Genomic DNA, 115,343 nt, shown 5'->3' with positions numbered 1-115,343 from the left:
ATAAACATTTTTTCGTGAATAATTAAACGTCAACATATCAGTGTTGCTTAGACCAGGATTTGTAGTGCTAAAATTAGATATAAAACTATAGGTCACAGAGTCTTTTGTAGGGTCTAATGGAATTAAAACCTGATTTGCACTAGTGGTATATTTTATTTCATCAGTAGTAGCGGTTTCATTAAAAACAATTCCATTTTCTACATTGTCTCCCTGAATTTTCAAACGTGTAACATTTTTTTCAACTGCTGGTCGGTCAGCATAGAAAAAAGAAATCAACATTCTGGGTGTTGTGGGGGTATTCGCATCGCAAATATCGTCTTTTTCACAACTTGAAAGACCAAAAGTGAACACCAATAAAAGTGCAATTATTTTTTTCATTAACTATTTTATTATCGAAGTTCTAAAAGTACAACATTTTCTACGTGATGGGTTTGTGGAAACATATCAACAGGTCTAACTCGTGTTACTTTGTATTTTTCATCCATCAAAGCTAAATCTCTTGCCTGTGTTGCTGAGTTACAGCTTACATAAACTACTTTTTCAGGGGCGATTTTCATTATTTGTTCAATAACATCCTTGTGCATTCCATCCCTTGGAGGATCTGTAATGATAACATCCGGTTTTCCGTGCTGAGCTATAAAAGCTTCGTTAAAAACAACTTTCATGTCTCCAACAAAAAACTCGCAATTCGTAATATTATTGCGTTCTGCATTTGCTTTAGCATCTAAAATAGCTTCAGGAACACTTTCTACACCAATTACTTTTTTAGCTTTTTTCGAAACAAATTGTGCAATTGTTCCGGTTCCGGTATATAAATCATAAACGGTTTCGCTACCTGAAAGTCCTGCAAAATCCCTTGTTATTTTGTATAATTCGTATGCCTGATCCGAGTTGGTCTGATAAAATGATTTAGCGTTAATGCTAAACTTCAATCCTTCCATTTCTTCCAAAATATAATCTCTTCCTTTATATAGTTTTATATTTTGATCGTAAATCGTGTCGTTTGGTTTTGAATTGACCACATATTGCAATGATGTAATTTGTGGGAATTTCTCGTAAAGATGATCTAAAATCAATTCACGATTGGCTTTGTCATTTTCGAAAAACTGAATCAAAACCATAATTTCACCTGTCGAAGCAGTACGAATCATGAAAGTTCTCAATAAACCTGAATGTTCTCTGGGATTAAAGAAAGCTAAATTATTTGCATTGGCAAAATCCCTGATTTCATTTCGAATAGCGTTTGAAGGATCTTCCTGTAAATGGCATTTGGTGATATCCAGGATTTTGTCCCACATTTTTGGAATGTGAAAACCTAATGCATTTCGGTTGCCTAAATCTTCAGTACTTTCAATTTCTTTTTCGGTTAGCCAACGACTGTTCGAAAAAGAGAATTCCATTTTATTTCTATAAAAAAACTGTTTCTCAGAGCCTAAAATGTCTTCAAATTCAGGTAATTCAATTTTACCAATTCTTTGCAGATGATTTTTTACTTCATTTTGCTTGTAATACAGCTGCTGGCTATATTTCATATTTTGCCACTTACAACCACCGCAAACTCCAAAATGCTCGCAAATTGGATCTATACGATACTCAGAAAGCTCATGAAATTTCACTGCTTTTCCTTCATAATAAGCTTTACGTTTTTTAAAAGTCTGTACATCTACAACATCGCCAGGAACGACATTTGGTATAAAGATTACTTTTCCGTCAGGCGCTTTGGCTACTGATACTCCTTTTGCTCCGGCATCAAGGACTTGTATTTGATGAAAGACAACTTTGTCTGTATTTTTTCTTCCCATAGCGCAAAAATAAGGGTTTGTAAACTTTTATAAATTTAAATTTTAAAATATTTTATCAAATTCTGTATTTTGCGTGGTTTAATTGGCTTTAAAAACTAACTTTGCTCTATTAAAATGCTTCTATAAGCTCATTTATAATTTAAGTTATTGTTTTTTATTATGAAATTGTATCATAATCTTTCTAGAATTAATTTTTTAAAAAAAAGTTATGCATTCAAGTTTTTATTTGTTGCTTTCATTGGTATCCATATACCATTAATCGGAATTTTATTTTTTGTTTTATACTTTGATCATTCTATTTCACCCACATCTGTATTATTTTTTTCTTTAATTATGACTTTGTTGGCAACTGCAATTACACTTTTGGTTCTAAATCAATTGATAAAGCCAATTTTTTTAGCCTCAAAAGCATTAGATGATTATAGGAATGAAAGAAAATTATCTGTTTTACCCACACAATATAATGATGAAGCTGGTTTATTAATGAGTAACATTCAGGAATCTATTTTTGAATCTGAAACTTTTATTAATGAAAAGCAGGATTTAATCTATATGCTTTCGCACGATTTGAAAAACTTTGCCGGAAATCCTCAAGGTTTGGCAAAACTTATTTTAGATGAAAATCCATCCGAGTCGATTAAGGATTTGGCTAATTTGATTTGTGAATCAACAAATTTACAATTTAGATACATTGAAAATTTTATCAAATTATTGAATGAACAGGATCAGGTCGTTAAAATAAATCAGAAAGCCAGAATAATTTTCTTTCCGAATATATTGAATTTTATAAATGGGCAAGTAGAGCAACGGCTTATTGATAAAAATATTAACCTTATTGTAAGTATAGAAACTGAAGAGGCAAAGCTGAAAGTTGATGAAGGATTATTAATTCAGGTTTTAGTAAACCTAATTAGTAATGCGGTTAAATTCTCTTATTTTGACAGCGAAATTAAACTTAGAATTTTTACTGAAAATGATAATTTGATAATAACAGTTTCTGATAAAGGAATTGGCTTCAATCAACATCAGATAGATGAATTATTTAAGAAATTCACTAAACTGGGCCGATTAGGAACAGCTAATGAATCATCAACAGGAATTGGGTTGTATCTTTGCAAAAAAATTATTGAAAGAAGTAAAGGCAAATTGACTGCTTCCAGTGAAGGCAAGAATAAAGGCGCCGAATTTAAAATAGTTTTTGAAAATTACTAAACTATTTCCTTTTGATTAATTCATAATTGATAATTGTGAAACAGTAGAAACACAAATCCGCAGAAATTTTCCCAAAAATAATTCCCAAAAAATAATTCCCGCAAAGTAGAGGCATCCAGTACATACAAAAAGGACGTACAATAAAAAAATCTAAAAAGGCAGGATAGCCAAACTCTAAAATTAAGTTTTTTAAAAGTTTAAGGATTTCCGAAGGCGAAGTTTTTTTATCTAAAAGGTTATTCTGTTTTTCTAATTTTTTATAGGAAGAAAACAAAATAACACTGTAAAAAGCCAGATATTCTGCAAACGTAATCAAATAAGCTGTTGTTAAACCGCTGTAAATTTTGCTTAAAAGCGAAGTGGTAAGTGCGGCACTTGTACTTGCTAATTCGGCATATTTATACCGATCGAACCATTCTTTGAATTTTGATTTTGTGAGCATTATTCAAAGTTTCTTTGAAATTAAATTCTAAGATACTAAAAGTTATTTTTGAAATAAAACATTTGGATCTTTTAGTATCCTGGAATTTTGAAACTTTTAATTAGTATAAATTTGATTTGAATAACTTAATTTGGGTTTGCCATCAATGCATTCAACACCTGTTGGTTTTACAGTAATACTGCAATCAGATCCAATACCCCATTTTTTATTGTAAGTGTTTTGAGCTTCTGTATATTTTTTTACTTTGGCAAAAAAGGTATTAATATTCGTCTTTTTAGAATACAGAATGTAAGCGCCATCACCACCACAAGGCTTAGATCCAATTGAGGCTATAAACCATTCCTTAGGATTGGTACAGGGTTCAGAATTAGATAAAGAAAGCGTAATGATTTCGTTATACATTTTTTCTAAATTTTTAGTTTCTTCTTCCTGAGAACTTTCATCGCTGCTGCAAGAAGATAAAAGCAAACAAAAAACAAATACAATAAAACTTAATTTTTTCATGGTTAGTGATTTATATGGCGTTTTTTTACTGTAGATGGCGTTTTTTTAAATGGTTGCGTAAAAGTTTAATAACTCAGAATCTAAAAAATAAATTACCAAAGATGATGCACAGCAGGTTTTATATATTCGGTGTAAATTAAATTCATAGCTTCTATCTTCTCAGGAGTTAATTTCGGTAAATCATAAACTGATAAATTAGACAGTACATGACTTGTTTTAGAAGCTCCCGGAATAATACAGCTAATATCTTCAAAACTTAAAATCCATTGCAAAGCATAGGGCGCTAAATTTGTAGCTTCCGGAAATAATGCTTTTAATTCCTGTACAGCTTTTAATCCTAAGTTATAATCAATACCAGAGAATGTTTCACCTTTATCAAAAGCATCTCCGTTACGATTAAAATTACGGTGATCTTGTGGTTCAAAAGTTGTTTTTTCATCAAATAGACCGGTTAAAAGACCACTTGCCAAAGGAACTCTCGCAATGATACCAATATCTTTTTTTCTGGCTTCACAGAAAAATAATTGGGACGGACGCTGACGAAATAAGTTAAAAATAACCTGAACTGTCGTAACATTCGAATATTCTATGGCTTTTAGAGCTTCTTCTACTTTTTCGACACTTACACCAAGGTTTAAAATTTTCCCTTGCTCTTTCAAACGATCAAACATTTCAAAAATTTCGGGGCGATAAAAGACTTCAGTAGGAGGACAGTGTAACTGAATCAAATCAAGAGTTTCTAATCCCATTCTTTTTAAGCTGTCTTCAACAAATTTCTGAAGCACTTTAGGCTGATATCCTTCACTTACATGTGGATTAATATGACGTCCGCATTTTGTCGCTACATAAATGCGCTCAGATCTTGACCGAACGACTCTTCCAACAGCAGTTTCACTTAAACCGTTTTCATAAACATCGGCCGTGTCAATAAAATTAACACCATTGTCAATTGCGGTATTTAAAAGTTCGTCAGCCGTTTTGTTGTCAAAAGCAGATCCCCATTTTCCTCCAACCTGCCAGGTGCCAAGTGAGATTTCAGATATAGTAAAGTTTGTTTTTCCTAATTTGCGATAGTTCATTTTTTTTGAGTTTAAAAGGTTCATAGCAATAAAGCTTCAAAGGTTTCTAAAAGGTGTAAAGGTTTTTTAGGTTAGTTAATAAAACTTTGTGCCTATGGGCCTTTGCAACTTTGAACCTTGTTTTTAGTCAAATAAATCAGAAGAGAGATAACGATCGCCGCGATCACAGATAATGGCAACAATAACTCCTGATTCTAATTTTTCGGCTATTTTCAATGCAACAGCAACAGAACCTCCGCTGCTCATTCCGGCAAAAACACCTTCTTCAAGTGCTAATCTTTTGGTCATAATGCGAGCTTCCTCCTCACTTACATCCACAACGGTATCTACTTTTGAGGCATCAAAAATTTTCGGTAAATATTCCTGAGGCCATTTACGGATTCCCGGAATCTGAGATCCGTCGCTAGGCTGTGCCCCAACAATTTGAATATTTGTATTTTTCTCTTTCAAGTACGTCGATGTGCCGATAATTGTTCCGGTTGTTCCCATTGCCGAAACGAAATGTGTAACGGTTCCTTCGGTATCTTCCCAAATTTCAGGACCGGTAGTTTTATAGTGTGCTTTCCAGTTGTCATCATTTGCAAACTGGTTTAGCATGATGTAGCCGCCTTGGGCAACTTTTTTATCAGCATAGTCACGAGAACCAATAATTCCTTCACTGGCTGGTGTTAAGATAACTGTAGCACCATAAGCACGCATGGTTTGAGTACGTTCTTTTGTAGAATCTTCAGGTAAAACCAATTCTATTTCTATTTGAAATAATTGTGCAATCATCGCCAGGGCAATTCCGGTATTTCCGCTTGTTGCTTCAATTAATTTGTCTCCTTTTTTAATTTCGCCTCTTTCCAAAGCAGATGCTATCATATTGTAGGCTGCCCTGTCTTTTACGCTTCCTCCAGGATTATTTCCTTCGAGTTTCAATAAAAGTTTTACGTTTTTATTTTTAACCAGATTGACAGTTTCCATTAATGGAGTGTTTCCAATTAGGTTTAGTAATTTTTGTGGTTTCATTCTATTTTTTTTCTTTTATTTTAACTTCGGTTGTAGTAGTATTCAGGACGATAGAATCTGCCGGAATTGATTTGGTTACCCAGGCGTTTCCTCCTACAACACTGTTTTTTCCAATAATAGTTTCGCCTCCTAAGATGGTAGCATTTGCATAAATACAGACGTTTTTCTCAACAGTTGGATGACGTTTGGCGTTTTTCATGTCTTTGCTGACACTGAGTGCGCCTAAAGTAACTCCCTGATAGATTTTTACATTTTTTTCGATTACGGTTGTTTCTCCAATAACAATTCCTGTTGCGTGGTCGATGAAAAAGGGAGAAGCAATATCGGCTCCTGCATGAATGTCGGTTCCGGTAATTCGATGGGCATATTCGCTCATCAATCTTGAAAAAAGTAATAAGTCAAGTTTGTATAATTCGTGGCTTAACCTGTAAATTGCAATTGCATAAAAGCCAGGATATCCTAAATACACTTCATCGATACTGTTTGATGCAGGATCATTTTCTAAAATATATTCGGCATCCTGATTCAGTTTTTCTAAAACATTAGGTAATTTTTCCAGGAAGCGTTCCCACATAGATCCGCATAATTTTTCTGGTTTTTTGCAGGCTAAAACAGCAATCTCTTTAAAACAAAATTCGAGTTCATCAATACTCTGATCTAAGGCTGCATTGGAATCAAAAAGGGTATAAAAAAGCTTTTCGGTAAAATCTTCGGTTTTAGTTTTGATTCCGTAATTTATGTTTGAATGGCTTTTTAAAGCTTTGATGTTTTGTATGATAAAATCTTTTGACACAATTGTAAAATTGAATGGATAATTTGAAACGTTAAAAGTAAGGTGTTTTTTGTAAATATAGGCACCAATTCACTAAAGAAATTTTCAATTGAGAATTCTATTTGTGATAAATAAAAGATTTTTTGAAGACAATAATTTATATGATTGTTAAGAAGTTAAATGCGTAAATTAGCCAGTAAAATATATTCGAAATGAAAAATAATTCCACTTTTAAGAGCGCTATTTCTAATCTGTCTTTTCCCGCAAACGAGAAAGTTTCAGGAAAATCAATACATGATCCTATTTTAGGACTTATTATCAAAGATCATCCTTCGTTTTGCGACAGTGATTTTATTTCTTTCAAGGAATTAAATACCTACCGACAGAAATATATAACCAATTACTTATCGACTGAAATTGGAGCGCTTTCAGATCTTGAAAAAAGTGTTATTTCATCTTTAAGAGAAGATAAATCAATTGTGAGTATCATTGAAGATGAAGAAGAAACCAGAAGCTTTGGTCAAAAAATAGCAGATAGGGTGGCAGATTTTGGAGGAAGCTGGACGTTTATAATTTCGTTTTTGCTTTTTATTGTTGTTTGGATTGGAGCGAATGTTTATATTTTAATCAACAAAGGGTTTGATCCTTATCCGTTTATTTTGTTGAATTTGATTTTATCATGTATTGCAGCTTTACAGGCTCCGGTAATTATGATGAGCCAAAATCGTCAGGAGGAAAAAGACCGTACCCGTGCCAAAAAAGATTACATGATTAATTTAAAGTCTGAGTTGGAAATTAGAATGATTCATGATAAAATTGATCATTTGATTATGCATCAGCAACAGGAATTAATTGAGATTCAAAAAGTACAAATCGAGATGATGAATGATATTTTAAACCAGATTAAAAAATAAGTGAAGATTAAAAAATCAAATATAAAAATGTTTATAGTAATACCCGGCAACCATAAAAAAGCCATTTATAATTCCGGAAATCCAAAGTAATGTATTGTGATTTTTTGTTTTGTTTAAAAAATGAAAACTTACAATTCCTAAAAAAATAAGAGTTGTGTAGATTGCCGGATACATTTTAAAAGCAGCTGAAAAATCACCCTGAAAAAGTAAGAATAAAGCACGTTGAAACCCACAGCCAAAACACTCAATTCCGAAGAGTGTTTTGCTAAAACAGGGCAGCATATATTTTTCTAAGTCCAACGTTTTTGGTTTTTACAATTTTACAAAAATAGCAGATAAGTTTTAAATAGGTAAGAACTTCTATTTTAAAGTTTCTTACTTTTGAAAACTTATATTAAAAATATGAAAACTTTTAAAATTTTAATAATGGTTCTTGCGATTTCTGTTGCGCTATATGAACAGGTTTCCGATGATAAAAATATTTACATAACTGTAATTGCAATTGCAGTTTTTATGTTTGGCATGATGCAGTTAAGCGCGAAAACACCAAGTAAAAATCAACAAAAAGAGGAAGAGGATGTTGACTAAAGGAGATAAGGTTTCTGTTCTGGACGAAGCCATTAACGGAACAGTAGTTTCCGTTAAAGATAATGAAGTTTTAATTGAATCTGAAGACGGTTTTATGATGACATTTTTTGTCAATGAATTAATCAAAGTTCTTGATTCCAGTAACTTACTTAATTCTATTAAAAGAATTGATTTAGATTCTGTTGCAAAACAAAAAGAAGAGCCAAAACCACGAAGTTTCGTGAAAGAAAAGAAAGATAAACGGGAAATTTCGGCTCCGGAATTTGATTTGCATATCGAAAAATTAGTACCTAATAAACGTGGGATGTCTAATTATGATATCTTAACCCTGCAGACTGAAACAGCAAAAAGGCACATTGAATTTGCAATTAGAAACCGTATTCCGAAGATTGTTTTTATTCACGGAGTTGGTGAAGGAATTCTAAAAGCCGAACTTGATTTTTTATTAGGTCGTTATGACGGAATAGATTTTCAGGATGCCAATTACCAAAAATACGGACTTGGTGCAACCGAAGTTTATTTTAGGCAAAACAATAAATAAAATTTTGAAAAACTAAATAAGCTTTTATAAGCACATAAAAAAACATCCGTTTCTATTCCTAATTGTCTTTCGAAATTAGTTCCGGAAACGGATGTTTTTTTGTAAGAATAAAATAAAATATATTCTTTTTATGTGGTCATGAATAGTTGTTATTGTGTAATAATTTCGCCGAAAACAAAAGTAGTTGCCAATTTAAATTTAAGACCTCCGCTGTTGATAAGCTCTACGCTCTTTAGTGTAATAACATGCTTGTAATTGGTGTTGTCTAATTTTGTAGTTACAACTTCAATTACCCCATCAATTACGGCTTTCCAGGTTTCATCAATTTCTGGCGTTGTAGGTCTTGGCGTTTTACAAAAATAATTAGCAGTTATACTGGCTGTTTTATAAGTATTGAAAACAATTTTGTTTTGAGTGGCTGTTATAGTACTTTTTCTAGGTTCTGTAGTTTCAGTATTCTGGATCAAAAGCGGATCTAAATCATCAATAATCATAGACGTATTTGCGCTATAATTATAGAGTTGTGTTTGGTTGCACTGTGCGGCATTAGTAGCTGTAAAAGATACAACCGGAGAGGTGTAGGTTGATGTTTTCAGGACGCCAAAATAAAAATCCGGTTGTACTTGTGTTCCTCCGGTTATTAAGTAGCTAACATTGCTCATATTTATCGAATGATTGAAGCCGTTAATTTTTGTGCTTCCGTCTGCTGCTGGCTCTGATTCATTTGGAGTTGTTTTGATCGTTATTTTTCCACCGATAGCTTTCGCTTCGTTTATAACATTTGGCGAAGTTGGTCTTATAGCATCACAAATATTAGAACTACTAATTATACCGTCAAAAGTTCTGTAAACAAGTTGGGGAAGTCCTGTTTCATTGATGCTAATTTCTTTTTCTCCTGCTACATCATCAAACGTACCTTCTTCTAATTGTAATATCAGAGCTTCTTGTGGTTTTAACTTATAAATTAGTTCATTGGTTTCAGTATCACAGCTTTTAGGGTCTATTCCTTCAAAATCAATAATTTCAGGGACTAAATCTCCGTCATCGCAACCGTTAAGCATAATAGCAAATAACAATAGGCAAGCATATTTTTTCATCGTAATTTTATTTGCGTCAAAAATAGTGAAATTTCGCAAATGATATTTAAGAATTCACAATTGATATTTCATAACTTTGCCTTAATGAAAAAAGTATACCTCGATAACGCTTCTACAACTGCCATAAGACCTGAAGTTATTCAGGAAATGACCAAAATTATGATGGATGATTTTGGGAATCCGTCTTCTACTCATAGCTTTGGAAGAAATGCAAAAACTATTATTGAACTTTCTAGAAAGAATATAGCTAAACATTTAAATTGTTCGGCTCAGGAAATAATTTTCACTTCAGGTGGTACCGAAGCAAATAACTGGATTCTCCGTTCAGCTGTAGAAGATCTGAAAGTGGAGAGAATTATTACTTCTAAAATGGAGCATCATGCCGTTTTATATTCGGTTTTGGCATTACAGTCAGATTATAATATTCAGTTAGATTATGTAAATATAAATGACGACGGAAGTATCGATTTAACACATTTGTCTAATTTATTAGCTCAAGAAAAAAAGACGATAGTAAGTTTGATGCATGTAAATAATGAAACCGGAACTATTTTAGATCTGGAAAGAGTTAGTGTTATTTGTAAACAATATAATGCTCTTTTTCATTCGGACACTGTACAATCTGTTGGAAAAACAGAAATTGATCTGCAAAAAACTACCCTCGATTTTATTGTAGCCAGTGCTCATAAATTTCACGGACCAAAAGGAGTCGGTTTTGCTTTTGTCCGAAAAAATTCAGGTTTACAGCCTTTGTTTTTTGGAGGAGAACAGGAAAAAGGGCTGCGTGCCGGAACCGAAGCTGTTCATCAAATTGCCGGGATGGCAAAAGCTTTAAGTATTTCATATCAAAATTTGGATAATGATAGAGCATATATTTCTGATTTGAAAAAGTATTTGATACATCAGCTTGAAATTCATTTTCCGGATTTCAGAATCGTTGGTAAAAAAGAGGATTTTTATAATATAATCAATATTATTTTACCTTTTTCATCAGATAAAACTTCTATGTTATTGTTTAGTCTTGATATGAAAGGAATTGCCGTTTCAAGAGGAAGTGCCTGTCAGTCTGGAAGTATCAAGCCATCACATGTTTTAAAAGAAATACTTTCAGAGATCGATTTAAAATTACCTAATCTTCGAATTTCATTCAGTCATTACAATACAAAAGATGATATTGATTTGTTGATAGCCAGTTTGAAAACAATTTAAGAGTTTAAAGTCATAAAGAGAAAAAGACTCAGATTTTTTAACTCAAAATGAATTGACAATTTATAATTAACAATTATTTACGTATTACTTTTACCTGTGAATCATTTGTTAATTTGATAATTGTCGAAGGTTTTCCGGCAACTTTATCATGATATAAACTCACAACATAATCGACCCCTTTGATAATTTCGGGATTAATGTCTTTAAATGCAATTGGTGTTGGCTGTCCAGAAATATTAGCAGAAGTAGAAACCAATGGTTTTTTCATTCTCTCTAATAATTTAAAGCAAAATGGTTCTTTTACCAGACGAATTCCAAGTGAATTGTCTGCAGCAATGATATTTGAAGCTACATTACGGGGTTCGTCTAAAATTAAAGTTGTTGGTTTTTCAGATAAATCAAGAATCTGCCAGGCTACTTCAGGAATGTTTTTAAAAACATTGTACATCATTTTTTCGCCATTCATCAAGACAATCATGCTTTGTGTTTCTGCACGTTGTTTGAGTTTGTATATTTTGGCAATTGCTTCAGGGTTTGTAGCGTCACAGCCAATTCCCCAAACCGTATCGGTTGGATAAAGAATAATACCGCCTTCTTTAATTATTTCGAATGCTTTATGTGCTTCTTCGTTAATATTTTCCATTTTTATTAAAATACAATAACAAATTTATATTGGCAAAGTAACGAAAAATATTTTTGAGAATCTCATAGATGTAGGGGCTTGTACTTGTACTAATATAATATAGTAATAAAGATGATTGATTTATTGCTAAATAAATTTTGGTTTTCAAAACATTATTTGTGGGAAGTTGATTCATAGCTGCTTTTCTGGTTTTAAAACTATTTTAATTTTATCTTCGCACAAAAAATATTTATCTCAAAAAATAATTAGGTTAGTCTCTAATTCAAAATAATTCAATGAAAAATTTTAAACGTTTTTTAAAGTATTTAATACCTCATAAGAGAAATTTAGTAATCAGTATCATCTTCAATGTTTTATATGCACTTTTTTCAGCTATTTCGATGCTGTCGCTTTTTCCATTAATGAAGGTTTTGTTTTCAGACGGTGAAAGAGTACATGTTAAACCAATATATGAAGGAATTAAAAGTATCGATAAACGTTATTTAGAAGATTCTTTAAATTATTTTATTACACATAATACAGAAACAAATGGCGCCTTGAATACATTGGTATGGATGGTCGTATTCGTTTTGACAACTTTTTTATTGAAAAACCTTTTTAACTTCATTTCTATTGTTTATATGACCTATTTGAATAATGGAATTTTGAAAGATTTAAGAAATGATGTATATCAAAAAGTAATTAGCCTTCCTGTTTCTTTCTTTTCGAATGAAAGAAAAGGAGATTTAATTTCAAGAATGACTTCTGATATTAATACAATAAAAAGTGCCTTTTTAAGTATTTTAATGATGGTAAGTGAACCATTAACTATTGTATTTACTTTAGTATCCATGGTTTTTATAAGTTGGAAATTGACCATTTTTGTATTTCTGTTCCTCCCTGTTTCAGGAATTTTAATTTCCAGAATGAGTAAATCCATCAAAAGTCAATCAGGTGATATTTTTTCTCTAGAAGGACATTTATTATCCGATATTGAAGAGACTTTAGGAGGGATAAAAGTAATCAAGAACTTTACTTCAGAGAATTTTTTTATAAGACGTTATTTAAAATCTACAGAATTTATTAATGATTTAAATAATAAAATTGGGGTTCGAATGAGTTTGGCGGGTCCTATGAGTGAGTTTTTAGGGATTTTTGTAATCTCTATTTTGTTAGTTTATGGCGGGTCTTTAGTGTTGATTGATGGTTCTATGAGTGGTAGTGCTTTTATTGCTTACATGGGATTAGCTTATCAAATATTGACGCCTGCTAAAGCAATAACCAAGGCAAATCAGGCTTTAATGGGAGGAAATGCAGCTTATGAGAGAGTTGCTTTTATTTTAGACGCAACTAATCCGTTAAAAGATAATCTTGATGCTATAAGCATTACTGAATTTAAAAATGAGATTAAGTTTACCAATGTTTCGTTTAAATACGATTCGGAATATGTTTTAAGAAATTTTAATCTAACAGTGCCAAAAGGCAAGAGAGTAGCATTAGTAGGGGAATCTGGAAGTGGAAAATCGACTTTAGCAAACCTTGTTACCAGACTTTATGATGTTACTGAAGGGAGTATAACTTTTGACGGTATAAATATCAAGGAGGTAACTACAGACTCGCTAAGAAAACAAATGGGAATTGTTGCCCAGGATTCTATATTGTTTAATGATTCTATTGCAAACAATATTTCTTTAAGTATAGATAATCCCAATATGGATGCCATTATAAGTGCTGCAAAAGTGGCTAATGCGCATAATTTTATTTCAGAATTTCCGGAACAATATAATAGTCCGGTAGGAGATGGTGGAGGAATGCTGTCAGGTGGACAAAGACAGCGTGTTGCTATTGCCAGGGCTGTCATGAAAAACCCACCAATCATGATTTTAGATGAAGCGACATCAGCATTGGATACTGAATCAGAAAAATTAGTACAAGTTGGATTAGAAAATATGATGGAGAACAGAACTTCGATCGTTATTGCACACCGCTTATCAACCATCCAAAATGCCGATTTGATTGTAGTAATGAGCAAAGGTAGAATTGTGGAACAAGGAACTCATGAGGAGTTATTAAGCATGAGAGGAAATTATGCGAACTTGGTGAGTTTACAGTCGTTAGAGGTAAATTAGAGTTTTAATATTTGAAAATAAAAAATGAATAAGTTAGATTTAGGTGTTAATGTTGTAGGTTATATTGATGGAGAATTTGGTTTAGGAGAAGCAGTACGATTGAATCTCAAAGCAATGGAAACAGTAGGCTTGCCTTATGCTAAAATTGATTATTTGAAATTTAAAAAAGGAACTATTAATCAAGACTCTTTTAAATATAGTATCAATTTAATTCAATTATCACTTAATGATATTTCTGATTTTTTTGCAGGAATTGAAACTAGTTCCTTCTTAAATAGATATAATATTTTGTTTCTTGTTTGGGAATCAGAATATGTACCCGATGAGATACAAAAAATGCTACACTTATTTCATGAAATATGGACTCCATCAACGTATTGTCGTGATATTTTCAGACAACATTTCCTTGGGCCAATTATGACAGTTCCACATCCTGTAGAAGTTGATTTATATCCTTTAGCAAAAAAAGATTCTCTGGAAATATATGATAGTCAAAAATACAGTTTCTTGTTTATCTTTAATTTTGGAAGTTCAATAAAAAGGAAAAATACCTTGTTTTTAATTCAATCATTTATTGAAGCTTTTCCAGTTGAAAAAGATGTTGAATTAATTATTAAATGTTCCAATGTAAAAAACAATCCTAAAGATTATGCTTTAGTAATCAATGAAATTCGAGGCAGGTCTAATATTAAGATTGTCGATATTGATTTAGAAAAAAACAATTTAAATCATCTTATAAATCAATGTGATTGTTATGTTTCATTGCATCATTCAGAAGGATTCGGATTGACTCTTGCAGAAGCAATGTGCTTAGGAAAGCCTACAATAGCAACAAATTATTCAGGAAATTTAGAATTTATGAATGAGAGAAATAGTTTTCTTGTTGACTATGTAATTAATTCGATTGAAAATCCTGATGCTAATTTTTGTGACAATACCATTTGGGCTGATCCTTTGTTACATGATAGCGTTGAAAAAATGAGATTGGCTTATACGGATAGAAATTTAGCAACCGAAAAAGGCAAAAAGGCACAAATAGATACTCAAAACAAATTATCTTATAAAAGTATTGGAGATAAAATTCTTAATAGAGCTGAATCTATTAAACGAAATTTTAAAAATACTAATGAAAGTAAAATGATTTTGATAACTTATAAAAGTAGAATAACAGAATTAGAAGCTGAATTAAGAAAAATTAAAAAAAGTAAGTTGATTAGCTGTGTTTTAATTTGTAAGCAAGCATTAAGAAAAATCAAATCAAAATATAGAAAATAGGAATTCAAAAAAGATTAGTGATTGATTTTTGAATCTAAAATAGTTTTCAATTTTATAATAATATTCTTTTCATATTTCTTGATATCATTTTTTAGTCTTATGTTTTCAGTGATTAAGCTGTTATTTTTAATTGGAAGATTATTTTCTCTTTCATTTATAAAAAAACTGATTTTATCTAATCTTGAACACATCAAAGCACCAATATTTTTTTTGCTGAATGAATTTTCTATAGTTTTTTTTGCATTTAGTTTTAGATCTTCAAGATTATTATAATTATCATAAATAAATTTTAAATTTTGTTTTGAGTTTTCGATATCTGGTTCAGCATATTCATAACCCTGTTTTATAAAACCAGAATCTTTGTCTTTTGTTATTAACTGATAATGAACTAAGAAACTATTTTGATTATTCATGAATTCTAAGTTTCCAGAATAACCTGTTCCTATAACTATTTTATTTCTCAACATAGCTTCAGCAAGAGTTAATCCAAAACCTTCAGCTCGATGTAACGAAACATATGAATGACAAGAATCTATGAGTTGTGTGAGTTCTTTTTTTGTGTAATTTTCATTAATAAGGATAATAGAATCGCTATTTTTTGTTTTTTCTATAAGCTTTTTATATAGTCTCTTGTTTTTTTCTAAGTTGACAGTTTTTAATATTAGTACAACATTAGTGTTTTTAGAAAAAGTATCTAAAAAGCATTCGATAAGACCATCTGTGTTTTTTCTTTCTGGTGTGCTTAATGAATCAAATATGGATAAAAAAATAAATTTATCTTGTAATTCAATTTTAGTTACGCTTTCTTCTGTCTCAACTGCTTCAATTAAATGAGGGATTTTTATAACAGGTTTAAAAGAGTAAGAAGCAAAAATATTTTGACAGAAACTACTAGGAACCCATATTTCATCAAAAAGAGAAAGTAAGCTAATAAACTCTTCTGGAAGTTTATTAAACTCCCAAGCCCAATAAGCAATGTTATAAATATTGGATGATGTAGGTATATTATTATTTAAAAGAAAATGGGGGATATCATTAATATTAATATGAAAGATATTAATTGTATTGTCATTTACTCCAATTTCATTTAGTAAAATACTTTCTTCTTTAATGAATTGATGTTTATCTTCAGTATAATTAATTTGATTTAGAGTATAGGAACTATCTTTTAAAGCTGCAAAATTTGCTCTTGCGGCTTCTGAAATCCCTGAAGTTTTTGAAAAGTTCGCATGGTAATTAACAATGGTCTTTTTCATGGTTTAAATCTCTTTTAATACGGATTTTAATTTTTCTTTGGAGAAAGGATAAAGGCTCTCAGTTGAGTTGTCTGATAGTTTAGACCAAATTTCTTTATCGTTGTAAAGTGTAATAATTTGTTTTGAAAATTCATCTGCAGTTTCAGAAATGTAAGCATTCTTTTTATTTTCTAAAAACATTCCTTCAGCACCAATTGGTGTTGTAACTACAGGTAAAAAGTATTCGAAAGATTGACCTATTTTTCCTTTTACTCCTGCGCCATAACGTAAAGGTGCAACCATCAATTTAGAGGTAATAAAATAGGATTCGATGTTTTCTACAAATCCCAATAAATTGAAATTAGGATGTGAGATTGAATGAATCTTACTCTTTACATTTCCTATTACATTAACCTTAATATTAGGTAATTTAAGCCAAACCTTTGGCATGATTTCATGATATAAGTAATGAATTGCATCAATATTAGGTTCGTGTGAGGAGCCAATAAATAAAATATCATTTCTATTTTCAAATGGAGCAATTTTATTTCCGTCTATTTTGCAATAATGTATATTTGAAATTAACAAAATTTGACTTTCATTTAAGTACTGAGACATTATCTTCTTTTCCACTTCTGAAATTGCAATAATAACATCTGCTTTTTTTGCCAATTGAGTCTCAATTTTAAAATATTCATAATATTTCTTTCTTAAAGAAATTCGATAAGGTTCAATTTCAATCGCTCTTTTATATCTTAAGAAATGAATATCAACCATGTCAAATATTGATTTTGACTTTGGAAAGCATTGAGAAAGTTTAGAGAAATATTTATTAAAGTTTTTTGGACCATTGTACCAGATGTAGTCGATGTGATGTATCGATTTTAAAAAGGCAATGTAATTTTTATACAAATTAGTTTCAAAAAAAACAATGATTCCTAGATTATTATAGAATGTAACATATTTATCAATTTCAAGAATATTTTCAACACAAATAATACAATTAAAACCTAATTCCTTATAAGAAACAATAATTTCCTTAAGTCTGTTTGAACCTGAATCTTCATCATGTTTCGGTAAGGAATTACTTATAAAAATAATTGTTTTTTGACTGAAATCGAATTTGTCGAGTTCAGGAAAGCAAGTAATATTTTGTTTTTTTAAGATCTTTTTTTTCTTAAAATGTATTTTTATGGACTTTATTATTTTCATGGTTTTCTGTAATCGTTTGATTGTTAATTTGTAATGAAAATAATTATTAGATATAGTTCTTTGTTCTTTTAAATTAAGATGTTTTAATTGTAAAAAGGTTGCTTATAAATTTCAATAAAATTAAATAATAATTAATGAGATTAAAGTATACTAAGTGGTTTTTAACGATTTTAATTATATATAATTGTGCTTAAATATTTTTTATTTCACATAATATTTATGATTAAATTGATTGTAAGTTTAATTAGAATAATCAAATTTTATTGTTTATAAAATTATCTTTGTGATGTTGTTTCAATTTTTTTAATAAAATTTCAAGAAAAAGAAGCTTTTGTAAATTAACATGGTTGATAATTTAGAATAAAATAAAATATATGGCTGAACATTTGGTAAGAGTAGTTGTTCCTGTTTATAGAGAATTTTTTGGCGAACTTGAAGAGAAGTCATTTTTACAATGTTGTAAGGTTTTAAAAGATTATGAAATTGTAATTTTACATCCAGAAGGATTAAATTACTCCTATTTATCTCAAATAAATCTAAAAATTACTCCAGAAAGCTTTCCTAAATACTATTTTGAATCTATTGACGGTTATAATAAATTGCTCTTGAGTTCTGAATTTTACGAAAGATTTTCAGATAGTGAGTACATTTTAATTTATCAATTGGATGCTTTTGTGTTTAAAGATGTATTAAAAGAATGGTGTACAAAAGGTTATGATTATGTAGGTGCGCCGTGGATTGCAACTCGACATAATAAGGTTGTAAATAAAATCCTTGCTCTTTTTGATTCTAAAAAGAAAAAGGAACGCAAACAAATTTTTTATAAAGTAGGAAATGGCGGTTTTTCATTACGAAGGGTAAGTTCACATTATAAAATTGCAAAAAAGCATGAAATTTTTATTGATGATTTTTTAAGAGCAGAAAAAAAGGCAATTTATGCAATTGAGGATGTATTTTGGTCGTTAAAAGCACCTGAGTTTTGTAAAGATTTTAAAATTCCAGGATATAAAGAAGCTTTACATTTTGCAATAGACCGTAAACCAAAAATCGCCCTCAAAATAATAAATAATCAAATTCCGTTTGGATGCCATGGAATAAATAAACCAAAAGTGATTGATTTTTGGAAACCATTGTTGGAAAAATATTAATTAAGTTAAAAATTAATTTTATTCCATTTTTCTATATTTAAGCCATAAAAACAAATATTTTTTAAAGATTGAAAAGGCATGTATGTAAGACATAATAAATCCTTCTTTCCCGTTAAGAATTTGAAGCTTGAAAAAATAATTTTTCACAAAATTTCCAAAAGGAATTGCGATAAAATGAAAGTAATTGGGTCTTATTTTCTTTTCGTACAATAGGTTAGCCAGCTGTTTAGCTTCTAATGTTAATTGCGAATTGTACTCATCAAAATTGATACCTTTTTTTGAAAAAAAATTATTTTCCTGCATAAAGAAGTTTATGAACTGCAAATGTAATAATTTTACATTTAAATGCAATTTAAAGACATGACACGTTTACCTATACTGATGTACCATAATGTTTCTGATGATAAAAATAGTATTGGTCTTACTATTTTTAATAAGAATTTAGAAGACCAATTTTTTTATTTGAAAGAGAAAGGATATACTACATACCATTTTTCTGAATTGGAAAATAAGGATTCAATAAATTCAAAAAGCATTATAATTACTTTTGATGATGTAACTGTAAATCAGATGCTTTATGCTGTTCCTCTACTTGAAAAGTATGACTTGAAAGCTACTTTTTTTATTCCGTTTGAATACATTGGAAATGTAGATTCATGGAATTTAGGTAAAGAAAAAATCATGTCAATAGAGCAATTGAAGCAATTGGATAATAGAGTAGAGTTAGGACTGCATTCATTTGCACATAAAAGGTACACATCTTTAAATGAAGCTGAAATCAATATAGATTTTTCGCGATGTTTTGAAATTGTAGAACAAAACGGTCTAAAAGTCTACAATGCTTTGGCTTATCCTTACGGAAATTACCCTAAAAAAGAACCCAATAAATCTATATTTACTAAAGCTTTACAACAAAATAACGTAAAAGTAGGATTGAGAATTGGGAATAGAATAAATAAATTTCCTTTTAAGAATCCGTATGAAATTATGCGAATCGACATAAAAGGAGAAGATAATATGCTGAAGTTTAAATTGAAATTACGTTTTGGGAAATTAAAATTATTTTAGACCTTTCTCAATTAAAATAATCTTCGCATATCTTGAAAAAACACCATAAGCATTAACACTGGCTAATGCTAAACCTGGAATACCATCCATAAAACCTCTTTTCAAGATATAAGAAGAAAAAAAACGATAAAATGGTTTGAATATTAATTGAAAATAGCCAGCTTTTTTTCCTTTTTTTACAGCAGTATTGGCCTGAAACCAGGCATATGAATCTTTTTTTTGCAACAGATGGGCAAGTCCTTTGTATGTGTAATGAATCATGAAATTTTTCAAAGTACCTGCAGTTCCCTTAAACAAGAGTTTTTCATGAACATCACCTGAAAAAGAGATGGAATCATTTTTTACCAGACGAACCACTTTGTCTACTTTATGGTATAGAAAACGATTCATATAAAAATGAGGAAATTGAAGTTTGTATCCTTGATGTTTTCCATTCTCAATGACCGATAAAATTTCAATTTTCAGTTTTTGAGAAACCCGCTCATCAGCATCAATAAACAACACCCAATCTCCTGTAGCTTCAGCAATTGCATAGTTTTTTTGGCTCGAAAAATTATCGAATTTCCTGTCTAGAACTTTACATCCCAGTTTTATTGCTTTTTCTTTCGTACCGTCTGAACTAAAAGAATCAATAACAATAATTTCATCAGCAAATTCAATTGATTTGATGGCATCTTCTATATAATCAATCTCGTTGTAGGTAGGAATTATTACGGTTAATTTGCTCATTTTTTTATTTTATGAAAAACAAAATTAACAATTTTGGGTTATCTTTGCAGTATTATGCAAAAGAATATTTCCGTTATAATTAGCACCTATAATTCTGTTGAATGGCTTAAAAAAGTCATTTGGGGTTACAATACACAAACGTATCGCAACTTCGAAATGGTTATTGCTGATGATGGTTCACGGCAGGAAACTTTCGACTTGATTGAAGAATTGAAAAAGGAAGTTTTTTATCCAATTATTCATGTTTGGCATGAAGACAATGGTTTTCAGAAATCACAAATTTTAAATAAAGCGATACTCGCCTGCACGACTGATTATATCATGATGTCGGATGGTGATTGTATTCCGCGTACAGACTTTGTTGAACAGCATATCAAGTTTCGGGAAGAAGGTTATTTCCTTTCGGGCGGATATCATAAATTACCTTTGGAATTATCTCAAAATATCACCAAAGATGATATTTATTCAGGAAAATCTTTTGATGTTTCCTGGCTAAAGAAAAACGGAATGAAATCCTCTTTCAAAAATAATAAAGTAAGCGCAACAGGTTTAAAAAGTTCAATTTTAAACTTTTTGACACCTACAACTCCAAGTTGGAATGGTCATAATGCTTCCGGCTGGAAAGCAGATATTCTGGCTATTAATGGTTTTGACCAGCGCATGCAGTATGGAGGCCAGGACAGGGAACTAGGAGAACGATTGGTTAATTACGGTATAAAACCCAAACAAATACGATACAGCACAACTTGCCTGCATCTTGATCATCCTCGTGGTTATGCTACTCCGGAATCAATCAACAAGAATAGAAACATACGAAAAGAAACGAAAGTTAAAAAGAAAAAATGGACTGATTTTGGAATAGTAAATAAAAAAGCAACCGTTTAAAGGTTGCTTTTTTATTATAAATTGTTTTTCAAAAAGTTACCCAATTCAGGAAGTATCATTTCAGGAGTTAGCTGCTTGTATAGTTCATCGGGATTTTTCTCTATTTTTTTGCGTTCCTCAAAAGTAAAACTATCAAATAAATTAGGTTTCATTTCCAGTAAATGTACAGAGTGGTGAAATTTTCCATCTTCAAAACTTGCCCAGTGATCTTTGTTTACATAAGGAGAAAAAATTGTAAAAGTAGGTTTGTTTAAAGCTTTTGCTATGTGTACCGTTCCACCTTCATTAGAAACCAAAAGTGCACATTGGTTCATTAATTTGATAAAATCACGGATGTTTTTGGCATAAATATCTACAATGATATTGAATTTATTTTGGCACATTTCATAGATTTTTTGTGCTTGCTCCTTTTGATGCGGTGCATAATTAAAAAGAATATTCACATCATATTTTGAAGTAATAAAATCTACCATTTCGGCTACATATTCATACGGCATCGATTTTTGCGGAGTGCTTCCTAAAATACCTAAAACAATAACTTTCTTGTCAGCATATTTGCTTAGCCAATCTTGTTCTTTTTCTTCTTCGGTTAAAAATATTTTCGGTTCGTAATTAATAGGTTCAAAATTACCTGCCTGGCTTAATAAATGAATTCTATCCTCAATTGCTTTTCCGCAAATTTTGGTTTTTTCTTTAGAAATGGTCACAGGATGCGTGTAATATCCCCAATTGCCAATTTTTTTTCGGCTTTTATGGCCAATGGTTTGTTTAGCTTTTGAGAGCTTACAAATAAGTTTACTTTGTGTTTTTGAATAAGGGTCAAAAATTATATCGTATTTTTCTTTTCTGATCTTACGAATTAGTTGAAACAAAACAGGGAGTTTTTTTAATTCCTTATCATTGATAGAAATGATTTTATCAATATTTGGATTATTCAAAATTACTCCATGAGTAAAATCGTAAGCCATAAAATGAACTTCACTATCCGGATATTTTGCTTTAAAATTATTAGCAATCACGGAACTGATTAAAACATCGCCAATACGCTTATTTTGTATGATTAGAACTTTCTTCATAAAACTATTTCTTGCCGCAAAGTACTATTTTTTATACTTTTAAACCAAAATAAATTCAGACATCGTGAAAATTATCGTTCATCCAAAATATAAAAATCAAGAAAATTCTATTCCTCAACTGGTTACCGGTTTTTTAACTGATGGAGACTTGATTGTTAAGGGTGCCCGAAATATTATAAAATCTAACTTTCTTGGGGATGAAAAAGTAAATATTAAATTTTTTCAAAAGCCGGGATGGTTTAAATCAATTATTTACTCTTTTTTTAGAAGCACGAAAGCCAAACGTTCTTTTGATTATGCTAAATATTTGATTAAACATGCTATTTTGACTCCTTTTCCAATTGCATATATTGAAAATAGAACTAGTTTTGGACTTTTGAAAGACAGCTATTATATCTCACAGCAAGTAGATTATGATTTTACAATTCGGGAACTAATTCATGATCCGTTATTTTTAGAGCGTAATATAATTCTAGAACAATTTGCAGAATTTACTTTCAAAATGCACGAAGCAAAAGTTAACTTTTTAGACCATTCCCCTGGAAATACTTTGGTTGTAAAAAAAGATTCTGGTAAATATGAATTCTATCTCATAGATCTAAACCGAATGAATTTCCAAAATTTATCTATCGAGAAACGAATGGATAATTTTAAGAAAATGTGGTTATCTAAAACGATGGTAAAAGTAATAGCGAAGGCATATGCCAAATTAAGCAATGAATCTGAAGAAAAATTACATGCCATCCTTTTGGAAAAAACTACTCAATTCAAAAGAAAAACTACTAAGAAGAAATATTTGAAAAGAAAAATAGGCAGGAAATAAACACCAATCATATGGATCTTGAAATAAAAAATTCCAAACTCCAAATTGATAGTTTGGAATTTGGAATTTAAAATATTGGAATTTAAATTAAACTGCTACATCATATTCTCTCAATGCATTATTTAATGAAGTTTTCAAATCTGTTGATGGTTTACGTGTACCGATAATCAAAGCACATGGAACCTGAAACTCACCTGCAGCGAATTTTTTAGTATAACTTCCAGGAATTACTACTGAACGTGCAGGAACAAATCCTTTCATTTCAACAGGCTCATCACCAGTAACGTCAATAATTTTAGTAGAAGCGGTCAAACATACATTTGCTCCCAAAACAGCTTCTTTTCCTACGTGAACACCTTCTACCACAATACAGCGTGAACCTACAAAAACACCATCTTCAATGATAACAGGAGCAGCTTGCAATGGCTCTAAAACGCCACCAATACCAACACCGCCACTTAAGTGAACGTCTTTTCCAATTTGAGCACAACTACCTACAGTCGCCCAGGTATCAACCATTGTTCCGGCATCAACATAAGCACCAATGTTTACGTAACTTGGCATCATGATAACACCGCTTGAAATATAAGAACCATAGCGGGCAGATGCTCCGGGAACTACACGAACTCCTTTTTCAGCATAATCTCTTTTCAATAACATTTTGTCGTTGTATTCGAAAATTCCTGCTTCTAATGTTTCCATTTTTTGAATTGGGAAGTACATCACAACAGCTTTTTTTACCCATTCGTTAACCTGCCATCCATCACCTTTTGGTTCAGCAACGCGAAGTTTTCCAGAATCTAATAATTCGATAACTTCTCTGATCGCATTAGTAGTCGCTTCTTCCTGTAATAAAGCTCTGTTTTCCCAAGCTTTTTCAATTATAGTCTGTAAAGAATTCATAAGTTTAATTTTTGGCAAAGATATGGTATTTGTATAAAATCAAAAAAGTAAATCAGTTTGAAAATGTTACAAATTTAACTTTTTGTGTTTAATTTGGAAATTCTCTCAGGTGTAGAATGGCTCTAAAAATGTTCTTTATTTAATGTTATCACATGATAAAAATCAGATTTGGTAATTTTTGTTCTGATTAGTTTTGCATCATAATTCCTCACATAGTTAAGAATTAAAGATAATTTTAAATAAACTAATAAGCCATTATGAATCAGGAAAACCAGCTTCAAGCCCGAATAGCAGTTATTGACAAAGAAGTCACATGGGACAAAACACAAGTAATCATGAGCAAAACAAATGCTTTTGGTATTATAGAATATGCCAATGAAGTTTTTGTAGATGTTTCTGGTTACGAGGATTATGAATTAATGGGACAGCCACATAATATTATTCGCCATCCGGATATGCCTAAAGTTATTTTTAAAGTGCTTTGGGAAAACCTGAAACAAGGAAAAAACTTTCATGCTATTGTAAAAAACTTAGCTAAATCCGGAAGATATTATTGGGTGATTACTGATTTTGAAATTGCAAAAGATGAAAAAGGAGTGATCGTAAATTATTTTGCAAGACGACAATCTGTACCTCAGGAAGTTATTTCACTACATATTGAACCTCTTTATAAAAAGCTACAGCAAATCGAAACAGCCAGTGGAGTTGAGTTTAGCGAAAAATATTTGATTGGTTTTCTCGAAGAAAAAAAGAGAACGTACATTGAATATATTAAAGAGTTGATTTATGAGCATGAAAAAGCGCAGTCAAAATTTTCTAATTACGAAATGAAGGCAGAAGATGAAGAAGAGGAGAGAGGTTTTTTTAGCAGATTATTTGGCAGATAAACATATTAATAATAATTTTTAGTTGTTTTTAAATTAGGTTAAAATCCGTTCTGAGTTTTTTCAGGACGGATTTTTTTGCTCTTATGCGTTTGCTAAAAGATGATTAACATATAAATGGTGTACATTTATAATATCATTATAAAAATGAAATTAATGAAAGATAACTTTTCAAAACAGGCGGCTGATTATTCTAAATTTCGTCCACAATATCCTGAGGAAATGATAGAATACATAATTTCATTTGTCAATAAAAAAGCGGTAGCACTTGATCTTGCCACCGGAAACGGCCAGGTGGCACATAAACTTTCTACTCATTTCGAAAAGGTATTTGCTACTGATATAAGTCAAAAACAACTGGACAATGCGATTCAGGCTTATAATATAATGTATAGTAAAGAATCTGCCGAAAAAACTTCCTTCGAAAATCAGAAATTTGATTTAATCGTAGTAGCACAGGCTCTACATTGGTTTGGTTTTGAAGAGTTTTATAAGGAAATCTACCGAATATTAAAACCGGAAGGTGTTTTTGCAGTAATGGGTTATGGATTGTTTTCGACGAATCCAGATTCAGATAAGATTTTGAGATATTTTTATTATGATATCGTGGGATCTTATTGGGATTCGGAAAGAAAATATCTGGATAAAAATTATGAGACAATTCCGTTTCCATTTGAAGAAATTCCAGTACAGGAATTTCAAAATCAATTTACCTGGACTTTTGAAGCATTAATAGGATATCTTCAAACTTGGTCTTCGGTGCAGCATTATATTTCAAAAAACAATCAAAATCCGATAAATTTGATTTACGATGATTTGAAGGCTACGTGGCAGAGGAATGATCACAAAGTTACATTTCCATTGTTGCTGAGAATCGGAAAATTAAAATAGTTATCTTTGATAAAAATTACAAAATGCCAAGAATTCTCTCTATAGACTACGGACAAAAACGCACCGGAATTGCTGTGACCGACGAAATGCAGATTATAGCTTCAGGATTAACTACTATCCCAACTAATACTGTTATTGATTTTCTGAAAGACTATTTTGCTAAAGAAAAAGTGGAAGCAGTTTTAATTGGCGAGCCAAAACAAATGAATGGTCAACCTTCAGAAAGTGCTTCTATTGTAAAAGGTTTTGTAACACATTTTTCGAATATTTTTCCGGATATGAAAGTGGTTCGTGTAGATGAGCGTTTTACTTCAAAAATGGCTTTTCAAACCATGATCGATAGCGGACTAAGCAAAAAGCAGCGTCAGAACAAAGGACTGATTGATGAAATTTCCGCAACGATTATGCTTCAGGACTATCTTTCTTCTAATCGTTTTTAACTTTTAGGCCTATAAATTTCACTTTATTTAGAAAAAAATATGATTTTCTAACTTTTATCATGCGAAAAATAGTTTTTTTTTGAAATTATAAAAAGTACCTTTGCATTTTAAAATAAAATAGTGTTATGTCTGACAATACAATACGTTCTAAGAGTGAAGTAGTGCTTATTGGAGCTGGAATTATGAGTGCTACTCTTGGGGTAATTTTGAAAGAATTACAACCAGATATCAAGATAGAAATTTACGAAAGATTAGATGTTGCTGCAGCCGAAAGCTCTGATGCATGGAATAATGCAGGAACCGGACATTCTGCTTTTTGTGAATTAAATTATACCCCTGAAAAGGCTGATGGCTCAGTAGATCCTAAAAAAGCCATTAGTATTGCCGAGTCTTTTGAGATTTCACGTCAGTTTTGGTCTTATTTGGTACAGCAAAATAAGGTTCCTTCACCTGAAAATTTTATTAAAAGTGTGCCTCACATGAGTTTTGTATGGGGAGAAAAAAATGTTCAATACCTTAAAACACGTTTTGAGGCTTTACAAAAAAATCCGTTATTTGCTGAAATGCTTTTTAGTACTGATTTTGAGCAATTAAAACAATGGATGCCACTTGTAATGGAAGGAAGACAGCCTGACGAAAAACTGGCAGCAACTAGTATGGCAATAGGTACCGATGTGAATTTTGGTGCTTTGACCAGAAGTATGTTTAATTATTTAGAAAAATTAGATGGTGTGTCTTTGTATTTTAATCATGAGGTCAAAAAATTAAGACAAAATGATGATAAAACTTGGAGAATTAAAATAACGGATATTGCAACAGGACAAAAACGTAAGGCATATACCAAATTTGTATTTATTGGTGCCGGAGGAGGTTCATTACCATTATTGGAAAAAGCAAATGTACCGGAAGGAAATGGCTATGGAGGTTTTCCGGTAAGTGGTCAATGGTTAAAATGTACGAACCCTGATGTTATCGCTAAACATCAGGCAAAAGTATATGGAAAAGCAAGTGTTGGAGCTCCTCCAATGTCGGTTCCACATATTGATACTCGTGTAATCGATGGGGAAAAAGCTTTGCTTTTTGGACCTTTTGCAGGATTTTCAACTCGTTTCTTAAAAAACGGATCTTATTTAGATTTGCCTTTATCCATAAAAGCAAACAACTTAATACCAATGTTATCAGCGGGATTTCATAATATTCCTTTGACTAAATATTTAATTGAGCAGGTACGTCAGTCTCCAAAAGACAGAATTAAAGCTCTGCGTGAATATTTGCCAACAGCACGATCTAAGGATTGGGTTTTGGAGAAAGCTGGTCAGCGTGTTCAGGTTATCAAAAAAGATGAAAAAGAAGGTGGAGTTTTAGAATTTGGAACAGAAGTAATCAATACACATGACGGAACTTTAGCAGTTTTGTTAGGAGCGTCTCCAGGAGCTTCTACGGCAGTTTCAATTATGGTTGATTTGATTGGCAGATGTTTTTCAGATAAAATTAAAACACCGGAGTGGGAAGCAAAATTAAAAAATATGATTCCTTCTTACGGACAAACTTTAAACGATAAACCTGAGCTTTTAACAGAAATTAGAAAACAAACTTCTGAAGTTTTAAAATTAAAATAAGTAATTTTTTCAATTTACTTTATATAAAGCAACAAATCCAGATGAATTAATCTGGATTTGTTGCTTTAAAGTCTTTCGTGATTTTTAATATTTTTTCAGCCAAGTTACTCATCCAGATCAGTTGCTCAATTACCATTTGAGCTTCTTGCATTTGAGCTTGTCTTGTTTCTTTATCCAGGTATTTATCTGTCGCTAAACGAGTCAAGTTGTTGCGTTTCATTTCTTCAAATTGTAAAGTCACATCTTCCTTACCAAAAAAAGTATCGGTTAGGAGGGTTTCATTTTTTAAAGTCGAAATAGAATGATCTAAATTTAATAAAATGGTTTTAATGATGTAATTGAATGATTCTGAAGCTGATGTGGTTTGGTGTGATTGAATATAGGTTGATAAGGAAGCTAAAGCCGAAAGTAGAGAGTGATTTAAAACCACTAATTTATTGACCAACGGAAGCGTTTTTTGCTTTGATTTTGGCTCCTGCATCATACGCTGAAAAGACGTCATTAAGTTCCCAATTTCTATAAAAACATTTTTTCTGGCTAATCTGTAAGAAGTAGGTATTTCTCCTTTTTTATTATAAAAATCCGCAATTTCTTTAAGATAAACCCGATTGGCGCGAATTGAATTTTCAATATGTATTGGTGTATTAATAAATTCCCATGCCGGCCATAAAAACTGATTGGCAAGAAAAGCTAAAATGGCTCCGGCTAATGAATCTAAAATCCTGAACTGAATTACTTCAACAACATCCGGGACTAAAATCCCGTAAATAAAAACGACATACATCGTCACGAAGGTAGCACTGATCTTGTAATTGATCTGTGTGAAAGAAATTCCAAGAAGCATACAAATAATTGAAAAAATACTCAAAGCTACATGGTTTTGTACAACTGAAACAATTCCAAATGCAAGTAATCCCCCTAAGATAGTACCGAAAATACGATTATAGGAACGCTCTTTGGTTAAACCATAACCAGGTCGCATGATTACTATGATGGTCAATAAAATCCAATATACATTCTGAAACGGCAAAAATTTCCCAATAATAAAACCTATCAGAATAGTAATGGTTAATCGAACTGAATGTCTGAAAATTGATGAGGAGAAACTCAAATTTTCAGTCAATGTACGCAAGGGATAATATTGTGGAGTCAAAAATTTTTCGAGCTCTTTATCTTTATCTTTTAATTTATAAGACTGCATGGCAAGAGAAAGTGCGCGCTGAATAATTTTTATCTTTCCAACCTGATTTTTAGCATATTTCAACATGTTGGTAAGCATCAGGACTCCTTCACCGGCTTCTTCTTTACCTAATGTTTTTTCGTAGTCAAATATGGCAAATTCAAGGGCATCAAGTTCATTTTTCAAATCTTGTTTGTCAACATACAAGGCTATATGATGAACATTTTTTGAAATTTTTTTTAAAGTTGAGGCGAGTTTATAAGCTACATTTTGATAAGTTCGTAAAACATTTGGATGTTTATTGAATTTTTCATGAATTTTGCTGTGATCAAAAGAAGTGTATAAAGCCAATTCCTGTATTTCAACCAAAGTAATAAAAACAAGTAACATCTTTCGGTTTTGACTTGTAGTCGCAGAGCTGCTTTGGTTTCCAATAAGTACCTTTCGCAAATCTTCATGAATTTCATTTAGTTTTACCTGTATACCCAATTGTTTTTCAATGATTGTTTTTCTGTTCGCTTCAGGACTCCATAAATCGCCTCTTAGCTTTAAGTATTTTGCAGTTAATTTAATTGCTTCTGCAATTTCAAGTTCAATATATTTATAAGGTTGTACAAAATGAAAAATAAGAGAAACAATTAAATACAAAATTCCTCCAATAAAGATATAACCTGAGTATTCAAAAGCTTCCCATCCTTCATGTAAATGTCCAAATGATAAAGAAATAGAAATTAACGCTGAAAAGGAAACTAAAGTTGCCCGTTGTCCATAAACAGATATCATGGAACATAAAAAAAGCAAAAATCCCAGAAAAGGATAAAATAGATAAGGATAAGGATACACAAAATTAATTAATAAATTAACCCCGGAGACAATTAAAGAAGCGACAATCAGTCCTTTTATTTTATGCGTCAAGGTACTTGGTATATCACTCGGATAGGTAAAAAAAGCACCCAAAGCAATGGTGAATCCAATTTCAAAAGATCCTAAAAAATTCAAAATTAAAACAGGTACTACTGAAGCAATGGTTACTTTTGTGGCGTTTAAAAAAGAAGTACTGTTGGTGAATTTTGCAATACGTTCAAGCATATAAATTGGTTTACAGACAAAGGTAAGAATTGTACGAATTAATTTGGCACAATTATAGTTTTGATTTTAACAGTAATTGAAAAATGGCATTTAATATATTATTTTAAAATGTTCATTCACTTTTTTTACTATTTTTGCCTACTGAATTCATTGATTAAATCAACGTTTTCAGTAAATAAAATAAAACAATATAGATGATTTTACCAATTGTAGGATATGGGGATCCTGTTTTAAGAAAAGTTGGTGAGGTAATTATGCCGGATTATCCAAACTTAAAAGATACTATTGCAAATATGTATGAGACTATGTACAATGCTTACGGTGTAGGACTTGCTGCACCGCAGGTAGGTATAGCAATTCGTTTATTTGTAATTGATACAACTCCTTTTAGTGATGATGAAGATTTACTAGAGGAGGAACAAAAGGATTTAAAAGGTTTTAAAAAGACATTTATTAATGCTAAAATTATTCAGGAAGAAGGAGAAGAATGGAGCTTTAATGAAGGCTGCCTAAGTATTCCTGACGTTCGAGAAGATGTATATAGAAAACCAACCGTAACAATTGAATATTGTGAAGAAGATTTTGTTATGAAAACAGAAGTTTTCGATGGTTTGATTGCAAGGGTTATTCAGCATGAGTATGACCACATTGAAGGGATTTTATTTACAGATAAAATATCATCTCTAAAAAAACGTTTAATTCAGAAGAAATTAAAAAACATTACCGAAGGTAAAACTTTTCAGGAATACAGAATGAAATTTGCATCCGCTAAAAAAGGAAGATAATATAATACAGCAAATTCTTAATACTAATTTAATAAACATGAATTTAGAGAAAATTTTAGCCATTTCTGGGAAACCGGGTTTATACGTATTGAAAGTACAAACTCGTACAGGCTTTGTGGCAGAATCATTATTAGACGGAAAAAAAATTACTGTAAACTTAAAAAGCAACGTAAGTTTATTGTCTGAAATTTCAATTTATACTTACGAAGGCGAGAAACCTTTGACAGAAGTAATGCAGCGTATTGCGGTTAAAGAAAGCAAAGGTCAGGCAATTTCACATAAAGAAGATAATGCAAAATTAACAGCTTATTTCAAAGAAATTTTGCCTGAATATGATGAAGATAGAGTGTATCCATCTGATATTAAAAAAATATTAAACTGGTATAATATGCTTCAGGCAAAAGGTTTAGTAACTGATGAAGCTCCTGCAGCCACTTCAACATCTGAAGATATTGCTGTAGAAGAGCCTGCAAAAAAAGCACCTGCTAAAAAAACAAAAGCTAAAAAAGAAGAATAGGAGTCTTTACATTCAAATATATTAATCCTGTTAAGATGTTTTCTTGACAGGATTTTTTACTTTTACACTATTGGGTTTTAGAAAAAAATAATAATAATATGAGCAAGGAACTTCAGCTTAAAGCTTTCGAAAGGTTGTTAATTATAATGGATGAACTGCGTGAACAATGTCCTTGGGATAAAAAGCAAACTTTACAGACATTGAGACATTTAACCATAGAAGAAACTTATGAATTGGGAGATGCTATTCTGGATAATGATCTGAATGAAGTTAAAAAAGAACTTGGAGACTTGCTTTTGCATATTATTTTTTATGCCAAAATAGGTTCTGAAACAAATGATTTTGACATCGCTGATGTATGTAATGAAATTTGTGAAAAACTGATACATCGTCATCCTCATATTTACAGCGATACTGTGGTTAAAGATGAAGAAGAAGTAAAACAAAATTGGGAAAAGCTAAAACTCAAAGAGGGTAAAAAATCAGTTCTAGAAGGGGTTCCCCGAAGTTTACCCGCCTTGGTAAAGGCTAGCAGAATCCAGGACAAAGTAAAAGGCGTTGGCTTTGATTGGGAAGAACCACATCAGGTTTGGGATAAAGTTAAGGAAGAACTGGAAGAACTGCAAGTTGAGGTTAAATCCGGAGATCAGGATAAAATTGAAGCCGAATTTGGAGATGTTTTATTCTCGATGATAAATTATGCAAGATTTTTAAATGTAAATCCCGAAGATGCTTTAGAACGAACCAATAAAAAATTTATAAAGCGTTTTCAGTATTTAGAAAGCAAAGCTGGAGAATTAGGAAAACCTTTGATGGATATGACCTTGGCAGAAATGGATGTATTTTGGAATGAAGCGAAAAAGCTATAATTGTTCAGCCAGTTTTTTTAAGGCTTTTACATTTTTGAGAACAATTTTTTTACCAACCAATTCTATTAATTCCAATTTATTAAAATCAGAAAGTAAGCGGATACAGCTTTCGGTAGCCGTACCGATCATACCGGCTAATTCTTCTCGTGTAAGCTGAACTTGCAAAGTCTTATCTGTGTTTTCACCAAAAGCATCGTGTAAATGCAGTAAGGTTTCGGCTAAACGTTGTTTTACTGTTTTTTGTACCAGTGCAATTTTATCATTTTCAGATTCTTTCAAATCTTCACAAACAGATTGCATCAGATTTAACGAAAATTGGTTGTTGTTATTAAAGAAATGAATAATTTCTGATTTAGGAATAAAACAAACTTCCATATCTGCTACAGCTTTAGCCGATAAATTGGCCGGCTCGTTGCTGATCATCGAGCGCTGCCCTAAAAGTTCTCCAGATTTTACGAGTTTTATGATCTGGTCTTTTCCGTTGGCACTTAGTTTAGAAAGTTTACCAATACCGTCTTTTACACAGAAAACACCATTGGTTACTTCTCCTTCTTCAAAGATAGCTTCTCCTTTTTTTATTTTGTGGGTCGTTTTACTATTAGCCAATTGTATGACTTCTTCTTTATTAAGCGCTTTAAGGGAACTAAGCTGCCTTACAATACATTGGTCACATTTGTTCATAGTAAAATTTATTTACTGCAAAATTAACAATAATTCGACTTGATACCTTCAATGCGATCTGAAAAGTTATAGAAAATAATCTTTCTGAATAGTAAATCTCATTAATTTTTTTGGCTCACTTATGATAAATATCATATTTATAACCTTTTGCTATTATAACCTTTGCATAGTAAAAAAAGAAAAGTTATGATTGGGCAAAGTTGTTTTCACTGTGGATTGACCATTCCTGAAAATAAAATAATTCATTTTGATCAAAAAGATTTTTGCTGCAAGGGCTGTAAAACGGTTTATGAAATTTTCAGTCTTCACAATTTAACTTCTTACTATGATTTTGAAAAATCTCCGGGAGCAAGTGCACAAGATATTCAGGGTAAATATGATTTTTTAGATAATGAATCGATTATTTCAAAATTACTGGAGTTTCAGGAAGGAAACAAGGCTATTGTTTCCTTAAATATTCCGAATGTTCATTGCAGTTCCTGCATTTGGATTTTAGAAAACCTCAATAAAATAGAAACTGGAATAAGTACATCAGAAGTTAATTTTCATGAAAAGAAAGTACGAATCACATTCGATTCAAATATAATTTCACTTAAGGATGTGGTTTATTTATTGGGCTCTATCGGTTACGAACCTTACATTAGTTTGGAAAACTATGAAACTGGAAAGACAAATGTTGACAGAAGCCTGACTTATAAATTAGGTGTTGCTTTTTTTTGTTTTGGAAATATCATGTTGCTTTCATTTCCGGAATATTTCGAAATAAGGGAGTTCTGGCTGGACAATTATAAACCTTTTTTCAGGTTTTTGATTTTTATTCTGGCATTGCCCAGTTTTCTCTATTCAGCAAGTGGGTATTATATTTCTGCTTATCATAGCATTAAAACCAGAATGTTAAACATTGATATTCCGATTGCATTAGGTATTATCGTCATGTTTATTCGAAGTACATATGATATGCTAATGGATAACGGACCAGGCTTTTTTGATAGTTTGGCGAGTCTGGTTTTCTTTATGCTTTTGGGAAAAATGTTCCAGACTAAAACCTATAGTTTTTTAAGTTTTGAACGCGATTTTAAATCCTATTTTCCTATTGCAGTAACCCGAATCAATTCAGATTCATCAGAAGAAAGCGTTCCGGTTTATGATATTGAAAAAGGAAACCGATTGTTGATTCGTAATCAGGAATTAATTCCTGTTGATGGTGTTTTAATTAGCGAAAAAGTCGAAATCGATTATAGTTTTGTTACCGGAGAAGCCGTTCCTATTACAAAAAAATCAGGCGATAAAGTTTTTGCCGGAGGAAAACAAATTGGAAAAGTAATAGAAATGGAAGTTTTGCATTCCGTTTCACAAAGTTATCTGACACAATTGTGGAGCAATGAAATTTTTCAGAAAAAAGTATTTCAAAAACACAAAACTATTACAGATGCCATCAGTCGGTATTTTACCCCAATTTTACTGCTGATAGCATTTGCCGGTTTTGGATATTGGATTTTTGTAGAAGCCAATACTGCCTTTACTGTTTTTACCGCTGTATTGATTGTGGCTTGTCCATGTGCGCTTGCCTTAACTGCACCATTTACCTTTGGCAACGTTCTCAGAATTATGGGTAAACAAAAAATGTATCTTAAAAATGCTTTAGTTATAGAACAATTAGCAAAAGTAGATACTATTGTTTTTGATAAAACAGGGACCATTACGACCAATAAAAAATCCAATATTATTTACCAGGGAAATCCACTTTCGGATGAAAATAATATTGTTATAAAAAATGTGCTTCGGGCTTCCAATCATCCTTTAAGCCGAATGTTGTATGATTTCTTACCTGAAATAAAAAAGATTAGAATTGATGATTTTCAGGAAATAACAGGCAAAGGAATTCAGGGCAGTTTTGATAATAAAGCGGTTCAAATAGGTTCGGCAACATTTGTTACTGCACCAGATTTAGAAACTGTAGAAACTGAAAAAACTGCACTTCACATTAAAATTGATGGAACATATTACGGCAGATTCATTTTTGAAAATCAATACCGAAAAGGCCTAGAAAAATTGTTTGTTGATTTAAGTCAAAATTATCAGATAAAAGTACTTTCCGGAGACAATGATGGCGAAAGACCCAATCTCGAAACCATTTTACCTAAAAATACACAACTCATTTTTAACCAAAAACCGGAGCAAAAACTCAACTATATCAAACAATTACAAGAAAAAGGATTGAATGTAATGATGGTTGGCGATGGATTAAACGATGCCGGAGCACTTGCACAAAGCAATATTGGAATTTCAATTTCAGAAAATGTCAATGTATTTTCTCCTGCCTGTGATGCTATTCTGGATGCCAGCGAATTCTCCCGTTTGGATTATTTTCTGAAATTATCTCAAAAATCCATTCGTATAATCAAGATGAGTTTTATGCTTTCATTGCTGTATAATGTTGTCGGTTTAGGTTTTGCCATAACAGGAAATTTATTGCCACTGGTAGCTGCAATTATTATGCCTTTGAGCACTATTACGATTGTCAGTTTTGTAACTCTGATGAGTAATTTTTATGCAAATCAAAAATAAATCAGGATGTCATCCTATTATGATAAATATCATATTTTAAGAATAAGTAAGAGACTAATTTTGCCTGTATAGATCAAGAATATGAGTGTCATTTACCTATTGATTTCAGTCAGTATCTTCGTTGCAATCGGATTTTTTATTGCTTTTATAATTGCAGTTAAATCGGGGCAGTATGACGATGATTACACCCCATCAGTCAGAATGCTTTTCGATGACGAAACGAAAATAAACTCCCAAAATAATCAAACAAAAACCGAAGAAAAACAAGTATAATTATGGAACAGTTTTATTATGATAACAAAATTGTAAAGAAATTTATTTACGCTACCATCCTTTTTGGGGTAGTGGGAATGTTAGTAGGACTAACCCTCGCGGTTATGTATCTTTTTCCCAACATTACTGACGGAATACCGTGGTTAAGCTACGGGCGATTAAGACCTTTACATACGAATGCGGTAATTTTTGCCTTTGTAGGAAATGCCTTTTTTGCAGGAATGTATTACTCTTTACAGCGGTTGCTGAAAGCCAGAATGTTTAGTGATTTTTTGAGCAATTTGCACTTTTGGGGCTGGCAGCTTATTATTGTGGCAGCAGCTATCACATTACCATTAGGGTATACTTCATCAAAAGAATATGCTGAACTGGAATGGCCTATTGATATTGTTCTTGCCTTGATTTGGGTTGTAATGGGTATCAATATGATTGGTACGATGTTACGCAGGAGAGAGCGTCATTTGTATGTTGCCATTTGGTTTTACCTTGCTACATTTGTTACGGTTGCAGTTTTACACATTTTCAATAATATTGAAATTCCTGTTTCGGCATGGAAAAGTTATTCCGTTTATGCGGGTGTTCAGGATGCTTTGGTACAATGGTGGTACGGTCATAATGCAGTAGCTTTTTTCCTGACGACTCCATTTTTAGGATTGATGTATTATTTTATTCCTAAAGTAGCAAATCGTCCTATATATTCTTATCGGCTTTCAATTATCCATTTTTGGTCTTTAATTTTTATCTATATCTGGGCAGGCCCTCACCATTTATTGTATTCGGCTTTACCAAATTGGGCTCAAAATTTAGGTGTTGCATTTTCTATAATGCTTATTGCCCCTTCCTGGGGAGGAATGATCAACGGACTTCTGACATTAAGAGGAGCCTGGGATAAAGTTCGTGAAGAACCAGTTTTGAAATTCTTCGTTGTAGCTATTACCGGATACGGAATGGCCACTTTTGAAGGCCCTATGCTTTCATTAAAAAATGTAAACGCAATAGCACATTACACAGATTGGATCGTTGCACATGTTCACGTAGGCGCATTGGCGTGGAACGGATTTATGTCTTTTGGTATCATTTACTGGCTGATTCCCAGAATGACAAAAAGTGCTTTGTTTTCAAAGAAACTAGCCAATTTTCACTTTTGGATAGGAACTTTAGGAATCATCTTGTATACTGTACCCATGTATGTGGCAGGTTTTCTGCAGGCTTCAATGTGGAAACAATTCAATCCTGATGGTACTTTAACCTATGGGAATTTCCTTGAAACGGTTACGCAGATTATGCCCATGTACTGGATGAGAGCTATTGGAGGTACCCTGTATCTTATCGGGATGCTGATATTGGTTTATAATATTATCATGACCATAAGAGCAGGAAATCCTATAGAAGACGAATTGGCTCAGGCTCCAGCTTTACAAAGTATTAAAAGCAGTAGAATTAATGGAGAAAAATTCCATTCCTGGTTAGAAAGAAAACCAATTCAATTGACCATTTTAGCTACAATCGCTATTTTAATTGGAGGTATTATTCAGATTGTACCAACGATTATGGTAAAATCGAATATTCCAACAATTTCAAGTGTAAAGCCATATACACCTTTAGAACTGGAAGGCCGTGATTTATATATCCGTGAGGGCTGTGTTGGGTGCCACTCACAATCTGTCCGCCCATTTAGAAGTGAAGTTGAGCGATATGGTCCACAGGCAAAAGCAGGTGAATTTGTGTATGATCATCCCTTCCTTTGGGGATCAAAACGTACAGGACCGGATTTGCTAAGAGTAGGCGGTAAATATAATGATAACTGGCATTTCAATCATATGTGGAATCCGCAAAGTACCTCTGCAGGTTCGATCATGCCAGGATATAAATGGTTATTTGACAACGAAGCAATGGATATTTCATTGACTCAGAAGAAAATGAAGGCAATGGTTTCATTAGGGGTTCCCTATTCAGATGCTGAAGTTGCTAATGGTTTAAAAAACTTGAGAGCTCAGGCCATTTCGATAGAAAAAAATCTTGAAAATGATCCGGATTTTGTAAAAAGCTATGAAGAAAGTAAAAAGAGAGCAACAGCTAAAGGAGAAAAATTTGTTCCGATGAATGAAAGAGAAATTGTAGCCTTAATTGCTTATATACAAAGACTTGGAACTGATATTAAAGTAAAAGAAATTTCTAAATAACTGGATTATGTTTGAGCAAATAAAACACAATATGGAGACGATATCGGGGATAGAAATTTACCCGATTATCTCTCTTCTGATTTTCTTTTTCTTTTTTGTAGGCTTAGGTTTTTGGGTGTTCTCCTATAAAAAAGATAAAATTGAGGAAATGAGTGAAATCCCTTTAAATGAAGGACTTAGTACAATTTCAAAAGATAATTAAGATGAAAAAGTTTTTTCCAGTATATGTAAGATTACCATTGATTTTCTTCATCGTTTTTGTTTTGATGGAATACTTTATCGATTCAGGCGACAGACCTGCTTTTGTAAAGTACCCAATGGTTTCTGTCTTTTTGTTTGTGTTCCTGTTTATTTTAATTGCTATCGAAATTACGCTAAGTGCTGTAAATAGGGTAATGTATCAATTAATGTCACCAGAAGAAAAGGCAAAATTAGAATATGAAGATAGTCTAAGTTTAAAAGAAAGCAGTTGGTATAAAAACCTCATGCATAAACTAACCAAGACTGAACCAATTGAAAAGGAGGGGGAGTTGTTGATGCATCATGATTACGATGGCATCAAAGAACTGGACAATAATTTACCACCCTGGTGGGTCTATTTATTTTATGGGACGATTATTTTTGGAGTCGTATATTTTGCCCGTTATGAGGTTTTTGGGGCCGATAATCAGGAAACTGAATTGAAAAAAGAAATGGCTCAGGCAAAAAATGATGTAGAGGAATATCTTAAAACGGCTCCGGATTTGATGGACGAAAAAACGGTTGTTTTATTGACAGATGAACCTAGCCTAGCCGCTGGTAAAGAGATTTTTATGATGAATTGTGCAGCTTGCCACAGAGCAGATGCCGGTGGACAAATTGGTCCAAATCTTACTGATGATCATTGGATTTTAGGAGGTGGAATAAAAAATGTTTTTCATACCATAACCAATGGGGGACGTGACGGAAAAGGAATGGTTTCCTGGAAAACTAATGGTTTAAAGCCAAAAGAAATTCAAAAAGTAGCAAGTTATATTCTGTCTTTACAAGGAAGTAATCCAAAAGAACCAAAAGAAGCTGAAGGTAAAATTTGGGTAGATGAAAGTGCTCCAAAAACGGATAATGCTGCAGGTAAACCAAAAGATAGTACAGCAATTAAAAAATAATAATCATGTCAAATTTACCAGACGAAGCTTTTAGAGATACCATTGGAACACTTGATGAAAGCGGTAATCGAAAATTTATTTTTCCTAAAAAACCGTCTGGTAAGTTCTATGAATACCGAAAGATGGTCAGTTATATTTTATTGGCTATTTTAATTGCTAATCCGTTTATAAAAGTTAACGGAAATCAATTTATGATGTTCAATATTATGGAACGTCGGTTTAATATTTTTGGTTTTCCATTCTGGCCACAGGATTTTTATCTTTTTGTAGTATCTATGATCGTTGGCGTTGTGTTTGTTATTTTGTTTACGGTTATTTTTGGGAGAATTTTTTGTGGCTGGATATGTCCACAGACCATCTTTCTGGAAATGGTTTTCCGCCGAATTGAATATTGGATTGATGGTGACCGCGGTTCTCAGTCACGTTTGGCGAGACAAGAATGGAATTTAGAAAAAATTCGCAAAAGAGTTTTCAAATGGTTTGTGTTTTTTCTGATTTCTTTCGGAATTGCCAATGTTTTTCTGGCTTATCTGGTGGGTAGTAATGCTTTGTTTCTAATGATCGAAGAAGGACCTGTTTCGCAGGCAAGTAATTTTATTGCTTTACTTATTTTTACAGGCATTTTTTATTTTGTATTTGTCTGGTTTCGCGAGCAGGTTTGTATTATTGCCTGTCCTTATGGAAGATTGCAGGGTGTGCTTTTAGATAATAAATCGATTAATGTATCATACGATTTTGTACGTGGAGAAAAGGAAGAGGGACGCGCCAAGTTTAATAAAAAAGAAGACAGAACTGCAACCGGAAAAGGAGATTGTATCGATTGTCATCAGTGCGTGTATGTTTGCCCAATGGGAATTGACATTAGAAACGGAACTCAGTTGGAGTGTACCAACTGCACAGCCTGTATCGATGAATGTGATACAATCATGGAAACGGTTGGTTTGCCGAAAGGGCTTATTCGTTATGCTTCTGAAGATGAAATAGCCAGAAAAGAGCCTTTTAAATTCACAGCAAGAATGAAAGGATACACAGCTGTGCTATTCATTTTATTGAGTGTTTTTGTCGGAATGCTGTTTTTAAGAACCAATGTCGAAGCTATTATTTTACGTTTGCCGGGACAATTGTTTCAGCACAAAGGCGATAAAATTAGTAACGTTTACACGTATAAAATCGTAAACAAAACAATGAAAGATTACAGCGATATTCATTTTGAATTGATTGATAAGAAAGGTGAAATTAAAAATGTTGGAAAAGCACATTTTAAAATACAAAAAGAAGGGATTTCGCAAGGAACATTATTTATAGAAATTGATGAGGACTTATTAGAAAGTGATAAAACAAAGGTTAAAATTGGCGTTTACAATAGCAAGGAATTACTTCAAACTACTACTACAAACTTTTTAGGTCCAAGAAGTTTTAATTAAATACTACTACTACCATGAAAATAAATTGGGGAAACGGAATTGTCATTGCATTTGCATTGTTTATGACCTTTATTTTATATTTTGTTTTTGAAGTGCAATCGAACAGCAAATATGATAATGATTTGGTTGTAGAAGAATATTACAAACACGATTCGCATTTTCAGGAAGAAATGGCACGCGTTCAAAATGCACATGATCTGCAGCAAAAACCATCAATAACTTACAGTAAAGAAGGGGTGAAAGTTACTTTTCCGAACATTTTTGAAAATGACAAAGTCAAAGGAAATGTGCTGCTTTATCGACCATCAAACAAAAAGTTTGATTTTAATACAAAGATTACGTTGGTAAATTCTTCATTAGTCATTCCACAGAAAAAAATGATTAAAGGACGTTGGGATGTCAATATGGAATGGCAATATGAAGGCAAAAAGTATTTAACCAAAGAGGTTATTTATGTAAATTGATTTACCCATTGAAAACTCATGAATAATGTTTTAAAGACAATTTTGTCATTCTGTAGGAATCTCAACGCACAGTTGATTTACACTTTAAAGATTCCTACGGAATGACAAAATTATCAAATTAATCTGTGGCTAAAAAAATAAATCATGCTCTATTCCGCTTTTATATTAGGACTTATCAGCAGTCTGCATTGCGTTGGGATGTGCGGTCCCATTGCGATGATGCTTCCGGTTGATCATCAAAATGAAGCTAAAAAAGTAATTCAGATCATCACGTATCATTTAGGAAGAGTAACAGCCTACGCCACAATCGGATTCATTTTCGGGTTATTAGGCAGAGGTTTTTTTCTGGCAGGATTACAGCAAAAAATGTCTGTTTTTATTGGTTTCGCAATGATAATTGCAGTTTTGATTCCGGAAAAAATATTTTCTAAATATAATTTTTCAAAACCTGTTTACAAAATAATCTCAAAGATAAAATCAAGTTTAGGAAATCAATTTAAAAACCGCAGTTACAAATCACTTTTTACTATTGGATTATTAAATGGCTTTTTGCCTTGCGGAATGGTTTATGTCGCTTTATTTGGCGCTATTGCCATGCAGAGTGCCAGTTTTGGAGTTCTATACATGATTTTATTTGGATTAGGAACTTTACCTTTAATGACAATTGTCGTTTACATACATTCCCTTATAAAACTTCCTTTTCGAAACAAAATTCAAAAGGCAATTCCTTATGTTGCAGTGATTATTGGGATTTTATTTATCTTAAGAGGTTTAGGCTTGGGTATTCCCTATGTTTCTCCTTCTAATATGAGTTTGTTTGTGCAGAATACGCCTAATTGCCATTGAAAGATTTTAGATTTAAATACTTTTGTGAAAAAAATCCGATTTGTGAAGGAAAATCGGATGATTAAGTTACGTTCTTGATTTTGCTATTTATAAGCTCAGCCTAAAAAAATATTATACCGTCATCGAAAACAAATTCGTTTCCGGTGATTTTCTTTTCAAATGCAAATCAAAAGCCATACAAATGTTGCGCACAAAGGGTTTTCCTGCTTCTGTAATGCTGATTTTATTTTCTTCAATTAGAATTAACTGATCCTTTTCCATTTCTTTTAGATCCATTAAAACGAAAGGTAATTCTTCAAAATAAAGAGCTTCATTATTCCAGGAAGTCTCAAATTCACAAGTTAAATTCAAAATGTGTTTTCGGATAATCAAATCTTCATCGGTTAAAATATGCCCTTTTACAACAGGTAATTTATCCCATTCCAATAATTGATAATAATCTTCTAAACTTTTAGTATTTTGGGCAAAACTATACCAGCTGTCACTAATAGAAGAAACACCTAAACCAATCATCAATTGTGTTTTGGATGCGCTGTAACCCATGAAATTACGGTGCAGCTCCTGATTTTGGGTGGCTTTGTATAAACTGTCTGATGTTAAGGCAAAATGGTCCATGCCGATTTCCTGATAGCCGTTTTTGGAAAGCAACTTTTTTCCAATTTCATATAATTTTCTTTTTTCGACATCTTTTGGAAGGTCGGCTTCGTTGAATCCGCGTTGACCATTTCCTTTGATCCAGGGTGTATGCGCATAACTGTAAAACGCGAGTCGGTCCGGTTTGAGAGAATTGGTTTTTTCGATAGTATCTACAACATCTTCAATGGTCTGAAAAGGCAATCCGAAAATAATATCGTGTCCAATAGAAGTGTAACCAATTTCCTTAGCCCAAAAAGTAACTTTTGCCACGTTGTGAAAGGGCTGAATTCTGTGAATGGCTTTCTGCACTTTTTCAGCATAATCCTGAACACCAAAACTCACACGGCGAAAGCCCAGATCATATAGTTTTTTAAGCTGATCGTGTGTAGTATTATTTGGATGTCCTTCAAAACTAAATTCATATTTTTCAGCTTTAACAGCAAAAGAAAGAATTCCGTTTATGAGTTGTTCTAAATTATTTTTAGAAAAAAAAGTTGGAGTTCCGCCGCCCAAATGAATTTCCTTTATAATTGGTTTTTCAGGAAGGAGTCTGCAGTACAAACTCCATTCTTTCAAAAGTGCTTTGATATAGGTTTCTTCGACGGCGTGATTTTTTGTAATTCGTTTATTGCATCCGCAAAAAGTGCATATGCTTTCGCAAAAAGGCAGATGAATGTATAAACTGATTCCCTGTTGTGAATTGCTTTCAGAAAAAGCTTTTTGAAATGATGCTGTCCATTTTTCTGTTGTAAAATTGGTTTCATTCCAATAAGGAACCGTTGGATAACTGGTGTATCTAGGGCCGGGGACATTGTATTTTTGAGTCAGTGAAATTTCCATAAAAAAGCATTTTAGAATACCAAAATTACTTTGTCATTAGAAAGATTAAAATGATAAATATCATATTGGCCCAAATAAAAAGAGACTCACGAATGAGCCTCTTTTCTGAATTAAATAACTAACAATTAAATAGAATCCTGGATGATTTTAAGCCATTTTTTTGCAAATAGATGATCCTGGTAAGCGCTTATTTGTTTGATGCGGTCATCATCAAAATCATAGAATGGTATTGTAACTTTTTTAGAAGTTTCCTTTTCCTGAAATTCAAAATCAATTTTAAGAATCGTGTCTGAATTTCCATCGGTAGTCAAAACCAATTTACAGGATGATACACTTTTTAAATCTAAAAACGTTGATTCCTGTTGATTCGGATTGAAATTCATTAAAATAAATTTTCTGTGTTTTTGATCTATAGTAAGCGTTTTGTTGCTTTGAGATTCAGTCAAATCGAAATCATCCGGATGTGTCGGATTGAATTTCTTTTTAATAGTTAAAATTTTAGATTTGTCTGCAGCGCTCGATCGGGCCGAATAATAGATTGGAATTGCGACGATGATGGCAATCACAATACCAATTATGGTTACAATTGTTTCCATGTTTTTTTAATTAGATAAATAAATGAAATGATAAACAGTTCAGATGAAACTGTTTATTGTTTTAGAAGAATGAATTCTTCTGATCAGAATTTCATGTATTAACTTACCAGAAAAAATGGAACGGATAGAGCAGCAATAAGACCTTTTTGCTCTGTATGAAAAATTGATTTGTAAAATTTGAAGCTGATTTTACTGCCTGATAATGTGTTGCAACGGCTAATACAAACCATTTGATTACAGCAGTATGACTTGTTTTAATGTTTGCAGCAAATTGATAATTGAATTGTGGCTGAATAAAAGCTAAGGAATCTGCATAATCTTTAGAAAAATTGGTGTCTGTTTTGTGACTTTCGATATTTTGTACAGCAATTTCGCTTGCCTGAGAAGCAAAAAATCCCATGATCAAAAGTGATACAAAAATAACGGTTTTACGAATCCAATTCACAGTGGCGAATTTAGTTCATAAAATACAATAACGGAAATTTAAAGAGCAAATTGCTTCTTAAAAAATTATCCTCAAATTTAATTCAGTGAGGATAAGGTACGTTATTGCTGCATTTTGAAATAATAGTCTGCTGAATGTTTTCCTCCTCCATAAAACAGAAAAAAAATACAAAGTAATAAAACTACTATTGCTAAAATTAGACTTTCTGAGTGCATGCGCCCCATAAAATTTATAAGAACGGCACCAAATAATATGGGTAACTGAGCCGCAATCGCCCAACGGGTAAGTAGCCCGAATGCAATCATTATACCTCCAATCATGTGGGCTGGAGCGATATAATGTAAAAGAAACATACCTCCTCCATATTGATCAACAGGAGAAATCAAATCATGTAAATATTGAGCGTTGGTTACAAATGAAATGCCTTTCATAAACAAAAAAGCACCCAAAACAATGCGTATTAAATCTACTGGTAAATAAGTGTGCGAATTTGCCCATTTATTTAAATTCTTTACATTTTCCATGATACTACGTAATTAAAATTATACTAAGTTACTAATTATTAGTGATATAATGATTTTAAGTAGCTGAAAAATAAGTTTTTACTTCTTTAAAATGTTCTGAGAATTCTTAAATCTAAACCTGAATAACACCCAAATTAAATTGTTTTTCAATCGGAGCATGGTTGGCTGCTTCGATTCCCATAGAAATCCAGGTACGTGTGTCCAAAGGATCAATAATAGCATCTGTCCATAATCTTGAAGCAGCGTAGTAAGGAGAAGTCTGTTCATCGTAACGTGCTTTTATTTTGTTAAATAATTCTGCTTCTTTTTCTTCATCTACAATTTCTCCTTTTGCTTTTAGCGAAGAAGCTTCAATTTGAGCCAAAACTTTTGCAGCCTGAGTTCCTCCCATAACGGCAAGTTCAGCACTTGGCCAAGCGAAGATTAATCTTGGATCATAAGCTTTTCCACACATTGCATAATTTCCTGCTCCATAAGAATTTCCAACAATAACAGTAAATTTTGGCACAACCGAATTGCTTACAGCATTTACCATTTTAGCACCATCTTTTATAATTCCTCCATGTTCAGATTTTGATCCCACCATGAAACCCGTAACGTCTTGAATAAATACCAATGGAATTTTTTTCTGATTACAATTGGCAATAAAACGGGTCGCTTTATCCGCACTGTCCGAGTAAATTACCCCGCCAAACTGCATTTCGCCTTTTTTGGTTTTTACCACTTTTCTTTGGTTGGCAACAATTCCGACGGCCCAGCCATCAATTCGGGCGTAACCGGTAATTATGGTTTGTCCGTAACCCTCTTTATAAGCTTCAAATTTAGAATTGTCAATCAATCGATTGATGATTTCCATCATGTCATATTGCTCGTTTCTGGCTTTTGGCAGGATTCCGTAAATATCCTTAGGTTCTAAAGCAGGTTTTTCAGCTTTGATTCGGCTGTATCCGGTTTTATTGTAATCACCAATTTTATCTACAATGTTTTTTATTTTGTCTAAAGCGTCTTTATCGTCTTTTGCTTTATAATCGGTTACACCTGAGATTTCGCAATGTGTTGTGGCTCCGCCTAAAGTTTCATTATCAATGGTTTCTCCAATAGCGGCTTTAACAAGATAGCTTCCCGCAAGGAAGATACTTCCAGTTTTATCTACAATTAATGCTTCATCGCTCATAATTGGAAGATAAGCACCTCCGGCAACGCAGCTTCCCATCACGGCAGCAATTTGGGTAATTCCCATACTGCTCATTTGGGCATTATTTCTAAAGATTCGTCCAAAATGTTCTTTATCAGGGAAGATCTCGTCCTGAAGCGGTAAGTAAACACCGGCACTATCTACTAAATAGATAATGGGTAATCTGTTTTCCATAGCAATTTCCTGCGCACGTAAATTTTTCTTTCCTGTAATAGGAAACCAGGCACCGGCTTTAACGGTTGCATCATTAGCAACAACAATGCACTGTTTCCTTCTGATATATCCTATTTTGATTACTACTCCTCCAGAAGGACAGCCACCATGTTCAGCATACATACCTTCTCCAACGAAGCCGCCAATTTCTATACTTTTAGAATCTTCATCCAACAAATAATCAATACGTTCACGGGCTGTCATTTTGCCTTCAGCATGTAATTTTTGAATGCGCTTTTCGCCTCCGCCCAATTTTATTTTGGCAAATTTTTGTTTTAATTCGGAAAGTAATAGTTTATTGTGATCTTCGTTTTTATTGAAGTTTAAATCCATGAGAAATTGATGTTTTTACAAAATAGTGTTGGCTAATTTACAAAATAGAAGTTAATTTTTAAGGTTTTTAAATTTCCAAAAACAAAAAAACAGAAGCGAACTTCTGTTTCCTATATATTTCAAGTTTTATAATTATTTTTTAGAATCGCAAACCATTCTTTTTAAAATAGCCCATTGTTTCAAAGCATCCCGAGCTTCAACAGCAGGATATCCTAACATGGTTTTTCCGGCAGCAACATCTCCGGTAACTCCAGAACCGGCACCAACAATAGCACCATCACCAATTGTAGTATGATCTTTTATAGAAGCGCTTCCGCCAATAATAACGCCATTTCCTAAAGTTACAGAACCGGCTAAACCACTATTTCCGGCCATGATACAAAATTTACCTAAATTGCTATTATGCCCAATTTGAACTAAATTATCAATTTTGCACCCATCACCAAGAACAGTAGAACTAAATTTTCCACGATCTACACATGAATTTGCTCCAATTTCAACTCCGTTTCCAATAATTACATTTCCAATTTGTGGAATTTTCACCAAACCTTTTTCAGTGCATGGACGGAAACCAAAACCATCTGCACCAATTGTTGCATTTGGATGGATAATACAGTCGTTACCAATATGACAGCGTTCACGGATTACTGTTCCTGACCAGATAATCGTATTTTTTCCAATAGTACATTCATCTAAAACGGTTACGTTTGGATAGATTGTAACATTATCTCCGATTTCTACTTTTGGACCTATATAACAGCCAGCTCCAATTCTTGCGCCTTCACCAATAACAGCAGTTTCATCAATCGTTGCTGTTTTATGAATATTATTGTGGAAAATAGGGGGAGGGGGAGCAAAAAGTGCCAGAATTTGAGACATCGCCAAATCGGCATTTTTCACTTTAATAAAAGCGCGATTTTCTCCGGGTTCAATTGAAATATCTTCATTAACAACTGCAATTGAGGCTTTTGATCCTTCCCATAATTTTTCATATTTTTTATTTCCTATAAATGAGATTTCAGAAGTGGTAGCTTTTTCTAATTGCTCTGTAGCAGTAATACATTGGGAAGTAGTGCCATAAATTACACCTTTTATAACTTCGTTAATTTCTTGAATTGAATAGGATTTCATCTAATGAATTAATTGATTTATAGGTTATTATTTGCCAAATAAAATCAATTCCTTTTTAATTACCTAATATTACTTTTACGTTTTTTTAAAAATATTTTAAATAACAGCTTAAATATTACAATTTTAACATTTTTTCTATTAAATTTTTAATCGTTTTGCAATTTTATCAATCTTAAAAATTTGGTTTTATCTCATTAGATTTTACTATTAAATATAAACAATTGAGTATATTCTATTGATTATCATTGTTATAATTTTATTGAACCAATTTTTATTCAATTGTAGCTTTTGAAACCACTGTGTTTTTTCAATAAAAAATATTTTTGCTTTTTTTATACAGATTGCAGAGCCAATGATTTTGATTTGTTTCAGGGACTAAGAATTTAAATAATAACCGTATACCTAAAAAAAAGCTAAATTTTATCTTGTTTGTTTTTAAGAAGGATTTTGGTAAGATAAATTTTTAAAAAGGTAAATCTATGAGTGGAATTAATACCAGGGAAAAAGTATTGATAGGGATAAAAAAGCGATTCTCTTTTAATTGAAAAGAATCGCTTTTTAAACTAAAAATTTTAATTATATTTTTGCTTTAGAAAGAGAAATGGCATTGATGCAATAACGTAAACCGCTTGGTTCCGGACCATCCGGGAATACGTGCCCCAAATGTGCATCGCAGGCATTACAGACCACTTCAACACGAATCATTCCGTATGATTTATCAGCGTTATATGCGATTGCATTTTCCTGAATTGGTTGTGTAAATGATGGCCAACCCGTTCCTGATTCAAATTTTTCACTTGCATCAAAAAGCAAAGTGCCACAACACTTACATTCATAGATTCCGGGGTCAAATAAACTGCAAAGTTCAGAACTAAAAGATCTTTCAGTACCCTTTAAACGTGTTACCTGATATTCTTCAGCAGTTAAAAGTTGTCTCCATTCTGCTTCTGTTTTCTCAACTCTTTTCTCAGGAGTTGGATTTCCTTTATTTGTAAAATGAATTACATCTGCCCATTTTATCATAATCTTTAAATATTTAGTTTCAAGTTTGAGTTTTTGGCCACAGTTAACTGAAAACGGATAACTATTCCTCTTCTTTTTGTCCCATCATCATCAAGAAGGCTTTCAAAAAAGGGTCAATATTTCCGTTCATAACGCTATCAACATCGCTGGTTTCATAGCCTGTTCGAACATCTTTGACCAATTTATAAGGCTGCATTACATAATTGCGTATTTGCGAACCCCATTCAATTTTCATTTTCCCGGCTTCAATATCCGCACGCTGAGCTTGTTGCTTTTTCAATTCAATTTCGTATAACTGAGAACGTAACATTTGCATAGCACGCTGTCTGTTATCTTGTTGAGATCGGGTTTCAGAACATTGAATCTGAATTCCGGTTGGTTTATGAACCAATTGTACCTTCGTTTCAACCTTATTTACGTTTTGTCCTCCTGCGCCACTAGAGCGTGAAGTTGTAATTTCGATATCAGCAGGGTTAATGTCAATTTCGATACTGTCATCAACAAGCGGATAAACATAAACAGATGCAAAAGAAGTATGACGTTTGGCATTGCTGTCAAAAGGCGAAATTCGGACTAATCTGTGTACGCCGTTTTCTCCTTTTAAATAGCCAAAAGAATAATCGCCTTCAAATTCTAAAGTTACGGTTTTAATACCGGCAACATCACCTTCCTGAAAGTTCAGTTCTTTTATTTTGTAGCCATAACTTTCGCCCCACATCATGTACATACGCATCAGCATTCCGGCCCAGTCACAGCTTTCGGTTCCACCGGCTCCGGCAGTAATCTGAATTACAGCGCTAAGACTGTCACCTTCATCAGAAAGCATATTTTTGAACTCAATACTCTCAATATGATTCTGAGTTGTATTGTAATGCTCGTCTAATTCTTCTGCAGAAAGTTCTCCTTCTTTATAAAAATCATGCGCCAGTTGTAGCTCATCTGTAAGTTCAATAGCTTTGTTGTAATCTTCGATCCATTTTTTCTTGTTTCGAAGATTTTTGACAATGACTTCAGCTTCTTTTGCGTTGTTCCAAAAGTCGGGTGAGAAGGTTTTTTCTTCTTCGTTGGTAATTTCGATTAGTTTGGCATCAACGTCAAAGATACCTCCTCAACGCACCAAGGCGCTCCACAATACCTTTTATTTGTTCGGTAGTTGTCATAAATTAATAGTAGTTTTATATGTTTCTTATAAATATTACGTTATTTTGTTTCTAAAGTAATTCATAATTGAAAAATTATTAGACTTTCCCCGAATAACTATTAGTAATACGTAATTTTGTTGTACAAAAATAAGATATAGTTTTTAGAATATGGAAATAAATTTAATTAGTGATACCATTACCAAACCTTCTTACGAAATGTTGCAATATATGTTTAACGCTCATGTTGGCGACGATGTATACAGGCAAGATCCCACAGTTATTGAATTAGAAACCAGAGTAGCAGAGTTTTTTGGTATGGAAGCTGGACTTTTTTTTCCGTCAGGAACTATGGCGAATCAAACCGCAATTAAATTGCATACACAGCCCGGAGAGCAATTAATTGCCGATAAATATGCACACGTTTATCATTATGAAGGCGGCGGAGTTTCTTTTAACAGTGGAGTTTCATGCTGTTTATTAGATGGTGACAGGGGAATGATAAATGCAGCTCAGGTTGCCGCAGCAATAAATGATCCGGAGTTTTATCATAGTCCGTTAACGAGCTTGGTTTGTGTAGAAAATACGACAAATAAAGGTGGTGGCGCCTGTTATGAATTAGAAGATTTAAGAGAAATAAAAAAAGTTTGTGAAGCTAATAATTTGAAATTCCATTTGGATGGCGCCAGAATTTGGAATGCATTGGTTGCAAAAAGACAAAATCCAAAAGAATTTGGAGCAATTTTCGACACCATTTCGGTTTGTTTATCAAAAGGATTAGGTGCTCCAATTGGTTCTGTACTGTTAGGAACTAAAGAAGATATTCGCAGAGCGTTAAGAATCAGGAAGATACTGGGTGGAGGAATGCGTCAGGTTGGTTATTTGGCAGCAGCAGGGTTATATGCATTGGCGCATAACATCGAAAGATTAGCTGAAGATCACCGCAGAGCGAAGGACATTGCAGCAGTTTTAAGCACAAAATCATGGATTGCAGCAATTGAACCCGTAGAAACCAATATTTTGATTTTTTCATTAGCTGAAGGCTACAGCGATCAACTTTTGATAGAAAAATTAAAACAGAAAAATATTTTAATTAGTTCGCTTGGACATAACAAACTCCGGATTGTAACGCATTTAGATTATAAAGAAGTGATGCATACCTATGTGATTGACACGCTTCAGAAGTTTTAGAAAAAAGCTAAAAGTTATTGATTAAAGTTTACACAGATTCAAAACTTTTAACCAATAACTTCTACCAATAACTTTTTTATTTAAACAGATTATCCATTCCGGGGATCATCGGCATATCCATTTTGGCAACCGCGTCCAGTTCTTGTTCGTTTACGCTTGTAGCTTTTTCTATAGCTTTATTTAGGGTTACAATTAAATAATCTTCCAGTTGTTCTTTATCTTCCAGTAAAGAATTGTCGATAGAGATTGATTTCACTTTTCTGTTAGCGGTTAATGTCACTTTTAATAATCCGTCAGCGCTTTGTTCATCAATTAAAACAGTATCCAGACGCTTTTTTGTATCTTCAATTTTTTGTTGGGTTTCTTTAAGCTTACCCATCATTCCCATTAAGTCCATTTTATTGATTTTTAAATTATTTAAGACAAAATTACTATATTGCTTTATTATATCAATACAATATTTTATGAAAAAATTAATTCTGTTCTATTGTGTTTATAGTATTTTTGCATCTCCTTATATAAAAATTAACGCTCAGTCAATGCAAAACAATATAGTGGCTCCACAGGCCAAAATAATTCCAAAATCATTAAAAAAACATAAAGAAACCCGAATCGATAATTATTTTTGGCTTAATGACAGAGAGAATTTGGAAGTTATTGATTACTTAAATCAGGAAAATGCTTACTATGAAAGTATGACTGCGCATACAAAAGCTCTTCAGGAATCTTTATACGAAGAAATGAAAGGCAGAATTAAAGAAGATGATTCATCTGTTCCATATTTTTACAATGGTTACTATTACATAACTCGTTTTGAAACCGGGCAGGGTTACCCAATATTTTCGAGGAAAAAAGGAAGTCTTGCTGCAGATGAAGAAATTATGTTCAATTGTAATGAATTGGCAAAAGACCATGCATACTTTAAATTAGGAGGTTTAAGTGTTAGTCCCGATAACAAATTTGCCAGTTTTGGTGTTGATATTGTCGGAAGAAGAATTTACACCATTCAGATTAAAAATTTAGAGACCGGCGAAATTCTGACAGATAAAATCGAAAATGCTACCGGAGCATCAGTCTGGGCAAATGACAGCAACACCATTTTTTATGTCAGACAGGATGAAGTTACTTTACGATCAGATAAGGTATTCAGACATAAATTAAATACAGATGCAATAAATGATGTTTTGGTTTTTAATGAGACAGATGACACTTTTAATCTTTCGATAAGTAAAGAAAAATCCAGAAAATATATTGTTATTGGTTCAGGAAGTACTTTAACGACTGAATACAGAATTCTAAATTCAGATAATCCTGATGGTGAATTTGAAGTTTTTCAGACTCGTGTCCGCGGTTTAGAATACAGTATCTCGCATTATGAAGACTCATTTTATATTTTGACCAATAAAGATAAGGCAACTAATTTTAAGTTAATGAAAACGCCTGAAAACAGAACTGAGAAAAAATTCTGGAAAGATCTTATACCACATCGTGAAGATGTTTTATTGGAAGATATTGAAATTTTCAAAAATTACTTAGTGGTTGAAGAACGTTCTAACGGTTTAAGTCATATCCGAATTATGCCCTGGAATGGCGAGCCGGATTATTATTTGCCTTTTGGTAGTGAAACTTATAATGCATACACTACAACAAATATAGATTTTGATACCGATGTTTTGCGTTACGGCTACCAGTCGCTGGCAACACCATCGTCTGTTATTGATTTTAATATGAAAACTAAAACCAAAGAGGTTTTAAAAGAACAAGAGGTTCTAGGAGGGAAGTTTGATAAAAATAATTACATCGAAGAAAGAATTTGGGTAACCGCCAGAGATGGAGAAAAAGTACCTGTTTCGATGGTTTATCGAAAAGGACTGGAGAAAAATAGTAAGAATCCTCTTTTGCTTTATGCTTATGGTTCATACGGAATTACAATGGATACGTGTTTTTCATCAACAAGGCTCTCTTTGCTTGATCGTGGTTTTATCTATGCAATTGCCCATATTAGAGGAGGTGAGGACTTAGGGAGACAATGGTATGAAGATGGAAAACTGTTAAAAAAGAAAAATACCTTTACAGATTTCATTGATTGCTCTAAATTTGTAATTAACGAAAACTATACTTCTGCTCAACATTTGTATGCAGAAGGAGGTTCTGCCGGAGGACTTTTGATGGGAGTAATCGTAAATGAAGCACCAGAATTGTATAAAGGAGTTATTGCTCAGGTACCTTTTGTAGATGTTATTACGACAATGTTGGATGATAGTATTCCGTTGACAACAGGAGAGTATGACGAGTGGGGAAACCCTAACAATAAGAAATATTATGATTATATGTTATCATATTCACCTTATGATAATGTAAAAGCACAAAAATATCCTAATATGTATGTTTCCACTGGCTTGCACGATTCGCAGGTTCAATATTGGGAACCCGCCAAATGGGTAGCTAAGCTTAGAAATATGAAAACAGATAATAATTTTTTGTTTTTAGATACTAACATGGATGCTGGACATGGCGGTGCTTCAGGACGTTTTGAAGCTTTGAAAGACTTAGCAAAGGAATTTAGTTTTTTATTAGATTTAGAGAAAATTAAAAGCTAATTAGATTTTTTTTGTTAAATTTGCAACCTATCAGGGTTTTTAAAAAATACCTTAGATTAACTATTTTTTTATGAAAGAAGAAATAAATGCTTACAATAATGTTTTAGAGTTAATAGGTAATACCCCGCTTATTAAGCTAAATAAAGTCACTGAAGGATTACAAGGTAATTTTTACGCAAAAGTAGAAGCTTTTAATCCGGGACACTCTTCAAAAGATAGAATAGCATTATATATCATTGAAGAAGCCGAGAAAAAAGGAATTTTATCTCCAGGTGATACCATAATTGAAACAACATCCGGGAATACAGGTTTTAGTTTAGCTATGGTAAGCATTATAAAAGGCTATAATTGTATATTGGCAGTAAGTTCAAAATCATCCAAAGATAAGATTGATATGTTGAGAAGCCTGGGGGCAAAAGTTTATGTTTGTCCTGCTCATGTTTCTGCTGATGATGAAAGATCTTATTATAACGTTGCAAAACGTTTACACGAAGAAACAAAAGGTTCTGTTTATATTAATCAATATTTTAACCAACTGAATATTGATGCTCATTATAACACTACAGGTCCTGAAATCTGGCAACAGACAAAAGGACAAATCACGCACCTTGTTGCTTGCAGCGGAACTGGAGGAACAATCTCAGGGACTGCAAAATTCTTAAAAGAACAAAATCCAAATATTAAAATCTTAGGGGTTGATGCTTTTGGGTCGGTATTGAAAAAATATCATGAAACAAGAGAATTTGATAGCAAAGAAATATATCCATATCGTATTGAAGGGCTAGGTAAAAATTTAATTCCGGCAGCAACTGATTTCGATATCATCGATAAGTTCATGAAAGTAACAGATGAGGAAAGTGCTCATACAGCCAGAGAGATTACACGTAAAGAAGGTTTATTTGTTGGCTATACTTCTGGTGCTGTAATGCAGGCAATCAAGCAATACGCAGAAGAAGGAGAATTTACTAAAGACAGTAATATAATTGCTATCTTTCCTGATCATGGCTCTCGTTATATGAGTAAAGTATTTAGCGATGACTGGATGAATGAACAAGGATTCTTTGATAGCGTTAATGAAGAGGAAGTTCAAAAAATTGAATTTGTAAAGTAATTAAAACGTACTTAAAGTTATAAAAAAACTCCAGATGAAAATCTGGAGTTTTTTGTTGGTATATTTATTTTGCTAAAAGTTCTAAGATTTTTGCTCTTAATTCAGGGCCTCTTAAATCCTGAGCAACAATTTTTCCTGATGAATCAAGTATAAAGGTTGCAGGGATAGATTCAACGTTGTATTGCTTTGCAATTGGCTCATCCCAGAATTTTAAGTTTGAAACTTGCGTCCAGCTTAAATTGTCTTTTGTTATAGCTTCTTTCCAGGCTGATGCTTCCTTGTCTAAAGAAACACCAATAATATTTAGTCCTTTTGAGTGCAGTTCTTTATAAATTGCTACAACATTAGGATTTTCTTTTCTGCATGGTCCACACCATGAAGCCCAAAAATCAACAATTGTTACTTTTCCTAAACTTTCTTTAAGTGATACTGTTTTACCTTCAGGGTTAGGAGCAGAAAAATCTGACCTTCATTTAGCGCTGCCAACCGGAGGTGCTGATGCACCAACTGCAGGCATTTTCATTTGACCAATTTTTTCCTTAACGGCCTTTCCTGGTTTTGTATTTTTTAAAGACTCATCCAATGAGTTGTATAAAGATTCTGTTTTTTTGAAATCAGCAGTTGGGTCATTAACCAAACTTTGAATGATTAAAACTGAAATAAAAGATTTTGGATGTGTTTCAGCATAAGCTGTGTATTTCTTTTTAGATTCTGCCTGAACCTCAGTTTGAATAGTCATGTATTGTTTCATCAAGCTATTGATAACAGCTGTATCTTTAGCTTGTTGGGCTTGTTGCATTTTTTGTGTATTGTTTTTTTGAAAGTCAATTAAACTTTTTTGAACTTTAGTTAGATCCTCGTTGAATTTTACATACTCATCATTACTGTAAGTTCCTGAAATTTTAGATTTATGAATGCTGTCTTTATCAACTTCAATTTTAATTTCACCAGTTTCTAAGATAAATGGAACCGGACCTTGTAAATCCTGAACAATTAAAGTATGAAAAGCTGGTTCAGTAACTTTCCCTTTTATTTCAAATTTTCCATTTTCAACTTTTACAGTATCAAGTGCCAAAACAGCCATTGTTGTTGGATCCTGCCCTTGAAGAATTATTGTTTTTCCGTTCTCAATTCCTTTTGCAGTTCCGGTGATAAGGAATTCCCCGTCTTTAACTTTACTGCAAGAAATTATCGCTGCAGAAGCGGTAAGTAAAAAAAATATTTTTTTCATTATAAAAAATTAATTAGTTAATTGATTTGTGCAACAAAAGTATTTAAAAATATAAAACATCGACAATTTTACTACCTAAAATTTTGTTATAGTTTTTTTACATTTAAAGCCTTTGTGTATAGGTATTTAGAGGTTTGAAATCGTTGAAAAAACTAATGATTGTTTTACTATTAAGAATGGAATTAAACAATTTGTAACATTTTGGACATAAAAAAAGGCATTCTAAGTCGTTCAGAATGCCTCTCAATAGTATTATATTGTAGGGATTTTTATTATTCCTGATTTGTTTTCTTTCTCCAGGTAAATGAGTTTAGAATGTGTCTTTTTGCAAATCTTCCAGGAGAGTCGGCATTTACCATTTTTACGTAAGTTGCTTTAGGGACACTGATATATTCGTAAACACTTCCGTTAGAAAAATCGATAATCAAACGACCTTCAACAAACTTGTAATCTGTAATTGAACAAGTCGAAATCGTTTCAGTATATTCAGGTAAATTAGCTTTAATCGTCTCAGGATTAATACTTACCAAAAAGTGGTAAGCCTCAATAATTTTTGTACTGTTTTCTTCAGCAATTTTCAAACCAGCTTCGTCTCCCTGAAATTTATCAGGATGAGATTCTTTCATCGCATTGCGATAAATGGTTTTTAATTCTTTTAATTCTACAGTTTTGTCAACGTTTAGTAATTTTCTGTATTCAACTATTTTTTTCATAAATAAAATGTAACTAGTTGTCTATTAGTTTGAATTGATGTTAATTGTTCAAAAAGACAAATTTTTTGCAAAGGTACACTTTTTTTTAACTTTTTACTTTTGATCGAAAAAATATTCGAAAAATAAGTAAAAATTAGATGATGTGAAAAATAAGGAGCTGATTCCCGCTATTCGTTCCAATCTTTTATGCCGAACCCCGGCATAAAAGGATTTCCGCTTCTATCGGGGCTAAGGCACTCGTTTTTATAAGATGTTTTGATTGCAGTCAGAAACTAATTTATTGTGATAGTTATCTGATTTGAACAAATTAATTTAACCGCAAAGTTCGCAAAGCTTTGTGTTGAATCAGCTTTGCGAACTTTGTATTTTTGAACGTACTCTATAGAAGTTGAAACTTTGCGTGCATTTCGGTTAAATTTGTCCACATTTCAACCTGATACGAATCTTTTGCCGAACTGGTTAAGTAAACAAAGAGAACCTTAAACAAAATTTATTTATTCTCCGGTTTATGATTGGCTTTATCAAAGTTTTTAGATTTCTTCGGATATTTATCATAACTGATATCGCTTGGGTTTTCGATAACCGATTTAATTGTAACCCAATCTCCGATAGTAAAGTTCGAATGCGCGATTTTGTAATCTAAAAGATATTCACCACAAAAATAATTGTTGTTTTCATCTTTTTCGATGATTCCGGTATAAACTCCTTTTTGAGGCATTTTTTCTTGTGAATCCTTAGACATAATTTTTTATTTTAAATTGAAGCTGCAAAGTTAATCAATTTTGGTTTGTTTTAGGGAGTTCGTGACAATCTCAGTATATTTGCACATGCAAAAAAACTTTAAGCCACATCCCAATTCCTTCAAAAATACATTTTGTGTTTTTAATGAAGTATTGTCGGAAGCTATTAAAGGATTGAAAATTCAGTTTGAAAGCAAAGCAGGAAGTATCTATTATTACACCGAAGCCGGAATGTACCGTGTTTCGAATCATTGGGGTAGATTAGCCAATAGCAAATGGAGATTGATTGCGATGGAGCCCGAAACCGCTTCTAAAACTAAAACAGGGTTTGCTTTCTGGAATGAATTTTACCCGGATAATGCAGAAGAAAAATTATATTATATCGAAGCTGATTATAATAAGAATACGGTAATTTATCAACATAAAAATAATCCGGAGTATGATAACAAAGCAATTCTGAGAACGAGTTTTGAAACTACAAAACGTATCAAACAAATCAGAAACCTGCAACAGCTGACATCATGGGCAAAACATTTTGAATACGATGATATTGCTGATTTGCGGCAACAAATCATAGAAGAATTGATTTATACCGAGAAGACTTTAGACGAAATTAAAAGAGCAATATAATGGGACGCAACAACGAAAGGAATATCAAGAAGCATAATGATAAATTGCACAAAGCCCAAAACAAAGTAAAACAGGCCGAAATTGCACGTAAGGAAAAGTTAAAAGAAATTATTAAAAAGTTTAACCAAAAAGATCCGGAATAACTAAAAAGTTCTGTTTTTGCGTGAGCGGTAGAGGCGGTATCCTCGTAATGAAATGGAGAGATAAAGCCGAAAACGCGACCCGCTTTTTTTGCGGGGCACGCCCAAATTTTGATTAACGAAAACACCCATAATAAGATGAATACCAAATTTGAAAGTTTAAAAGCGAGCGTGCAGGAAATAATTGATTTGATTGCTGCTGAAAATAACAGAGAGGCTAATAATAAATTGCTTGACGTAAGTGATGTATTAGATGAAATGCTTGATTTTGCAGAAGAAGATGAAGAACTTAGAGAAATAAGCAGGTATCAGGTTTTATTGAATCAATTGCATGTAAAACTCAATGGCGAAGAGCAGGTTGATGGAGAGTAAAAAATGTTTTTGTGACACAGGTTTGTTATTTGCTGACTGTTGCGGATTGTATCTTGAAAAGAATCAAAATGTACCAACGGCATTAACTTTAATGCGCTCTAGATATTCTGCTTATGCAACGCATAATGCTGAATATCTTCTCGAAACTACCTATGTTTCAGAAAGGCAATATTATTCAAAAGCTGAGATTTTGAAATGGGCAACGAATAACAAATGGCAAAAACTGGAAATTTTAAGTTTTACTGAAAATACAGTAGAGTTCAAAGCTTATTTTTTGGATAGTAATGAAAAATCTCAAATACATTATGAGTGTTCGACATTTAAATTCGAAAATGACAGCTGGTTTTATTTTGATGGAAAGTTTGAATAATTCCTAAAATAATAGCTAATTTCTATTTGTTTTTGATGAATACTTTAACTAAAAATTAATAACAGTTTCTTTTTTCATAGTTCTAAAAAAGATTAATTTTAGAACTATGAAAAAAGAATTTAAAAAAGGTTTTTATTTTAAGACTTACGAAGCACCGTTTCAGTCTCCGTTTGAAAAACTTTTGGGCATTTTCAAAGAGCTGATCACCCATACTTCGGGCGATTTTGATGAAGCTATAGACTGGCTTCGGGAGTTGGATAAGGAATACAAACTAACCGATAAAAACTACACAATCGATGATTTTATCGAAGATTTAAAAAAGAAAGGCTATATAAAGGACGAAGCCAAACCTGACGGTACAGCTGGTTTTGGTATTACGGCCAAAACAGAACGTGCGATTAGGCAACAAGCCTTAGATCAGATCTTCGGAAATTTGAAACGCTCCGGAAACGGAAATCACAAAACCAAACATGCAGGAAATGGCGATGAACATACCGGAGAATTTCGTGAATTTAATTTTGGCGATGGCTTAGAACGCATTTCGCTGACAGAAAGTCTTCGAAATGCCCAAATTAATAATGGAGTTGAAAGCTTTATGCTGACCGAAAATGATTTGGTTGTCGAAGAAACCCAATTCAAAGCACAAATGAGTACGGTTTTGATGATCGACATCAGTCACAGTATGATTTTGTATGGCGAAGACCGAATCACGCCGGCTAAAAAAGTAGCCATGGCTCTGGCTGAATTAATCACAACTCGCTATCCAAAAGACACTTTAGATATTTTGGTTTTTGGAAACGATGCCTGGACAATTCCAATTAAAGATTTACCGTATTTACAAGTTGGACCTTATCATACCAATACGGTAGCGGGGTTGCAATTGGCTATGGATATTTTACGCAGAAAGCGTAATACCAACAAGCAAATTTTCATGATTACTGATGGAAAACCCAGCTGCGTACGCGAGCGTGATGGTTCGTATTATATGAACAGTAACGGTCTGGACGAATATATTGTAGATAAATGCTACACACAGGCTCAGCAAGCCAGAAAATTGCACATTCCCATTACAACTTTTATGATTGCAAACGATCCGTATTTACAGCGCTTTGTGAATCATTTTACCGAAGCCAATCAGGGAAAAGCATTTTACACGGGACTAAAAGGTTTAGGAGAAATGATTTTTGAAGATTATGAAACGAACAGGAAGAAGAGAGTGCGTTAAATAGGGGCAAAGATTCAGATTAACAAAGGTTCAAAGATTTTAAGTTGACAAGCTGAGCGAAGTCGAAGCGCTTATAAATTGAAATGGTTCCCGAATAAAAATATAACACAAATAAATTGAATTTTAAATCTTTCAATCATTCAGTTTTTAAATAAATAACATGAAAATAGAAAATGTAAATACATTAGGTGAATTAAAAACCTCAGGATATAAAAGTATAGGTATCAAAGATGAATTAAGAAATAATCTTCGTGAGAAAATAAAATCCGGACAGCCTGTTTTTGAAGGGGTTCATGGTTTCGAAAATACCGTAATTCCAGAATTAGAACGTGCTATTTTATCCCGTCATAATATTAATTTATTAGGGCTTCGTGGCCAGGCAAAAACCAGATTGGCGCGTAAAATGATTGAATTATTAGATGAATATATTCCGTTTGTAACAGGTTCTGAAATTAATGACGATCCGCTAAATCCAATTTCGCGTTTTGCAAAAGATTTAATTGATGAAAAAGGAGAAGATACTCCAATTTCATGGCTGCACAGAAGCGAACGTTTCTTTGAAAAATTAGCTACACCGGATGTTACCGTCGCCGATTTAATTGGAGATGTTGACCCAATAAAAGCGGCCAATTTAAAATTATCGTATGCCGATGATCGAGTGATACATTTTGGTATGATTCCGAGAGCGAATCGCTGCATTTTTGTAATCAACGAATTACCCGATTTACAAGCCAGAATTCAGGTAGCTTTATTTAATATTTTGCAGGAAGGCGACATTCAGATTAGAGGTTTTAAGTTACGAATGCCTCTTGATATGCAGTTTATTTTTACAGCTAATCCGGAAGATTATACCAATAGAGGAAGTATTGTAACACCTTTGAAAGACAGAATTGGTTCTCAAATCCTGACGCATTATCCGGAAAGTGTTGCCATTGCGAGAACCATTACAGAGCAGGAGGCCAAATTAGACCAGACACAAAGTGATGTTGTGTATGTACCAAGTCTGGCAAAAGATATTTTGGAGCAAATAAGCTTTGAAGCTCGTGAAAGTGAATACATCGATAATAAAAGCGGTGTGAGTGCCAGAATGAGTATTACGGCTTTTGAGAATTTAATAAGTACCGCTGAGCGTCGTGCCTTAAAAGCCGGAAATGACAAAACTGTTTTGCGTTTGTCTGATTTTATCGGAATCATTCCGGCGATTACCGGAAAGGTGGAATTGGTATATGAAGGAGAGCAGGAGGGAGCAGCTGCCGTGGCACAAAATTTAATTGGTTCTGCTATTAAAACTTTATTTTCAGAATATTTTCCAAAAATAGAAAAATTAGAGAAACCGAATGAAAAAACGCCTTATTCAGATTTAATTGAATGGTTTTTTGCCGAAAGTGGTTTCGAATTGTTAGACGAAGCTTCTGATGCTGAATATCAAACTATTTTAGACGAAGTGACTCCTTTAGATGTTTTGCTAAAAAAACACCAGCCGCAATTAGATAAAAAAGACCAGTATTTCATGAAAGAATTTATTTTATGGGCGTTGGTAGAATATAAAAAATTAAGCAAAGATCGTTTTGCACAAGGACATCAGTTTAAAGATATGTACGGAAGTTATATTAGTAAATTATAAATATAAGAGATTAGATGTAAAAACCCGACAAGTTTTTAAAACCTGTTGGGTTTTTATTTTTTGAAAATAAAGCTATTACCAGTTTTATTTCGTCTATCTTGCTCCGTTGGCTGTATTTGCAGTTTTCCCAAACAATAAATGGAAAATGGTTTCGAAGATTTGATTACAAGTTATATTGAAAACAAAGTTGGAATATCGGAGTGTTTTTTAAGTCCAGAATTAGCAAATCATCTAAAGCAAAATTTACTCGATTTAAATCAGAAAAGCTTATTGATTGCTGCTGGAGTTGGTAATTCGGAAAAGATTTCTTACGATGGTGCCATCAGGAGCGACTCTATATATTGGTTAGACAAAAAGCATAACAATGTTTTTGAAGATGAGTTTTTTGCTCAGATAGATGCTTTTATTTTTTACTTAAATGAAAGCTGTTATACCGGAATTACAGGTTATGAGTTTCACTATTCGTTATATGAAACGGGAGATTTTTATTTGAAACATTTAGATCAGTTTAAAAATAATCCAAGTAGGAAATATTCTATGATCAGTTATCTTAATAGCAATTGGCAGGAAAGTGACGGTGGAGAATTAATGATTCATCAGGAAAATAACAATCAAAAGATTTCCCCAACACAGGGAAAAACTGTTTTCTTTAAAAGTAACGAATTGGTTCATGAAGTTTTGGTAACCCAAAATACCAGGATGAGTATTACAGGCTGGTTGAAAAGTGATTAAAGAGTGAGATTGTTTTTTTCTTCACAATAAAATCATAATATAGGTTTTTGTATTTGTATTTGCATTTCAATTCTTATTTTTGTTAATTATACATTTACGCAATGAAATTACTCATAGTCGAAGACGAACCAAATCTGCTTTCTATTTTGCGCAAAGGATTCGCTGAAAATAACAATGATGTCAGCGTGGCCCTGGATGGAAAAACAGCTTTGGAAATGATTCATAATTACACTTTTGATGTGGTAATTCTGGATGTAATGTTGCCCGATATTAACGGAATAGAAATTTGCAGAAGATTACGGGCAGACAAGAATTTTGTTCCCATTTTACTTTTAACGGCTCTCGGAACTTCAGAAAATATTGTTACAGGTCTTAATGCCGGTGCAGATGATTATTTGGTTAAGCCTTTTAAATTCGGAGAACTTGATGCAAGGGTACATGCATTAAACCGCAGAGCAAATCAGGAAACAGAGAAAGTTGATACCATAATAATTGGTGATTTAGAAATAAACTGTCAGGCGAAAACGGTCAAGCGTGGAGGAGAATCAATTATTTTAACTGCCAAAGAATTCAAATTATTATATTATTTAGCCAAAAACACAGGTAGAATTGTTTCAAGAGATCAGATTTTAGATAATGTCTGGGACATTAATTTTGATATGAATACCAATGTTGTGGATGTTTATATCAATTATTTAAGAAAAAAAATTGATAAACCTTTCAAGACCAAACTGATTCATACCATGAAAGGGTTAGGTTACGTTATACAGCTATAAAATGGATATAAGAAAAAAAATTACTTTTACTTATGTAGCCCTTTCTACCTTTAGTACGTTACTACTGTGTGTTATTGTTTTTGTTTTGTTTCGGGAGAATAACAGGTATCATTTTCTGAAAAGATTAGAAGACAGGGCAAAAATTGTAGCTTCTATTCATTTTCAAAACGATCCTGAAAAAAGTAAATATTATAGTGACCTTAAAAAAAATGGGCTGGAAGAACTTATCGAAGAGGAAGAATATGTCCTAAAAATAAACAGCGCCAATAGCTTTGATTATAATACAAAGCTAAATTTACCAAATGCGTTTTATACCAATATTTTAAGTACCGGAAAAGATTATTTCGAAATCAACAGCAAGTATTACTTGGGTCAGGTTTTTACAGAAGACAGCCAAAAATATATTGTAATTGTGGGTGCAAGAGATCGTAGAGGAAAAACAACAACAATTTATATTGCTAAAATATTAATTTTTGGAGGTATAGGTTTTGTAATTCTGGCTTTCCTTTTTGGCAGAATATTAGCAAAAAAAGTTATCAATCCGGTAGCGAGAATTACTAAAGAGGTAAACAGAATTAGTGCTTCAAATCTTCATAACAGATTACCTGAAGTTAAAAACTCAGACGAAATTTCAGATCTTACATACACTTTTAATGATATGTTAGATCGTTTGGAAACTTCATTTGAAATTCAGGCTAACTTTATCAATAATGCCTCCCACGAATTAAAAACCCCAATTACAACTATTATTGCCGAGTCTGAAATTATGCTTTTAAAAGAAAGAGCCGTTCCGGAATATATTGAATCCTTAGGAAATATTTACAGTCAGGCTTCAAAATTAGGAAATCTAACAGAAAGCTTATTAAAATTAACTCAAACAGGTTACGATGGTAAAAAACAAGTACAGGATATTGCCAGAATAGATGAATTATTATTAGATGTAAAATCAGATCTGGATAAAATTTATCCAGATAACCGGGTAACTGTCAAACTTAATTTTGCACCCGCAGATTCTAACCTCTTGTTGATTCCGTGTAATAAACCATTATTAGAATTAGCGATAAATAATATTATAACAAACGGAGTAAAGTACTCTGATAATAATGAGGTTTTTGTAACACTCTCTGCCAATGATGAATGGATAAAAATATCAATTAATGATATTGGAATTGGTATTCCGCCAGAAGATATTCCGCATCTTTATGAACCTTTCTTCAGAGGCAAAATTGCAGCCAAATATATTGGATATGGTTTAGGACTTCCGTTGGCTTCTAAAATTATCCGAATGCATGACGGTGAAATACAAGTGCAATCGGAGCAAAACAAAGGGACAATTGTAACTATTGTATTTAAGAAAGAAAATTCCAAAAAAGGCAATATTAAAAATTCTAATGTTGAATCTTAGTAAATTCTAATCTTACATTAAGCCTTCTCTAATTTACAGAATGTTATTTTGTATGTATAAACGAAACAATTATACATATGAAAAATTTCCTTATACCCACTACTTTTGAAATTGATACCATTAGTGCTGTAAAATCGGCAATTAATCAGGCAAAAAACACCAATTGCGAGATAATTTTAATGATGGTTTCTGATACTCCGGATTCTTTTTCTTCTGCACAATTTTTACGTGAGATGAGAACAGAGCTTACTAAAAGCCAGAAAGAAGTTCTTGAAACTTGCCGATATATTATTGAACACACAGCTAATTGTAAATTAAAAGTTCACAATCAATACGGACTTTCTGTTTCTGTTTTTAAAGGTATTATTGATGCTTTTGATGTAAAATTAGTTGTGCTGACTCATTCTTATAAGCAAGAAACAAAACGTATTCATCAGTATTTGGTAAAACTTGCCGGAAACCAAAAATGTCCAATTTTACATTTAGGTACCGAATTAAATGAAGGTGATTTTAATAAAGCGCTTTATATAGAAAATGCCAGTGCCAATATACATGTTAAAGATGTTCAGCAATTTTTAAGTGCTAATTTTTCATTTGAAATTGTAAGCCAAACAGCTCATTTTGATGATGATTACGAGCAATTTGCTCCTTATTTGTCTGAAGCGATTTCAAAGTACAATATCGATTTATTAGTTGAAACCCGTAAAGGCGAAAAAATTAAATTCAAAAAAAGTAAAAAAGAAAATGTAAATGACAGAATGGGGCTTCCGGTACTTTCATTATACGAAGAGCTTGCTTAGTAGTTCTTAGTTCATAGTCTTTAATTAGTGCTGATTGTTATTTTATAAATGGTTACAATTGAGTTAACTTAACTAAGCATTTTTGAGCTACTGTATTTTTTAAGGGAAATAAAAATATAGTTCGAAGATTATTTATCAAATAAAAAAACTAACTACTAAGATTAGGGACTAAAGACTAAGTACTAAAATACTAAGGACTAGTAGTAATTGACTAGATAGCTACAATATTAATTTAAAACCGAAAATATGTTATTAAAGAAAAGAATTCCAATGAAGTATGTGCTCGGGAAAATTAAAGTTGAAATTGGCCTTGTAATGGCTTACACTATATTGTTTGAAATTTTTCATTATTATTTTATTAATCTTCCAGTAGATATTCCAATCGCTATTCCCACTATGATTGGAACTATTATATCATTACTGTTAGCTTTTAAATCTAATCAGGCTTACGACAGATGGTGGGAAGCCAGAATCGTATGGGGAGGAATTGTAAATGATTCCAGAACGTTAATTCGTCAGATTCTGACATTTTACAGCGATCCTGATTTTTCTGTTGAGGCAAATGAATTCAAGGAAAATTTCGCCAAGAGACAAATAGCATGGTGTTATAGTTTAGGTCAGTCACTTCGAAATGAAGATGCCATAAAACCACTTAAAGGTTTGTTACGTGAAGAAGAGATAAAGTATATAAAAAATCATCAGAACATACCAAATGCAATTTTAATGCTGCATGCACGTGACCTTCGAAACGCAAAAAATGGCAAACGAATCAACATGTATCAGCAAGTTGAAATTGATAATACATTATCGAGATTATGTGATGAAATGGGTAAATGTGAGCGAATTAAAAATACCATTTTTCCAACAACTTATAGTATGTATATTCGATTAACATTGTGTTTGTTTATTTTGTTACTGCCTTTTGGATTAACAAGTGTATTAAGCTGGTTTGCTATTCCGTTAATTACGGCTATTTCTGCCGCTTTCTTTTTAATCGAAAAAATGGCAATTCATTTGCAGGATCCTTTCGAAAACAGACCTACAGACACGCCTGTTACGACTATTGCAAACACAATTGAAAAAAATATTAAGCAAATGCTGAATGAGTATCAAAGTGAATTTGATATCATCAGTGAATTTGATCTAAAAGAGGAACCAAAAAAAGTGGACAGCAACGCTTATTTTGTTTTATAATTAATTTTTGGTGATTAATTGTTAGCCAGACAACGCAAAATAGTGTTGTCTGGTTTTTTATTTAGGAACTCAGTAATTTTCCTAAAATTTGAATAGATTGTCTTAGTTCATTTGTCCAGGGCAAGCCAAAGCTCAGACGCATGCAATTTGAAAATTGATCCTGGAAAGAAAATATACGTCCGGGAGCAAAACTGATGTTATGTTTCATCGCTAAATGGTAAAATTCGGCGGTATCTATTTTTTTATCCAGCTCTATCCAAAGAAAAAAACCGCCTTGAGGCTGACTTACTTTTGTTCCTTTTGGAAAAGATTCTAAAATTGTATTGATGTAATTACTGCAATTATGATTCAGTATCTGCCGAATTTTACGAAGATGGTTCTCGTATCTTCCGTTTTTCAGAAAATCACCTACAACCTCATGTGTGATGGTAGGCGAGGAGAGTGTATGGTAAATTTTATTACGCAGTATCTGTTTTTTAAATTTTCCCGGCGAAACCCATCCCACACGATAACCCGGAGCAAGCGTTTTAGAAACCGAACTGCAGCAAAGTACAATTCCGCTTTCATCGTAGGTTTTACAATTTGTTGGCCGGCTGGAGCCAAAGTACAAATCGCCGTGAATGTCATCCTCAATTAGCGGAATATTGTAAAACTCCATCAATTTAACAACCTCTTTTTTATGTTCAACAGGCATCATACTTCCGGATGGATTACTAAAATTGCTCATCAGTAAGCAAAGTTTTATCTTTTTAGACGAAAGAGCTTTTTTTAGCGCCTCTAATTCTATTCCGGTAGTCATATTAGTAGGCAATTCCATGATGTACAAACCTAATGACTTAGCCAATTGCAAGATTCCAAAATAAACAGGACTTTCTGTAATAATAGTATCTCCTGGTTGGGTTAACGTCATTAAACAGTGCGACATGGCACTTGTACAGCCGGGCATCGTAATGATATCTTCTTCAGTTAATGATCCTCCCCATGTAAATGACCATCTGGCAATTTCCCGTCTTAGATTCGGATTGCCTTTTACCTGTTCATAACTGGTTCCGCTATTAGGAAGCTGCCGCATGGCCTGAAGCATTCCTTTGTTTAATTTAGCAATAGGGAGAAGCTCGTTTGACGGAAAACCTAATGAAAGCATCGTAATATTTGGATCAGTCATATTACCGTAAACCTGATCGATTAAATCTTCACGGTCAATATTGGCACATTTTAAAATAGGACTGCTTGGAGACGGTTCAGGAATTGTTCTGGCCGAAATATTACTCACATAATAACCAGATTGGGGTCTTGATTCGATTAAGGAACGGCTTTCAATTTCATAATAAGCCTTGCTTACGGTACTCATGCTGTAACCCGTTTCTGCACACGCTTCCCGGATTGAAGGCAGTTTGTCACCCACATTTAAAACACCGGATTTAATTTGTTTTTCAATTCGGTTGGCGAATTGCAGATATAAAAAATTTGAATTTTTCATATTAAGTTACTATTTATCAGTTTTTTATTAGGAATTACAATAATTAGATAAAAAAAACTGTTATGGTGCAATTTACAAAAACTGTATCTGTATTGCTGTTTTATTTTTAAGAAATTTGCTTCATCAGATTAACCAAAAATAAGTTCCATGAAAACTACAAAATATTATGCTGCAGCCATTACGGCGTACACCATCTGGGGATTTTTTAGTCTTGTACTAAAACCAATACATGAATATGCTTCACTGGATATTCTATTTTTTCGTGTTTTTAGCTGTAGTGTTTTAATGTTATTGATTGCTTTTGCCTTCAAAAGAAAAAAGATAAAAGAATCAATAGAAATTTTTAAGGCTCTATCTCCTTCAGAAAAAAGAAAAACAGTATTGTTGAACATCGGCGGAAGTTTTTTTCTAATGGCCAACTGGTTTACTTTTATTTATGTAATGAATCATGTGAGTGTAAAAGCAACTTCGCTCGCGTATTTGGTTTGTCCAATCTTAACTACTTTGCTGGCTTATTTTATTTTGCATGAAAAATTGAAAAAAACACAATGGCTAGCAGTTGGATTAAGTATTTCAGGTTGCTTGCTATTATCATATGCCGATATTATGGATATGTTTTTTAGTGTCATTATCGGATTAACATACGCCAGTTATTTAGTAAGTCAGCGTGTTAACAATGGTTTCGATAAGTTTATTATTCTTACATTTCATATTACATTGGCTGCCTTGTTTTTATTGCCGTTTTATCCGGTATATAGTGGTCCTGTTCCAACAGAATTTACATTTTATTTTTGTATTGAAACAATCGCCATATTTTTTACGATTATACCGCTGTTTTTAAATTTGTATGCCTTATCGGGAATCAATTCTTCAACAGTTGGAATGTTATTGAATATTAATCCAATGATTGCTTTTGCATTGGCTTGTTTTGTTTATAAAGAAAAAATTACGCCACTACAAATTTTCGCATATAGTATTATTTTTCTGGCTGTACTGGTTTTCAATTCACATCATCTCTTTTCCCTTAAACAAAAAAGAATGCTTTCTGTTAAAAATTAAAAAAATAAAGGTATTAAAAATTTGCCCTGAGCATTTTCATTAATTTCAGGGCTTCTTTTGAATGACTTTAAACACTATTTTTGTACTTAAAAAATAATTATATGTTGTTTCTGATTTTAAGTATTATTTGCAGTGTAACTGTTGGTGTGATTTTTAAAATAAACCGCCATTATAATTGTAATCCTGTTCAGATCATTACTTTTAATTATGTATTTGCACTCTTATTTTGCTATTTTACTTTTACCCCAAATCTGGATGAGGTTACAGCAAATGCTCCCTGGAATATATATTTAAGTGTTGGTATTTTACTGCCTGTTGTTTTTCTTTTTTTAGCAGCTTCGATCAAACACATGGGAATAGTAAAAACAGATGCCGCACAGCGGTTATCGCTTTTTATTCCTATACTGGCTGCGTGGTTTATTTTTAAGGAAGAATTTAATTTTTATAAAGTAATTGGTCTTGTCATTGGCTTTCTTGCGCTTTTACTTATTTTAAGAAAACCCTCCGAAAACGAACAGAATAAGTGGTTTTATCCTGCGTTTGTTTTATTAGGTTTTGGTTTAATCGATATCCTTTTTAAACAAATTGCACTTTACAGTACTTTACCGTATACGACTTCTTTATTTGTAGTTTTTGATATTGCTTTGGCAGTTTCTTTATTTATTGTGATTTATAATACTCTTCTGAAAAAAGTAAAACTGGAATCTAAAAACATACTTTTCGGAGGATTGGTCGGAATTTTTAATTTCGGAAATATATTGTTTTACCTCAAAGCGCATCAGACATTTTCTGAAAACCCATCGACTGTTTTTGCCGGAATGAATATGGGCGTTATTGTTTTGGGAAGCCTTGTTGGAGTCTTTTTTTTCAAAGAGAAGTTATCCAAAATGAATTTTTTTGGTATTATTTTGGCCTTAATTGCAATTGTTTTTATTGTTTTATCACAGATTAATTAAGAAGTATTAATTATATCGTTTTAATAGCCATAATTTTTTCCTCAAACGTATCTTTAAAGTCTGATTTGCTTTTGATTCTGGTTTTGTACGTATAGATTGTAGCTACAGAAAGCTCCAGAAATTCTGCCATTTGGCTGCTGTCCTGAATTCCTAATCTATAAAGAGCAAAAATGCGGAGTTCTGTGTTTAAAAGTTCTCCTTTTTTTACAATGGATTTATGGTCATTCGGAAACAAATGATTAAAATCGGTTACAAAAGTTGGGAATAATTTTAGAAAGATTTCATCAAATTGGTGAAATAGATTTTCGCGTTCTTCCTTTACATTATAGCGTTTTAAACTCGCAATAACTTCATCTGTTTTCTTTGTAATTATTTTATGAAGTGTACTTTTCTGAATATGATCTATTTTATTAATGAAGGCAGATGTTGCCTTAATAAAATAGGTAATGTATTCTTCCTTGATTTTATTGGCCTCACTTAAACTAACATTCATTTCCTGCAGTTGCGCATATGAAGAAGCCATAATTTTTCGGGCTTTATTTCGCTCTTTTAATTGCTTGAAAATAATAATTAGAAATAAAATAATAATAACTGTAAGAATCGTCAGTAAAATAATGATGTTTTCGAGTTTATCATTTTTGTCTTTTACATTATTCAATTGTGCTTTTTCGATAATTGGTAATATTGACGAAATTTCAATTTTTCGGTGTCTGGCGTTATAAAAAGTAGCATCATCCATTGCAATGTTTATGTACTCATTAGCTTTGTCCAAATAACCCATTTTAAAGAGTTCGTTGGCCAGATTTCGAAGTGCAACAGTTTCTTTTGTAGCATTTTTGACATCAGCAATAGCCGCAAGTGCAAGATAATAAATGGCTTTTTTGGTATATCCTCTTTCCGAATAAATATAACCAAGGCTCGAAGTTGCGATACCGTAATAATCTGATGGTAATTTGTAATTGTTAATCCAGTAGCTAAAAGCAAATTCGGCGCCACGCCAATCTTGTTGTTTTAAGCGTTTTAAACTTTCGGCAGCCCAATATTCATTAGTGTTTGTGCCAATTATTTCTAACGCTTTTTTCAGAAAATGATTTCCCTGCTGAACATAATGAATATTAAAACGCTGATCTTTATTATAATCAGCAAGATCATAATAAGCACGGGCTTTTATGGAATAATATTCGAATTTATTCTTTTGATCGAGTTTTTTGTCTTCGATGATATTTAGCGTATCAATAGCTTCTTTAAACAATCCGGATGAGAGCAGTACGAAACCTTCTTTAATTCGGCTTTTAGCCAAAAACTCAGGATCTTTCAAAACAATGGCCTTGATTTTGGCTTCTTCCAAATAATAATAAGCCGAGTCATATTTAAAAGACTTATACTCGTCAAACAATAACATGTAAGTGTTATACAGTTGTTTATTGTTTTGACTTAAGGTGAATTTTGAAACGTCTTTTTTTAAGGCTGCAATTTTATGATATTTATTTTTTAAGTACACTTCTTTTTTAAGAAGCACTTTATCTAATTCTTCCAGAATAGGATTTGTCTCTTTCGCAGCGAGAGAAAAACCTGCAATGAAAAAATACAGAATCAATATTCTTCGCATGGTTATGTTTTGGTTAGGGTAAAAGTTAGTTTTTAATTTCTTTGATTAATTCTTTTTAATTAAGAAATAATTTTAAAAGAGTTGACAATTGAGCAACTTTAAAATTAGCATTTTGTATTTGAAATGTATGATTTATACAATCAAATCGCCTCTAAATGTTAAAAGTAGTTTAATAATTTGCAATTATACAATAAAAAGCAATTATATATATGTATAGCGAAAAAAATGTAGGGTAAAATTTCAATATTGCTATTATTTCCATTAATTACATGGCAATTTTTGTCTAAACAACGTCTTGATTTTTTTAATTATAAATATATTTTAAAGCTTTGATAATAAATAAGTTAACTTATGAATGTTTTGTTTTTTATCTTGATTTTTCTCAGATATTTTTTTTATGATTTATTTAACTTATAGTTTCGTTCTGTTCTTAATGGAACAAAAAACTAACAAAACAAACCACAAATTTATGAAATGTAAAAGTATTTATTGGTTAGCTGTTGTAATGTGTTTCATGGCCATTAGTTGTGATAATACAGAAGACGGAAGCTATGTTGATCCAATTACCCTTTATGAGAAAATAAACGGAAATTGGGGATTAACAAATTTGAAAATGGTTGATGAATCTGCAAAGGCAAATGCCATCGAACCGAATGAACAAAACTTGAGTACTTATTTTAACTATGAAGATTTTAAAATCAAATTCAACGTAGATGAAAAAATGAATCCAACAAGTTATGAAGTTCTTGGAGATGTTCCTCCATTATTTGCTCCAACAGGATTTTGGACATTAAGTTCAGATTTTCAGCAAACTAATGCAAGCGGCCCGGTACGAATTTATTTGTACAGCAACGCTCAGAAAACGCAAAAAACAGACGAACTCAGACTGATTTCAGTCCCGGGAAACAGCGAAGAGATGGAACTTCAATTAGTTCATTCTTCAGGGGGGATTGCATTTGTGTCTTATGTATTCAAATTAACTGCTATTAATTAAAAGTATGAAAAAAATTATATACACCATTTTACTTGCCCTTTTGATGGCTCCTAATTTTATTCAGGCGCAAGAAACTACGGGAGCTGTAGGCGCAATGTCATCATTTCCGGTAGTGTACAAATATGATGAACAGGTTACCTGGTATTTTGATCTTGCAGGAACTACTTTTCTGGAAAACGAAGATCTTTATATCTGGATTTGGTCGCCATCAGAACCGGATGCTGGCAATTGGGAAAACTCTTCTAATTTTGCAAAACTGCATTATGAAGGCAATAAAATGTGGAGTTTTACTTTAACTCCAACCACATATTTTTCTAAAACTCCCGCAGAAATAGCGGCAAGCGCAGGATTTTGGTTTCGTTTAAAAAATAAAAACGGATCAAAACAAAGCGAAGTTGCTAATATGCCTTATACTGATTTCTCATCCTTTTATACTGCAAATGAGTTAATCAAAGCGTATCCAACAAAACCTACTCTGGACAAACCGGTAAGTATTTTATTTAATGCCAATCTCGCTCCGGGTTTTGCAGGCGCTACAAGTGTATACATTCATAGCGGATTGAATGATTGGGATTTGAAACAGGAATACCAATCATGGCTGCCGGATATTGTAGAAAAAACAAAATTAAAAGATTTAGGAAATGGTTTTTATAAAATGGATTTAGTTCCTAAAACTTACTACAATGCACCCGACGGTTATGTAATGGAAAACTTAGTTTTCCTCATGGTAAAAGACGACTGGGCAGGAACAACTCCGGATCAGATACTTTACGCTGGAGCTTATGAACCGCCACCAGCACCGGTATTTGGTTTTTTCCCTTTACAAATTAGTCAAAAAGATTTTCTGGGGATGTACAGAAAAAATAATGAACCCGGCGTAAACAAATTAATCTACACCATTACAGCCGGAAGCAAAGTAATTGAAGGAGAGTTTACAGGAGGAGTTGCTGAAATAAAAGGATTTGTGAATTTGGTTTCAGAGCTTCATGGAATACTGAATTTAAATGAAATTCACGTTTTGGTAAAAGATAATAAGGATAAAACCATTTCAGATACCTCGATTCCACTTAAAACTTTAGACAAATAATCACTATCAAACTAAACACCAATTCTAATGATGAATAGTAAAAATAAAAAAATAGTCCTGCATGCAATGTGGACTACTAAATCGATGGTATTCATGATTATCATGCTTTTTCTTTCGGCAGGAATATTTGCTCAGGGAAAAAAGAAGATATCAGGTACCGTTTATGATAATACAGGAAGTGTTTTGCCCGGAGCTTCGGTAATTGAAGTGGGTACAAAAAATGCTACCTCTACAGATTTTGATGGAAAATTCATGCTGGATGTAGCCGTAGGAGGTGCTATCGAAGTATCCTTTATAGGAGCCACAACTCAAATGGTTCAGATCACTTCAGCCTCTTCCAATATCGATGTTCGCCTGCAAAATGACGGTTATCAGCTAGCCGAAGTTCAGGTTGTTGCTGTAGGATATGGAACTCAAAAGAAGTCAGATTTAACAGGAGCAATTTCAACAGTTAATGCAGATGATCTGGTTAAAGGAACAATTTCTTCAACAGAACAGGTTTTACAGGGAAAAGTTGCTGGATTGAATGTTATTCGTCCTTCGGGAGATCCAGCTGCAGGTTCTACTTTACGCTTACGCGGAGGAACATCATTAACCGCAAGCAACAGTCCGCTTATAGTAATAGACGGAATTGCAGGAGTGGATATTAACGTCGTTCAGCCTTCGGATATTAAATCGGTAGATATACTTAAAGATGCTTCGGCAACAGCCATATATGGTTCAAGAGGAGCAAACGGAGTTATTATTATCACAACAAAATCAGGGACAAAGGGGGTTTCTGTTACCTATAGCGGCTTATCGAGTTTTGGCTATGTGGCTGACAATCTAGATCTTTTATCTGCCAATCAATGGAGAGGTTATGTGCGCCAAACCGAAAATATGGATGCTGTTGATTATGGTGGAAATACCAACTGGCAAAAAGAATTAGAACAAACAGCGGTTTCGCAATCACATACCTTAAGCATTAATTCCGGTAAGACAGACAGCGGTTTCAGAGCTTCGCTTTCGTATTTAAATAATGAAGGCGTTATCAAAACCACAGGTCTTGAAAGAGTAAGCGGAAATGTTAGTGCATATCAATACCTTGGAGATAATAAGGATATAAAATTTGATATGGGTTTATTTGCTAATATAGATAAGTGGCATCCGCTTGATTATAGAATTTTTGAACGCTCTTATAATTTGAATCCAACAATTCCGGTTTATGATGCAAATGGAGATTTTTCTTCGGTTGGAGGAAATATCTACGAAAATCCGGTTGAAATTTTAACCAACAGAACAGTAGATAACAAAAGACACAGACTTTTAGGATATTTTAAAACTGAGGTTAAATTTTTGAACGACTTTCAGGCTGTAGCAAATATTTCATTAGAGCATAATGCCGTTCAGGGAAATACTTATAAACCATCTTATGCTGTTCTGGAAGGAAGAACGGAAGGCGGTTATGCACAAAAAACCTACGCAGAGTATACTAATGCTCAGGGCGAATTGTATGTAAATTATACTAAAGTTATCGATAAACATAATATCAGTGCACTTGCAGGATATTCATACCTTGAAAATATTTACGAAGGTTTTGGCGCACAAAGAAGCGGTTTTGTAACAGATGCTTTTAGCTATAACAATTTAGGTGCGGGTTACAATTATCGTTTGGGTGATGTGTATTCATACAAAGGAAAATCAAATTTAGTTTCGTTTTATGCTCGTGCGAATTATGGTTATGATGGAAAATATTTGCTTACTGCAACTGTAAGACGTGATGGTTCAAGCCGTTTTGGAGAAAATAATAAATGGGGAACTTTCCCGTCTGCATCCGCTGCGTGGAGAATTTCTAATGAAGATTTTATGTCTTCGACAAAAGAATGGTTAGGTAATTTGAAACTAAGAGTGGGGTATGGAGTTACAGGTAATCAGGACGGAATTGGTGAATACAAGTCACTTTCGATTTTAGGAGTAGGAAATGACAGCTACTACGATCCGGTTACGCAAACCTGGAGCTTGGCTTATTCTCCAAAACAAAACCCAAATCCTGATTTGAAATGGGAATCGACAGAACAATTAAATATTGGTATAGATTTTAGTTTATTTAACAGAATTACAGGTTCATTAGAATGGTATTCTAAAACCACAAGCGATTTATTATATACGTATGAAGTGCCGCAGCCACCTTATTTAGTAGGAACAATGCTGGCAAACGTAGGTGAAATGTCTAATAAAGGTGTTGAACTTACTTTGAATGCAGATATAATTAAGGGAGATAAATTTTCATGGGATGCAAATTTAACTCTAGGACATAACATTCAAAAAATCGAAAAGTTATCCAACACGACTTATGAAACTGATATAATCTACAGCGGGTCTTTACACGGATTAGCGGGTATGTCAGGACAATATTCTCAAATTATTGCCGAGGGTTATCCAGTTGGAACTTTTTGGGGGTTCCAAAGTGCAGGACTTGATAGCGATGGAAAAATGTTATACTACAATGCTGCAGGAGATAAAGTTTCTGATAATGCCTTAATTGATGCAGATAAAAAAGATTTAGGAAACATTCAACCGGATTTAACATTAGGTCTCGGAATGAATTTTACTTACGGAAAATTTGATCTTGGTATTTCAGGATATGGAATGTTTGGCCAAAAAGCACTGAATGCGACAAACATGATGTTGAATGATCCTAACAGATTGCCGGCTTTCAATGTTCCGGATGATTTCTTAAATAGCGAAATCACTTCGGCACCAAAATATTCAAGTTATTGGATAGAAGATGCTTCTTTCTTCAGACTTCAGACCGTTTCTTTTGGATATAATTTGCCTTTAAAATACAAAAGCTCAAAATTGAGAGTATATGTGATGGGAGAAAATCTTGCAGTCTTTACAAGTTATAAAGGTATTGATCCGGAAATTGGCTTAAATGCACAGGATGGGGTAGATCAAACCGGTTTAGCAGCTCCCGGAATCGATAAGTACAATAATTATCCTCGCCCAACAACGTTTTCGGTTGGATTAAATTTTACGCTAAATAACTAAGCGAATTAACTCAAAAATATAAAAAATGAAAATCAAAATAACAGCAGCAATATTGATGAGCATGCTTTTTACGATATCATGTACAGATTTAAGTGAAGATTTGTATGATAGGGTAGAAGACGGAAACTTCGGAAATACTTCAAAAGAAATTGATGCACTTGTAGGTGGAGCATATTCGTCATTAAGAGGATTTGCAGATGGAATATCAAACAATTATCCAACTTGCGAATATGTTTTCTTTTTAAATGAAACCGTTTCAGATGAAGCTACGATTCCAACCAGAGGAACAAACTGGTATGATGGCGGACAATATCAGGATGCACAAAAACATACCTGGAAAGCAGATAACCGTATGATTCTTTCGGCCTGGCGTTATAACTATACCGGAATTGCCAAAATCAATTCGATCATTTATCAAATCGATAAATCATCATTGACAGATCAGGCTAAAGCACCTATTTATGCTGAATTAAAAGCGTTGAGAGCGTATTATTATTACAACCTTTTGGACTTATTCGGGAATGTACCAATTGTAGTAAATTTTGAAGATACTTCGTTACCTTCAAATTCGACGAGAAAGCAAGTATATGATTTTGTGGAGAAAGAATTGCTGGATGCGCTTCCTTATCTAAGTTCAAATGTAGTATATTCTAAATTTACCAAAAATGTTGCTTATTCAGTATTGGCAAGATTGTATTTAAATTCACAAGCATTCATTGGTACAGCACGCTGGCAGGATTGTATCGATATGTGTCAAAAGGTAACAGGATACACTTTAGCACCGGATTTCTTTGCCAATTTTGCAACCGATAATCAAAAGTCACCAGAAATTATTTTTGCAATTCCTTATGATTCAAAAGCAGGGACTGTTGGAAATTATATGAGTTCAATGTCTTGTCATTATCTGCATAAATTAACGCTTTCTGCTATTGGAGATTATCCTTGGAGTGCCAACGGAATGTGCGCTCAGCCTGGAGTTTACTCTGCTTTTGAAGATACAGATAAGAGAAAAAAATGTATGGTTGCCGGAGACCAGATCAACATTGCAACCGGACAGGTTATTATGATGGATAATGGAGAACCTCTTACTTATACTGAAGAGGTGAGCAGTGTGGCAGATGCCAAAGAAAATCAAGGCATCCGTTTAGGAAAATATGAAATGAAAGCAGGAGAAATGTGGGAACGTGATCATGACCTTGTTATTATTCGCTATGCCGAAATTTTAATGATGCAGGCCGAATGTTACGTTCGTTTAGGGGCTTCAGATTTGGCAAAACCTTTTCTGCAACAAGTTACATTGCGAGCCGGAGCAGAAATGCCAGCCACGATCGATCTTGATTTTATAGATCAGGAATTGCTGAGAGAATTTACTTTTGAAGGAAGAAGAAGAACAGATAATATTCGTTTTGGAACTTTCTTTGAGTCATGGTGGGAAAAAGGAGCAACAGAAACATACAGAGCAATTTTTCCAATTCCAAGCACTGTTTTAACGACAAATAAAAACCTGAATCAGAATCCTGGTTATCCTGTAAATTAGGTTATTGATGTCAGTCTTCTATGTTGGTTAGTCGTAGAAGACTGACATGTTTTATTTTTTTTAAATACATAGAAACATAAATTTTACATTTAGAAATTAATAAAATAGATAATAAAAAAACTAGTTTATTACACATAACTATATCTTTTAGTACAAGTAAAACGATTTTTTGCACGATGTGAATTATGTATCTATGTGTTTAAATAATTGCAAAAAGTGAATTGGAAAAGCATTCCATATTCTATAAAAAAATGAATCTATATGAAAAGATATATCACATTATTGTTTTTTGGGATTATGAATATTTTAATCGCTGCCAGCTGTAGCAACGATGATAAAGGTTCAGATAAACCCATAGAACCAGAAACAGTTGCGCCTGTTGCGATTGAAAAAACAAATAGCACCAAAATTTACGTGCATTACATGCCCTGGTTTGAAACCAACGAAAGCAGTACCGACAAAAAATGGGGATATCACTGGACAATGGCCAACAAAAATCCGAACACGATAGACGCCAACAATCGCAGAGAAATTGCTTCCTATTATTATCCACTAATTGGGCCTTACCATTCGGGAGATAAAAATGTGATCGAAAATCATTTATTGTTGATGAAATACGCAGGAATTGACGGTGTTTTAATCGATTGGTATGGCACTTATGATGTTAACGATTATAGAATGGTCAAAGAAAATACGGAGCAGTTAATTGCAATGTTAGAAAAAGTTGGACTGGACTATGCCATTGTTTATGAAGACAGAGTAACAACAAATGTTGTGAATGCCGGAAAAGCAATTTCTGTAACCAGTGCAGCCAAAACCGATCTGGCCTATTTGGAGAAAAATTATTTTGATGATGTAAATTACATCAAAATAAACGGAAAGCCATTGTTGTTGAATTTCGGTCCAATTGTATTGCAGACTCCAGCAGAATGGACAAACATTTTTAATACGTTAACCACAAAACCTACATTTATAACGCTGTGGGATCAGTCGGTAGAAGCGGGAACAAATGCTTCAGGAGAATATGCCTGGGTTTATAAAGACAATTCTTTTCTGACGAATTTTTATACCAATACAAAACCAAAACTAAATGTTGCAATAGGAAGTGCTTATCCAGGTTTTAAAGATTTTTATGCAGCAGGAGGAAGCGGAGCAGCTATTGGCTGGACAATCGAGCATAACAACGGCATTACGCTTGATGAAACACTTGCATTAGCTAAAAATGCAAACCTAAACTATTTGCAATTAATTACATGGAATGACTTTGGCGAGGGGACTATGTTTGAACCAACGGTAGAATTTGGCTACACGTATATCGAAAAAGTAAAAACGTTTGCGGGAGTAAAAAATACCGAATCTGTTTTCCCTGAAATCAGTAAAATGTATACTTTAAGAATTGAGAAGAAAGGCAATGCCGATGCCCAGAAAAAATTAGATCAGGCTTTTAATTATTTTGTTTCTGCTCAGCCCGAAAAAGCAAAACAATTGATAACTGAAATTAAATAGAGAGTTGTAATTAATACAATTAAATAATGAAAAACATAAGATACAGATACTCTTTAATTGCTTTAGCGTCGATATTGATTTACGCCTGCAGTACCAGCACTAAAAAAACATACACCGTAAGTTCACCTGGCAAAATCACTCAATTAATTTTTGAATTATCTTCTTCCGGTCAGCCGCAATACAGCTTTACGTCTAATGGAAAATCAGTTATAGAACCTTCTTTGATGGGTTTTGAATTTCAGGGAATCCAGAAGATGACAGAAGGTTTTGAAGTGGTTTCTGCCGAGGAAAAAACTACCGACGAAATCTGGGAACAGCCTTGGGGAGAATTCAAAAAAGTTCGTGATCACCACAACGAATTAATTGTTCATTTGAAAGAATCAAAGGGCAAAGAACGTTTGGTGGATATTATTTTCAGGGTTTTTGATGATGGTATTGGGTTTCGCTATTTCTTTCCAAAACAGCCTCATTTAGGCAAAGTAAAAATCTCTGATGAGGTTACGCAATTTACTTTTAAATCTGAGAATGATGTCTGGTGGATTCCTGTTCACAGAGAAAATAGTTATTACGAAAGTACGTATCGTAAAACGTCTATCAGTAAAACAGATACGATTAATACGCCGGCTACTTTTGAAACCAAAGAAAAATTATTTGTGGCGATTCATGAAGCGAATTTAACCGATTTTGCATCAATGACGTTATTAAAAACAAATAGCAAACAATACAAAAGCGAGTTAGTGCCTTGGTCAGATGGTGTAAAAGTATATGCCGAAACACCTTTTACAACACCATGGAGAACAATTGTTGTTGGAAAAACTCCCGGTGATGTTGCCACTTCAACCATTATGCTCAATTTAAACGATCCTTCAAAAATTGAAGATCTTTCCTGGATTACACCTTCAAAATATATTGGAATCTGGTGGGGCATGCATTTAGAGAAATTTACTTGGGGACAAGGATCAAAACATGGTGCAACTACAAAAAACACCAAAGAATATATTGATTTTGCTGCAAAAAATGGTTTCGACGGAGTTTTGGTTGAAGGCTGGAACGAAGGCTGGGACGGAGACTGGACAGCTGATGGTTCTGCCTTTAGTTTTGTAAAACCATATCCGGATTTCAATCTGGAAGAAATTACGAAATATGCCGCTATGAAAAATGTTCGTTTAATCGGACACCATGAAACGGCGGGTGCAACAAAAAACTATGAAAGCCAATTGGAAGATGCTTTTAAACTGTATCGAAAAATGGGTGTGAATTCGGTTAAAACAGGTTATGTCAACAAATATTTAGATAAAAAAGAATGGCACGACAGCCAATACGGAGCACGTCATTACAGAAAAGTAATTGAAACGGCTGCGAAATACCACATTATGATCGACAATCACGAACCCATGAAAGGAACCGGAATTCAGCGTACCTATCCAAACTTTATGTCTCAGGAAGGGGGAAGAGGTCAGGAATACAATGCATGGTCTGCAGATGGCGGAAACACGCCGGAACATTTAACGACTTTGCCTTTTACCAGAATGCTTTCAGGACCGTTTGACTATACACCGGGTAATTTCAATTTTGATTATAAAACGCCTTCGGGAGCGAGAGTTCAGACTACCTTGGCAAATCAATTGGCTTTGTATGTGATTATTTTCAGTCCGTTGCAAATGGCTTCAGATTTACCTGAGAATTATGTTGGAAAACCAGAATTTCAATTTATAAAAGATGTTCCCTGCACCTGGTCTGATACCAAAGTTTTAGATTCTAAAATTGGACAATATACCACCATTGTCCGTAGAGACTGGGATGAAAAAAACTGGTATTTAGGATCTATTACAAACAAAGAGGCAAGAAACATTAAAGTTCAATTATCATTTTTGGAGACAGGAAAACAATATGAAGCTGAAATTTATGCAGATGGAGCCGGGGCAAATTACAAAACGAACCCGTATCCGGTAACAATTTTAAAACAAAAAGTAAACAGTAAAACAGTTTTAGATATCAAACTCGCAGCTGGTGGAGGAGCAGCTATAAAATTCTCTCCAATCGAAATATAAGTTAGTTAAATCAGTTTGAGTCAAGTTTGAGCAGGAAACCCGATATTTTTAAAAAGTTATCGGGTTTGTTATTTTATTTTTTGCCATATAAGTGATATAAGTTAATTTTACTAGTTAAAGCAAAAACTTATAATCTGTAATATGAACTTATATAGTTTAAAATTAATGTTTGTAAAGCTTTACATGGTTTCCAAAAGAGTAAGTTGCTGCTAAAGTTGGACCATTATAGCTCCATTTTAAATACCCGTTAAGTCTTTCTCTTTCAACATCAACTCTCACGTTTAATCCGGTATATCCTGCTGTTAAGCTAAAGTTTTTGTAAACATTGTATAAAACAGAAAGGTTATAACTTAATATTCGTCCGTCAATATTATCGACTTTAAGAGCAAAGTAATTCGCATTAGCATAAAGCCCGACTTTTTTTCCTAAAACAAATTCTCCCCAAAGTCCTATGTCAGGCAGTGGTGCTGTAAAATTGAAATTTTCTCGGAATTCTGCTTCTGCTGTACCGGCCTCAAATTTTATGCCCATGTCTCCTAATAAAACGTGGCTTCCAATAAGGGCTCCAATTTCGTATGCCGGTTTTGATATAAAAGCATAACCGTATGTAATTCGAATAATTTGATTGTCGGCAAATGCTGAAATTCTCGCATTTACAGGGTATGTATTATCTCCAAATTCAATATTTCTTTCAAGGGTTTTTGTAGAAGTTCTTTTTAAATAAAAATATTCTGCACCCAATCTAGACCTTCTGGAGATACGCCATTCAAATGCTCCGGTAAACGATGTTGAGGATTTATCAAAGCCAAGGTCTTTTTCGAAATCAATTACATCTCCGATTTCGCCATTGTTACTCCCGTATTTAACTTCTGTATTATTGGAAGGAAAAAATACACCAGCAGTAAATTTAAAACGTCTTGCATGCCAGGGAAGATCTTCCTGAATGTCCACATCGTAATTGGGTTTGTTTTCTACAGAGATTAAAGTATTGTTAAAAGACGCTTCGGCAACAGACTGTGCTTTTGATGAGAAAAAGGAAAGGAACACTATCAACAAATAAAATAATTTTTTCATACTATTTATTTTTAGGTTTTTATTGATAAATTTTATTACTTAAAGTTAACGAAAAAATCATTCATTTTGCATTTTTTGATTTTAATATTTTTATTATTTAGCTGAATGTCAGTATTATGTAGTTTTTAATGGAGGTTTTTTTGAATTACAATGTCGTGTGAGTGATAGCAGCTGGTTACCGAAGTAACGCGTATAGCACGACAGCATTAAAAAAAGACCCGAATAAGCGCAAAGCCTGATTGGGTCTTTATTTAATGGTGGCACACCCTGATTTATATTTTAATTATACCCGATTATAATCGCCTTTCCAATTTACAATAGCTTTTTTTATGGCATCGCCTGAGAGATTTTCTGCAAGTGCACGTTCAATTAGGGGTAAAAATTCAGTATCAGGAGCAAACCGGAATGCAAATATCTGATCATCAGTAAATTTATATTCGATAGTTTCAAATCTGGTTCCGGTAAGGGTATAGTAACGATATCGAAGTTCAAGTTTAACGATTCTGTTTTGTAAAATCAAGGCATAATGCTGACGAAGCATATATGCCAGACAAAATAAAAAGATAAAAATTATGGCTATAAAACTCCATATAAGGTGATAAGGTGAGGTTACCGCAAAATAAATGCTAAAAGATAAAAAAAAAATCAAAGCAGGATAATATATAAAATGGTGTGATGGATAAAATCGAATATGATTTTTATAGGATTGCACTTTCATGATTTTTGTTTTTGATGTGTGTTTTTAATGTAAACGTAAAAAAAGCTATTTATAACAAATAGCTTTTTTCCCCAAATAATGAACAATCAATACAAAAGTATTGTTTTCTATTTATTTTTTATCTAAATCCTGTTTAAGCATTTTTGCATGCTGAAGATGTGCAGTAAGGGTTGCAACGTTATTAGAAGCCCAGGTTTTAATTTCCTGATCAGTGGCGTTTTCTGATGCTTTAGTAAATTTGTCAATTGCTTTTTCGTGACCTTCAACCATCATGTCTGCAAATTTCTTGTCAAAATCAAGACCTGATTTTTCATTTAGTTTGTCGTATTCATCCTTTCCTTCTTCAGTAATTGAAGCTGGCAGAGAAAAATTACGGTTGTCTGCAACAGTTTTTACCTCTGCAGCTAATTTTGTATGAGAGTCAACAAGCATTTTACCAAACTTTTTGACTTCTGGATTTGTACTTTTTGTTTGGGCAAGTTTTCCAATTTCGATTTCAGCCAAATTGATTTCAGTTGCATCAACTAAAAACTCAGAATCATCTTCTTTAGAATCTATGCTGTCAAATTTAGCTTCGTTTTGATCTTCGGCGACTTCTTTTGTGTCTTCTTGTTTGGTTTCATTTTTACAAGAATTTAAACTCAGTAAAAGTATTCCGGTTCCTAAAACTACTTTGCTAATTAAAAGTATCTTTTTCATGATTTTTATGTTTAAAATTTATTAGGATAAAATTATTTAAACATATTTAGAGTATTTTATACTTTGAATTAATAATGTTATATCATTCAAACCTTTAAATATTGATCGATGACTTTCCATTCGTTTAATTTTGAGTTGAATGATTTGCTGGCGTTGGCCGGACTTGTAGAAGGAAGGGTAATAAGATTATATTTAGTGGTTACTGAAACATATTTTTTAAAGAAGACTGCTGCTTTTTGTCCGTTAAAAATGATGGTTTTAATATGAGGATGTTGCTCTAAATATTGTTCAAAATCATTTGCAATTTCATTTTTAATAGCACTGTCCAGACTACCAATTCTGTCGCAATATTGTAAAACGTCCCACAAAGCAATCTTATTTTGAAGTAATAATGCTTTTCTGGTTTCGTAATCTTTTGAAAAATCTTCATTTAAAATTTCAAACATAAAACGCCAGAAATTATTTTGGGGATGACCATAATATTGCTGAATATCAAGTGATTTCGTGCCAGGCATTGTACCCAAAATCAGGATTTTTGCATCTGCTGTTGAAATAGGGGCAAAAGAAAAACTTTTCATATAAATAGAGTAAAAGAATCATTTAGAAGTAATTATAAAACAAAACACAAAAATTATATAACAACTTTTAAGGTGTTTTAAACGAATTTTGAATTTAAGATTTATAATTAAAAACAAATTAAGTCTGTTGTCAATTATAAATATAATTTTTTGAATTTAAATCCAGGCAAAATGAAAACAGTAACTATATATAAAGATAAAATTAAAAATATATTTGATGAACTTACAATAGGTTTAGGTGGGAAAATAACTTTTGATTCTGATGAATATGCTTTAGAAATCAATAATAATTTTGCCAAAGGAACCATCGTTGGATCTTCGTTTAGTGATTCTATTTCATGTCTTCAATTTGATATGTTTTTTTCTGAAGATGTAAAAATCAGTATTGCAAATCCAAGTATTTCGCCTGTATATTTTGCCTATTGTTCAAAAGGAAGTCTGTCGCATAGTTTTGGAATGTCTGGTGTAGAAAGAAAATTAAAAAAGTTTCAGACTGCAATTGTTTCATCCAAACAAAATGAAGACAATATTTTGTTTTTTGAAAAGAATAGTAATACCAAAGTCACTTTAATTGTGGTGGGAACACAAAATACGGATTCGCTTGAAAATAATTTTTTCAATAATAAAGTCAAAGAAACTTTTTTTGAAAAAAACCTGTCAGGTAATTTTTTCTATGTAGGCTCTTATAATTTAAAAATAGCCGAAAAAATAGAACAATTAAATGCTGTTACACAAACCGGAATTGTTCGAAATCTGTTAAAAGAAGGGATATTGAAAATTATTTTAGCAATGGAAATTCAGCAGCATTCAGATGATATGAATAATTGTTTAAAAGAAACAAACTTCCTTACATTAAAAGAAATGGAAGAAATAAAAAAACTATCAGATCTTATCAAACAAACCCCGGAAGAACAGTTTACCATAAAATCACTTAGCAAAAAATCAGGTTTGTCGCCAAACAAACTTCAGGAAGGTTTTAAAATGATTCATGACAGAACGGTAAATGATTTTATTACGCATATGCGAATTTTAAAAGCCGAAATCTTAATTAAAAATTCGGATTTAAATATTTCAGAAATTGTGTATTGTATTGGTTTTACAAGCAGAAGTTATTTCTCTAAAATCTTCAAGCAAAAATTTAACTGCAGTCCGAAGGAATACAAATTCAGTCAAAATCAGCTCGCTATAACAGCTTAGTTATTTTTTTAAGGAGCTTATCCTGCTAGTTCGCTATATCTTTTTATCCGCAAAAAAAAGTGGATAAAAAGGATGCCGCTTCCATCAGGGCTAAGAATTCAGTTTTCATAAAACCTGTTCGAATTTCATAATCAGCTTTTTAAATTAACCGGTTATTTTTCGAAATAATTTGGAAACATCTCTATACCATATTAAGGAAGCTTACATCATACTTTAGTTCAAAATATTTTAAAATAGTAATGCTCTAATTTTCATTTTCAAAATTTTGAAAATGAAAATTAGAGCATTAAAAAATACAGTAATTTGTAAGAATTTTGCAGGTTTCAAATTTAGAATTACTACCCTATGGCGTCAAGCACAACTTCTTCATTGGTGACATTAGAAAGGTTTATGGCAGTTTCTATTAGTGCTAAATGTGAATATGCCTGAGGGAAATTCCCTAAAAGTCTTTTAGTTTTAAAATCGATATCTTCACTAAATAACCCTAGATGATTACTATATGAAAGAAGTTTTTTAAATAGTTTTTCTGCTTTTTTTGTTTCCCCAATTTTATACAGGCTGTTTATAAACCAAAAAGTACAAATTGTAAATGATGAGGAGGGAAGACCAAAATCATCTTTGTTTTTATAACGATACAAAAGCCCGTCATTACTTAAGTCACGTTCAATAGCTTTTACGGTAGCAATATATTTGGGATCCATGGCGTCAATAAAACCATAAGTTTCCATTAAAAGCACAGAAGTATCAAGCTCATCTGAACCATAAGACTGAGTGAAAGCCTGAACAGATTCCTTCCAGGAATTTTTCATGATATCTTCTCTAATTTCATCAGCTAAAGGTTCCCATTTTTCAGCCTTATATTTCTTTCCTAATATTTTAGCAACCTTTATTGCTCTGTCAATGGCAGTCCAGCATAATATTTTGGAAAAGGTAAAATGTCTTTCTTCCGTTCTGAATTCCCAAATACCTTTATCAGGTTCTTGCCAGTGTCTGCTTACAACCCATACAATTCCTTTGGTGATGTTCCAGAGTTCTTCGCCATTTTCAGTATCATTGCTAAACGTAACAAGCTGTTGGTAAATAACATCCATTAAAATTCCGTAAATATCGTTCTGACGCTGGGAATAGGCGGCATTTCCAATTCTTACCGGTTTGCTTCCCATATATCCGCTAAGATGATCTAATGTTTTTTCTGTAAGGTTCTTTTCTTTATTGATACCATACATAATCTGTAATTTTTCATCTTTAGTAGGAGTCAGATCAACAATGAATTGCAGATAATCTTTGGCCATTTTTTTGTGCCCAAGTTCCGAAACTACTTTAACAACCATAGAGGCATCCCGTATCCAACAGAAACGATAATCCCAATTTCGAACCTCGCCAATAGTTTCAGGAAGAGAGGTAGTTGCGGCTGCAAGGACAGCTCCGGTTTTTTCGTAACTTAAAAGTTTAAGTGTTATAGCACTTCGCGCTATCTGCTCATTGTACTTTTTATATTCTGTTGTTTTATCGGTCCATCCAAGCCAGTATGTTTTTGTTCTTTCAAATTCCAATGCAATTTTTGACTGCAACGGAATAAAAATTTTTTCATTGTAAGCCAATAATAAAAAGCTATCTTTTTCAAGCGTAATCTCACTGCCATCTGCAATTTTTTCAAGATCTAAATTACTGTAAAGAAAAAGGGAGTCAAATTTTGTACTACCGGTGAGGCTAACAATATGATCCGGTTTTACAAAACTTACTGTTTTGCCTGATGCATATTCTAAACGGGGATCGTAGATAACTTTAAAAGCCGGTGTTCCGGAGAGTTTTCTAAAGTAACGTATAATTTCCGGCGGCGCCTGATAACCTCCTTTGTCTTTTCGATAGCGAGGCATAAAATCATTTACTTCAAAGGCATCCGTGCCGTTAGTAAAAGTGGTGACCAATATACTGGTATTTTCAATATATTTCTGGCTTACAGTATAATCATCACTGGTTTGAATTTCAAAACTTCCTCCAATTTCCGAGTCTAATATTTTTGCAAAAACGGATGAAGAATCAAATTCAGGAAGACAGCACCATTCGATAGATCCTTTGTCTGAAATTAATGCTGCGCTTCGGCAATTTCCTATAATACCATAGTTTAAGTTATTCATAAAGTTCTTTTTTGTTAGGTTAAAGGCCCTTAATTCTTTAAATTTACGAAAACAATATTATTAATCCAAACCATTTTTTGATGAATAAAACAGTTATAGTTTCTAACAGACTCCCCATTGACCTTAAATTTGATGATGAAAACCTGATTGTAAAACCCAGTATTGGCGGACTGGCTACTGGCATGAAATCAGTTCATTCTGAAGGCAACGGAATCTGGATAGGCTGGTCAGGACTTACTGAAGAAGAAATTGAACCCAGATATCAGGAAGAGGTAGATTTAGCATTGGCAAATGAAAAATGCATCCGTGTTCCTCTTACGTCATACGATATCGAAAATTATTATTTCGGTTTCAGTAATAATGCTTTATGGCCCCTTTTTCATTATTTTCAGGCCTATACTGAATTTGAGCATACCCACTGGGAATCGTATAAAGAAGTGAACCAGAAGTTTGCTGATGTTGTACTGAAAAATGTAAATGATGGCGACACAGTATGGATACACGATTACCAGCTTTTATTACTTCCGGAATTGCTAAGAGAAAAAAGAGCTAATCTTACTATTGGTTTTTTCCTCCATATACCTTACCCATCGTATGAGCTTTTCAGAACCTGCCCATGGCGGGATGAATTATTATTCGGAATGCTGGGTGCTGACCTGATTGGTTTTCATGCCTATGATTATGTCCGACATTTTATAAGTTCAGTGGCAAGAATAATTGGTCTTGAAGTTCGTTTTAATGAAATATCTTACGGAGACAGAATAATTAAAATAGATTCTTTTCCAATGGGGATAGATTATGATCGTTACCATAGTGCTGCCCTTGAACATTCGTTACGTCCTGAAAAAACAAAATCAGAATTAATGCGTAATATTGAACTGCATAATTTATCTTCCGGAGAGGGAAAACTTATTTTGTCTATTGACAGAATGGATTATACGAAAGGAATCCCCAACCGAATAAAATCATTTGAATATTTTCTGAACAAGTATCCGGAATACAAAGGAAAAGTCCGTTTAGTGATGCTTGCAGTTCCCTCAAGAGAAAATGTTCCGCAATACCAAAAACTCAAACGGGAAACAGATGAATTAGTTGGAAGGGTCAACGGGAGCCTTGCAACCGTTAACTGGACACCTATTTGGTACTTTTACAGATCGATGCCTTTTGATGACCTCATTGATCTTTATGTAGTTGCAGATGTAGCGCTTATTACGCCTATTAGAGATGGTATGAACCTGGTTGCAAAAGAGTATGTAGCAACAAGAACTAATGGGACAGGCGTATTGATTTTGAGTGAAATGGCCGGTGCTGCCAAAGAAATGCATGAAGGATTATTGATTAACCCTAATAATTTTGAACAAATTGCAGATACTATAAAGTATGCTTTAGAAATGCCCGAAGAGGAACAAAAAACACGTATGGATGCTCTGCAGGCAAGAATTTCCCGCTATGATGTAGAAAGATGGGCAGGAGAATTTTTAAAATCCCTGTATGACACTAAAAATACTTTAATACCTGTTATTACTAAAAAAATAGATAATGATATTATACAGGAGATGTCATTACAATATAAAGAGGCTGATAAAAGATTGTTTTTATTAGATTATGACGGAACATTAGTAGGATTTAAAAATATACCAAACGACGCCAAGCCGGATCAGGAATTATATACTTTACTTGACACTATTGCCGCGCAAAAAAACACAGAAGTTGTCATCATTAGCGGACGTGATAGAAAAACCCTTGAAAGCTGGTTTAAAGATAAAAATTATACCCTTATTACTGACCATGGTGTTTGGTTGAGAAAAAAAGGGATGGATTGGGTTTGTCTGGAAAATCTTAAAGCTGACTGGAAAGAAAATGTCAGACCTGTTTTGGAAACTTTTACAGACAGTACACCAGGAACTTTTATCGAAGAAAAAGAGTTCTCTCTGGCATGGCATTACAGAACGGCTGATGTAGATTTGGCAAATTTAAGAATAATGGAGCTTAAACATATGCTTAACAGGCTTCTTGCTAATAATTCACTTTCAGTATTAGAAGGCAACAAAGTGCTTGAAGTAAAAAGCAGTAATGTAAATAAGGGACGTGCTGCTTCAAGATTTATCGGAGATAATCAATATGATTTTATTTTTACAATAGGTGATGACTGGACAGATGAATATATGTTTCAGGAAGTTCCGGCTCATGCATTTACAATAAAAGTTGGAAAAGGAAAAACAACAGCCAGATATTTCACCAGCGATATTATTCAGGTACGCGAAATTTTAAATGGTATCACTAAATAGATGAGGTAATTTATTTTTTTTAAAAATAGTGATAACAATAAACTTATTTAAGATCCTAATGTTTACTACGTTTTAATACATTAGGATCTTAAATATTTATCTTCCAAATCGATAATATTCTAAATCTTTATGAGGCTTATTTTTTAAAGACTCTAAAATAGAATTCATCCCGATTACGCTAAATGTAATACCGTTTCCTCCAAATCCTAAAATATAATGTTCGTTTACATCAGCATTTGGTTTTCCAAAGTACGGTAAACCGTCTTTGGTTTCCCCAAAAGTGCCGGCCCAGGAATAATCAATTTTAAAATTAATTTTGGGAAACTTTTTTTGAAATTTATTTAATAGAAATTTTTCTTTTTTAGGTAATAGCTTATCACGTTTTACAGGATCTTTAAAATCTTCATCGCCTCCACCCATTATGATTCTATTATCGTGTGTTGATCTAAAATATAAATAAGGGGATGCCGTATCCCAGAAAATAGCATTTTTAAAGATATTCGATAATTCAGGAATACTTTCAGAGGCAATTACATACGTGCTTTTAAGATCGACTACTTTTTCTTTCAGCGTTTCGGTACTTTCATAACCGCTGCATCGAATTATGTGATCGGCTGTAATACTATATTTACTTTCGGTATTTGCAATAATTTTTCCTTTTTGATTTTGAGTCGAAACAATATTGGTACGATCAAAAATCTGCATCCCATTTTTCCTGCAGTAAACAATTAAATCCTGGGCAAGTCTATACGGATCCATAACTGCTGCGGTTTTAGATTCTATGGCAGCAAGAGCATTGAGTCCAAATTTTTCCAGATCCCATCTTTCCAGCCAGTTTACATCAAATCCATTTTCTTTTCTGGCATTGAACTCATTTTTCAGAAATGGAATATCTTTCTTTAAGGAACAGAAATAGATGCTTTTTTTAAATTCAAAATGACAGTCGCTTTTTATATCGTCAATAATTTTTCGCAAGTCAAAAATGGCTTTTTTTCCGTTGGTATAGCTGTCAACAGCACATTCTAAACCTCTTAAATTTATAAGCTCATGAAGTGATACATCAATTTCATATTGTAGCAATGCAGTACTTGCTGCTGTGCTTCCATTACAAATATCCCGGCGGTCAACTAATACAACTTTTTTTCCTTCATTAATTAGTTTATAAGCGATTAATGCCCCGGTAATACCTCCACCAATAATCAAAATATCGGTATCAATATCCGATTCTAATGATGGATAACTGGTTTTCATCGCATGTTTTAATGGCCAGAAACTTTCTGTTGAGCGTAATTTCATGTTTTGATGTTTTTTGGGAACGTTTTTTATTCGATTATATTTTTTTAGTTTTGTTTATTAAAATCATTTTACCTTTTCTTTTCGAACTACTTTATTGCTTTTTTCGTTATAAACTGCATCGAGTATTTCTCTTCCCGTTTTACTGAAGACTTTTATTTTTGGAGCTTCATGAGTACCGGTAATGGTAATTGGAAAACCAACAATTCCAAAGGGAGGAAGTCCTAATCGCAGTCTTAAATCTAACAATCCGTCGAAACTTGTAGTTCCTTTTATTGTCGGTCTAAAACTCGCAACACTAAAAGTAAAAGGATCAATATGAATTAAATTATTATTAATTTTAGATTTTATTTCAATGCCTTCCATATCCGGATTGTTCAAACCATCTTGTCCTGTTTTTGAACTTATTCGGTCAAATAATTTAAGGCCTTTAATTTTTACATCACGTAAATTCAAGGTTCCACCTCCTTGAAAAGATTCATAAATCGGATTCATATTGCCATCCAGATCTCCTTTGATTTTATAATCTACAGAGATAATTCCATATGCTTTTTCGGCAGCAGTCACCATATCATGGAACATCGGAATTTCTTTATATGCTCTTTGGATGCTAAAATCTTTTGCACGAAAGTGAGCATCAAAATGAGCCGAGGTTGGCGACTCGTCTTGGTATAAAGCATCAACTACCAATGCACAATCGATAATATTAAACACAGCATTTTCCAGATAAAAATTACCTTTAGAAATACCTGTTTTTCCATTGAGCTGGTTAAAAACAAGTCCGTTATATTCAATTTTGTCTACATTTGCCATTAGGCTTACATCTAGATTTCTGGGTACAATAACGACTCCGCTCATTTTAGGGTTGTCTTCCTTTGCGTATGTAACCTCTAATTTTCGGTCTGTATTTTCACCTTTTTCCAAAGCCATAAATTCATCAACATTTATCAGTTTAGATTTCATATTGAAATTGCCTCGTAAAGTGCCGTGTGATTCCAAAAAATAATTGATTGTATTCAGAAGGTATCCGTTGATATTAAAATCAGATTTTCCATAAGAAGCATAAAATTTTTCAAACCACATTTTTTCATTTTGAAATCTAAAATTTCCTTGTTTGATAAAAAATGCCTTTGGAAAAAGTTCTGATGTTGCCTTGATGTTTTTTAATATTATAGTGCCTTTGTTATTCAGTTTCTCATATTGACCAGTGGTTGCATAACTTTGTTTTCCCTGAAGCGAAAGATCTGCCTTTGCATAGCCTGAAATATCCATTCCTTTTCTGGAAAAGACCTTGTAAATATTTCCAACATTAAGTTCTCCTTTTAGTTTAGCATTGTAAGCCAGGTCGCTAAAATCTGTAAGAGCAGCATTTACATACACAGGATTTCCTTCAAATACAAACGATGCCGGAGCAACAGCAATAATCAAATCCTTGTAAGTACCGGCCTTATTAAGCACATTTGCAACAAAAGTAATGTCTGTAATAGGGTTTGGATAAGTATCTGTTTTTAACCAACCGTTATGTAATGCAATTCCTCCTCTTGTTTTGGGAAATAATTTTTTTGAGGCACTAAAAGTTCCTTTTGCCTGAATATTAGTTCTCAGGCTTCCTTTTAAATCGAGGTTATACAAGCCCAAAGCGGCATCAAGTGTAGCCAGATCTAATGCTCCTTTTACGCTAGCGTCTACAGTCATTTCTGTAAAACCTTTGCTTTGTAAATAGGCGTTGAAATAATCTTTTTCTCCTACTTTAAATTTGAAAGTCTTTAAATTCACTAAAAGTTTTTCAATTTCGAGTGAAGGCATAATTGCATTCAAATTCATTTGAAAATCCGTTAATGGCGCAGGAGCATTTTGATAATTGATTGCTCCTTCATTAATTTTCAAATTAAAAGCCAAATCAGGTTTTTGTTTTTTGGCAACATTATAATTTCCTTTAAAAGTAAAAAGCAAGTCACTTTTGCCTGAAATTTCGGTTTCCTCAAGCCAGGTCAGATATTCAGGAGGCATAACAGACAATAAATCTTTTACAGTCGTGTTTTCTGACGCTGCTCTAATATTGATTTTGTATCCGTCTCTTAAAATGGTAAGTAAACCTGTAAATTTTAATGGCAGTTCATTGATTTTTAACTCGTTTTTTTGAAGAATAAAAGAAAGGGCATGTGTGTTAATTCGGGTAATTAAGTCGGCACGCAATTCTTTTTTTCTAAGATAAGCGGTTCTGTCATAATAAAAGTCAATGTTATCAATTTTGGCATCGGTATTCAAATCGAAAATCTCTTCGCTTAAATTTCCTTTTCCCACATAATTAAACCCCTTTGCATCAACCAGAATTTTAGCCGAACGGTCATTATATTTAACGTGACAATCTTCAAAATCAATACGTTCCAGACGAATTGCTGTTCCTTCATCAGGAACACTTGTGTCTTTTTTAACATCTTCTGGTGCTATATAAATGTTATAATTGGCTTCACCTTTTTGGTTTACCATTATATTTATATCTGCTTTGGAAACATATAATTTATTGATTTTAACTTCATTGTCAAATAATAATCGTTTGATGTTAATTCCAAAAGCAACCTGTTCTGCTTTTAATAACGTATCCTTTTTAAACGGAGCAGAACCTGTTAGCGATAAATCATCAAGCGAAACTGTGAGTGATGGAAAATGTGTAAAGAATGAAAATCTGGATTTTGAAAATTCTATTTTGCTGTCTAATCTTTCATTGGCAATTTTTTTGACTTCAGAAGCAACAGTTCCCGGAAAAAGCAGCGGAATCAAAAATAGTAACAGCAAAATACTTGCTATTACTATTCCTGAAATTTTCGCCGTTTTTAAGGCAATATGTTTGAAATCAGAATTCATACTAAATCAGTTTAAAATTATTTCTTTTTCTTAGCTTCCTCTGCTTTTTTAGCTTCTTCTTCCGCTTTTTTATTGTCTTCTTTTAGTTTTTCCTCTTTTAGTTTTTCGGCTTTTTCCTGCTGTTCTTCCTTTTTTTCTTTGGCTTCTTCTATTTTTTCTTCTTTCTGCTTCTCTTTTTTCTTGAAGTAACCTCTTAAAAGGAAATTGCTTTTAGCCGCTTCCATATTTTCGCTAAAGCCTTTTGTCCCTTTTTCAAGATTTTCCAATGTATTATCCATTGCATCTGCCATACCCGGATCACGAATTAATTTTGAAAGAGCTCCATTTCCATTGTTCATGCTATGGCTGAAAATTGCCAGTTCTTCTGAAATAACACCTACATTATCCATACTTTTTTTAACACTTTTCATGATGTCACTCATTTCAATTCCACTCAATGAAGCAATTCTTCCATTATTTTCAATCACAGTCTGAGATTTGACACCAGGTGTAATAGTAAGTACTTTATCACCCATTAACCCATCAGAACCTATACTAGCCCTTGCATCTGTTTTGATAAATTCACGAACGTCATCTTTAATAACCATTCCGACTACCACTGTTGAATCATTGAACAGTTGAATTTCATCTATGGTACCAATGTTGATTCCGGAAAATCGCACGTTGTTACCAATTTCTAAACCGCTTACGGTTTTAAAATTTGATGTAATTCGAAATGTTGAACCAAACAAATTTTGTTGTTTTCCAATAAAATAGACGGCCAATATAAAAAGCAGTAAACCTATTGTTACAAACATTCCTAATTTCCAAGTATATCCAGATTGCTTATCCATGATTTTTGTTTTTGATTTATTTTATTCAAAGAATGAGCGTACCCATTCGTCTTCACTTTTTTCTAATTCTTCGTAAGTTCCTTCTGCCTGAATTTTTCCTTCTTTTAAGACGATAATCCGATCAGCAGTTAGTTTTGCACAAGCCATATCATGTGTGATAATAATTGCAGTCGTTTTGCGCTGCTGTTTGATGTCTAATATCAATTCGCTGATTTCCCTTGATGTAATGGTATCCAAACCTGTAGTAGGTTCATCATATAAAATTATTTCTGGCTTTAAAATTAAGGTGCGTGCCAGACCAATTCTCTTACGCATACCTCCTGATAATTCTGATGGCATTTTGTCAATTGCTTCACTTAAACCTACGCTTTCCAAAGCTTCCATCACTTCTTTTTCAATTTCATCAGCATTAAGATTACGTTTGTGCTTTCTTAATGTAAAAGCAAGATTTTCTCTCACAGACATTGAATCATACAATGCACCGCTCTGGAACAAAAAACCAACGCGGGATCTCATTTCATTGAGTTCTGTTTTGCTAAGCTCCAGAACATTTTTACCAAAAACATTTATTTCTCCTTTATCAGGAGTTATCAGCCCAACGATACATTTTATAGTTACCGATTTACCGGAACCGGAGCGTCCTAATACAACTAAATCTTCACCTTTGTTAACTGTAAAATTTACGCCTTTTAAAACATGATTATCCTGACCAAAAGTTTTATTTAAATCTTTGATTTCTATTATCACCGCTTTTTGATCAGCTTTGACTGCAGGTTCTGTATTTTCTTTTTCTTTAATCATCTTAAAAAAATAAATCGGTTATCTGTACGGCCAGCATATCTATAATAAAAATGGTAAGTGATGCTGTTACAACTGCAGAATTAGCAGCTTTTCCTACGCTTTCAGTCCCATTTGAAGCATTAAATCCTTTATAACATCCAATCATTCCAATGAAAAATCCGAAGAAAAAAGTTTTTATAGTGGCCGGTATCAAATCCAGAAATTCCAATGACTGAAAAATTTTAGTTATATATCTATAAAAGCTCATATCGCCATGAATATTGACACCAAAATAACCACCAACGATTCCTATGGCATCAGCAAAAATTACAAGAATTGGAACCATTAAGGTAGTGGCTAAAATTCTGGTAACTACTAAGTAATTATATGGATTAACAGCTGAAACTTCCATAGCATCTATTTGTTCCGTCACTTTCATTGAACCTAATTCTGCACCAATTCCTGAGGATATTTTTCCGGCACATATCAGTGCAGTTATTACAGGCGCAATTTCACGAATTAACGAAAGGGCAACCATTCCCGGCAGCCAGGATTCAGCACCAAATTTCACTAGAGTAGGTCTTGATTGCAGAGTGAGTACCAGCCCCATGATAAAACCTGTTATAGCTACCAATGGTAAAGATTTGTATCCGATGATATAGCATTGTTTTATAAATTGCCTGGTTTCGTAAGGGGGTATAAAAACCTCTTTAAAAAAACGGCTTGCAAACTGTGTTGCATTTCCTATATCTTCGAATGTGTTTTTTAAGTTTAGGATCAAAATAGCTAATTTTTAGTTACTTAGTTTTATACGTGATTTTTAATTATCATTTTTTAACTAATGTTAAAATTAGCTTAGGAATCCAAAAAAAACCTTACAGAACTTTAACATATGTTTATATAATTTACACCGAATTAAATGCAATAAGCAGATGATTTATTCGTTGATTTTCAAAACAAAAAAAATCCCTTTCGTAAAAAAGGGATTATATTTTGAGTGGGGTAACAACTTTATGAGTTTATAATCAAATCTGCTTTTGTTTTGATTAAATCAATTACTTTGGATTCCGTCTCTTTGAAGTTTTCCATCAATAATCTTGCAGTTAAAAAACATACTGTTGATTCAGAACCTTGATTCAGGTTTACGTTTTCTTTTTCAAGGCCATCATATCCGCCACCGCTAATTGGATTATACATAATTTGCTGCAGGTGATTTTTTCCTAAAAACCAGTTAAAAGCCGTTTTCATATATTCTTTATGCAATGGATTTTTGAAAGCACTGTAAAAAGAATTTAAAGTCTGAATAATATAAGAAACATCAATAGGCTGTTCTCCATACTCTTCTGGTTGTGAGTCTTTATGGTACCAGCCGTTATTTGAAATTACTTTGAAACCTTTTTTAGTAAACATTTTAGAAAGTAAAAAATCAAGTGATTCATTTGCTATTTTTTTGTAAATAGGCTTGTTGGTAACCAAATAGGCAAATAACATCGATTCCGGCAAAATTCCATTTCCGTAAGTCAGATAATTTTCAAACCATTTCCAGTCTTTCGTAGCATGAATTTCATAATTAGAAACTAATTTAGCATTTAGCTTATTAATAATTGCCGACACGTATAAATTCGGAATTACACTATTATACAAGTAAAGCCCTTTAGTAGCAAACCCAATGGAACGGGGTGACTGAATTGTTTCGGCCCATGATAAACTTTTCAGGAAACATTCAGAAGCTTTATGAACAATTGCTTCCGGTAAAATGTCTTTCATTGCAATCAAGCTTCCTAATGCCCAGATTCCTCTTGCATTTGAATCCTCTAAATTTACTTCTGCATTTTGCTCAACATGTTCTCTGTTGTATTGATCTACATAATTGATGAAATTTCCTTCAGGATTTTGACAGCGAACTATAAAATCAAGATAAATTAATATGTAAGGCAAATCGGCTTTGTCATTTGTCAGTTTATAGTGCATACCGACAGCAACTAAAGCTCTGGCATTATCATCTAAAGTATAACCTGTTGACAAATCAGGAACAGAAATTTTACTGAACTGAATAATTCCTAAATCAGTTGTCATTTTTTTAACGTGATCCAATTCAATTGAAGGATAGTTAAATTCAATTTCTGATGGATTTACCATTAAGTTCTTGTAGGTTTCCATATGTGTGATAGCAACATTCTCCCATGATGAAGCCGTAGTTTTGCGAAAAGCATTAATACCCATTTCTTCTCTCAGATTATCATCAGAAAGTAATTTTAAAGTGGCATCTGCAAATTGTTGTGATTCTCCGATATCAACTAAAATACCTGAATCTTCTGTTAGTACTTCTAAGGTATGTGGAATTTTTGAAGCTACAAGCGGGCAGGCACAGCTCATAGCATAGGCAAAAGTGCCGCTAACAGCCTGATTAGGATCTTTTGAAGTAAACAAATAAATATCAGCTGCTTTTAGGTAATCTAAAAGATCATTAGTATCTAAATATTCATTGATAAAACGAACATTGTTATGTAAATTTAATTCATTCACAAGTCCTTCTAATTTATCGCGATAGGCGTCAACACCATCGATAATCAGGTTTGGATGTGTTCTTCCGATAATCAAATAAAGAACATTTGGTTCTTTTTCTACAATTTTGGATAAAGCCTGTAAACCGGTCTCGATATTTTTACCTTCACCTAAAAGTCCAAAAGTAGCAAGAACTTTTCTGTCTTCAATACCAAATTTTCGTTTTGCCTCAGCAGGAGTTTCATAAATAACGATGTGAGTTCCGTGTGGAACGCAAGAGATAATTTCTTTTTGAATGTCATAATCTTTCATTAGGATTTCCTGAGATTGATTTGTCATTACAAAAACTGAATTACTGTAAGAAAGCAAAAGCTTCACAAATGTTTTTAATTCTTTGTTTGGATTTTGAATAACACTATGAAAAGTAAAAGTTACCGGCTTTTTTATAACATTTAAAAATTCTAATAAATGGTCGCCGTAATTCCCTCCAAATAATCCAAACTCATGTTGAATATGAACCAATTTTACCAAATCATCATTATTGATTTGTTCGGCAACTCTGGCATAATCTTCTTTGTCGGTTGTGTTTAGTGTAAAAGCCAGTGTTGGATTCTCTACTGGAGATTTAACCAATTCGCAGATTTCACAGCTTATTGAATTTCCATAAACATCCATAATCCCTTTAATAGTATCCTGAGTGTAAGTAGCAATACCGCATTGTGTTGGCGGATAAGTTGATAGAAAAATTATTTTTGATTTAATTGTTTGTAGCGTTTTCATTGGGATTATTTTTTAGTTCGTTTAATAAGTCGTTAAGGTTCAAAGAGGCTACGGCGATTTTATCATCAGCAGCACCGTAATAAATATAAAGGCGATCATCAAAAATGGCTGTTCCGGTGGGGAAAACCACATAACTCACATACCCATGTCTTTCGTAATATTCTGAAGGCGTTATTAAAGGTACTTTTAATCTTGATAGTACTTTTCTTGGATCATTAAGATCTAATAAAGCAGCACAGGCATGATAAACGAGTCCTTTTTCTCTTCTTTCTGCAGCATGATAAATTAATAGCCACCCTTCAGGCGTTTCAACTGGAGGTGCTCCCGGACCAATATGGCTTGTTTCATGATCAAACCTTGGTTCCATAACTATATAATCTGGCAAATTTTTTAAATAGTCTTTCCAGAATTCTTCAGTAAGATCTTTCTTTTTATCAAAACTGAAAATTTGTATGGATGGAAATAAACGATGTAATGCAACAAATTTTCCATTAATTTTTTTTGGAAACAAAACCACATTTTTATCCCATACTAGTAAATTTTCCTTGATTGTTTCTGATAAAGGATAATTTCGCTCTACATTAAAAGCCAGTATTTTGGCAATACCTGGATTTTGAAGATGCTTTCTGATAAGATTTGTAAATTCATTTATTATAAATCTTGGAGTTATAATACCTTTCTTTTTAAATTTTTTTAAATCTTTTGATACTGCAAGTGCCCCACAAGTATTTATACCATCGTAAGTTACGTAAGTTAGGTAAAATAATTCATTAATTTTTGAAATTCTCGGATCTTCTACACCGTGAATTTCATATATGTATTCTGGAGAAAATATCGGTTCTTTATTTCTTTCAACAACAGTTGTAGGCCCTTCAAGTCGGCAATAACCAATTGTTGAAAAATTTCCTCTTTTCGCTGCTCTGTAAAACATGTGTACCGTATTTCCATCCTGATAAATCGCAGGATTTAAAACGCCTAATTCTTCAAAAGTGCGGTCTGTTTTTTCTAAAATCACGCCATGTTTTGTAGCTAATTCCATACTTTAAATTATTTTTTCATAAAATTATTTCACAAACAAGGGCAGTTTTAATCCAATCGATTAAAAAATTGACTCAAAAAGTTTCAGATGGGAATTATATAAGACTATCAGTGGGCTGAGAGAACTTTTATAGTTAAAAAAAAAATCAATAGGATTAAAGCGAATTGCTTTATTATATAAAATTTGTAATGCGCTTTTTTCAAAAGGATAATTTCTAAAATTTAGAATTAAAATGAAGAAGATAAAAGCCTTTTCTTAATTTAAAAAATGATCATGAACACAACTACAAAATCTCAGGAAAAATTAATGAATTTGTTAATTACTAAACCTGAACTGGCTATAGAAAAATTAGATCTCGTTTACGTAAGTGATAAATCGATGCCGATACAAAGGTATAAGGAAGGCGATGTTTTTATTTACAAAAAAAACGGAAGATCAATCAAACAAAAGAGTGAATTAAAACGTTTTAATAGTCTTGTGCTTCCGCCTGCATGGGAAAACGTTAAGATTTCTGATTTATCTAATGGGCATCTGCAGGCCGTAGGGCTAGATCAAAAAAACAGAAAGCAATATCGCTATCACCCAAAATGGAATTTAATTCGCAATCAAACCAAGTTTTATAAAATAGCCGATTTTGGAACCAAATTGCCTTTGATAAGAAAACAGGTAGATGCCGATTTGGAAAAGAAAGAATGGTCAAAAAATAAAGTGGTGGCTTTAGTGATAAGACTAATGGAAGAGACCCATATCCGAATAGGAAATGAAAAGTACGCCAAAGACAATAAATCCTACGGACTTTCGACTTTACGAAAAAGACACATTAATATTAATAAAGATGCTATACGTTTTGAATTCATTGGAAAAAAAGGAAAACAGCACTCTATTACAATCCGAAATAAGAAGCTGATTAAATTAGTGAGCAAATGCGAGGAGATTCCGGGTTGGGAAGTTTTTAAATATTATGATGAAAACGGTGAAAGAAAAATTCTCGACAGCCACATGGTCAATGTATATCTTCATGAAATATCAGGCGAATATTTTAGTGCCAAAGATTTCAGGACATGGTCTGCCTCTGTGATTTTCTTTGAAACTTTAATGGAATTAGGAATTGCGGAAGATGAAAAAGAAATTAAAAAAAATATTCTGACTGCTTATGATGTTACAGCAGCAGCTTTAGGAAACACCAGAGCAGTCTGTAAAAGTTATTATGTACATCCTTTATTAGTATCCACATACGAAGATGGTTCGATTAAGGAATATTTTGATAAAATTAAAAGAAGCAGAAGCAACAAGCACTATTTTTCACGTACTGAGAGTGTATTTTTAGAACTCATTCAATGTTATCAGCCTGGACTATGTGTTTAAAGCGCGATAAATATTTTTTAATTGACGAATATGCCTCTGAGTATGAAAAACGCCAAAGTTGAGCAGTTCGTAAATGGTTAAGTTTCCCAAGCCCGGGATTTCAAAATCCATGCAGGTTAGTGTGAAATCATAATTTTCGGCTATATCAAGCATTTCCTTTTCAATATTTTTAAGATGCAGCAGAAGTTCAATTTTATCAAATTCTTTGGTTTCAGGATAAATAAAATCAGGAGAATTATATTTGGTATTGAAATTAAGAAAGATTTCTTTGAGCGCAGGAATTTTGTTATCATTGGCTTCTTCTAACTTTTTAGTATTAGAATCACAGACTTTATGAAATCCTGATGTTGCTTTTATAACATGACGGGTAACTTGCCCGGCAGTCCAGCTTTCTTCAAACGGAATAGTATTGATTTCGTCTTGCGTAAAAGGAGAAAGCGTTTTGTATAACTGCTCGAAGGTTTTTGCGATTTCTTGTTTGACTTCGGCTTTCATAAATATTATATTTTAGGTTTTTTTATTTGATTACAGAGGTGATCCACCAGACATTTCCAAAAGGGTCTGTTACACCGCAAGTTCTGCCATAATCCTGATCACTTAATCCCATCAGAGAAATAGCACCATTTTCTAATGCTTTTTGATACGTTTCATCTGCATTGGGTACATATACAAACAAGTTTGAAGTTTGTTTTGCCCAGTCTGTAATTTCATCGGTTATCATAATTGTACTTCCGTTTAAAGAAATTTCGGCATGCATAATACTTCCGTCCTCGCGAAGAGATTTTTTATTAGTTTCAGTAGCGCCAAAAACGTTTTTTGTAAAATCGATAAATTTAGAAGCGCCCTGTAAAATCAAATAAGGCATTATAGTCTGATGTTCTGCTGGTATATTCATTTCTGTTAAATTTTAAAAATTAGATTTTAAAATTACAATTTTTTAATTTATTATTTGTAAATCAATATATTATGAATCTATAAAAGTACTTCACAATGAAAACCATGTGCATTTAGAAGCTCAATAATTTTATTATTTGAAATAGAAGAAGCATGAATTCGCAGGATTTTATCACAATCTTCCAAATCGAAGTTGATGACGCTGTTTGGAAAATGCTCAAGAAGTCTCCCAACAATCATTTCTGAATGCTCTACTTCCTGAACATTTGTTTTAAAAACTTCTATCATCGGAAATTGATTTATATAGCATTGTTTTTGTAGCGTTCAATTTTATGATAATAGATATAAGAAATCATTAAAATTGCCAGAATTATTAAAGGAAAGAAACTCTGAAAATCAATTCCGTCAACTGCAAAATGGCTTATGGATGCAAATATAAAATCGAAAGCAAAACCGGCATATGCCCATTCCTTAATCCGATTTGGTACTTGTGGAATCACCAATACCAATACACCCAAAATTTTAAAGACGACTAACGCATTCCCGAAATATTCAGGATATCCCAAATGTCTAATTCCTTCTTTTGCCATTTCAGATTGTGAAGTCAGGGCAGGCATAACACCCTCAAATATAAAAATAATAATAGTTGTTATCCAGAAAATCATCTTTGCTTTTTTCATTGGTTTATATTAAATAGTTATTAGTTAATTGTTTTATACAAATTTACTATTGTTATTTTCTTACATAATAGTTATTTACGACTATTTTAGGGGCATTTAAGACAGATTGATGACTTTTTTGGATTAAGAAAAAGAGAATAGAAAAAGAGAATAGAAAAAAGAAGAAAGAGAATAGCTGAATCATACTAGCAATTTTTACAAATATGCTATTTTTAGGAAATTAACGAATAATAGTCTTATAAAATTAAAATTTGTTGTTCAGTATTACATAGATAACTGAATATCAATAAATAAAAAACGCACTACAAAACCGAAGTCTTGCAGCACGTTTTCAGAAATAAATAATTAAAAACGGGTATTATCTCCAGCCACCGCCCAATGCACGATATAACTCGGTATTGGCAGAAAGTTGTTGTCTTTTTATATCAGCAAATTCTAATTCGCTTTGCAATAAACTCGCTTGGGCCGAAAGTACTTCAAGGTATTCCGCCATTCCGTTTTTGAATAACAAATTCGAATTTTTAATCGCTTGCTGTAATGTTTTTACACGTTCCTGAAGAAAAGCTTCCTGTTGCTGTAATTTTTCAACAGCGACTAAAGCATTGGCAACTTCACTAACGGCAACTAAAACAGACTGTCTGAAATTGATAACTGCTTTTTCTCTTTCAACAACAGCAATATTGTATTGTGTTCTTACTTTTTTATTGTTGAATAAAGGTTGTGTTAAACCTCCAGCAACAGTTCCGAACAATGAAGCCGTAATATTGAACCAATTACTGGTTTCAAATGAATTCACGCCGCCTTGCGCTGTAATTCTCAAAGCTGGATACAAATCGGCTTTGGTAATTCCAACATTGGCGTTAGCTGCTTTTAAAGCAAATTCGGCACTTTTTACATCAGGTCTTCTGCTTACTAATGAAGACGGAATTCCGATAGAGGTATTGTTTTTTACTTCAATTGCGCTCAAACGAATTGTTCTTTCCTTTGAATTTGGAAATGATCCTGTCAGAACACTCAAAGCATTTTCCTGAATAGCTATGTTTTGTTCCAGTAACGGAATTAATTGCGCTGAGTTTAATTTCTGCGCTTCAGATTGTTGAATGGCCAATGATGTTACCTGGCCTGCATCGTATTTTAATTTGATGATAGTTGATGTACTGTCATTTAACTGAACATTTTGCTTTGCTATTTCTAATTGTGCATCCAACATCAAAAGATTGTAATATCCTTTTGAAACATCGGCAACAATAGTAGTCTGTACTGCTTTTTTGACCTCTTCAGATTGGAGATATTCAGCATAAGCACCCTTTTTCTGATTTTTGATTTTACCCCAAATATCAGCTTCCCAAGAAAGTGTTGCTCCGGCTGTGAAATCATTAATGTGGTTTTGACCTAAAGCCTGACTTAGATTCTTCCCGGTAAAACTATTGTCGGACGGATTGTTTGTGCTGGCGTTAACCCCTAAATTAATCTGAGGAACATTATTCCACTTTGATTGTGTGAATCGGTATTGCGCAATTTTGATGTTTTTAGTAGCGATTTGTAAATCGTTATTTCTGGATACCGCGCTGTCAATAAGCTTTATAATATCTTTTTCGGTAAAGAAGTTCTTCCACTCCAAATCGGCAATACTCGTCGTATCTTTTGAAACCGATGCATTCCTGAAATTTTCAGGAAATGCATCTTTTGGAGTTTCAATATCCTTCGAAACTTTACAGGATATGATTGTGATGATCAAAATAGCGACCATCACGATTTTGGTTATGTACTTTTTCATTTTATAAGTTGTCATTAAATTTCTGTACAAGTATCTTTTTTAGATTCAAGATCTTTTGAGATTCTGTAGGATATATAGGTGATGCCAATAATTATGGTCACTAAAAATGTCGTTATATAATTTTCCATGTTTTATTTTTCTTCGTTATGTATTATGGCTACCGGTTTTCCGGTAACTTTTTCTTGTAAATGCTGGAATACGATGAATAAAACCGGGATGATCAACAACCCAAGAATTACTCCCGAAACCATACCTCCGGCAGCACCAATACTAATCGAGTGGTTACCTTGTGCCGATGGTCCTTTGGCACTCATCATCGGAATTAATCCTACTACGAAAGCCAGTGACGTCATAATAATTGGACGTAAACGTAATTTTGCGGCATCAATAGAAGCTTTAACCAAAGCCTGTCCGGATTTTCGTTTTTGCACGGCAAACTCGACAATCAGAATGGCATTTTTGGCGAGCAATCCAATTAACATGACCAAGGCAACTTGCACATAAATGTTATTTTCAATTCCGGTTAAACCGATAGCTACAAATACTCCAAAAATTCCTGCAGGTATAGATAAGATTACGGCCAAAGGCAAAATGTAACTTTCGTACTGTGCAGCAAGTAAGAAATAGATGAATATCAAACACAGTAAGAAAATCGTTGCCGATTGACCTCCGGAAGAAATTTCTTCACGGGTCTGTCCTGAGAATTCATAGCTATAACCTGCAGGTAATTGTTGTGCTGCTACTGCTTCAATTGCTTTAATGGCATCTCCGGAACTAAATCCAGGAGCAGGAATGGCATTTATCGAAATAGAGTTAAACAAGTTATATCTGGAAGCGGTTTCAGAACCATAAATACGGCTTAATTTTAATAACGTATTTATCGGAACCATTTCGCCATTTTTGTTTTTCACAAAAACTCTGTCAATCGCTGATGGATCTGCTCTGTCTGCAATATCTGCCTGAACTACAACTCTGTAATATTTACCAAATCTGTTGAAATCAGATGCTTGCGCACTACCAAAATAAGCCTGCATGGTTTGCAGAATGTCTTTTACTTTTACACCTAACTGATCCGCTTTTTCATCATTGATATCCAATTGTAATTGAGGATAATCAGCTTTGAAACTTGTAAAGGCTACGGCAATTTCGGGACGTTTCATTAATTCGCCAATGAAATTTTGAGAGATTCCACTGAATTTATCCAGTTTACCACCGGTTTTATCCTGAAGAACCATATCTAAAGCCTCAACGTTACTAAATCCCGGAACAGTTGGGAAACTAAATACAAAGAAGCTTCCGCCTGAAATCGCACCCAATTGGCCACGAACCTGATTCATGATGTCCTCAATATTTTTAACATCGCCACGCTCTTCATTTGGTTTAAGCAATACGAAAACAACTGCTGATGATGGGCTTGTTGAATTTGTTAATAAGTTGAAACCTGAAATTGCAGTTACAAATCTAGATGCATCTAAAGCTTTTAAAGTGTTTTCTGCTTGGGTCATTACTTTCTGAGTTCCATCAAGAGATGTACCGGAAGGTGTATTTACGGCAATTGCAATAAAACCCTGATCTTCTGTTGGGATAAATCCGGCTGGAGTTGTTTTTACCATTACAATAGTAGCTATAGTAATTAACGCCAATCCGCCTAAACTAACCCATTTGTTACGAATCAGGAACTTTAATCCACCTACATAGCGATTTGTCAACGACTCAAAACTATTGTTGAATCCGATAAAGAATTTTTCTTTAAAACCTTGTTTTGCGTAAGGTTTATTTCCGTCTTGCTCTGCATGATTATCTTTTAGGAACAAAGCGGCAAGGGCAGGGCTCAATGTTAAAGCGTTTACTGCTGAAATTACAATTGCAATTGCCATCGTAAAAGCGAACTGACGATAGAAAACCCCGGTCGAACCTTCCATAAAACCAACTGGCAGGAATACAGCAGCCATTACCAGCGTAATCGAGATAATAGCACCCGTAATTTCGTGCATCGCTTCATGTGTGGCTGCTTTTGGAGATAAGTGTTTGTGCTCCATTTTTGCGTGCACGGCTTCGACAACCACAATCGCATCATCTACCACAATACCAATCGCCAGAATTAAAGCGAAAAGCGTTAAAAGGTTGATTGAAAATCCGAATAACTGCATGAAGAAGAACGTTCCTAAAATTGCTACAGGTACCGCAATAGCCGGAATTAATGTTGATCTGAAATCCTGCAGGAAAATAAATACCACAATAAATACCAATATAAATGCTTCAATTAAAGTATGTTCAACCTGTTCGATCGATTGGTCAAGAGATACTTTTGTACTGTAGAAAATATTGTGTTTTATTCCTGTTGGGAAATCTTTAGAGGCTTTCACCATCAATTTGTTAATCGCAATTTGAATATCATTAGAGTTAGAACCCGCTAACTGAATAACACCAATTACAACTCCTTTTTTACCATTCAAACGTGTCAAACTGTTATAAGAGTAAGCACCAAGTTCTACTCTGGCAACATCTTTTAAACGAAGTACAGAACCATCTGCATTCGAACGAATGGCAATGTTTTGATAATCTTCCGGTTTTGTTAGTTTTCCTTTGTATTTAATTACATATTCAAAAACCTCTTTACTTCTTTCTCCAAATTTTCCTGGAGCAGCCTCTAAACTTTTGTCCTGAATAGCGGCCATAACTTCATTTGGCGTCACATTGTGAGTCGACATTTGAGTTGGATTCAGCCAGACTCTCATCGAGTAATCTTTAACCCCGCCAAAAATACTGGCAGAACCTACACCCGGAATACGTTTAATTTCGGGAATAATATTAATTTGGGCATAATTGGCAACAAAAGTCTGATCGTATTTCGATTCGTCTTCGGTGTACATACCAATCGCCATGATAAAACTGTTTTGTTGTTTCGCTGTGATTACACCTTGCTGAACAACCTCTGCAGGCAACTGACTCGTGGCCTGAGCAACTCTGTTTTGCACGTTAACCGCAGCCTGATCGGCATCTGTTCCTAATTTAAAGAAAACAGTAATCGCAAGGGTACCATCATTACTGGCAGTTGAACTCATGTATGTCATGTTCTCAACACCATTTATAGATTCTTCCAGAGATGGTGCAACCGAACGTAAAACCGTTTCGGCATTCGCTCCCGGATAAACCGCCGTTACTAAAACCGATGGCGGTGCAATATCAGGAAACTGTTGTAAAGGCAATTTTGTAAGTCCAAGTACACCCAGAATCACCAATAGAATGGAGATAACCGTTGCCAGTACAGGTCTTTGTATAAAAATTTTGAACATTTTCGTAAAAATTATTTTTTATTAATGATTTGGGCAACTTCTCCAGTTGCTGTTTGAGGCTGGATCACTTGTCCTTCCTGAAGTTTGTCTATACCGCTTAAAACAATTTGATCACCCGATTTTACACCATCGCTAATAAGATAGTTCGTACCGCTTTTTCCAATAATTGTGATAGGCATTTTATTTACTTTATTGTCTTTACTTAAAGTGAAAACAAACACTTTATCCTGCATTTCGATAGTTGCAGATTGCGGCACCAGAATCGCATCGTTATGATTAATTCCTAATCGAATTTTTCCTGTGTTTCCAGAACGTAAAGTTCCGTTTGCATTTGGGAAAGTGGCTCTTAACGTAATCGCTCCTGTAGTTTTATCAAATTGACCATCAACCATATCAATTTTTCCTGATTTACCATAAGCATTATTATCAGCAAGAATTAAAGTTACTGGAGGTAAATTTTTGATTTTATCACCAATTGTATTTCCTGCATAGTGTGATTTGAATTTGATGAAATCAGTTTCACCTAAAGAAAAATAAACAAAAACTTCATGCACATCAGACAGTTTGGTTAACGGTTCAATATCTGTAGCAGAAACTAAACTTCCTTGTTTTTTAGGCAATCTTCCTATGTAACCACTAACAGGAGCTGTTACATTAGTATATCCTAAATTAATTTTTGCAGATGCTACCATTGCTTTGGCTTGCTCGATATTGGCAGCAGCAATTTTTTGAGAAGCTTTAGCCGTTTTTAACTGATAATCAGAAACTACTTTGTTTTGTACCAAAGGAGTCAATTTATCAACTTCAAGCTGAGCGTTGATCAAAGCAGCTTCAGAAGCATGAAGACTAGCCAAAGCATTGTTTAATTGCTCGCGAAAAGGACGTTCGTTTATTTTGAATAAAGTTTGACCTTTACTTACATAAGCGCCTTCGTCTACTAAAACGCGATCCAGGTTACCGCTTACCTGAGGACGAATTTCTACATCTACAGTTCCTTGTATCGAAGCCGGATATTCAGCATCTGTAACAGCATCAGAGTTTTTGATCGCTAAAACAGGCAGGAGTGGGGCTGCCGGAGCTGGAGCTTGTTGTTTATCTGCACAACTGCTTAGTACAAGTGCTAGAATAAAGCTGGTTATAATTACATTTTTCATTTTCATATTGGTTTTAATTTGTTTGACATTCTCGTTTTTAAAAATTTTATTTCTGGTATTCCCTGTATTCATATTTAATTCAATTAAATTATCTAACGTTGTTAAGTAAAAGTGCGCAAATTTCCATACAGTAAGCTCTTTCCAATTCTATTTAAATCGGTATTAAATTATCTAACATTGTTAAGTAAAAGTCTAAAAAATAAGCTTTTATTATATTTATTAAATTTTCTAACAGTGTTAAGCGAATGTTACAAAAAAAAGGATTTTATATTATCCAGTTTAACTCATTTTACACCGTTAAGCAAAATTGAAAATTTTTTTATTGTATAGATTTGATGATACCACCAATGGCATCTTTCAAAATCTGAGCATTTATTGTTTCTAAAATATCACTTTTATTAATGATGTTGATGGCGATTAAGCCATGAATAACAGAAAAGAAAGTAAAATATTTTTGTTTAATGATATCTTCACTCGGATTGCTGTCTTTCATAATTTCAGCAATAACACCCGTGAACAATTTGTAAGGTGCTTCCTGGGCCGAACATCGCTGTGCGCAGCAGGTCATTTGAACACCAAACATTAACTGATACATTTCAGTATTAGTAAAAGCGAAATCCCAGTAAGTCATCCACATGGCTTCCAATTGATCTTCGGGTTTTTCAAATTTGGCTTTTGCAGTTTGCAGCTCTTTAGCCAGTTTCATAAAACCTTTGCCGGTCAGTTCTTCCAATATTGCTTCTTTATTCGAAAAGTATTCATAAATAATAGGAGCAGTATATTCGATTCTGTCAGCAATTTTACGCATACTCAAACCATTCCAGCCTTCTTCTTTTACGATATCATAAGCAGCGCCAAGAATATTATTTCTTGTCTCTTCTTTTTGTCTTAAAATTCGATCTTTGCTAGCCATTTTATTTGAGTATTAAATTGTTTAACACTGTTAGGCAAATGTATGGCGGATTTTCTGATTATGGAATAAATTTGTCATAATATTTTCTTATCATGCTATAGATGCTTAAAAATAAGCCCTTCCAAAGGTTTTCACATTATTAAATATTTTATTTTAATTGAAATCCGAGTTCTTTTTAACAGTTTTTAGTACTTTCAAATTCTCCAAAACGTCGTCAAAATTAAAAAGCAAAGATAAAGTTGATTTAATTGTCTAAATTTTTAGTAGCATACCATTTTTGTTTCACAAGAACATCTGTCACGCTATCCACTATATCTTTTAGGGCAAACCCCGCCATAAAAGGATGCCGTTCTATCGGGGCTAGGTTAGAAATTTATATTTGATTAGTACTTTAGCAAAACATTTATTGTATTATTACAAGAAAAAGTACAATGAAAACAGCATCAGTTATAAAAATTGCGATTATTACCCTAATAACACAATCAATCCAGGCTCAGGAAATAAAAAAAGAAACAGCTCAAGGTGATCAAAAATATACGATTGAAAACTGTGTCAATCATTTCGACTTAAACAAGGCCACAAAAACCAAAGTTGGGTATCAATACTGGTTTGGAGATAAAAACTTCACTCAGGAAAGCACTCTTAAAATGAGTATCGTAGAACCCGGAAAATCAACCCATGCGCCACACCATCATCCAGAAGAAGAATTCTTCTATATTCTGGAAGGCACTGCCCAATTTTTTCTAGACGGAAAAACAGTAACTGCCGGACCAAATACCAGTTTTTATTGTCCGCCAAATGCAGAGCACGGCATTAGCAACGTTGGAAAAACAGATTTGAAGTATTTGGTAATTAAGAAAGATTTGAAGTAAGGTTTTCTTAACAATAGCCCTGCTGCTTTACAAGCTGCATTTCTTTATTGTAACCCAATCAATAATAGAATATAATATTTTTTTTAAACCATTTGATATATTTGAAGTTTTAAACCGGCTTTGGAGTGCATGTATTAAAATAAAAAAAGCAAAGCCAAAACTTTGCGTATAGAAGATTTTTAATACGTATCAATCACAGTGACCAACAAATCAGAATCAACCAGATTGGAAGGCGAAACCACTTTTTCTTCCAGTGGAATATCATTTCCATATCTTTCTTTTAAAACCTTTTTTACCCTTTCATCAGTTAAATTGAAATCTTTCAATTGCTGTAGTTTCGACAATTCAATATTCGCTCCATTTTTATAGATTTTCCAGACTAATTCTGAGCAGTAAATTCGGGTATCGGTCCATTCAAAAAAGGCGTCGTACTCTTTACCGTCAAATTGCTGACTGTAATCTTTCATTTTTTGAAGCGTATTGGGAGTTAGTACTTCGGCAGCATTTTTTAATCTTTTTACAATATAATTTTTATCTCTTCCATGCGTAATCCAATTATCCAAAGGAGTTAGTTTTACAGGCTGAACGGCTTCAAAAACAAATAAGTTCCCGTTTATTTCATAGATGATTCCACAATGCGAAAATTTGGAATTCGTTGCAATTCGTACCGCTTCACACTGAGGTGATTCCGAAGTCTGAAAGATAATATCGCCATCCTGAATCCTGTTCTTCTGACTTGTTTGTTCTTTTGCTCTGGATGCCAGAAAAGGATTGTTCGGAAAAACCTGCATCGTCATATAAAGGGCACAACAAAAGCTAAGCAAAAAGGTAACGGCGAGTATTGTGTATTTTGTTTTTTTCATTTTGATTTTTAAAACTTAAAAGTATTATTTATTTTTATAAAACAAACCCTTCTTAAATTTAAAGATGACAAATATGTACCAATAGACATTCGATTTCTACCACTATCATCTTTTTATTTAATTCTAACTTTGGAATTATTAATCTAATTGAAAATATAAAATATGAAAGCAATAGGATTTAAAACTTCGTTACCAATCACAGAACAAGATAGTTTTATTGAATTTGAAATAGAAAAACCCATTCCGGAAGCCAATGATTTATTAATAAAAATCAGTGCTGTGGGAGTTAATCCAGTAGATTTTAAGGTTCGTCAAAGCAGTGCAAAAGATAATATCTTGGAAACTCCAAAAATAATTGGTTGGGATGCTGTCGGAATTGTGGAAGCTGTAGGCAAAAATGTGAGTTTGTTTAAAGTAGGCGACGAGGTTTATTATGCAGGGGATATTACCAAACAAGGCAGTAATGCCGAATACCAGATTATAGACGAACGTATTGTAGGCAGTAAACCAAAATCACTGAAGATTGAAGAAACTGCTGTAATGGCATTAACTAGTTTAACGGCTTGGGAAATTTTATTTGACAGGATTCGGATCAATCCCGAAAAAGATAAAGGTAAAAGTATTTTGATTATTGGCGGAGCTGGAGGTGTAGGCTCTATTGCGATTCAATTGGCAAAAAAAATAGCGGGATTAACCGTAATTGCTACTGCTTCTCGTCCTGAAAGTATTGATTGGTGCATAAAACAAGGAGCTGATTTTGTGGTCAATCATAAAAATTTGGTTGAGGAAGTTCAAAATATAGGGTTTAAACAAGTCGATTTTATAGTGGATTTTGTAGATGTAAATCAATATTGGAATACTTTTGTTGAATTGATAAAACCTCAAGGACACATTGGTTCCATTAGTGATCCAGTGGAAAGTGTGAATCTCCGTCAGCTGAAAGGTAAAAGCGTGAGTTTTCATTGGGAATTAATGTTTACACGTTCGATGTTTCAAACTGAGGATATAAAAGAACAGCATAACATTTTAAATAAAGTTGCCGATTTATTAGATAACGGAACATTAAAAACGACCCTCAAGGAAACATTTAATGGACTCTCAGCGGATAATTTTAAATCAGCACATAGAATGCTTGAATCAGGTAAAACGATAGGAAAGATTGCAATAAAATTTTAACGGGCAATGCTCTGCTTTTGAAAAAAGCAGGGCTTTATACTGAATAGCATCTTTTTGCAGTATTAGATATTGCTCATTTGCGCAGATTTTTAAGAGAACACTTTGTAGAATAGTTTTTTTTAGCCCAATTAATCGGTGGTAATCTTCTTTTTATGTTTTGTACCCCATTCAGCCAATGCTGTAATAATGTCTTTTAAAGATTGACTGTATTCCGTAGAAATATATTCAACGATAACAGGTGTTTGGTCAACAACAATGACTTTTCTTTCTATTAATTGGTTTATTTCTAATTTTTTTAATTCACTTGAAAGCACTCTGGCAGAAATACTTTTTATGGTTCGTTGTAAATCATTAAACCTTGTATGGCCACCCAAAATAGCAATCATTACTCTAATGGTCCACCTGCCACCAAGAACATATAGAGCGTCTTCAGTTGCCGACAGACGATTTGTACATTGTGATTCTGAATACCCTAATTTGCTTGTTGCCATTTTGCTGTTTTGATGTTAACTAACCCAAAGGTTACTACTAACATTATAGTAACTACTATATTTTGGTAAGCTAATGTACATAATTTTGTATTATAATTTTAAAACAAAATAGAAATGAAATCTACAAAAATTACGTACTACGCTACTACAGCAATTATTTCGGCAATGATGCTGTTTATTTCTTTTGAAACCCTTACAAAACCTGAAGTAAAAGCTTCAATGGAACATTTAGGTTTCCCTGATTATTTTAGAATTGAAATAGGAATTGCAAAACTTATTGGTGCAGTTCTTATATGGTTGCCCGTTCGCTTATTAAAAGAGTCGGCGTACATTGGTTTTGCAATTATGTTTGCTTCAGCTTCGATAGCTCATTTTGCCGTTGGTGACCCCGCTGATAAAGTAATTGCAGGATTAGTTTTTCTTGCCATTTTAATTGTTTCTTATGTAACGAACACTAAAAGCAAAAAAACAAAATAAATTATCATCGTTAGTACTAACAAATTTACTCATGAATGTTATACTCCACTGTTCGAAATGTTCTTTTCATCGTTGCGCATTTTATCATAGAATGCGCAGCTTTTCATGAGGAACAATTCGTAGGGCGGGTTCGGAATCCGAATATTTTCGGCTAAACGTAAAGGTCTTGCGAAACGCTTAGTATGTTATCGGTATGAGAAATTCTGTTTTCATAAGCCCACACGAA

The 115,343-nt window shown here is 33.1% G+C and carries 107 protein-coding genes and 1 pseudogene (1 of these 108 running past the window's edge); 54 read left to right on the top strand and 54 right to left on the bottom strand.

The features are described 5' to 3' along the window. Together ACEN2I_RS09785 and rlmD are read right to left on the bottom strand one after the other, a co-directional pair. Nucleotides 1-378, bottom strand: partial view of a DUF6452 family protein gene (locus tag ACEN2I_RS09785; RefSeq protein WP_441765920.1) — the 5' portion only. It extends 156 nt beyond the left edge of the window; 378 of the gene's 534 nt are visible here — the first part of the coding sequence; the start codon lies at nucleotides 376-378; its stop codon lies beyond the left edge, outside the window. 11 nt (nucleotides 379-389) lie between these two features. Then, a complete protein-coding gene (rlmD, locus tag ACEN2I_RS09780; protein WP_441765919.1) occupies nucleotides 390-1,802 on the bottom strand; it encodes a 23S rRNA (uracil(1939)-C(5))-methyltransferase RlmD in 1,413 nt (470 codons plus the stop codon). Nucleotides 1,803-2,135: 333 nt separating this feature from the next. Here rlmD and ACEN2I_RS09775 point away from each other — a divergent pair, with 333 nt between their 5' ends. Further along, nucleotides 2,136-3,014 carry a sensor histidine kinase gene (locus ACEN2I_RS09775; protein WP_441765918.1) on the top strand — a complete coding sequence of 293 codons (879 nt, stop codon included), beginning with the start codon at nucleotides 2,136-2,138 and terminating at the stop codon, nucleotides 3,012-3,014. Between the two features lies 1 nt (nucleotide 3,015). Here the strand turns inward: ACEN2I_RS09775 and ACEN2I_RS09770 are convergent, their stop codons facing one another. From ACEN2I_RS09770 to epsC, 5 genes are all read right to left on the bottom strand, one after another. Next, nucleotides 3,016-3,456: a hypothetical protein gene (locus ACEN2I_RS09770; RefSeq protein ID WP_441765917.1), complete on the bottom strand. Its 441-nt coding sequence runs from the start codon at nucleotides 3,454-3,456 to the stop codon at nucleotides 3,016-3,018. 96 nt (nucleotides 3,457-3,552) lie between these two features. Beyond that, nucleotides 3,553-3,960 carry a hypothetical protein gene (locus ACEN2I_RS09765; protein ID WP_441765916.1) on the bottom strand — a complete coding sequence of 136 codons (408 nt, stop codon included), beginning with the start codon at nucleotides 3,958-3,960 and terminating at the stop codon, nucleotides 3,553-3,555. 92 nt (nucleotides 3,961-4,052) lie between these two features. Next, complete coding sequence (locus ACEN2I_RS09760; protein WP_441765915.1) at nucleotides 4,053-5,039, bottom strand: aldo/keto reductase; 987 nt, start codon at nucleotides 5,037-5,039, stop codon at nucleotides 4,053-4,055. Nucleotides 5,040-5,162: 123 nt separating this feature from the next. After that, nucleotides 5,163-6,050 (bottom strand): cysteine synthase CysM, encoded by an 888-nt coding sequence (gene cysM / locus ACEN2I_RS09755; protein ID WP_441765914.1) that lies wholly within the window; start codon nucleotides 6,048-6,050, stop codon nucleotides 5,163-5,165. Nucleotide 6,051: 1 nt separating this feature from the next. Beyond that, nucleotides 6,052-6,843: a serine O-acetyltransferase EpsC gene (epsC, locus tag ACEN2I_RS09750; RefSeq protein ID WP_441765913.1), complete on the bottom strand. Its 792-nt coding sequence runs from the start codon at nucleotides 6,841-6,843 to the stop codon at nucleotides 6,052-6,054. Nucleotides 6,844-7,034: 191 nt separating this feature from the next. Here epsC and ACEN2I_RS09745 point away from each other — a divergent pair, with 191 nt between their 5' ends. Continuing rightward, nucleotides 7,035-7,736, top strand: a complete 702-nt coding sequence (locus ACEN2I_RS09745) for a DUF1003 domain-containing protein (protein ID WP_441765912.1) — start codon at nucleotides 7,035-7,037, stop codon at nucleotides 7,734-7,736. 15 nt (nucleotides 7,737-7,751) lie between these two features. Here ACEN2I_RS09745 and ACEN2I_RS09740 read toward each other — a convergent pair whose 3' ends face one another. Beyond that, complete coding sequence (locus tag ACEN2I_RS09740) at nucleotides 7,752-8,036, bottom strand: DUF2752 domain-containing protein (RefSeq protein ID WP_441765911.1); 285 nt, start codon at nucleotides 8,034-8,036, stop codon at nucleotides 7,752-7,754. 102 nt (nucleotides 8,037-8,138) lie between these two features. Here ACEN2I_RS09740 and ACEN2I_RS09735 point away from each other — a divergent pair, with 102 nt between their 5' ends. Both ACEN2I_RS09735 and ACEN2I_RS09730 read left to right on the top strand, forming a co-directional pair. Next, nucleotides 8,139-8,324, top strand: a complete 186-nt coding sequence (locus ACEN2I_RS09735; protein WP_441765910.1) for a hypothetical protein — start codon at nucleotides 8,139-8,141, stop codon at nucleotides 8,322-8,324. Continuing rightward, nucleotides 8,314-8,865 (top strand): Smr/MutS family protein, encoded by a 552-nt coding sequence (locus ACEN2I_RS09730; RefSeq protein WP_441765909.1) that lies wholly within the window; start codon nucleotides 8,314-8,316, stop codon nucleotides 8,863-8,865. Before ACEN2I_RS09735 ends, ACEN2I_RS09730 begins: the two co-directional genes overlap by 11 nt. 149 nt (nucleotides 8,866-9,014) lie before the next feature. On the opposite strand, the gene ACEN2I_RS09725 is transcribed toward ACEN2I_RS09730, so the two are convergent. Beyond that, on the bottom strand, nucleotides 9,015-9,962 hold the full coding sequence (locus ACEN2I_RS09725; RefSeq protein ID WP_441765908.1) for a hypothetical protein: 948 nt from the start codon (nucleotides 9,960-9,962) through the stop codon (nucleotides 9,015-9,017). An 84-nt stretch (nucleotides 9,963-10,046) separates the two neighbouring features. Here ACEN2I_RS09725 and ACEN2I_RS09720 point away from each other — a divergent pair, with 84 nt between their 5' ends. Continuing rightward, complete coding sequence (locus ACEN2I_RS09720) at nucleotides 10,047-11,171, top strand: cysteine desulfurase family protein (protein ID WP_441765907.1); 1,125 nt, start codon at nucleotides 10,047-10,049, stop codon at nucleotides 11,169-11,171. 73 nt (nucleotides 11,172-11,244) lie between these two features. Here the strand turns inward: ACEN2I_RS09720 and ACEN2I_RS09715 are convergent, their stop codons facing one another. Beyond that, complete coding sequence (locus tag ACEN2I_RS09715) at nucleotides 11,245-11,814, bottom strand: L-threonylcarbamoyladenylate synthase (protein WP_441765906.1); 570 nt, start codon at nucleotides 11,812-11,814, stop codon at nucleotides 11,245-11,247. A gap of 275 nt (nucleotides 11,815-12,089) precedes the next feature. On the opposite strand from ACEN2I_RS09715, the gene ACEN2I_RS09710 reads away from it, so the two are divergent. After that, nucleotides 12,090-13,922, top strand: coding sequence for an ABC transporter ATP-binding protein (locus tag ACEN2I_RS09710; protein WP_441765905.1), 1,833 nt, complete (start codon nucleotides 12,090-12,092; stop codon nucleotides 13,920-13,922). Nucleotides 13,923-13,946: 24 nt separating this feature from the next. Continuing rightward, nucleotides 13,947-15,197, top strand: a complete 1,251-nt coding sequence (locus tag ACEN2I_RS09705; protein WP_441765904.1) for a glycosyltransferase family 4 protein — start codon at nucleotides 13,947-13,949, stop codon at nucleotides 15,195-15,197. A 14-nt stretch (nucleotides 15,198-15,211) separates the two neighbouring features. Here ACEN2I_RS09705 and ACEN2I_RS09700 read toward each other — a convergent pair whose 3' ends face one another. Together ACEN2I_RS09700 and ACEN2I_RS09695 are read right to left on the bottom strand one after the other, a co-directional pair. Beyond that, nucleotides 15,212-16,453, bottom strand: a complete 1,242-nt coding sequence (locus tag ACEN2I_RS09700) for a glycosyltransferase (RefSeq protein ID WP_441765903.1) — start codon at nucleotides 16,451-16,453, stop codon at nucleotides 15,212-15,214. A gap of 3 nt (nucleotides 16,454-16,456) precedes the next feature. Next, on the bottom strand, nucleotides 16,457-17,644 hold the full coding sequence (locus ACEN2I_RS09695) for a glycosyltransferase (protein WP_441765902.1): 1,188 nt from the start codon (nucleotides 17,642-17,644) through the stop codon (nucleotides 16,457-16,459). A 374-nt stretch (nucleotides 17,645-18,018) separates the two neighbouring features. On the opposite strand from ACEN2I_RS09695, the gene ACEN2I_RS09690 reads away from it, so the two are divergent. After that, nucleotides 18,019-18,792 carry a DUF5672 family protein gene (locus tag ACEN2I_RS09690; RefSeq protein WP_441765901.1) on the top strand — a complete coding sequence of 258 codons (774 nt, stop codon included), beginning with the start codon at nucleotides 18,019-18,021 and terminating at the stop codon, nucleotides 18,790-18,792. A gap of 345 nt (nucleotides 18,793-19,137) precedes the next feature. Continuing rightward, entirely contained in the window at nucleotides 19,138-19,860 is a 723-nt protein-coding gene (locus ACEN2I_RS09685) for a polysaccharide deacetylase family protein (RefSeq protein ID WP_441765900.1), read from the top strand. On the opposite strand, the gene ACEN2I_RS09680 is transcribed toward ACEN2I_RS09685, so the two are convergent. Beyond that, nucleotides 19,852-20,589, bottom strand: coding sequence for a glycosyltransferase family 2 protein (locus tag ACEN2I_RS09680; protein WP_441765899.1), 738 nt, complete (start codon nucleotides 20,587-20,589; stop codon nucleotides 19,852-19,854). The two genes, ACEN2I_RS09685 and ACEN2I_RS09680, sit on opposite strands and share 9 nt — an antisense overlap. 54 nt (nucleotides 20,590-20,643) lie before the next feature. Between ACEN2I_RS09680 and ACEN2I_RS09675 the strand changes: the two genes are divergently transcribed. After that, nucleotides 20,644-21,474, top strand: a complete 831-nt coding sequence (locus tag ACEN2I_RS09675; protein WP_441765898.1) for a glycosyltransferase family 2 protein — start codon at nucleotides 20,644-20,646, stop codon at nucleotides 21,472-21,474. A gap of 14 nt (nucleotides 21,475-21,488) precedes the next feature. Here the strand turns inward: ACEN2I_RS09675 and ACEN2I_RS09670 are convergent, their stop codons facing one another. Beyond that, the gene (locus tag ACEN2I_RS09670) at nucleotides 21,489-22,550 is read right to left on the bottom strand and encodes a glycosyltransferase family 9 protein (RefSeq protein WP_441765897.1); all 1,062 of its coding nucleotides are present in this window, start codon (nucleotides 22,548-22,550) and stop codon (nucleotides 21,489-21,491) included. A 64-nt stretch (nucleotides 22,551-22,614) separates the two neighbouring features. Between ACEN2I_RS09670 and ACEN2I_RS09665 the strand changes: the two genes are divergently transcribed. Continuing rightward, complete coding sequence (locus ACEN2I_RS09665; protein ID WP_441765896.1) at nucleotides 22,615-23,373, top strand: lipopolysaccharide kinase InaA family protein; 759 nt, start codon at nucleotides 22,615-22,617, stop codon at nucleotides 23,371-23,373. Between the two features lie 87 nt (nucleotides 23,374-23,460). On the opposite strand, the gene ACEN2I_RS09660 is transcribed toward ACEN2I_RS09665, so the two are convergent. Then, nucleotides 23,461-24,276: a 2,3,4,5-tetrahydropyridine-2,6-dicarboxylate N-succinyltransferase gene (locus ACEN2I_RS09660; RefSeq protein WP_441765895.1), complete on the bottom strand. Its 816-nt coding sequence runs from the start codon at nucleotides 24,274-24,276 to the stop codon at nucleotides 23,461-23,463. A gap of 257 nt (nucleotides 24,277-24,533) precedes the next feature. On the opposite strand from ACEN2I_RS09660, the gene ACEN2I_RS09655 reads away from it, so the two are divergent. From ACEN2I_RS09655 to ACEN2I_RS09640, 4 genes are all read left to right on the top strand, one after another. Beyond that, nucleotides 24,534-25,163: a PAS domain-containing protein gene (locus ACEN2I_RS09655; RefSeq protein WP_441765894.1), complete on the top strand. Its 630-nt coding sequence runs from the start codon at nucleotides 24,534-24,536 to the stop codon at nucleotides 25,161-25,163. Nucleotides 25,164-25,316: 153 nt separating this feature from the next. Further along, the gene (locus ACEN2I_RS09650) at nucleotides 25,317-26,051 is read left to right on the top strand and encodes a class I SAM-dependent methyltransferase (RefSeq protein ID WP_441765893.1); all 735 of its coding nucleotides are present in this window, start codon (nucleotides 25,317-25,319) and stop codon (nucleotides 26,049-26,051) included. Nucleotides 26,052-26,074: 23 nt separating this feature from the next. Next, nucleotides 26,075-26,491: a Holliday junction resolvase RuvX gene (gene ruvX, locus ACEN2I_RS09645; RefSeq protein WP_294923097.1), complete on the top strand. Its 417-nt coding sequence runs from the start codon at nucleotides 26,075-26,077 to the stop codon at nucleotides 26,489-26,491. Nucleotides 26,492-26,616: 125 nt separating this feature from the next. Beyond that, entirely contained in the window at nucleotides 26,617-28,110 is a 1,494-nt protein-coding gene (locus tag ACEN2I_RS09640) for a malate:quinone oxidoreductase (protein WP_441765892.1), read from the top strand. A gap of 46 nt (nucleotides 28,111-28,156) precedes the next feature. Here ACEN2I_RS09640 and ACEN2I_RS09635 read toward each other — a convergent pair whose 3' ends face one another. After that, nucleotides 28,157-30,379 (bottom strand): FUSC family membrane protein, encoded by a 2,223-nt coding sequence (locus ACEN2I_RS09635; protein ID WP_441765891.1) that lies wholly within the window; start codon nucleotides 30,377-30,379, stop codon nucleotides 28,157-28,159. A 194-nt stretch (nucleotides 30,380-30,573) separates the two neighbouring features. Between ACEN2I_RS09635 and def the strand changes: the two genes are divergently transcribed. From def to mazG, 3 genes are all read left to right on the top strand, one after another. Then, nucleotides 30,574-31,164 carry a peptide deformylase gene (gene def, locus ACEN2I_RS09630; protein WP_441765890.1) on the top strand — a complete coding sequence of 197 codons (591 nt, stop codon included), beginning with the start codon at nucleotides 30,574-30,576 and terminating at the stop codon, nucleotides 31,162-31,164. Nucleotides 31,165-31,201: 37 nt separating this feature from the next. After that, nucleotides 31,202-31,681 carry a DUF5606 family protein gene (locus ACEN2I_RS09625; protein WP_441765889.1) on the top strand — a complete coding sequence of 160 codons (480 nt, stop codon included), beginning with the start codon at nucleotides 31,202-31,204 and terminating at the stop codon, nucleotides 31,679-31,681. A gap of 98 nt (nucleotides 31,682-31,779) precedes the next feature. Next, nucleotides 31,780-32,550, top strand: coding sequence for a nucleoside triphosphate pyrophosphohydrolase (mazG, locus tag ACEN2I_RS09620; RefSeq protein ID WP_441765888.1), 771 nt, complete (start codon nucleotides 31,780-31,782; stop codon nucleotides 32,548-32,550). Here the strand turns inward: mazG and ACEN2I_RS09615 are convergent. Further along, nucleotides 32,545-33,231 carry a Crp/Fnr family transcriptional regulator gene (locus tag ACEN2I_RS09615; RefSeq protein ID WP_441765887.1) on the bottom strand — a complete coding sequence of 229 codons (687 nt, stop codon included), beginning with the start codon at nucleotides 33,229-33,231 and terminating at the stop codon, nucleotides 32,545-32,547. The two genes, mazG and ACEN2I_RS09615, sit on opposite strands and share 6 nt — an antisense overlap. 186 nt (nucleotides 33,232-33,417) lie before the next feature. On the opposite strand from ACEN2I_RS09615, the gene ACEN2I_RS09610 reads away from it, so the two are divergent. From ACEN2I_RS09610 to ACEN2I_RS09575, 8 genes are all read left to right on the top strand, one after another. Next, complete coding sequence (locus ACEN2I_RS09610) at nucleotides 33,418-35,799, top strand: heavy metal translocating P-type ATPase (RefSeq protein WP_441765886.1); 2,382 nt, start codon at nucleotides 33,418-33,420, stop codon at nucleotides 35,797-35,799. A gap of 81 nt (nucleotides 35,800-35,880) precedes the next feature. Next, the gene (gene ccoS, locus ACEN2I_RS09605; protein ID WP_441765885.1) at nucleotides 35,881-36,072 is read left to right on the top strand and encodes a cbb3-type cytochrome oxidase assembly protein CcoS; all 192 of its coding nucleotides are present in this window, start codon (nucleotides 35,881-35,883) and stop codon (nucleotides 36,070-36,072) included. A 2-nt stretch (nucleotides 36,073-36,074) separates the two neighbouring features. Continuing rightward, complete coding sequence (gene ccoN, locus ACEN2I_RS09600; RefSeq protein ID WP_441765884.1) at nucleotides 36,075-38,255, top strand: cytochrome-c oxidase, cbb3-type subunit I; 2,181 nt, start codon at nucleotides 36,075-36,077, stop codon at nucleotides 38,253-38,255. Nucleotides 38,256-38,262: 7 nt separating this feature from the next. Then, nucleotides 38,263-38,457, top strand: a complete 195-nt coding sequence (locus tag ACEN2I_RS09595) for a CcoQ/FixQ family Cbb3-type cytochrome c oxidase assembly chaperone (protein ID WP_441765883.1) — start codon at nucleotides 38,263-38,265, stop codon at nucleotides 38,455-38,457. A 1-nt stretch (nucleotide 38,458) separates the two neighbouring features. After that, nucleotides 38,459-39,400, top strand: coding sequence for a cbb3-type cytochrome c oxidase N-terminal domain-containing protein (locus ACEN2I_RS09590; protein ID WP_441765882.1), 942 nt, complete (start codon nucleotides 38,459-38,461; stop codon nucleotides 39,398-39,400). A gap of 5 nt (nucleotides 39,401-39,405) precedes the next feature. After that, a complete protein-coding gene (gene ccoG, locus ACEN2I_RS09585) occupies nucleotides 39,406-40,824 on the top strand; it encodes a cytochrome c oxidase accessory protein CcoG (protein WP_441765881.1) in 1,419 nt (472 codons plus the stop codon). Nucleotides 40,825-40,838: 14 nt separating this feature from the next. After that, complete coding sequence (locus tag ACEN2I_RS09580; RefSeq protein WP_441765880.1) at nucleotides 40,839-41,288, top strand: FixH family protein; 450 nt, start codon at nucleotides 40,839-40,841, stop codon at nucleotides 41,286-41,288. Between the two features lie 144 nt (nucleotides 41,289-41,432). After that, entirely contained in the window at nucleotides 41,433-42,134 is a 702-nt protein-coding gene (locus ACEN2I_RS09575) for a sulfite exporter TauE/SafE family protein (RefSeq protein ID WP_441765879.1), read from the top strand. A 111-nt stretch (nucleotides 42,135-42,245) separates the two neighbouring features. On the opposite strand, the gene hemN is transcribed toward ACEN2I_RS09575, so the two are convergent. The 8 genes from hemN to prfB form a co-directional block, all read right to left on the bottom strand. Continuing rightward, nucleotides 42,246-43,610, bottom strand: a complete 1,365-nt coding sequence (gene hemN, locus ACEN2I_RS09570; protein ID WP_441765878.1) for an oxygen-independent coproporphyrinogen III oxidase — start codon at nucleotides 43,608-43,610, stop codon at nucleotides 42,246-42,248. A 125-nt stretch (nucleotides 43,611-43,735) separates the two neighbouring features. Then, nucleotides 43,736-44,206, bottom strand: a complete 471-nt coding sequence (locus ACEN2I_RS09565; RefSeq protein ID WP_441765877.1) for a hypothetical protein — start codon at nucleotides 44,204-44,206, stop codon at nucleotides 43,736-43,738. Nucleotides 44,207-44,309: 103 nt separating this feature from the next. Continuing rightward, nucleotides 44,310-44,651, bottom strand: coding sequence for a hypothetical protein (locus ACEN2I_RS09560; RefSeq protein WP_441765876.1), 342 nt, complete (start codon nucleotides 44,649-44,651; stop codon nucleotides 44,310-44,312). Nucleotides 44,652-44,752: 101 nt separating this feature from the next. Next, the gene (locus tag ACEN2I_RS09555) at nucleotides 44,753-45,175 is read right to left on the bottom strand and encodes a DoxX family protein (RefSeq protein WP_441765875.1); all 423 of its coding nucleotides are present in this window, start codon (nucleotides 45,173-45,175) and stop codon (nucleotides 44,753-44,755) included. 112 nt (nucleotides 45,176-45,287) lie between these two features. Beyond that, nucleotides 45,288-46,916 (bottom strand): acyl-CoA carboxylase subunit beta, encoded by a 1,629-nt coding sequence (locus tag ACEN2I_RS09550; protein WP_441765874.1) that lies wholly within the window; start codon nucleotides 46,914-46,916, stop codon nucleotides 45,288-45,290. 132 nt (nucleotides 46,917-47,048) lie between these two features. Then, complete coding sequence (lpxD, locus tag ACEN2I_RS09545; protein WP_441765873.1) at nucleotides 47,049-48,047, bottom strand: UDP-3-O-(3-hydroxymyristoyl)glucosamine N-acyltransferase; 999 nt, start codon at nucleotides 48,045-48,047, stop codon at nucleotides 47,049-47,051. 576 nt (nucleotides 48,048-48,623) lie between these two features. Further along, nucleotides 48,624-49,070, bottom strand: coding sequence for a peptide-methionine (R)-S-oxide reductase MsrB (gene msrB / locus ACEN2I_RS09540; RefSeq protein WP_441765872.1), 447 nt, complete (start codon nucleotides 49,068-49,070; stop codon nucleotides 48,624-48,626). Nucleotides 49,071-49,131: 61 nt separating this feature from the next. Continuing rightward, a protein-coding gene (prfB, locus tag ACEN2I_RS09535; RefSeq protein ID WP_441765871.1) for a peptide chain release factor 2 occupies nucleotides 49,132-50,230 on the bottom strand; the annotation gives its coding sequence in 2 pieces (ribosomal slippage) (nucleotides 49,132-50,166 and nucleotides 50,168-50,230; 1,098 coding nt in all). A 150-nt stretch (nucleotides 50,231-50,380) separates the two neighbouring features. Here prfB and ACEN2I_RS09530 point away from each other — a divergent pair. Then, nucleotides 50,381-51,400: a threonine aldolase family protein gene (locus ACEN2I_RS09530; protein WP_441765870.1), complete on the top strand. Its 1,020-nt coding sequence runs from the start codon at nucleotides 50,381-50,383 to the stop codon at nucleotides 51,398-51,400. 76 nt (nucleotides 51,401-51,476) lie between these two features. Here ACEN2I_RS09530 and ACEN2I_RS09525 read toward each other — a convergent pair whose 3' ends face one another. Beyond that, nucleotides 51,477-51,797 carry a YbaB/EbfC family nucleoid-associated protein gene (locus tag ACEN2I_RS09525; protein ID WP_441765869.1) on the bottom strand — a complete coding sequence of 107 codons (321 nt, stop codon included), beginning with the start codon at nucleotides 51,795-51,797 and terminating at the stop codon, nucleotides 51,477-51,479. A 67-nt stretch (nucleotides 51,798-51,864) separates the two neighbouring features. Here ACEN2I_RS09525 and ACEN2I_RS09520 point away from each other — a divergent pair, with 67 nt between their 5' ends. Both ACEN2I_RS09520 and ACEN2I_RS09515 read left to right on the top strand, forming a co-directional pair. Further along, complete coding sequence (locus ACEN2I_RS09520) at nucleotides 51,865-54,000, top strand: S9 family peptidase (protein WP_441765868.1); 2,136 nt, start codon at nucleotides 51,865-51,867, stop codon at nucleotides 53,998-54,000. Nucleotides 54,001-54,070: 70 nt separating this feature from the next. Beyond that, nucleotides 54,071-55,111 carry a PLP-dependent cysteine synthase family protein gene (locus ACEN2I_RS09515; RefSeq protein ID WP_441765867.1) on the top strand — a complete coding sequence of 347 codons (1,041 nt, stop codon included), beginning with the start codon at nucleotides 54,071-54,073 and terminating at the stop codon, nucleotides 55,109-55,111. Between the two features lie 64 nt (nucleotides 55,112-55,175). Here the strand turns inward: ACEN2I_RS09515 and ACEN2I_RS09510 are convergent. The 4 genes and pseudogenes from ACEN2I_RS09510 to ACEN2I_RS09495 all read right to left on the bottom strand — a co-directional run. Continuing rightward, nucleotides 55,176-55,562 (bottom strand): annotated as a pseudogene (locus tag ACEN2I_RS09510) (peroxiredoxin family protein); the annotation flags it as partial. A gap of 18 nt (nucleotides 55,563-55,580) precedes the next feature. Further along, on the bottom strand, nucleotides 55,581-56,342 hold the full coding sequence (locus ACEN2I_RS09505) for a DUF4369 domain-containing protein (protein ID WP_441765866.1): 762 nt from the start codon (nucleotides 56,340-56,342) through the stop codon (nucleotides 55,581-55,583). Nucleotides 56,343-56,614: 272 nt separating this feature from the next. Beyond that, entirely contained in the window at nucleotides 56,615-57,055 is a 441-nt protein-coding gene (locus ACEN2I_RS09500; protein ID WP_441765865.1) for a KTSC domain-containing protein, read from the bottom strand. Between the two features lie 490 nt (nucleotides 57,056-57,545). Continuing rightward, nucleotides 57,546-57,797 (bottom strand): hypothetical protein, encoded by a 252-nt coding sequence (locus tag ACEN2I_RS09495; RefSeq protein ID WP_441765864.1) that lies wholly within the window; start codon nucleotides 57,795-57,797, stop codon nucleotides 57,546-57,548. Between the two features lie 85 nt (nucleotides 57,798-57,882). On the opposite strand from ACEN2I_RS09495, the gene ACEN2I_RS09490 reads away from it, so the two are divergent. From ACEN2I_RS09490 to ACEN2I_RS09440, 11 genes are all read left to right on the top strand, one after another. Beyond that, nucleotides 57,883-58,425, top strand: coding sequence for a hypothetical protein (locus tag ACEN2I_RS09490; protein WP_441765863.1), 543 nt, complete (start codon nucleotides 57,883-57,885; stop codon nucleotides 58,423-58,425). Beyond that, nucleotides 58,425-58,568 (top strand): hypothetical protein, encoded by a 144-nt coding sequence (locus ACEN2I_RS09485; RefSeq protein WP_441765862.1) that lies wholly within the window; start codon nucleotides 58,425-58,427, stop codon nucleotides 58,566-58,568. Before ACEN2I_RS09490 ends, ACEN2I_RS09485 begins: the two co-directional genes overlap by 1 nt. A gap of 135 nt (nucleotides 58,569-58,703) precedes the next feature. Beyond that, nucleotides 58,704-58,937: a hypothetical protein gene (locus ACEN2I_RS09480; RefSeq protein WP_441765861.1), complete on the top strand. Its 234-nt coding sequence runs from the start codon at nucleotides 58,704-58,706 to the stop codon at nucleotides 58,935-58,937. Further along, entirely contained in the window at nucleotides 58,927-59,307 is a 381-nt protein-coding gene (locus ACEN2I_RS09475; protein WP_441765860.1) for a YchJ family protein, read from the top strand. Before ACEN2I_RS09480 ends, ACEN2I_RS09475 begins: the two co-directional genes overlap by 11 nt. A 106-nt stretch (nucleotides 59,308-59,413) precedes the next feature. Next, a complete protein-coding gene (locus tag ACEN2I_RS09470; protein ID WP_441765859.1) occupies nucleotides 59,414-60,532 on the top strand; it encodes a vWA domain-containing protein in 1,119 nt (372 codons plus the stop codon). A gap of 160 nt (nucleotides 60,533-60,692) precedes the next feature. After that, nucleotides 60,693-62,156: an AAA family ATPase gene (locus tag ACEN2I_RS09465; protein ID WP_441765858.1), complete on the top strand. Its 1,464-nt coding sequence runs from the start codon at nucleotides 60,693-60,695 to the stop codon at nucleotides 62,154-62,156. Nucleotides 62,157-62,294: 138 nt separating this feature from the next. Further along, nucleotides 62,295-62,888, top strand: coding sequence for a 2OG-Fe(II) oxygenase (locus ACEN2I_RS09460; protein ID WP_441765857.1), 594 nt, complete (start codon nucleotides 62,295-62,297; stop codon nucleotides 62,886-62,888). Nucleotides 62,889-62,989: 101 nt separating this feature from the next. After that, nucleotides 62,990-63,664: a response regulator transcription factor gene (locus ACEN2I_RS09455; RefSeq protein WP_441765856.1), complete on the top strand. Its 675-nt coding sequence runs from the start codon at nucleotides 62,990-62,992 to the stop codon at nucleotides 63,662-63,664. Nucleotide 63,665: 1 nt separating this feature from the next. After that, entirely contained in the window at nucleotides 63,666-65,069 is a 1,404-nt protein-coding gene (locus ACEN2I_RS09450) for a HAMP domain-containing sensor histidine kinase (protein ID WP_441765855.1), read from the top strand. A gap of 77 nt (nucleotides 65,070-65,146) precedes the next feature. After that, entirely contained in the window at nucleotides 65,147-65,869 is a 723-nt protein-coding gene (locus tag ACEN2I_RS09445; RefSeq protein WP_441765854.1) for a universal stress protein, read from the top strand. Nucleotides 65,870-66,115: 246 nt separating this feature from the next. Next, the gene (locus tag ACEN2I_RS09440; protein WP_441765853.1) at nucleotides 66,116-67,063 is read left to right on the top strand and encodes a bestrophin family protein; all 948 of its coding nucleotides are present in this window, start codon (nucleotides 66,116-66,118) and stop codon (nucleotides 67,061-67,063) included. 61 nt (nucleotides 67,064-67,124) lie between these two features. Here the strand turns inward: ACEN2I_RS09440 and ACEN2I_RS09435 are convergent, their stop codons facing one another. Beyond that, complete coding sequence (locus ACEN2I_RS09435) at nucleotides 67,125-68,543, bottom strand: aminotransferase-like domain-containing protein (protein WP_441765852.1); 1,419 nt, start codon at nucleotides 68,541-68,543, stop codon at nucleotides 67,125-67,127. 147 nt (nucleotides 68,544-68,690) lie between these two features. Between ACEN2I_RS09435 and ACEN2I_RS09430 the strand changes: the two genes are divergently transcribed. Next, entirely contained in the window at nucleotides 68,691-69,602 is a 912-nt protein-coding gene (locus tag ACEN2I_RS09430) for an EamA family transporter (RefSeq protein ID WP_441765851.1), read from the top strand. Nucleotides 69,603-69,703: 101 nt separating this feature from the next. After that, complete coding sequence (locus ACEN2I_RS09425) at nucleotides 69,704-70,558, top strand: EamA family transporter (RefSeq protein ID WP_441765850.1); 855 nt, start codon at nucleotides 69,704-69,706, stop codon at nucleotides 70,556-70,558. A 10-nt stretch (nucleotides 70,559-70,568) separates the two neighbouring features. Here ACEN2I_RS09425 and ACEN2I_RS09420 read toward each other — a convergent pair whose 3' ends face one another. Continuing rightward, entirely contained in the window at nucleotides 70,569-72,167 is a 1,599-nt protein-coding gene (locus ACEN2I_RS09420) for a DUF6377 domain-containing protein (protein ID WP_441765849.1), read from the bottom strand. A gap of 469 nt (nucleotides 72,168-72,636) precedes the next feature. Here ACEN2I_RS09420 and ACEN2I_RS09415 point away from each other — a divergent pair, with 469 nt between their 5' ends. From ACEN2I_RS09415 to ACEN2I_RS09390, 6 genes are all read left to right on the top strand, one after another. Next, entirely contained in the window at nucleotides 72,637-73,161 is a 525-nt protein-coding gene (locus ACEN2I_RS09415; protein ID WP_441765848.1) for a DUF5004 domain-containing protein, read from the top strand. 4 nt (nucleotides 73,162-73,165) lie between these two features. Then, the gene (locus ACEN2I_RS09410) at nucleotides 73,166-74,248 is read left to right on the top strand and encodes a hypothetical protein (RefSeq protein ID WP_441765847.1); all 1,083 of its coding nucleotides are present in this window, start codon (nucleotides 73,166-73,168) and stop codon (nucleotides 74,246-74,248) included. Between the two features lie 27 nt (nucleotides 74,249-74,275). Then, entirely contained in the window at nucleotides 74,276-77,278 is a 3,003-nt protein-coding gene (locus tag ACEN2I_RS09405) for a SusC/RagA family TonB-linked outer membrane protein (protein ID WP_441765846.1), read from the top strand. A 25-nt stretch (nucleotides 77,279-77,303) separates the two neighbouring features. Then, entirely contained in the window at nucleotides 77,304-78,815 is a 1,512-nt protein-coding gene (locus ACEN2I_RS09400) for a RagB/SusD family nutrient uptake outer membrane protein (RefSeq protein ID WP_441765845.1), read from the top strand. 261 nt (nucleotides 78,816-79,076) lie between these two features. After that, entirely contained in the window at nucleotides 79,077-80,321 is a 1,245-nt protein-coding gene (locus ACEN2I_RS09395) for a glycoside hydrolase family 71/99-like protein (RefSeq protein ID WP_441765844.1), read from the top strand. Nucleotides 80,322-80,347: 26 nt separating this feature from the next. Beyond that, on the top strand, nucleotides 80,348-82,372 hold the full coding sequence (locus ACEN2I_RS09390; RefSeq protein ID WP_441765843.1) for a glycoside hydrolase family 97 protein: 2,025 nt from the start codon (nucleotides 80,348-80,350) through the stop codon (nucleotides 82,370-82,372). A 162-nt stretch (nucleotides 82,373-82,534) separates the two neighbouring features. Here the strand turns inward: ACEN2I_RS09390 and ACEN2I_RS09385 are convergent, their stop codons facing one another. The 4 genes from ACEN2I_RS09385 to ACEN2I_RS09370 all read right to left on the bottom strand — a co-directional run bounded on the left by ACEN2I_RS09385 (nucleotide 82,535) and on the right by ACEN2I_RS09370 (nucleotide 85,441). Next, nucleotides 82,535-83,446 carry a hypothetical protein gene (locus ACEN2I_RS09385; protein ID WP_441765842.1) on the bottom strand — a complete coding sequence of 304 codons (912 nt, stop codon included), beginning with the start codon at nucleotides 83,444-83,446 and terminating at the stop codon, nucleotides 82,535-82,537. A gap of 283 nt (nucleotides 83,447-83,729) precedes the next feature. Next, complete coding sequence (locus ACEN2I_RS09380; RefSeq protein ID WP_441765841.1) at nucleotides 83,730-84,164, bottom strand: DUF6526 family protein; 435 nt, start codon at nucleotides 84,162-84,164, stop codon at nucleotides 83,730-83,732. Between the two features lie 111 nt (nucleotides 84,165-84,275). Further along, entirely contained in the window at nucleotides 84,276-84,863 is a 588-nt protein-coding gene (locus ACEN2I_RS09375) for a DUF4142 domain-containing protein (RefSeq protein ID WP_441765840.1), read from the bottom strand. 86 nt (nucleotides 84,864-84,949) lie between these two features. Next, on the bottom strand, nucleotides 84,950-85,441 hold the full coding sequence (locus ACEN2I_RS09370) for a DNA-deoxyinosine glycosylase (protein ID WP_441765839.1): 492 nt from the start codon (nucleotides 85,439-85,441) through the stop codon (nucleotides 84,950-84,952). A 171-nt stretch (nucleotides 85,442-85,612) separates the two neighbouring features. On the opposite strand from ACEN2I_RS09370, the gene ACEN2I_RS09365 reads away from it, so the two are divergent. Next, complete coding sequence (locus ACEN2I_RS09365; RefSeq protein WP_441765838.1) at nucleotides 85,613-86,638, top strand: helix-turn-helix domain-containing protein; 1,026 nt, start codon at nucleotides 85,613-85,615, stop codon at nucleotides 86,636-86,638. A 338-nt stretch (nucleotides 86,639-86,976) separates the two neighbouring features. On the opposite strand, the gene ACEN2I_RS09360 is transcribed toward ACEN2I_RS09365, so the two are convergent. Next, the gene (locus tag ACEN2I_RS09360) at nucleotides 86,977-88,776 is read right to left on the bottom strand and encodes a glycoside hydrolase family 15 protein (RefSeq protein ID WP_441765837.1); all 1,800 of its coding nucleotides are present in this window, start codon (nucleotides 88,774-88,776) and stop codon (nucleotides 86,977-86,979) included. An 80-nt stretch (nucleotides 88,777-88,856) separates the two neighbouring features. Here ACEN2I_RS09360 and ACEN2I_RS09355 point away from each other — a divergent pair, with 80 nt between their 5' ends. Beyond that, nucleotides 88,857-91,064, top strand: coding sequence for a bifunctional alpha,alpha-trehalose-phosphate synthase (UDP-forming)/trehalose-phosphatase (locus tag ACEN2I_RS09355; protein ID WP_441765836.1), 2,208 nt, complete (start codon nucleotides 88,857-88,859; stop codon nucleotides 91,062-91,064). 96 nt (nucleotides 91,065-91,160) lie between these two features. Here ACEN2I_RS09355 and ACEN2I_RS09350 read toward each other — a convergent pair whose 3' ends face one another. From ACEN2I_RS09350 to ACEN2I_RS09320, 7 genes are all read right to left on the bottom strand, one after another. Continuing rightward, complete coding sequence (locus ACEN2I_RS09350) at nucleotides 91,161-92,360, bottom strand: NAD(P)/FAD-dependent oxidoreductase (RefSeq protein ID WP_441765835.1); 1,200 nt, start codon at nucleotides 92,358-92,360, stop codon at nucleotides 91,161-91,163. A gap of 63 nt (nucleotides 92,361-92,423) precedes the next feature. Further along, nucleotides 92,424-95,222 (bottom strand): AsmA family protein, encoded by a 2,799-nt coding sequence (locus ACEN2I_RS09345; protein ID WP_441765834.1) that lies wholly within the window; start codon nucleotides 95,220-95,222, stop codon nucleotides 92,424-92,426. A gap of 17 nt (nucleotides 95,223-95,239) precedes the next feature. Then, a complete protein-coding gene (locus tag ACEN2I_RS09340; protein ID WP_441765833.1) occupies nucleotides 95,240-96,055 on the bottom strand; it encodes an MlaD family protein in 816 nt (271 codons plus the stop codon). 21 nt (nucleotides 96,056-96,076) lie between these two features. Next, nucleotides 96,077-96,856, bottom strand: coding sequence for an ABC transporter ATP-binding protein (locus ACEN2I_RS09335; RefSeq protein ID WP_441765832.1), 780 nt, complete (start codon nucleotides 96,854-96,856; stop codon nucleotides 96,077-96,079). A gap of 1 nt (nucleotide 96,857) precedes the next feature. Continuing rightward, nucleotides 96,858-97,616 (bottom strand): MlaE family ABC transporter permease, encoded by a 759-nt coding sequence (locus ACEN2I_RS09330; RefSeq protein WP_441765831.1) that lies wholly within the window; start codon nucleotides 97,614-97,616, stop codon nucleotides 96,858-96,860. A gap of 230 nt (nucleotides 97,617-97,846) precedes the next feature. Beyond that, on the bottom strand, nucleotides 97,847-100,120 hold the full coding sequence (locus ACEN2I_RS09325; RefSeq protein WP_441765830.1) for a glycosyltransferase: 2,274 nt from the start codon (nucleotides 100,118-100,120) through the stop codon (nucleotides 97,847-97,849). After that, nucleotides 100,098-101,159: a pesticidal protein Cry7Aa gene (locus ACEN2I_RS09320; RefSeq protein ID WP_441765829.1), complete on the bottom strand. Its 1,062-nt coding sequence runs from the start codon at nucleotides 101,157-101,159 to the stop codon at nucleotides 100,098-100,100. The genes ACEN2I_RS09325 and ACEN2I_RS09320 overlap by 23 nt, the downstream gene beginning before the upstream one ends. Before the next feature lie 273 nt (nucleotides 101,160-101,432). Here ACEN2I_RS09320 and ACEN2I_RS09315 point away from each other — a divergent pair, with 273 nt between their 5' ends. Then, on the top strand, nucleotides 101,433-102,524 hold the full coding sequence (locus tag ACEN2I_RS09315; RefSeq protein ID WP_441765828.1) for a DNA topoisomerase IB: 1,092 nt from the start codon (nucleotides 101,433-101,435) through the stop codon (nucleotides 102,522-102,524). On the opposite strand, the gene ACEN2I_RS09310 is transcribed toward ACEN2I_RS09315, so the two are convergent. The 8 genes from ACEN2I_RS09310 to ACEN2I_RS09275 all read right to left on the bottom strand — a co-directional run bounded on the left by ACEN2I_RS09310 (nucleotide 102,513) and on the right by ACEN2I_RS09275 (nucleotide 111,238). Continuing rightward, nucleotides 102,513-103,019 carry a DinB family protein gene (locus ACEN2I_RS09310; protein ID WP_441765827.1) on the bottom strand — a complete coding sequence of 169 codons (507 nt, stop codon included), beginning with the start codon at nucleotides 103,017-103,019 and terminating at the stop codon, nucleotides 102,513-102,515. The genes ACEN2I_RS09315 and ACEN2I_RS09310 overlap by 12 nt on opposite strands. Nucleotides 103,020-103,041: 22 nt before the next feature. After that, on the bottom strand, nucleotides 103,042-103,419 hold the full coding sequence (locus tag ACEN2I_RS09305) for a VOC family protein (protein WP_441765826.1): 378 nt from the start codon (nucleotides 103,417-103,419) through the stop codon (nucleotides 103,042-103,044). 77 nt (nucleotides 103,420-103,496) lie between these two features. Next, complete coding sequence (locus ACEN2I_RS09300; protein ID WP_441765825.1) at nucleotides 103,497-103,706, bottom strand: hypothetical protein; 210 nt, start codon at nucleotides 103,704-103,706, stop codon at nucleotides 103,497-103,499. An 11-nt stretch (nucleotides 103,707-103,717) separates the two neighbouring features. Next, the gene (locus tag ACEN2I_RS09295) at nucleotides 103,718-104,098 is read right to left on the bottom strand and encodes a DoxX family protein (RefSeq protein ID WP_441765824.1); all 381 of its coding nucleotides are present in this window, start codon (nucleotides 104,096-104,098) and stop codon (nucleotides 103,718-103,720) included. A 358-nt stretch (nucleotides 104,099-104,456) separates the two neighbouring features. Continuing rightward, nucleotides 104,457-105,875 carry a TolC family protein gene (locus ACEN2I_RS09290; protein WP_441765823.1) on the bottom strand — a complete coding sequence of 473 codons (1,419 nt, stop codon included), beginning with the start codon at nucleotides 105,873-105,875 and terminating at the stop codon, nucleotides 104,457-104,459. A 131-nt stretch (nucleotides 105,876-106,006) separates the two neighbouring features. Then, nucleotides 106,007-109,171: an efflux RND transporter permease subunit gene (locus ACEN2I_RS09285; RefSeq protein ID WP_441765822.1), complete on the bottom strand. Its 3,165-nt coding sequence runs from the start codon at nucleotides 109,169-109,171 to the stop codon at nucleotides 106,007-106,009. Nucleotides 109,172-109,182: 11 nt separating this feature from the next. Next, the gene (locus tag ACEN2I_RS09280) at nucleotides 109,183-110,397 is read right to left on the bottom strand and encodes an efflux RND transporter periplasmic adaptor subunit (protein WP_441765821.1); all 1,215 of its coding nucleotides are present in this window, start codon (nucleotides 110,395-110,397) and stop codon (nucleotides 109,183-109,185) included. Nucleotides 110,398-110,644: 247 nt separating this feature from the next. After that, nucleotides 110,645-111,238 (bottom strand): TetR/AcrR family transcriptional regulator, encoded by a 594-nt coding sequence (locus ACEN2I_RS09275; RefSeq protein WP_441765820.1) that lies wholly within the window; start codon nucleotides 111,236-111,238, stop codon nucleotides 110,645-110,647. Nucleotides 111,239-111,669: 431 nt separating this feature from the next. Here ACEN2I_RS09275 and ACEN2I_RS09270 point away from each other — a divergent pair, with 431 nt between their 5' ends. Next, a complete protein-coding gene (locus tag ACEN2I_RS09270) occupies nucleotides 111,670-112,110 on the top strand; it encodes a cupin domain-containing protein (RefSeq protein WP_441765819.1) in 441 nt (146 codons plus the stop codon). Nucleotides 112,111-112,289: 179 nt separating this feature from the next. Here the strand turns inward: ACEN2I_RS09270 and ACEN2I_RS09265 are convergent, their stop codons facing one another. Next, nucleotides 112,290-112,973, bottom strand: a complete 684-nt coding sequence (locus ACEN2I_RS09265) for a YiiX family permuted papain-like enzyme (RefSeq protein ID WP_441765818.1) — start codon at nucleotides 112,971-112,973, stop codon at nucleotides 112,290-112,292. Between the two features lie 162 nt (nucleotides 112,974-113,135). Between ACEN2I_RS09265 and ACEN2I_RS09260 the strand changes: the two genes are divergently transcribed. After that, complete coding sequence (locus ACEN2I_RS09260) at nucleotides 113,136-114,149, top strand: zinc-binding alcohol dehydrogenase family protein (RefSeq protein ID WP_441765817.1); 1,014 nt, start codon at nucleotides 113,136-113,138, stop codon at nucleotides 114,147-114,149. Nucleotides 114,150-114,277: 128 nt separating this feature from the next. Here ACEN2I_RS09260 and ACEN2I_RS09255 read toward each other — a convergent pair whose 3' ends face one another. After that, a complete protein-coding gene (locus ACEN2I_RS09255) occupies nucleotides 114,278-114,640 on the bottom strand; it encodes a winged helix-turn-helix transcriptional regulator (RefSeq protein ID WP_441765816.1) in 363 nt (120 codons plus the stop codon). A 114-nt stretch (nucleotides 114,641-114,754) separates the two neighbouring features. Between ACEN2I_RS09255 and ACEN2I_RS09250 the strand changes: the two genes are divergently transcribed. Further along, nucleotides 114,755-115,117: a DoxX family protein gene (locus ACEN2I_RS09250; protein ID WP_441765815.1), complete on the top strand. Its 363-nt coding sequence runs from the start codon at nucleotides 114,755-114,757 to the stop codon at nucleotides 115,115-115,117. Nucleotides 115,118-115,343 lie beyond the last annotated feature (226 nt).

Origin of the sequence: Flavobacterium sp. W22_SRS_FK3, assembly GCF_052113665.1 — a bacterium.
Taxonomy (GTDB): domain Bacteria; phylum Bacteroidota; class Bacteroidia; order Flavobacteriales; family Flavobacteriaceae; genus Flavobacterium.
This window is presented reverse-complemented; position numbering and strand designations above follow the sequence as displayed.

Coding starts and splice junctions, on each gene's coding strand:
- ACEN2I_RS09635 (WP_441765891.1), bottom strand. CDS start 30,379: ATGCTTGAACGTATTGCAAAATTCACCAACAGTACTTCTTTTTTAAAC.
- ACEN2I_RS09355 (WP_441765836.1), top strand. CDS start 88,857: ATGAATAAAACAGTTATAGTTTCTAACAGACTCCCCATTGACCTTAAA.
- ACEN2I_RS09300 (WP_441765825.1), bottom strand. CDS start 103,706: ATGATAGAAGTTTTTAAAACAAATGTTCAGGAAGTAGAGCATTCAGAA.
- ACEN2I_RS09425 (WP_441765850.1), top strand. CDS start 69,704: ATGTTGTTTCTGATTTTAAGTATTATTTGCAGTGTAACTGTTGGTGTG.
- ACEN2I_RS09675 (WP_441765898.1), top strand. CDS start 20,644: ATGCAAAAGAATATTTCCGTTATAATTAGCACCTATAATTCTGTTGAA.
- lpxD (WP_441765873.1), bottom strand. CDS start 48,047: ATGAAATCCTATTCAATTCAAGAAATTAACGAAGTTATAAAAGGTGTA.
- ACEN2I_RS09745 (WP_441765912.1), top strand. CDS start 7,035: ATGAAAAATAATTCCACTTTTAAGAGCGCTATTTCTAATCTGTCTTTT.
- ACEN2I_RS09495 (WP_441765864.1), bottom strand. CDS start 57,797: ATGTCTAAGGATTCACAAGAAAAAATGCCTCAAAAAGGAGTTTATACC.
- ACEN2I_RS09685 (WP_441765900.1), top strand. CDS start 19,138: ATGCAATTTAAAGACATGACACGTTTACCTATACTGATGTACCATAAT.
- ACEN2I_RS09520 (WP_441765868.1), top strand. CDS start 51,865: ATGAAAAAATTAATTCTGTTCTATTGTGTTTATAGTATTTTTGCATCT.
- ACEN2I_RS09365 (WP_441765838.1), top strand. CDS start 85,613: ATGAAAACAGTAACTATATATAAAGATAAAATTAAAAATATATTTGAT.
- ACEN2I_RS09445 (WP_441765854.1), top strand. CDS start 65,147: ATGAAAAATTTCCTTATACCCACTACTTTTGAAATTGATACCATTAGT.
- ACEN2I_RS09500 (WP_441765865.1), bottom strand. CDS start 57,055: ATGAAAAAAATAGTTGAATACAGAAAATTACTAAACGTTGACAAAACT.
- ACEN2I_RS09345 (WP_441765834.1), bottom strand. CDS start 95,222: ATGAATTCTGATTTCAAACATATTGCCTTAAAAACGGCGAAAATTTCA.
- ACEN2I_RS09350 (WP_441765835.1), bottom strand. CDS start 92,360: ATGAAATTACGCTCAACAGAAAGTTTCTGGCCATTAAAACATGCGATG.
- ACEN2I_RS09660 (WP_441765895.1), bottom strand. CDS start 24,276: ATGAATTCTTTACAGACTATAATTGAAAAAGCTTGGGAAAACAGAGCT.
- rlmD (WP_441765919.1), bottom strand. CDS start 1,802: ATGGGAAGAAAAAATACAGACAAAGTTGTCTTTCATCAAATACAAGTC.
- ACEN2I_RS09775 (WP_441765918.1), top strand. CDS start 2,136: ATGACTTTGTTGGCAACTGCAATTACACTTTTGGTTCTAAATCAATTG.
- ACEN2I_RS09360 (WP_441765837.1), bottom strand. CDS start 88,776: ATGAATAACTTAAACTATGGTATTATAGGAAATTGCCGAAGCGCAGCA.
- ACEN2I_RS09515 (WP_441765867.1), top strand. CDS start 54,071: ATGAAAGAAGAAATAAATGCTTACAATAATGTTTTAGAGTTAATAGGT.
- ACEN2I_RS09460 (WP_441765857.1), top strand. CDS start 62,295: ATGGAAAATGGTTTCGAAGATTTGATTACAAGTTATATTGAAAACAAA.
- ACEN2I_RS09410 (WP_441765847.1), top strand. CDS start 73,166: ATGAAAAAAATTATATACACCATTTTACTTGCCCTTTTGATGGCTCCT.
- ACEN2I_RS09255 (WP_441765816.1), bottom strand. CDS start 114,640: ATGGCAACAAGCAAATTAGGGTATTCAGAATCACAATGTACAAATCGT.
- ACEN2I_RS09480 (WP_441765861.1), top strand. CDS start 58,704: ATGAATACCAAATTTGAAAGTTTAAAAGCGAGCGTGCAGGAAATAATT.
- ACEN2I_RS09390 (WP_441765843.1), top strand. CDS start 80,348: ATGAAAAACATAAGATACAGATACTCTTTAATTGCTTTAGCGTCGATA.
- ACEN2I_RS09470 (WP_441765859.1), top strand. CDS start 59,414: ATGAAAAAAGAATTTAAAAAAGGTTTTTATTTTAAGACTTACGAAGCA.
- ACEN2I_RS09475 (WP_441765860.1), top strand. CDS start 58,927: ATGGAGAGTAAAAAATGTTTTTGTGACACAGGTTTGTTATTTGCTGAC.
- ccoS (WP_441765885.1), top strand. CDS start 35,881: ATGAGTGTCATTTACCTATTGATTTCAGTCAGTATCTTCGTTGCAATC.
- ACEN2I_RS09385 (WP_441765842.1), bottom strand. CDS start 83,446: ATGAAAAAATTATTTTATTTGTTGATAGTGTTCCTTTCCTTTTTCTCA.
- ACEN2I_RS09575 (WP_441765879.1), top strand. CDS start 41,433: ATGCTCTATTCCGCTTTTATATTAGGACTTATCAGCAGTCTGCATTGC.
- ACEN2I_RS09250 (WP_441765815.1), top strand. CDS start 114,755: ATGAAATCTACAAAAATTACGTACTACGCTACTACAGCAATTATTTCG.
- ACEN2I_RS09310 (WP_441765827.1), bottom strand. CDS start 103,019: ATGAAAGCCGAAGTCAAACAAGAAATCGCAAAAACCTTCGAGCAGTTA.
- ACEN2I_RS09400 (WP_441765845.1), top strand. CDS start 77,304: ATGAAAATCAAAATAACAGCAGCAATATTGATGAGCATGCTTTTTACG.
- ACEN2I_RS09550 (WP_441765874.1), bottom strand. CDS start 46,916: ATGGATTTAAACTTCAATAAAAACGAAGATCACAATAAACTATTACTT.
- ACEN2I_RS09265 (WP_441765818.1), bottom strand. CDS start 112,973: ATGAAAAAAACAAAATACACAATACTCGCCGTTACCTTTTTGCTTAGC.
- ACEN2I_RS09720 (WP_441765907.1), top strand. CDS start 10,047: ATGAAAAAAGTATACCTCGATAACGCTTCTACAACTGCCATAAGACCT.
- ACEN2I_RS09285 (WP_441765822.1), bottom strand. CDS start 109,171: ATGTTCAAAATTTTTATACAAAGACCTGTACTGGCAACGGTTATCTCC.
- ACEN2I_RS09420 (WP_441765849.1), bottom strand. CDS start 72,167: ATGCGAAGAATATTGATTCTGTATTTTTTCATTGCAGGTTTTTCTCTC.
- ACEN2I_RS09280 (WP_441765821.1), bottom strand. CDS start 110,397: ATGAATACAGGGAATACCAGAAATAAAATTTTTAAAAACGAGAATGTC.
- ACEN2I_RS09770 (WP_441765917.1), bottom strand. CDS start 3,456: ATGCTCACAAAATCAAAATTCAAAGAATGGTTCGATCGGTATAAATAT.
- ACEN2I_RS09455 (WP_441765856.1), top strand. CDS start 62,990: ATGAAATTACTCATAGTCGAAGACGAACCAAATCTGCTTTCTATTTTG.
- ACEN2I_RS09730 (WP_441765909.1), top strand. CDS start 8,314: ATGTTGACTAAAGGAGATAAGGTTTCTGTTCTGGACGAAGCCATTAAC.
- ACEN2I_RS09415 (WP_441765848.1), top strand. CDS start 72,637: ATGAAATGTAAAAGTATTTATTGGTTAGCTGTTGTAATGTGTTTCATG.
- ACEN2I_RS09430 (WP_441765851.1), top strand. CDS start 68,691: ATGAAAACTACAAAATATTATGCTGCAGCCATTACGGCGTACACCATC.
- ACEN2I_RS09525 (WP_441765869.1), bottom strand. CDS start 51,797: ATGGACTTAATGGGAATGATGGGTAAGCTTAAAGAAACCCAACAAAAA.
- ACEN2I_RS09695 (WP_441765902.1), bottom strand. CDS start 17,644: ATGAAAATAATAAAGTCCATAAAAATACATTTTAAGAAAAAAAAGATC.
- ACEN2I_RS09395 (WP_441765844.1), top strand. CDS start 79,077: ATGAAAAGATATATCACATTATTGTTTTTTGGGATTATGAATATTTTA.
- ACEN2I_RS09650 (WP_441765893.1), top strand. CDS start 25,317: ATGAAAGATAACTTTTCAAAACAGGCGGCTGATTATTCTAAATTTCGT.
- ACEN2I_RS09565 (WP_441765877.1), bottom strand. CDS start 44,206: ATGGAAACAATTGTAACCATAATTGGTATTGTGATTGCCATCATCGTC.
- ACEN2I_RS09375 (WP_441765840.1), bottom strand. CDS start 84,863: ATGAAAAAGATACTTTTAATTAGCAAAGTAGTTTTAGGAACCGGAATA.
- ACEN2I_RS09715 (WP_441765906.1), bottom strand. CDS start 11,814: ATGGAAAATATTAACGAAGAAGCACATAAAGCATTCGAAATAATTAAA.
- ACEN2I_RS09325 (WP_441765830.1), bottom strand. CDS start 100,120: ATGAAAACGCTACAAACAATTAAATCAAAAATAATTTTTCTATCAACT.
- ACEN2I_RS09335 (WP_441765832.1), bottom strand. CDS start 96,856: ATGATTAAAGAAAAAGAAAATACAGAACCTGCAGTCAAAGCTGATCAA.
- ACEN2I_RS09615 (WP_441765887.1), bottom strand. CDS start 33,231: ATGAACAAATGTGACCAATGTATTGTAAGGCAGCTTAGTTCCCTTAAA.
- ACEN2I_RS09595 (WP_441765883.1), top strand. CDS start 38,263: ATGTTTGAGCAAATAAAACACAATATGGAGACGATATCGGGGATAGAA.
- ACEN2I_RS09680 (WP_441765899.1), bottom strand. CDS start 20,589: ATGAGCAAATTAACCGTAATAATTCCTACCTACAACGAGATTGATTAT.
- ACEN2I_RS09290 (WP_441765823.1), bottom strand. CDS start 105,875: ATGAAAAAGTACATAACCAAAATCGTGATGGTCGCTATTTTGATCATC.
- ACEN2I_RS09340 (WP_441765833.1), bottom strand. CDS start 96,055: ATGGATAAGCAATCTGGATATACTTGGAAATTAGGAATGTTTGTAACA.
- ACEN2I_RS09380 (WP_441765841.1), bottom strand. CDS start 84,164: ATGAAAGTGCAATCCTATAAAAATCATATTCGATTTTATCCATCACAC.
- ACEN2I_RS09640 (WP_441765892.1), top strand. CDS start 26,617: ATGTCTGACAATACAATACGTTCTAAGAGTGAAGTAGTGCTTATTGGA.
- ACEN2I_RS09735 (WP_441765910.1), top strand. CDS start 8,139: ATGAAAACTTTTAAAATTTTAATAATGGTTCTTGCGATTTCTGTTGCG.
- ACEN2I_RS09260 (WP_441765817.1), top strand. CDS start 113,136: ATGAAAGCAATAGGATTTAAAACTTCGTTACCAATCACAGAACAAGAT.
- ACEN2I_RS09655 (WP_441765894.1), top strand. CDS start 24,534: ATGAATCAGGAAAACCAGCTTCAAGCCCGAATAGCAGTTATTGACAAA.
- ruvX (WP_294923097.1), top strand. CDS start 26,075: ATGCCAAGAATTCTCTCTATAGACTACGGACAAAAACGCACCGGAATT.
- ACEN2I_RS09305 (WP_441765826.1), bottom strand. CDS start 103,419: ATGAATATACCAGCAGAACATCAGACTATAATGCCTTATTTGATTTTA.
- ACEN2I_RS09320 (WP_441765829.1), bottom strand. CDS start 101,159: ATGGAATTAGCTACAAAACATGGCGTGATTTTAGAAAAAACAGACCGC.
- ACEN2I_RS09275 (WP_441765820.1), bottom strand. CDS start 111,238: ATGGCTAGCAAAGATCGAATTTTAAGACAAAAAGAAGAGACAAGAAAT.
- ACEN2I_RS09765 (WP_441765916.1), bottom strand. CDS start 3,960: ATGAAAAAATTAAGTTTTATTGTATTTGTTTTTTGTTTGCTTTTATCT.
- ACEN2I_RS09435 (WP_441765852.1), bottom strand. CDS start 68,543: ATGAAAAATTCAAATTTTTTATATCTGCAATTCGCCAACCGAATTGAA.
- ACEN2I_RS09725 (WP_441765908.1), bottom strand. CDS start 9,962: ATGAAAAAATATGCTTGCCTATTGTTATTTGCTATTATGCTTAACGGT.
- ccoG (WP_441765881.1), top strand. CDS start 39,406: ATGTCAAATTTACCAGACGAAGCTTTTAGAGATACCATTGGAACACTT.
- ACEN2I_RS09670 (WP_441765897.1), bottom strand. CDS start 22,550: ATGAAGAAAGTTCTAATCATACAAAATAAGCGTATTGGCGATGTTTTA.
- ACEN2I_RS09485 (WP_441765862.1), top strand. CDS start 58,425: ATGGGACGCAACAACGAAAGGAATATCAAGAAGCATAATGATAAATTG.
- cysM (WP_441765914.1), bottom strand. CDS start 6,050: ATGAAACCACAAAAATTACTAAACCTAATTGGAAACACTCCATTAATG.
- ACEN2I_RS09760 (WP_441765915.1), bottom strand. CDS start 5,039: ATGAACTATCGCAAATTAGGAAAAACAAACTTTACTATATCTGAAATC.
- ACEN2I_RS09700 (WP_441765903.1), bottom strand. CDS start 16,453: ATGAAAAAGACCATTGTTAATTACCATGCGAACTTTTCAAAAACTTCA.
- ACEN2I_RS09505 (WP_441765866.1), bottom strand. CDS start 56,342: ATGAAAAAAATATTTTTTTTACTTACCGCTTCTGCAGCGATAATTTCT.
- ACEN2I_RS09580 (WP_441765880.1), top strand. CDS start 40,839: ATGAAAATAAATTGGGGAAACGGAATTGTCATTGCATTTGCATTGTTT.
- ACEN2I_RS09690 (WP_441765901.1), top strand. CDS start 18,019: ATGGCTGAACATTTGGTAAGAGTAGTTGTTCCTGTTTATAGAGAATTT.
- ACEN2I_RS09610 (WP_441765886.1), top strand. CDS start 33,418: ATGATTGGGCAAAGTTGTTTTCACTGTGGATTGACCATTCCTGAAAAT.
- ACEN2I_RS09710 (WP_441765905.1), top strand. CDS start 12,090: ATGAAAAATTTTAAACGTTTTTTAAAGTATTTAATACCTCATAAGAGA.
- ACEN2I_RS09465 (WP_441765858.1), top strand. CDS start 60,693: ATGAAAATAGAAAATGTAAATACATTAGGTGAATTAAAAACCTCAGGA.
- hemN (WP_441765878.1), bottom strand. CDS start 43,610: ATGGAAATTTCACTGACTCAAAAATACAATGTCCCCGGCCCTAGATAC.
- ACEN2I_RS09555 (WP_441765875.1), bottom strand. CDS start 45,175: ATGGAAAATGTAAAGAATTTAAATAAATGGGCAAATTCGCACACTTAT.
- ACEN2I_RS09490 (WP_441765863.1), top strand. CDS start 57,883: ATGCAAAAAAACTTTAAGCCACATCCCAATTCCTTCAAAAATACATTT.
- ACEN2I_RS09590 (WP_441765882.1), top strand. CDS start 38,459: ATGAAAAAGTTTTTTCCAGTATATGTAAGATTACCATTGATTTTCTTC.
- msrB (WP_441765872.1), bottom strand. CDS start 49,070: ATGATAAAATGGGCAGATGTAATTCATTTTACAAATAAAGGAAATCCA.
- ACEN2I_RS09440 (WP_441765853.1), top strand. CDS start 66,116: ATGTTATTAAAGAAAAGAATTCCAATGAAGTATGTGCTCGGGAAAATT.
- ccoN (WP_441765884.1), top strand. CDS start 36,075: ATGGAACAGTTTTATTATGATAACAAAATTGTAAAGAAATTTATTTAC.
- ACEN2I_RS09370 (WP_441765839.1), bottom strand. CDS start 85,441: ATGAAAAGTTTTTCTTTTGCCCCTATTTCAACAGCAGATGCAAAAATC.
- ACEN2I_RS09270 (WP_441765819.1), top strand. CDS start 111,670: ATGAAAACAGCATCAGTTATAAAAATTGCGATTATTACCCTAATAACA.
- ACEN2I_RS09315 (WP_441765828.1), top strand. CDS start 101,433: ATGAACACAACTACAAAATCTCAGGAAAAATTAATGAATTTGTTAATT.
- def (WP_441765890.1), top strand. CDS start 30,574: ATGATTTTACCAATTGTAGGATATGGGGATCCTGTTTTAAGAAAAGTT.
- ACEN2I_RS09295 (WP_441765824.1), bottom strand. CDS start 104,098: ATGAAAAAAGCAAAGATGATTTTCTGGATAACAACTATTATTATTTTT.
- ACEN2I_RS09405 (WP_441765846.1), top strand. CDS start 74,276: ATGATGAATAGTAAAAATAAAAAAATAGTCCTGCATGCAATGTGGACT.
- ACEN2I_RS09625 (WP_441765889.1), top strand. CDS start 31,202: ATGAATTTAGAGAAAATTTTAGCCATTTCTGGGAAACCGGGTTTATAC.
- mazG (WP_441765888.1), top strand. CDS start 31,780: ATGAGCAAGGAACTTCAGCTTAAAGCTTTCGAAAGGTTGTTAATTATA.
- ACEN2I_RS09450 (WP_441765855.1), top strand. CDS start 63,666: ATGGATATAAGAAAAAAAATTACTTTTACTTATGTAGCCCTTTCTACC.
- ACEN2I_RS09530 (WP_441765870.1), top strand. CDS start 50,381: ATGGAAATAAATTTAATTAGTGATACCATTACCAAACCTTCTTACGAA.
- ACEN2I_RS09705 (WP_441765904.1), top strand. CDS start 13,947: ATGAATAAGTTAGATTTAGGTGTTAATGTTGTAGGTTATATTGATGGA.